Source organism: Chryseobacterium sp. WG14 (assembly GCF_024586945.1).
GTDB lineage: Bacteria > Bacteroidota > Bacteroidia > Flavobacteriales > Weeksellaceae > Chryseobacterium.
In genome coordinates this window covers 173,014-288,356 of the sequence record NZ_JALCZD010000005.1, presented here as the reverse complement: position 1 = coordinate 288,356, position 115,343 = coordinate 173,014, and the positions used below count along the sequence as shown (strand labels likewise).

Here is a 115,343-nt window from a genome sequence, read left to right as displayed (position 1 = left end):
CGTTAAAGCTGCATGATCTTCGGTAAACAAATTCACGACCCTGAACCCCGTTCCAAAGTTGAAACGCAAAGTATGATAAGGATTCGGTGAAAACTTCCACGCTAATCTTGGGGAATGCACCGAATGATGTACTTTATCATAATCATATCGGTAACCCAACAGCAAGGTGTTTTTGTCATTGATCTCCCACTGGTCCTGAATAAATGCTCCCCAGATCGGAGATTTCATCGGTGCGTTGGTTATCCCGTCTGCTTTCAGAGTTCCCGGTGTATTGTCATCATAAAATGTTCTTTTAAAAGTAAGTCCGGCTGTGATATCATGTTTTCCAAAACTTCTGTCCCAATACGTTTGTACAAAAGCCACTTTTTGAAGCGCATTAAAAGGATTAGTTCCATAAAAAGAATTCTGGTCATGATAATTGTAAGAAAACTGAGTCACAATATGCTCTTTTACAGGCCATTCATACAAACCGAAAACCTCGGCTCTGTTGGTATATATACTTTCCCCATACACTTTATCACTTCCGCGGTAAGATTTATTCCATTGCATTTCTCCTCCGAAACGGTCTTCATATAGGTATCTCATGGCAAAGCTCGCCTGGCGGTTTTCTTTTCTTTTAAAATTCCATTTGTTAAAAACAGAAATCCGGCTCTGTAAGGTGGCATCGGTGAAATTATCTTTGTTCTGATCTATTTTTTCCTGAAAACTGAAATAATTTAAACTTAATAATGACGCAGCATTTTTCCCTACACTAAACTTGGTAGAGAGATCCAGATTGTTCTCACTCCATGTTGTGGTCATCAGATCCACGCTCAATTTTGGGGCAGTCAATGCATTTTTAGTAATAATATTAATTACTCCTCCCATTGCTTCAGAACCATAAATAGAAGAAGCCGGCCCCTTTACCACCTCTATCCTATCCACCAGGCTGTTCGGAATTCCACTCAATCCATATACCGTAGAAAGCGAACTTACAATAGGCATTCCGTCAATCAGAATCATGGTATAAGGACCTTCCAGCCCATTGATATGAATGTCACCTGTATTACAAACGGAACAGTTCAGCTGAGGTTTTACTCCGTTTACCATAGCGATGGCTTCGAAAATACTTGGAGTGGGATTCTTCTGAAAAAATTTTTGACTGTAGATCTCTACTGCCACAGGGCTTTTGGACCTGCTCATCGGTTTTATGGTTCCGGTAACCACTACATCTTCAATACTGCTGGTTTTAATTTCTCTTCTGGAAATTCCGGTTGAATCTATATTTTTATTTTGATGTAAACTTAAACTATCTGTCTCCTGAGAGAAACAATAGGATGATAAAAAAGTAATAGAAAATAATATTCGCTTCATGAAATTAAAATTGTTAGACAAATCTAACAATTATTTTTGAAAAACAAAACTTCAAACTTAATATTTTGGTTTGAGTCAATTCATGAAAAATGATTAAATTTGAGAAACTACATATAAAAGTAAAATGAGATATCATTTATCGGGAAACATCCCACCAAAAAGACATACCATCTTTAAGTCTCCGGAAGATAAATTTTACTATGAACAGCTTTTCGGAACAGAAGGCTTTCACGGTATCTCTTCTCTGCTCTATCACATCCATCGCCCTACCCAGATAAAATCAATTGGGGAGCCTAAGGATGTGACACCGAAAATTGCGGTAGAAAAAAATATTACGCCCAGAATGTTCAAGGGAATGAATGTAACTCCTGAAGATGATTTTATGGACAGCCGAAAAATCCTTTTGATGAATAATGATCTGAAAATGGGATTGGCAAAACCAAGAAAATCAATGGACTATTTCTACAAAAATGCCGAATGTGATGAGCTTTTATTCGTTCATGAAGGAGCCGGTATCTTAAAAACCTTTGTAGGAGATCTTGAATTCGGGACCGGTGATTATCTTATTATTCCGAGAGGAACCATTTATCAGGTGGAGTTACAGTCTGAAAATACAGTATTTTTTGTTCTGGAAAGCCATTCTCCTATTTATACTCCCAAAAGATACAGAAATGAATTCGGACAGCTTTTGGAACACTCGCCATTCTGCGAAAGAGACATGATTGCTCCTGTTTTCAAAGAGCCTAAAGATGAAAAAGGAGAGTTTTTAATTAAAGTAAAAAAAGAAAACCAGATTACAGACTTCATTTATGCAACACACCCATTTGATGTCGTAGGCTGGGACGGATATTTTTATCCTTATAAATTCAATATCAAAAACTTTGAACCGATTACGGGAAGAATTCACCAGCCCCCACCGGTACACCAGAACTTTGAAGCCCATAACTTTGTAGTATGCTCATTCTGCGCCAGAATGTATGATTACCATCCACTGGCTATTCCGGCTCCTTACAATCACTCCAATATTGATTCTGATGAAGTCTTATTCTACACCGAAGGAGACTTTATGAGCCGTAACCACATTGACCTGATGGATTTCACGCTTCATCCGGGTGGAATTGTACATGGGCCTCATCCAGGTGCTATGGAAAGAAGTATCGGTAAAAAATTTACTGAAGAATATGCCGTAATGGTAGACCCTTTCCGTCCTCTGAAAATTACAGAAGAGGCTTTAAAGGTAGAAGATCCGTCCTATAAAACATCATGGCTGGAATAATTGAAACGATTGTAATGCTTTAGTCTCAACCACAAAAAAATTAAGCCCTAAGTTTTACAAAGTGAATATAATTTCACAAAGAAGGGCACTTAAGTTTTTGAAAATCGAAAATTTCCTTCTAAGATGTACTTTAGACAACATTATTATTAACTTCCTTAGGTAGACTAAAACGTTTAAACATAAAGCTTTTGTGAATTTTTGTTTAAAAATTCTGACAGATCTATCTAATCGTAAAAGCCTAAACAATTTCATAGAAAAGTATTGCTGAATACATATAAAAGACCCTTTAAAGTGCTTTATTTAAAGGGTCTTTTTCGTAAATTTGTAGGAGATGGTTACCATTTATAATCACTATTATTTTTCATAACATATTCTAAATAATGGTGGTTACCACAAAATCAAGATTACATGTTAGAAAGAATCAGATTAGAAAGTCTACACCAAAAAGTGACAACAGCTGAAAATGCTGTAAAAATGATTAAAGACGGTATGGTCATAGGATCTAGCGGATTTACAAAAGCGGGTGACAGCAAAGCAATTTTGCCGGCACTCGCAGAAAGAGGAAAAACAGAAGACATTAAGGTCACTTTAATGACCGGAGCTTCATTAGGGCATGGTACCGACGGTAAATTGGCAGAGGCTAATGTTCTAAAGAAAAGGATGCCCTTCCAGGTAGATCCTATTTTAAGAAATAAGATTAATAATGGAGAAATTCTATTTATTGATCAGCATTTAAGTGAAAGTGCCGAACTGCTTCACACTAAAAACCTACAGACTATTGATCTGGCGGTGATTGAAGCAGCCTATATTGAAAGAGACGGAAGCATTGTCCCTACCACTTCTGTAGGAAACTCAGTCACTTTTGCAGCTTTGGCTAAAAAAGTCATCATCGAGATCAATACCGAAGTTCCTGAAGAAGTATATGGTATTCACGATATCTACCAGGCTGAAGACTATCCTTACAGAAATGTTATTCCCATTGTCGCTCCATGGAACAAAATAGGAAGAAAAAGTATTCCCATTGATCCTGATAAAATTGAGGCTATTGTTTTTACCAACCTTAAAGACAGCCCTGCAGATATAGCAGAACCCGATGAAAAAACAACCGCTATTGCAAAACATCTCCTGGGCTTCTTTGAAAATGAAGTTCTTTTAGGACGTCTTACCGATAGGCTACTTCCTCTTCAGGCCGGGATTGGTAAAGTGGCCAATGCCGTTCTTACAGGATTTAAGGACAGTAATTTTTATGACCTTACTATGTTTTCTGAAGTGCTTCAGGACAGTACCTTTGATCTCATAGATTCCGGTAAGCTAAGTTTTGCTTCCGCATCTTCCATTACTGTTTCTAAAGAATGCTATGAAAGAGTAATGGGAAACCTTTCAAAATACCGGGAAAAATTTGTTTTAAGACCCCAGAATATTTCCAATACCCCAGGATTGATCAGAAGATTGGGAGTAATTGCCATCAATACTGCAATAGAATTTGATATCTACGGAAATGTAAATTCCACCCATATCGGTGGGACAAAAATCATGAACGGAATCGGAGGTTCCGGAGATTTTGCAAGAAACGCTTACTTAAGTATTTTTGTAACCCAGGCTGCTTCCAAAGGAAACAATATTTCCCATGTACTTCCTATGGTTTCTCACACCGATCATACAGAGCATGATGTTGACATTTTGGTGACCGACATCGGACTGGCTGATTTAAGAGGCCTGGCTCCCAGAGAAAGGGCTCAAAAAATAATTGACAACTGTGTGCATCCAGATTATAAGGAAGAGCTGCAGTCCTACTTTCACAGAGCCTGTGAAAGAGGTGGCCATACTCCTCATGTACTTGAAGAAGCTTTCAGCTGGCATTTGCGATTTTCTGAAACAGGAAGTATGAAACAGAAAACCGAAGTCCCTATTTTAAATTAAAAATTAAGTATACCCTCACAAAGGACCGAATGTATTGCGTTCGGTCCTTTGTTTTTTATTTGAATTCCTTATGTTCAGCATGATAAAAATCTCCTAATATGCATAGAATATTTAGAATAAGTAAAGCTGATAAAGCTTATCTTTGAAAGAAGACAGGTGTTTTATGAGATAAAAAATTAATATCAAAAAAAGTAAAATATGCATAATTACATAAGCGCTGAAGAAGCAATATATACTATCAAAAGTGGAAACCGGGTATTTTTCCATGGCAGTGCATGTACTCCTAACTACCTTATTGATGAGCTGGCAAGACAATCTCACCGGTTGGAAAATGTGGAAATGGTTTCTATTACCCAACAGGGAAATGTAGAAATTGCAAAACCGGAATATAAAGACAGTTTCTTTGTCAATTCTTTATTTGTTTCCACGCCGGTTCGTGATGCTGTCAATTCAGACAGAGGAGATTTTGTTCCCGTATTTCTCAGCGAAATTCCTATTTTATTCAGAAAAAACATACTGCCCTTAGATGTGGCTTTAATAACCGTTTCACCTCCTGACAGACATGGTTTCTGTACGCTGGGAACTTCTGTAGATATTGCGAGATCGGCCGTGGATACGGCAAAAATAATCGTTGCTATCGTTAATCCAAAAATGCCCAGAACCCACGGTGACGGAATGATCCACATCAGCAGGATCCATAAACTGGTATGGCATGAAGAAGAACTTCCCACAGTAGATTATGGTTCCAAAGTAGGTCCTGAAGAAATGCTTGTAGGTAAAAATGTGGCCGAGCTTATTGAAGACAGGTCTACCCTTCAGATGGGTATAGGAACAATTCCCGATGCTGTTTTAAAGTGTCTGGGTAATCACAAAGATCTGGGAATTCATACCGAAATGCTCAGCGACGGAGTCATTGATCTTATTCAGAATGATGTAATTAACAACAAATATAAAGGCTATAACGATAATAAAACCATTACCAGCTTCTGCTTTGGAACCAGAAAATTATATGATTATGTGGACGACAACACGGTGTTTGCATTCCGGGATGTAAGTGAAGTTAATTTCCCCATCAACATTATGAAAAATAAAAAAATGGTAGCCATTAACTCAGCTATTGAGATTGACCTTACCGGCCAGGTATGTGCCGACTCCATAGGCACCATGCAATACAGCGGTATCGGAGGACAAATGGACTTTATGAGAGGAGCAGCATTGGGGGAAGATGGAAAACCAATCATTGCCATCACTTCAAGAACCCGAAAAGGAGTTTCCAGAATTGTCCCTTATCTTAAACAGGGAGCTGGTGTAGTAACTACCAGGGGACATATTCATTATGTAGTGACCGAATACGGAACAGCTTATCTGTATGGCAAGAACCTTCGTCAGAGGGCGCAAGAGCTTATTAGTATTGCTCACCCTGATGACAGGGAAATGCTGGAAAGAGCCGCTTTCGAAAGATTTAAACATTAATAATCAAATAAATAAAATTTTTAATGTACTTTTATTTAGAATCTAAAAAAATATTTTCATGCCAAGACAAGTTAATCATAAGAAAAACATTAACTTTTTGGCAGTATTTTTGATAAAATCATTCTAAAACAAGGAAATTGAAAACGATATATAATTCGATACGAGAAGAAGTTGAAAAGCATTCGAAGGTAAGGAATTCTGTTTTGGGGAATGTGAATGAATGGAAAAGAAGCCATTATATTATCCTATCCGAAATTATCAAAGAAGAATTATCTGAATCAGAAGAACTGAAAGGAGGAAAAAAATTCGAAATAGGAACCACTATTTCACACGTTACATTACAGCGTTTTTTTGAAAACGACTATCAGGATAAAACCCATAGCGATCTTAGATTTTTAAAAACGCTGGATAAGATATGTATCTTTCTGGGGTATAAGGATCTTAATGATTATATCCTATCTCTAAGACATAAAACACAGGAGAATAAAGAAGCTGATGATCACTCATTTCTGACGCAAATGGTTTATGATTATTGTTCCACAGCTTTTGAATTCTGTAAACATTTTCCTAATCATAACACTCGACTTTTCAAAGATTTGGTATTTGATGATTCTCCATTTTTAGAAAGAGTTTCACAGTTCAGTAAAGAATTGTGTGAAAAAGATTTTCAGCTGGTCACAAAAAACAACCGTTCCAATTATGAAGTTTTTGACATTCATATTGTTACAGATGAACCCGATAAAAAAATACTGGAATCTCAGGAATTCTGGAATCTTTTATTCAAAGTAGGAGAAACGGGCGAAGAGCATTTTGTCAATCAGCTCAGCACTCAGATTTACTTTATCAGAAAAGTGGATGACACCTGGAAGATCTGGGATAATTACAATCCTGATGCAGGAAGCTTAAACAGGAAAATAGAAGACCTATAAAAAATAAGAAAGCCGCAGAAGATCTTCTGCGGCTTTCATGTTCGAAAATATTTTTTTTCACTTGTCTTTTGTATTACAAATGTAGGAGGTCCGTTCCTAAACCAAGAAACTTAAATATACTTAAATGAACTCTTCTTTAATTTTATGTTAAATAAACACCCGGATTTCTGTTTATTATTTTCCCTATGTCCAAGATTTTTGTAATTTGCATACCAATAAAATAAAAGTAAAAAGAAAATATGTCAACACTAACATTTGCCGAAAAAATTGCTCAAGCAGAGAATTTCTTACCAATTAACGGTACGGATTATATTGAGTTTTATGTAGGAAATGCAAAACAGGCTGCCCATTATTATAAAACCGCTTTTGGTTTTCAGTCTGTAGCTTATGCAGGACCTGAAACAGGAGTAAGAGACCGTGCTTCTTATGTTCTTCAACAGGGAAAAATAAGATTGGTTTTAACTACCGGGCTTAAGTCTGATTCTCCAATCAGTGAACACGTAAAAAAACATGGTGACGGAGTGAAAATTTTGGCACTTTGGGTAGATGATGCTTATGCAGCTTTTGAAGAAACTACAAAAAGAGGCGGAAAACCTTATTTAGAGCCTGTAACAATGACTGACGAACATGGTGAAGTAAGAATGTCCGGAATCTATACTTACGGAGAAACGATTCACATGTTTATTGAAAGAAAAAACTATAAAGGAGCTTTCATGCCAGGATATGAAAAGTGGGAAAGCAGCTACAACCCTGAAGAAGCCGGGTTATTGTATGTAGACCACTGTGTAGGAAATGTAGACTGGAACAGAATGATTCCTACTGTAGAATGGTACGAAAAAGTAATGGGATTTGTGAATATCCTTTCCTTTGATGACAAACAAATCAACACAGAATATTCGGCTTTGATGTCTAAAGTAATGTCTAACGGAAACGGGTTTGCAAAATTCCCTATCAATGAGCCTGCAGAAGGTAAAAAGAAATCTCAGGTAGAAGAATACCTTGATTTCTATGAAGGAGAAGGTGTACAGCACATTGCTGTTGCTACAAAAGATATTATCCACACAGTAACAGAATTAAAAAAACGTGGTGTAGAGTTCCTTTCCGCTCCTCCTGAAGCTTATTATGATATGGTTCCTGAAAGAGTAGGTCATATTGATGAAGATCTTAAAAAATTACAGAGTTTAGGTATACTTATTGATCATGATGAAGAAGGGTACTTACTTCAGATTTTCACTAAACCTGTAGAAGACCGCCCTACCCTATTCTTTGAAATCATTGAAAGGCACGGTGCACAGAGTTTTGGTGCCGGAAATTTCAAAGCGTTATTCGAAGCACTGGAAAGAGAACAGGACAGAAGAGGAAATCTTTAATTTTACAATATATACTAAGTTTTGTCAGGATGTCAGAGTCTTGACAAAACTTTTTTATAAAAACACACAGCATATGAAAAAATTTTTAATAGGAATTCTATTTCTTGGAACATTAGGCTTAAAAGCTCAGTATGGAACTTTGGATGCAATTCTTACCAAACTTGAAGAAAGAAAAGGCATCAATCAGAATCTCGACAATGTAAATATTGACAATAAAAAGTTTGTTTTCATTAAAGATGAGACAGACCATACAGAAAGAGATTTTATTATTATCAAAGGAAATGATGCCACTTATGTAGAAGTTTTTGATGATAAAGCTACCGGAGAAAGCAGTTCCAATGTTTTTACAGGTGACATCATCAGAAAGAAAAACATTATTTCTTTAAGAGCCGATAAGCTTGAAGATAAAAAAATTCCGTTACCGGTAACTAAAACCCTGATGCTCACTAAGCAGAAGGATATTCTTTATCTCATTGATGTCAATACCAGAGACCGGTGGATTGATGAAGAATCCTACTCGAAGAAGGCAAAATAAATCCTGAGACAGCAGTTTCCCAGGATAGTATTTTAATCTAACTTAAATCTAAACTTATGAAATCATTTGTAGACTATTCCTCAAATTCGGATTTTTCTATACATAATATCCCTTTCGGAGTCGCAGTTTTTAATAAAGAATACATCGGATGCTGTACAAGGATCGGAGATCAGGTTATTGATCTGGCAACCTTATATGATCTTGGGTATTTTGAAGATATTGAAGGATTGGACGACAATGTTTTTGAAGCATACACCATCAACGAATTTATTGAACTGGGCAAACCGGTGACCAATGCTGTTCGTACAAAAATCCAAACGTTATTACAGGAAGGTTCTGCTCTTTCAAAAGACCAGAAAACCATTGAAGAAGCATTTTATGATCTTGACAAAGTGAAAATGATGATGCCACTGCACATTCCGAACTATACGGATTTCTACAGCAGCATTGAACATGCTACCAATGTAGGAAAAATGTTCCGTGATCCCGCCAATGCTTTATTACCAAACTGGAAACACTTACCGGTAGGTTATCATGGAAGAGCCTCTTCTATCGTAATTTCCGGAACGGATATTAACCGTCCTAAAGGTCAGATGAAGCCTGCAGATGTGGAAAAGCCTGTTTTTGGTCCTTGTAAACAATTAGATTTTGAACTGGAAATGGCCTTCATCATCAACAAAAATACAGAGATGGGAGAAAGCATTTCTACAAAAGACGCTGAAGATGCTATTTTTGGAATGGTAGTTTTCAACGACTGGTCTGCAAGAGACATCCAGTCTTGGGAGTATGTGCCGCTAGGGCCTTTCCTTGCTAAAAACTTCGGTTCATCTATTTCACCATGGGTAGTTACCCTTGAAGCGCTAGAACCATTCAGAACCGCTTCTCCTACACAAGATCCTGAGGTCTTAGACTATTTAAAATTTGAAGGAGACAAAAACTACGATATTAATCTTGAAGTCTATATCCAGCCTGAAAATGGGGAGCAAAACCTGATCAGTGAAAGCAATTACAAGCACATGTACTGGAATATGACACAACAGCTGGCTCACCACACCGTAAACGGATGCAACGTGGAGGTAGGTGATCTGTATGCCAGTGGTACCATCTCAGGGAGCGATCCAAAATCTTTCGGTTCTATGCTTGAATTGACATGGAGAGGGCAAAATCCTTTATCATTAAGCAACGGAGAAGAAAGAAAATTCATTGAAGACAATGATACCGTTACCATGAAAGCATGGGCTGAGAAAGATGGTATAAGAGTAGGCTTTGGTGAAGTTTCAGGTAAAATTATCCCAACGCTTTAAATTTTAACCACAAAAGTCACAAAAGAATTTATGGTTACACAATCATATTTAACAGATCTGACTTATAAGATAAACGGCGCCTGCATAGAAGTTCACAAAATTCTAGGCGCCGGTTTACTGGAAAGTGTATATCATAAGTGCCTGGAGGAAGAGTTCAGGTTAAGAAATATTAATTTCAAATCTGAACTGAAAGTTCCTGTACACTATAAAGGAAAAGAAATTAATTGTGATTTCTTTTGTGATTTTCTAATTGAAGATTTAATTGTGGTAGAATTAAAGTCAGTCGTAAAATTAAACGAAATTCATCGAGCTCAACTTCTAAACTATATCAACTTAATGAAGAAACCCAAAGGCATTCTGATCAATTTTAATGTAAAAAACATCTATCATGAAGGACAGGAAACTTTTGTGAATCAATATTATGATATGCTTTTTTAAACTTTAAAAATTAAAGCTATTTTACTTAAAACTTTTGTGTCTTTTGTGGTTAAATAAAAATATGAAAACAGTAATACCCTCTGAAATAACCTCCGTACAGCTGCAAACCATCATGCAGACTGCTGTGTCACCGCGCCCGATTGCATTAGCTTCTACGGTAGATAAAAATGGTACGGTCAATTTATCGCCATTCAGCTTTTTCAATATGTTCAGTACTGTTCCTCCGATCTTGATTTTCTCACCATCGAGGAGAGTTCGTGATAACACGACTAAACATACTCTGGAAAATGTTCTTGAAGTTCAGGAAGTGGTGATTGGAACGGTAAACTTTCCAATTGTTCAGCAGATTTCTTTAGCTTCTACAGAATATGAAACGGGAGTCAATGAGTTTATAAAATCAGGGCTCACTATGAGAGATGCTGATTTGGTAAAGCCTAAGTTGATTGAAGAATGTCCGGTTAATTTTGAATGCAAGGTTTTAGAAGTAAAATCTTTGGGTGATCAGGGAGGAGCTGGAAATCTTGTGATATGCGAAGTTCAGAAGATTCATATCAGAGAAGAGTACCTGAACGAAGCCGGAAATCTGGATCAGAAAAAACTCGATATGGTAGCCCGCCTGGGAGGCAACTGGTATTCCCGAAGCAATGAAAACAGTCTTTTTGAAGTACCAAAACCTCTTGTCACAAAGGGTATCGGCTTTGATCAGCTGCCTGAGCCTGTTAAATACAGTAAGGTTTTCACAGGAAATGACCTTGGAATGCTTGCCAATGTAGAAATATTGCCCGCAGGAGACTTTCATGCAGATGAAAATATTCATGCGGAAGCACAGAAGCTATTATTGGAAAGTAAGGTGGAAGAAGCCTGGATATTACTAACGATAAAATAAAGAAAGCCTGAAATTTCAGGCTTTTTTATTTAGAGAAAAGAAGATTCTTCTTCTCTTTATTTTGCTTTCAATGTTTCTGAAACCGTTATTTTTCCTTTTTCGGCAAAATCGCTTACTTTTCCGTTTTTATCAATCGCCACATTCAGGTTATCATTTTTTGCATCATAATAGATGGAGGTAGAATATCCCGGACAGTCATGTTGCTTACAACCGTTCAGTTTATAGATTCCGTTCTCTGAAACAATAGGGCTTTCCACATTAAAGAATTTTACCATTTCATCGTATTGAGGTCCTACAACTTTTTTCAATCTTTCGGCCAGGTTTTTGTCTTCAAATAATTTAATATCATGTGGATATTTACCAACATTTTTAGTAATAATATTGTCCGTAGGAGTAGTAGCCTGTGAAGGTGCAGCTACTGAGTCTGTCTTTGGAACTCCTGTAGAATCTTTAGGCATTACGGTCGCTAAAGTATCTCTGCTTACTGAAGATTCTGTTTTAGTTTCTTTTTTACAAGAAACAGCTGCTGTCAATAATGATAAGGCGAAGGCGCCTGCAATAAGTTTTTTCATAATTAATTTATATGGTGGTTAGTATCATAACGGGATTTATGATATATTATTTATGATATTGAGCGTATTACATTTTTTCTTTTATAAATTCAATACATTTTTCCACTGCAGTATTCAGATCTTTTGGCAAGCCATTCTCTGTCCAGGGTTCTTTAGCTCCGAAGGTATGATTGGCGTTTTCCATAAGAAACAGTTCAGAATTCGGATGGAGCAGGTGAAGATGCTCTGCCTGTTTTACCTCTATGGCTTCATCCTGAGTGCCATGAATAATCAACATATGAACTTTAGCCATTTCTGTGGCTCTTTCCACATCAAAACGAAGTACATTTTGCTCAAAATCTTCATAAAACTGGTAATAATGAGGCATTTCCTGCTTTGTACGTCCATTCAATGCATAATAAACTCCTTGCTGCTTCCAGCTCTCTAATGCTTCACCGTTAGGAAAACGTTCCAGAGTATCTACACTGGCCAGGGTAATAAGTCCATTGATTCTTTCATCTTCAAATGCTTTAATAATAGAAATTCCGCCTCCTCTGCTGTGTCCGATCAGAATTATTTTCTGAGCATCCACCTGGGGTTCTTTGATAAAATGATCAATTACCACACCAAGATCGGAAAGTTCCTTGGAGTAATTATTATTCCCAAATGCCTCCAGATCGGCAAAATTATGGGGATCCTCAACTGTTGTTCCATTGTGAGAAAAGTTGAATTTCACAAAGAAAAAGCCAGCTTTAGCAAACTTTTCAGCCATTAGATCCCATGCTCCCCAATCCTTATAGCCTTTATAGCCATGAACAAATATCACTAACGGAAGTTTCTTTTCGGCATTTATGTAAAAAGCATCCGCAAGAAAACTTCTTGTTTCAGTATTTTCCAAATGTATATTCTTTTTGATAGTAAGATCCATACAGTAAGACAATTAATTTTAATCGAAATTATGAAAAAAACTATTAAAAAATAACCTTATTTTTGCGGCATGCAGAATTTAAGAACGGTAACCGTCACGCGTTACATTCTGCCACTAAGAGAGGGAGGTTCACTACCTGCTCTGGCAGAAGCTGATGATGATTTCAAATATGTTTTAAAATTCCGGGGCGCAGGCCATGGAGTTAAGATGCTGATTTCTGAATTGTTGGGAGGCAAAATTACGGAAGCTTTAGGGCTCAAAATTCCTGAACTCGTTTTTGTAAATCTTGATGCAGACTTTGGCAGAACAGAAGCTGATGAAGAGATCCAGGATCTGCTCAAATTTTCTGAAGGCCTAAATCTGGGACTGCATTATCTTTCAGGATCTATTACCTATGATCCGGGAGTATCTGTAGATCCTCTTCTGGCTTCAAAAATTGTTTGGCTGGATGCTTTTATTACCAATATTGACCGTACTTTTAAAAATACCAACATGCTGATGTGGAATAAAGAACTCTGGATAATTGACAACGGAGCCTCATTCTATTTCCACCATTCATGGCAGAATTTCGATACAGCAGCAAAAACACCATTCAAATATGTGAAAGACCATGTATTGCTTCCGAAAGCAAAAAAACTGGATGAAGCTGACCAGTTTGCCCACAGCATATTAAATGACGCCCTTTTCAGAGAAATTGTCAACGCAATCCCTGAAGACTGGTTACATTGGAATGACGCTGATGAAACACCCGATGAAATCCGTGAGATCTATTTTCAGTTTATGAAAACCAGATTAGAAAATTCTCAAATCTTTGTAAACGAAGCCAAAAATGCAAGAGGATAAAATATATGAATATGCGGTAATACGCTTAGTACCGAAAGTTGAAAGAGAGGAATTTTTCAATATTGGGCTCGTCATGTTTTCAAAAAAAGAAAAATTTATCCGCGTAGCATTCCATTTGTGCCCTGATAAGTTTAAGCTGATGCACAGTAAACTGGATTATGAGGATATCATTCAGAACCTTGAAAGCTTTCAGAAAATTGCTGAAGGAAATAAAGAAGGAGGTCCTATTGCTCTGCTTGACATCCCCGAACGCTTTCGCTGGCTAACGGCTGTACGAAGTGCTGTTGTTCAAACTTCAAGACCTCATCCCGGAAAATCAAAAGATCTGGATACTACTTTTGGTAAACTTTTTGAGGAGTTAGTAAAATAACACTTCTTCAAAAAATTTTACTATGAAATTAACGAATAACATATCAATTTACAGGTTTTTTACGAACCTGTTTTTTGTTTTGCTTTTAAGTTCTTCTCCTTTAATTTTTTCACAGTCATTTTCACAAGCCCCAACCAAGGCTGCACGGATAAAAAGCACCCTACTTCCTGAAATAGCCACAGTTTCCGAGAATATAGTTTACAAAACCGGTAAAAAGGGAACACCTGTGACTTTGGACCTTTATACTCCAAAGAATGCATCTATTGATAAGCTTCCGGTATTAATCTACGTTCACGGAGGTGGATGGATTGAAGGTGATAAAGTTGTCTATACTGACAATTATCTGGAAAATACGATTGTAAAACTGATGGCAAAGCAATATGCTGTTATCAGTATCAATTATACACTGCTGAATGAAAGCACTCATTTTCCTCTTCCACTGGATGATACCAAAGATGCCATAAGATGGGTAAGAAAGAATGCAGAAGAATATAATTTTGACATCCATAATATTGGCCTATTTGGCGCTTCAGCGGGAGCACACCTTTCTCTTCTCGCTGCTTATACTCCGGATAACACTTTTTTAGGAAGCCCGGATCTTTCATCCTATTCAGCCAAGGTAAATTATGTTGTAGATCACTATGGTCCTGCTGATCTGAACAAACTTTTTCATACCAGGCTGGGAGTTATTCCGGTTTCCATGATTGGAAGGATTTCAAAAAAAATTGTCATTCTGCAGCAAAATCTGGTAAAAGGTCTTTCAGGATATGATATTAAAAAAGATCAGGATAGAGCCATAGATTATTTAAAAACCATTTCTCCTATTACTTATGCTGAAAACGGTGTTCCTACCTTAATCGTTCAGGGAAATAAAGATAAAATCGTCCCTCTGAGCCAGTCTAAAAAGCTATATAGAAAACTCAAAAGGGCAAAAGTAGAAACATCCTTAATTATCATTGATAATGGCGTTCACAGTTTTTCCACTACAGATAAATCCACTCTTGATAAGATGACAGATCAGATGGTAGATTTCATCATTTCTCAGAAAAAATAATATATATGAAGCAAGTAACACAGACACATACAAATTGACAATCAATACTATAAATTAAATAAAAAATTACAAAACAGTAAATTTGCTAAATTAGTATACATATCATTACTTTTTATACTTAAAATAATTAACTTGGCTGGTATTTGAATTATTAATAATAAAATAGGATTCAGATTTAATTATTCACTAAAAAAAACAAAATGATATGAATTCCCTGAACAATATCAATGCGCTTACGCTCATATTTGCATCAGTTCTTATTTTTGCTATAGCTTACCGTGTTTATGGCATCTTTATCGCCAACAAAGTGCTTCGTCTTAATGACCAGCATACGACCCCGGCTGTTGAGTTTGCAGACGGAAAAGATTATGTCGCTACGAATAAAAATGTGCTTTTCGGGCATCACTTTGCGGCTATTGCTGCTGCAGGCCCTCTGGTAGGCCCTGTTCTGGCTGCACAGTTTGGCTATTTGCCCGGTGCCTTATGGATCTTAATTGGCTGTGTATTGGGAGGTGGTGTACATGATATGGTGGTATTATACGCTTCTGTAAGACATAAAGGACAAAGTCTTGCCACCATAGCGTCCAAAGAAATCGGTAAAGCAACCGGTACCGTAGCGGGATTTGCCATCTTATTTATATTGATCCTGACCCTGGCAGGTTTATCCCTGGCATGCATCAATGCCATGCATGAAGCTTCCTGGTCTCTGTTTACAGTGGTCATCACCATGCCTATTGCGGTTATTATGGGGCTTATCATGCGTTATAAAAAGAACAGCGTTCTTTTTGCCAGTATTTTAGGCGGTATTCTTTTAATTGCCGGAATTATTGGTGGACACAGCCTGATGCAGAATCCCACTATGAATAATTTATTTTCGTGGGATATCAAAACCATCTCCATAGCTATTCCTTTATATGGTTTTTTAGCTTCTGTATTGCCTGTTTGGTTATTATTGGTTCCCCGCGATTATCTTTCTACGTATTTAAAAATAGGAACAATCATTATGCTGGCTATAGGAGTCATTGTCATTCATCCTACAGTACAGATGCCGGCACTTACCGCCTTTGTAAATGGAGGAGGCCCTGTCATTGGCGGCCCCGTACTTCCATTTATTTTTATTGTGATTGCCTGTGGTGCTATTTCGGGGTTTCATGCCGTAATTGCTACAGGAACAACTCCCAAGATGCTTAATAAAGAAAGGGAAATTCTCTTTGTAGGCTATGGTGCCATGCTTGTAGAAGGCTTTGTGGCCTTAATGGCTCTCATTGCTGCATGTACATTAATGCCGGGAGATTATTTTGCCATCAACACTCCAAAAGAATCATATAATGCTTTTCTTGCAGCACATCCTGCCTTACATGGAATAGATATTGATTATTATTCTCAAAAGATTGGTATTGATCTTCATGGCAGAACTGGCGGGGCCGTATCACTTGCCGTAGGAATGGCTCACATATTCAATAAGATCCCTTATATGGACCAATTAACCGCATACTGGTATAATTTTGCCATTATGTTTGAAGCCGTATTTATCCTGACAGCCATTGATGCCGGAACAAGAGTAGGGCGTTTCTTTTTACAGGAAATGCTGGGTTCTGTGATTCCAAAATTCAATGATAAAAACTGGGTTCCCGGAATTATCATCAGCAGTCTTCTTTTCACTTTTGCATGGGGATATCTGGTATACACAGGAAATGTAAGCAGTATCTGGCCACTATTCGGAATCAGCAATCAATTACTTGCCGCCTGCGGATTGATTGTCTGCACCACTATGCTGATCAGGATGAACAGAGGGAGATATGCTTTATGCTCGGCTATTCCCGGTGTTTTTATGGCAGGAATTACTTTCTGGGCCGGCTATATTCAGGTTGCTACCATTTATATTCCAAAAGAACAGTATTTATTGGCTGCTTTAGCGGTAACAGCTATGGTACTGATGCTTATTGTTTTTATCGGAGCTTTTATAAAATGGTATGAGCTCTTAAAAATCAATACAACGAAAACGGATTTTTATGGAGAACAGGTAAAGGAACTTGTGGAAAGATAAAATTACGGGGAAGGTTTTTTGCCCGGTGTGATAATTTTTATACATTTGTTTTGCTTTAGGGGTATTCTGAAAAAGAATTGAGAGAGTCCCTTTGAACCTGATACGGCTTACACCGACGTAGGGAAAAGCAAAATTACTTGATCTACTCATGTGGTTTTTGTTTTGGATTTTTTCCTAAAGCTATTTTTATTTTAATGATAACAATGGAAAAAATACTTTGGCAGCAAGTTCAGCTTGTAAAACAAAAATCTCCCCTGGTTCACAACATCACCAATTATGTAGTCATGAACAATACAGCCAATACCCTTTTGGCTGTTGGAGCCTCTCCCATTATGGCACATGCCCGGTCTGAAATCAAAGAAATGATTGGTATTGCCCATTCGGTGGTGATCAATATAGGCACTTTAGATGAATACTGGTCGGATTCTATGCTTCTGGCCGCTGAAACAGCGCATTCAGCAGATAAACCCTGGGTTTTGGACCCTGTAGGTGCGGGAGCAACCTCTTTCCGTGATCAGGTTTTACAACAACTCTTACAATTTCAGCCTACTGTTATCAGAGGAAATGCTTCAGAGATTATTGCTCTGGCCCAAGCTAATACCACTATTACTAAAGGGGCAGACAGTACTGCACAAAGTAATGAAGCGGTTCATGCTGCCCAAATACTGATGCAGCGCTGCCATTCAATAGTCTGTGTTTCCGGTGAGACGGATATTATTATAGGTCCGCAACAAAGTTTTTTTATTAAAAACGGGCATCCACTTATGACTAAAGTAACAGGTCTTGGGTGTTCTGCTACAGCATTAACAGGTGCGTTTATAGGCAGTGTGGAAGATAAAACACTGGGTGTTGCCACAGCAATGGCATTAATAGGCATTGCTGGAGAACTGGCTGCTCAGCAAAGTAAAGGCCCCGGAAGTCTTCAGGTTAACCTGATTGATAAACTGTACAATATGACAGAAGAAGAATTCATCCAAAACCTAAAGATAGAACAAAAATGAGCCTGCATCCTTTTCCCTATCAGCTGTATCTGGTGATTTCTGAAGCCGATTGCATTGGAAAAAACTTTCTGGAAGTTGCCGAACAAGCCATTCTGGGCGGAGTGGACATTATCCAGCTCAGAGAAAAAAACGACAGTACCGCCCTGTTTCTTCAAAAAGCCGGAAAGCTTATCGAAATTACAGAGAAGTATGGTATTCCCCTTATTATTAATGATCATTTAGAAGTTGCTGAAAAAGTAAATTCAGCAGGTATTCATGTTGGGAACAACGATACTACCCCTACCTTTTTAAGACAACAGCCTTCTATCCAAAATAAAATCATTGGATATTCTATTGAACACCTGGCTCAGCTTGAAAATAAACAGACGTTGGTTTCTGATTATCTTGGTATAAGCCCTGTATTTAAAACAAATACCAAAACAGATACCGTTACAGAATGGGGTCTTGAAGGTGTTGCAAAAATCCGGCAGCTTACAGAAAAACCTCTGGTTGCCATAGGCAGTATACATCTTGGAAATGCAAAGGAAGTTCTCAACGCGGGAGCAGACTGCCTTGCAGTAGTTTCCGCAATATGTGGTGCTGCAGATCCTCAAAAGGCAGCATATGAATTAAAAAATGAAATTTTAAAATGAAAAAATACAAATACCCATCCGTATTGACCATTGCAGGTTTTGACGGAAGTGGTGGCGCAGGTATTCAGGCAGATATCAAAACAGCTTCTGCTTTAGGATGCTTTTCCACCTCAGTATTAACGGCCCTGCCTGTACAAAACACGCAGGGAGTAAGGACTATATATCCTGTTCCTGTGGAAGCAGTAGCCGATCAGATCAAAGCAATTCTGGATGATATTTTTCCCGATGCCATTAAAATAGGAATGGTTCATACCCCACAGTTGGTTGAGACTATTGTTTCTACATTATCACAGTATAAAAGAATCCCCATTGTATTTGACCCGGTGATGGTTGCTACCAGCGGCCACAGGCTTATTGAGGAGAAAACCATCACAGCGATCACAGAAAAACTATTTCCTATTGCTGACCTCATTACCCCCAATATGGATGAAGCAGCAATTTTAGCCGGCATGAAAGTCGAAACGCTGGAAGATTTATACGCTGCAGGTGAAAAAATAAAACAATTAGGCTGTAAGAGCATACTTCTCAAAGGTGGCCATCAGGAAACCTCATCCATTACTTCCTTACTTTATGATGAACATTGGCAATACCACAGTTTTGAAACGCTGAAGCTCAATACCAATAATACCCATGGTTCCGGCTGTACGCTTTCATCTGCCATAGCTGCTTATCTGGCTCAGGGAAAAAGCTTATATGATTCTGTTTCTTTAGGCCAGAAGTATGTTTATGAGGCTATAAAAAATGGCATAGATGTACAGACAGGACATGGAAACGGTCCTCTTAATCACTTTTTTAATCCTCAAAAACTCATCAAAAATGAAATGGTCTGAACAAACCTGGCAGACAATAGCAGAATATTACCAGTCTATTCTTAGCATGCCCTTTATCAAAGAATTGTCAGAGGGTTCCTTACCTCAGGAAAAGTTCCGTTTTTATATGGCTCAGGATTCATTATACCTTGAACATTTCGGCAGGACCCTTTCCCTAATTGCTGCAAAAATTCCGGATCTCCAGGATGTTCTTGCTTATATGCGGTTTGCTGAAAATGCTATTGTAGTGGAAAATGCACTGCACGAATCTTATTTTAAGGATTTCGGACTTACTGATAAAGGTGTTTTAGAACCTGCCTGCCATCATTACATCCATTTTTTGAGAAGCACTGCAGCTTTAGAATCTGTAGAAATTGCCATTGCCGCTGTACTTCCTTGTTTCTGGATTTATAGAGAGGTTGGAAATTATATTTATCAAAACCATACTACTGTCAACAATCCTTATGAACAATGGATTGCCACCTATTCCGGAGAAGAATTTTCTGCTGCCGTAGACCAGGCTATTTCCATTTGTGATATAATAGCAGAAAAAACCACTGAGGAAACACGAAAAAAAATGACAGAAGCTTTTATAACCGCCTCCAGAATGGAATATCATTTCTGGGAAGCAGCTTATGAATTAAAAACATGGAAATAATTCCGTAAACAAACCGGAATTTCAAAACATAACAAAGAGCCTGTTTAGCTATGTAAACAGGCTCCTGAAAAGAAGAGAGTGCATCTTTTGATCAAGCACTTAGCTCTTTAGATAGGTCCCCAATTATTAAGACCCCGAAACACTTCAAATTGCTGAGTATCTGTATTATATTTTACATCTCCCAAAAATCCATGATATTTTCTTGTAGCAGTCGTATGGCTGCCGTTGATTGTAACCAGTTCCTGGTTGGAAACATTACCGACTACATTATTTAAAATATTATCATTGCCAAAATCAAATCCTTTAATATTGGGTATTGCTGCACGGAAAGCGACCTGAAGCGAATCTGTTGAGTTAAATATATTGGTTGATATCCTTACATTATTACAATATGGAGTAGCCGTAGACGGATCATCCACAAACGGATCAGTATCAATAGAATGATACTTAAATTTCAACACATTATTCTGAATGATCACATTCTCATTTTGTGAAACCAGACATATATTTCTGTACTGAACACTTTCCAGCGTATTACCTTCGATAAGAACATTTCTGGTATCCTTACCTCCACACATAATATTTTCGTGGTATATTTTATCAATCTTGGAATAATTGTTTATTATTTTCACATCATCTGACCAGCCTATATTTGCTAAAACATATTGTCCGTCTTTTTCCACAGGAGACGTTTTTTGAAGAGTTACATTCTTTACTCTTTTTTCTCCGGTAAGTCTTAAAGCCAGTAAGCATTTCACCTTGTTATTAAAGCAATAAACATCCTCAATCAGCCCATATCCAGCCTCCAGGTTAATAGCACGACCATTAGCTTCAGAACATATCAATACATTATTTGTAATGCTTATACCTTTTAAGCCATCCAGAACTCCTAAACAGGATATAGCATTGTCACAAGCCGGGGCATATACATAGTTTTTATCTACAAAGATATTTCGCATTAGCTGTCCAGGATCTTCCCATTTATCCATTTCCAGGTCAATAGCAGCAACAAAATTCTTTGCTTTTTCCATATGATTGCGTTCAATATTAATATCTACACCGGAAATTACTGCTACATTAGCTCTGAGGGGATTAAGCAATACATTATCGTAAACCTGGATATTTTTACAATAAAGTTGCAGTGGCTGTACACCGTCTATTGTATGCCAATATATCTGAATGCAATCTCCAAGAGCATTTTCAATTGTATTATTGAATATCTTTACATTATTGGATGATACAACCACAATAGGAGCCTGTTGCTGGCTCCCCTCATGTACACCATTCCATGCGCCATCAAGATGAAAACCGCTGATCTCCATATAATCGCTACATATTTTATTGGCAACATAAAATATACTGTATCTGAAATATTCATCAGGATTTGGAGCAAAAGCATTGATCTCATCAGTTACTTTTAACTTGGGAAAGCCATGACCTGTAGCAGAGTTAAATAACCTTACCTTACTTTTAACCAGATAATAAGTTTCTGAATTTGGAGCTGGGTTTGGATTAAGATTACGTATATATAATGGCAACTTTAGATTGGCAGCCTCCTGAAATTTTGGAGCATTATCTGTCACATTATCCTGCTTTGCTCCAAAATAGGACACATCAACTTCTGTAGTAAATTGATGAAATAATCTAATAGTTCCTGACGTCACTAAACTTCCTTTGTTATCAGGAGCAGTGCTCGCAGATAAATAATAATTAATAGGAGCAGGTGTATCTCCTTTAATATAGTATCCACTAAGCCTAATTCCTTTATAAAATTTCATTTTTAATAAAAGGATTTCAGTATCTGTCAGATTACACATCTCATCCATGGTATCTTTTTCCAGATATTCATTTCCATGAGAATAAATTCTTACATAATAATCATTTCCCTTTTTCCTGTAGATTACATTATCTGCTTTAGAGTCATCCATCAGGGTGTTATCATACCAATGTGTAATTTTTTTAAAATTCACATTTTCATAGGTGCTGCTGTCTACCAACTGAATAAGATCATCATTTGGGAAACTACTAACTGGAGCAAAAAAATCTTCTGTAAAAATCATAAATATTATTTGTTTAAGGTTTACAGAACTAAGGTAATAGCTGGTTACGACAGAACTTGACGCATTTCAATTAATTTCAACAGGTTAGTAGATTTCAAGAAAGGATTTTGAGTTGAATCAATGGTTAAAATCTCCACAATCTATAATAAAAAAGACTGTTCATTTTCAGAACAGTCTTCCTTCAAATTTTTATAACCATTAAAAATTAAAATTAAGTCTTGTAAAAACATATCTCCCGTTCTGCCCAAACTGAGAAGTAGAACGTGAATAAATAAACTGGTCATTATTAGTAGACGCAGGAAGGTTTTTAGTAGGATAAATATCAAATAAATTGTTTACACCGAGGGTCAGTCCAATGTTTTTGGTAAACTGATATGCCAGAGAAAGGTCCGTAATAATTTTGTCTCCAATCTGCTGATGCTCATTGAATCCGATAATTCCGTCTCCGTTGGCATCAATAATATCTGCTCCCGTTACTTTTCCGAAATACGTATTTCTAAGATAGAAGCTCGCATTCTTCCATGAAAGGGTATGAGAAAGACTGGCTTTTACTCTCGGTACGGCTTCTTCCAGATATACTCTGGATTTTTCTGAGAAATACACTTTTTCAAGCTTTGGAGACTGTAGAAGTCCTGATGAATGGATGTCTCCTACCTGTTTAGTTTGGCTAAGATTGACTGCAAAGCTGTTATCCAGTTTTAATCCTGAAAATCTGACATTATGCGAAATAACCACATCCACCCCTTTGGTTTCCGTATCAATAGCATTGGTAAAAAGCTGAGCTCCGTTAATACCTAACTCATCATAGACTTTTTGTGCTGCGGCAGGTACATCTGCTCTTAAAAACTGGTCTGTAAGAATAATTCTGTTGTCTATTCTCGTAAAGTATCCGTCTGCTGTAAATGTCAAGTTAGCAGATGGAATTTTATAGGTAAATCCGACACTTGCAGATTTTGAGGTTTCCTGTTTCAGTTTTGGGATTTCCAATAATCCTGCTACCGCCGAATCATTACTGAAAGTTCCTACTTCCAGCAGTTGATTGTTTGTAAATAAAGTAGAGGTTACATTATAATAAATCTGGTGAATAGAAGGTGCTCTGAATCCTGTAGACCCGGCAAGCCTTACATTGAAATTAGGGGCCACCTTTATTCTTGAAGCCAGTTTATAATTAAAAGTAGATCCGAAATCCGAATAGTTTTCATATCGCGCAGCTGTATCCACCAATAACCAATTGGTAAAATTAAATTCCACATCTGCATAAGCGGCTACAGACTGTCTGTTTTTATCTACTGCATTGGCCGGTTTAAATCCGCTAAATACCTGTGAGCCTCCGGGAAGCGCAGCTCCAAAGAAGTCCGTAGGCCTTTGAGAATTTCCCGTCCATACATTTCCTGAAGTATCATATGTAGCATAGGAAGCTTCCTCCCCTGCTGTTATTTTAAAATTTTCATACCGGTGCTCTGCTCCAAATGCAACATTAATTCCTTCCCAGACATCATATTTTTTTGAAAAATCCAGATTAAGGGTATTTTGTGAAAACTTCAATCCTCCGGCCTTAAATTCATTGGGTGATGCAAAGCGTAAAGACGTATTTCCCGTATTCTGAATGGTATAAGTAAATGAATTCTGTCCGAAAGTATTACTGAAATCAATATTCCAGCCATCCCACTTCCCTTTGATCCCTGCAGCCAGTGAAATATCCTGGATATCTGTTCCAATCTGAGGCAGATAACCGTTAGCAGATAGCCCTGTAAAGGTTCTGCTTTGGTTAGGTTTTCTGTAAAACCCTCCGGAAGTACCATGTCTTAAGCTATATCCCCCGAAAGAATATACTTTCCAGTTATCATTGATGGGAACTTCCATATTGACAAAAAGCTGATGATTGTTCAGCTTAGACTGTCCTACCTGCATATTGAAATCCTTTCTTGTAAGTCCTCTGTAAGCCAGTTCCTGGTCGGTAACATCAAAATTCAATAAAGACTGAAGTCCTTTCTGAATAACATTTCCGTTTCCGTCTTTTATATCCTGGATGGTAGATGCTCCCTGAATTGCAGCCTGCTGATCGGCAGTAAAGTAGTTTACCCCCTGAGCATACTGATGAATAGAGTTGATAATCTGTTGTGAATTCGGGGTGCTATTGATATTATTAAAAAGAGAAGAGAGGTTAACCCCATTATTTAAGGCACGCTGCTCAATGGCATTATAGGCATTATAAATAGCTCCGCTTTCTGCACCGGCCCTTGAAGTAGGTTCTCTGAACTGAGAAGACCAGGTAATATTAAAAAAACCACCTTTTGTTCCTATTTTATTACCGTAATTCAAATCCACCTGAACATTCTGACCGTCAAAATTTCCGGTATGGTCATTGGCTGTAGGAGTCAAATTTCCTCCGTAGCTCAACTGACCTGTTAACTTTCCGGTATCTTTTTTAAGCTCCAGATTAATAACTCCGGCAATAGCATCTGAGCCATACTGGGCAGCAGCACCATCTCTCAAAACTTCAATTCTGTTGAGGGCAAAGGCCGGAATAGCGTTCAAATCTGTTCCCACTGTTCCTCTTCCGGGTGTTCCGTTTACATTAACTAAGGCTGAAGTATGTCTTCTTTTTCCATTAACCAATACCAATACCTGATCCGGTCCTAATCCTCTCAACTGGGCTGGATCCAGGTGATCTGTCCCATCCGAATTGGTTTGAATAGTAGAAGTAAAAGAAGGAGCCAGTGCGTTCAAAATCTGCCCTATTCCGGATTGTGGAAGAATAGCAGAAGATTCTTTGATATTGAATACATCTATAGGAACCGGGCTGTCTACCTTTGATCTTGCTCCGGCACGTGAACCTAAAATTACAACCTCTTCTACATTATTCGTTTGTATGGTGTCTTTATGTACTTTTATACTGTCTTTTTCCTGGCCATAAGCATAGGTTCCCAGAAAAAATAAAACAGAAGCAGAAAAAATAGTTTTTTTATTTTTCATATAGTTTAGAATTTGATTGAGCATTTATGTTTTTACAGGGTGCAAATGTAAAATATATTCATTAGTCCACAAAATTTATAGACTTTGTTTTTATAAAAAATAATTATCGTTTCTTTCTATCCCTTATTAAAGTTAGATAAATTTCAAGTGATTTTAATAAAAAAAGTGACATTCGATAGGGATGGGCTTTTAGCCCAAACATAAGCCGGTATAATTATCTTGTGTACGTTGCCATTCTTAAGCTTGGGCTAAAGCCATTGGAAAATCATTTTTTGTAAATGGCTAAAGCCCATTTCTACTGAATAAAGCCTTGTATTAACAAAAAAAAACAGACTCAAAATTGAATCTGTTTTTCTGTATCGATATTACTATGACTTCTAAATCTTAGTTAGTTTAGCATATTTCAGAATCAGGTTTTTCTCTCCTTCATGGATGAAAACAACTTTGGCCTTGATATTCTGAGGATCTGTTCCATCTAAGAAAGTCACCTGTCCGATTCCGAAACGGTCATGTCTCACTTTATCTCCTACTTCAATATCCTGAGAAGAAGCCCCACTCGGATTGATAATTTTAGCGGTACTTACAGGTTTCAGCTTTCTTACTTCCGGCTCCGGCTGTGACTGATCTCCTTTGGCAATTGTCTTTTTCTCAACTTTTTTGAAAGTCTTTTGCTCTGAAGGGTGTTCATCAAAAATATTGGATCTCACCCCTGAATTATTAATGAATCTTTTTTCCATCGCCGGATTAATGAACTCGATAAATTCTTCATCTATCTCACTCAAAAACCTCGAAGGCTCTGCATCTGTAATTTTACCCCATTGAAAACGGGAAACCGCATAAGAGAAAAACACCTGTTTTTCAGCTCTTGTCAGCGCTACATAAAATAGTCGTCTCTCTTCTTCCAGATCCTCGCGGGTGGCAGAACTCATAAAGCTCGGGAAAAGGTTTTCTTCAAGCCCCACCAGATGAACTACCGGGAACTCAAGTCCTTTTGAAAGATGAATGGTCATTAAAGAAACCATATCATCACCCAGGTTTTTATCCTGTGTATCTGCAGAAAGAGCAATATTTTCAAGGAAATTAGGAAGACTTGGGTCTCCATCCTCAAGCTGCATCTGCTCTTCAATGAATCCCTGCATTGAGTTCATTAATTCCTGAACGTTTTCTACCCTGGAAATTCCTTCCGGAGTCTGATCATCTTTTAAGAATTTAATTAAGCCGCTTCGCTTCGCTACTTCCATAGCTACACTATAAGCAGTTTCGGTTTTCAATAACACCTGAAATGCTTTGATCATAGACCAGAAGTCATTCAGCTTGTTTAAAACACCATTGTTTAACCCCAGTTGAGGAGCATACATCGGAAGGTTATCCAATACTTTTGAAACAGAAACATTTTGAGCATCTGCAAAGACAATCAGTTTATTCTGTGTTGTTTCCCCTATACCTCTTGCCGGATAATTGATAATTCTCATCAGCGCTTCAGAGTCATTTTCATTGACCAAAAGACGCAGGTATCCGATAAGGTCTTTCACTTCTTTCCTTTGGTAGAAAGAAAGACCACCATATACTTTATAGGGAATATTTTTACGTCTCAAAGCATCTTCAAATGCTCTTGTCTGGGAGTTTGTTCTGTATAAAATAGCAAAATCGCTGTATTTTCTCTGGTCACGGTTCCGAAGTTCCCAAATATTTCCGGCCACAAAATTGGCTTCATCAGCGTCAGAAAGTGAGCGATAAATTTTGATCTTATCCCCTTCTTCGTTATCACTGAAAACATTTTTCTTAAACTGCTGAAGGTTTTTTGCAATCACTACATTGGCAGCATTTACAATCGTTTGGGTTGAACGGTAATTCTGTTCCAGGGAAACCGTTACCGCATCCGGATAATCTTTTTTAAAGTTTAGGATATTATAAATATTGGCACCACGGAAAGAATAAATAGACTGAGCATCATCTCCCACCACACAGATATTCTCAAATTTTGAAGCCAGTGCTTTTACAATAAGATACTGAGAATGGTTGGTATCCTGGTACTCATCTACCAGAATATATCTGAATCTATCCTGATATTTCGCAAGAATCTCCGGAAAACGGGTTAATAATTCATTGGTTTTTAAAAGCAGATCATCAAAATCCATAGCTCCGTTTCTATAGCATGCATCCACATATCTCTGATAGATCTGTCCGATAAATTTCATATTGGCCTTTTCATCCGCTTCCATCAGTTCTGGATTATTGAAATAGGCTTTTACCGTAATCAGGTTATTTTTATAGGTAGAGATTCTTGCCTGAACTTTCTTAGGTTTATAAAGATCAGCATCGATATTCATATCCTTCAAAACCTTTTTGATGACGTTCAAAGCATCCTGCTGATCATAAATAGTGAAGTTGGAAGGGTAACCAAGGTAATGCGCCTCTATTCTTAAAATTCTTGCAAAAACCGAGTGAAAAGTTCCCATCCAAAGGCTTCTTGCATTACTGTCTCCCACCACCTTTGCAATACGGTCTTTCATCTCGCGTGCCGCTTTGTTGGTAAAGGTAAGAGCCAGGATATTGAAAGGGTCCACTCCATTATTAATTAAATGGGCAATACGCATAGTAAGTACACGTGTTTTCCCGGAACCGGCTCCCGCAAGCACCATCAGAGGGCCTTGTAAAGAGGTAACGGCTTCATATTGTGATTCATTGAGTCCTTTCAGGTAATCCATACTGCAAAAAAAATTTGGGAGTACAAAATTAATGTATTCGGAGGAGAATTCAAACTTTGATTAGAGAAGTTAGAAATTATAAGATCCGGAGTAGAGATAAGAGGCCTTGAGACAAGAGATTTTGAGATTAAGAGACTAAGAGACTTGAGACGCAGAGATCTGAGATCTGAGATCTGAGACAGCACTGCACATCAGTAATCAAGGTAAACGAATTAACTATGCATAATTTACTTATACTTTTTCACTTTTACCCCTCCTTCTGTAACATTTAATTCACTTTTCCTACTAATTGATAAAACAATTTCTAACTTTATGAAAAAGCGATTTCTCTCTGTTGCTGCCGTAGCTTTCTTCGGAATGATACTGAATGCTCAGCAAATCAAATTCGAAGAGTATGATCTTCCGAACGGTCTTCATGTAATTCTTCACCAGGATAATTCTGCGCCGGTAGTTACTACAGGGGTTATGTATCACGTGGGAGCAAAGGATGAAGTGAAGGGCAGAACCGGTTTTGCACACTTCTTTGAACACCTTTTATTTGAAGGAACTCCCAACATCAAAAGAGGTGAATGGTTTAAGATCGTTTCTTCAAACGGAGGACAGAACAATGCCAATACAACCAACGACAGAACGTATTACTACGAAACCTTCCCTTCCAACAACGAACAGCTAGGTCTTTGGATGGAATCAGAAAGAATGCGTGCTTCAGTGATCAATCAAATTGGAGTAGATACCCAGAGAGAGGTGGTAAAAGAGGAAAAAAGAATGAGAATGGATAACCAGCCCTATGGAAATCTTTTCCCGACTATTCAGAAGAATCTTTTTACCAATCACCCATACAACTGGCCTACCATTGGTTCTATGGATGATCTTAATGCGGCAAAGCTTGAAGAATTCCAGGCATTTTATAAAAAATACTATGTTCCCAACAATGCTACATTAGTGGTGGCGGGAGATATCAAACCTGAACAAACAAAAAAATGGATTCAGGAATATTACGGAGGTATTCCCAAAGGAACTCTTTATCCAAAAGATTTCCCTAAAGATGCTCCTATCACTCAGGAAAAAGAAGTGACAGCAACTGATCCCAACATCCAGCTTCCGGCCTATGTTTTTGCATACAGAACACCGGCCAACAAAGAAAAAGATGCTTATGTATTAGATATGCTTTCTTCTTATTTAAGCAGTGGAAAATCATCTGTTTTATACAAAAAATTAGTAGATCAGGATAAAAAAGCTCTTCAGGTAGCTGCTTTTAACCAGGGACTTGAAGATTACAGTATTTTCGCATTCTTTGCTATTCCGATGGGGCAGACTACCAAACAGACTTTACAGGCTGATATTGATGCAGAGATTAAAAAGCTTCAGACGACTTTAATTTCTGATGAAGATTATCAAAAGCTTCAGAACCAGTTTGAAAATCAGTTTGTCAACCAGAACTCAAGCATTCAGGGAATAGCTGCATCTTTAGCTACCAATCATGTATTGATGGGAAATACCAATCTTATCAATAAGGAAATAGACATTTACAGATCTATCAGCAAACAAGATCTTCAAAATGCAGCTAAAAAATATCTGAATTCCAATCAAAGAATCATTATCAACTACGTTCCTGAGAAAAAATAATTTACCCATGAAAAAGCAATTTACCTATATAGCAGCGGCATTTTTATTTGCAGGAATGCTTTCTGCACAAAAAATTGATATTAATGCAATGCCAAAACCAGGGCCTACCCCTGCCATCAACATTGCCCAACCAAAAACCTTCCAGCTAAGCAACGGGCTTACCGTAATGGTGGTTGAAAACAACAAACTTCCAAGGGTTAATACAACTCTCTCTATGGACAGGCCTCCTTATTATGAAGGAAATATAGCTGGTGTAAGCCAACTTATGGCAGAGCAGCTTGACAATGGAACCACGAATCTAAGTAAGGATGAGTTTAACAAAAAAGTGGACTTTCTGGGTGCTAATATCCACTTTAGCTCTACGGGAGCAGCTTCCAACTCGCTTTCAAAATATTTCCCGGAAGTATTGGGACTTATGGCTGATGCAATTGTTAATCCAAAATTCTCTGCCCAGGAAATTCAAAATGCAAAGGAGAGAATTATTGAAGGCTTAAAATCTGATGAAAAAAACGCATCTTCTATTGCAACAAAAGTATCCAACGCACTGACGTATGGAAAAAATACTTCAAGAGGAGAGTTTGAAACGGTAGAATCTATCAACAAGATCCAGCTTGCAGATGTACAAAATATTTACAACAAATATTACACTCCGGATAATGCGTATTTAGTGATTGTAGGAGATGTAAAATTTGATCAGGTGAAACCTTTGATTGAAAAGGCTTTTGGAAACTGGAAAAAATCAAATACTCAATTTGCAGCCTTAGAGCCGGCTTCCAACCTTTCCAAAACAGAAGTAAATGTGGTGGATGTTCCTTCCGCGGTACAGTCTGTACTATCGGTAAGCAACCTGAACAGTCTTAAAATGAAAGATCCTAATTACTTCCCTGCTACCATAGCCAACTATATTTTAGGGGGTGGTGGTGAAGCCAGACTTTTCATGAACCTTAGAGAGAAAAACGGGTTTACCTATGGAGCTTACTCCAGCATGACTGCCAGCAAATATTCTCCGGAATTTTCAGCTGAAACCAGCGTAAGAAATGAGGTGACAGATAAAGCTGTAAAAGAATTAATGAATGAGCTTAATGCCATTTCTACCGTAAAGCCTGAAGAACTGGAAAATGCCAAAGCAAAGCTGAAAGGCTCATTCATCTTGTCTCTGGAAAAGCCTGAAACAATTGCAAGATTTGCCGTAAACCAAAAAGTTCAGAACCTTCCTTCAGATTTTTATACCAATTATTTAAAATCTATTGATAAAGTAACCGTTGCAGATGTTTCCAATGCTGTAAAAACAACAATTCTTCCCAACCAAAGCAGAATTTTCATTGCCGGTAAAGCATCGGATATTTCTGAAGGGCTGGAAAAATTAGGCTATCCTGTAAAATACTTCGATAAAGAAGCGAACCCTGTAGCAAAACCTGCGGCACAAAAAGTAGATACCAGTGTGACTATTGCTTCTGTAGCAGATAAATACATCAATGCAATCGGAGGTTTGGCAGCAGTTCAGAAAGTAACTTCCATTACAGCTGATGCCACTACCAAGCTTCAGGGAATGGACATGAGCATGAAGCTTATCCAGGCCAAGGGCGGAAAAATGGCTATGGACATGAAAATGATGGGCAATACCATCCAGAAAATTGTTTTTGACGGTAAAGACGGATATGCAGAAACACAGGGACAAAAAACTCCTTTAAATGACAAACAGAAAGCTACCATGACAGAACCGGAGCTTTTTCCGGAACTGACTTTTGCAAAATCCTCTGATTTTAAATTAGCAGGAATTGAAAAATATAACAATGAAGATTCCTACGTTATAAAAGGAGCCAAACAAACCTATTATTACAGTGTAAAAACAGGCTTAAAAACAGGAGAAATAAAAATGGGAGAAGGGGGTGCTATCCCAACCAGTTTTGCAGACTATAAAGATGTTTCAGGAGTAAAGTTTCCATTTACAATTATCCAGAATATGGGAGGAATGGAAATCAATATGACTGTACAGTCCTATGTACTTAATCAGGCAAAGGATTCTGATTTTAAATAGAATTTTTAACGTATCAATATAAATGTATCAATAAAACGGTGGCTGCTTTGCTGCCGTTTTTATTTTTACCTGAATCTATATCAAAAGAGAATAATAATCAAGCGCTTCTAAAACAGCATAAAATGTATGATAACTTCCCTGTTTCTTCTTTCAATCCTAAATTTTAAGCTTAAAAACATGGTCTGATCTCTAAACTTTTGCACTTGATTCATATTTACTGTCATCTTTTTTTGTTGTTCAGTAAAAAAAGGTTAAATTTGCCCATTCAAAAAGATATCAGAATTAATGGATACTATATTTACACTATTGATGGTTCTTATTATGATTGCCAGTGTTTTATTGGTGATTGTTGTTATGGCTCAAAATCCTAAAGGAGGAGGCCTTTCCAGTACATTCGGAGGTGCATCATCTGCACAGTTCGGAGTACAAAGAACCAATGATTTCATGGAAAAAGCTACATGGACTCTAGGCGGAACAATCATTGTTCTTATTCTTTTAAGTGTTGTGATTACCGGTAAACCGTCACAAGTGGCTCCCGCACAACAACCTGTAAAAAAGGAAGCTCCGGCTAAGCAATCAGCTCCAGCTTCTTCTACAACAACGACAGCTCCGGTTCAGGCTCCTGTAACCCCGGCTAAATAAGAAAGTAATTACTTTAGATAAAACAAAAGCAACTCAATTTGAGTTGCTTTTTTATTTTAGCTTGATCTTTTCAATCTGGTGCCGGAGTTTCAATCCTGCCTTTAAGAATGAATACTGTACAGGTTTTTCTTCTTTATAATATTTATCTATGAAAATCTGCATGGCACCATAAAACCTTTTCAGATATACATCATCTTTAATGGTACTTTCACCTTTATGATGAAGGATTGAAGCCTTTCCGTAATAATAGTTTACATACTTATTTCTCAACAATGTATAGCAAAGGTCTATATCCTCCCCATACATAAAGTAAGCCTCATCCAGTCCGCCAATCTTTTGGTACACTTCCCTCTTAATCAATAAAAAGGCACCCGTTATGACTTCCACTTCCGCAACGGCATACTCCTCAATATCGCTTCTGTAATAGGATTTTGAATTATTTTTCTTAAAATTAACAAACAGTTTTTCGAAAGAATTGAACATATCTGGTACCGAACGTTTACTTTCAGGCAAAAAATCGCCACGAGCATCATGCATGCGCACCCCAAGGCATCCGAAATCAGATTTAGAATCTGCAAAATCCAACAGCTCTCTCATATAAAAGCCTTCCAGTTCTGTATCAGGATTCAGAAGCAAGACATATTCTCCTTTCGCTACATTGATCGCCTGATTATTTGCTTTGGAGAATCCTCCGTTAATCTCTGAGGAAATAAAACTGACCATTGGAAAATCCGGAATAAGGTCTTTCCAGGAGGTGTCTTTAGAAGCATTATCCATAACAATAACCTCAAAATCTACGTCTTTTATATACTTTTGAATAGACAAAAGACAGCTTCTGAGTAATTGGGTAACATTGTAATTAACAATAATAACAGACAGCTTCATATTAATCCTTTTCGTTGTACGGTAACCTGTTGATAATAGATCTCCCCAATGAAATTTCATCGGCATATTCCAATTCATCTCCTACTGAAATTCCTCTTGCAATACTTGAAAAATTCACATTAAAACTTTTGAATTTTTTGTAAATATAATAAGCAGTGGTATCTCCTTCCATGGTGGCACTCAGGGCAAAAATAAATTCCTTAACCTTAGCTTCATTTAATTTTCTTTCAATACTTGGAATATTCAGCTGGTTGGGACCCACTCCTTCCATTGGAGAAATTTTCCCTCCCAGAATCAGATACTTTCCTGTATATTTTCCCGTATTTTCAATGGCTATCACGTCTCTTACATCTTCAACAATGCAGATCAATTCGCTGTTTCTCTTTTCATTGCTGCAAATCTCACAGATATCAAAGTCAGAAAAATTATGACATTCCTTGCAGTACTTAATTTCATTAACAAGATTAATCAGCGAATTCCCAAGGCTCACGGCTCTTGAGTTCGGCTGCTTCAATAAATGTAATGCCAATCTTAAGGCTGTCTTTCTGCCGATCCCGGGTAAACCGGAAATCTCATCAACCGCCTTTGCCAGCACTTTACTTGGGTAATCCATAGTTACAAAAATAAGGATTATAGTTGAGGAAAGGTGATAATTTATCCGTAATAATTATGAATTATAGATGACTAAATTCAGGTTCCGCGGGGTAGAAAATGGAATAGAAAGATCAGAGAATAGCCAATATCCTTTGCTGTTGATTATTTTTTATAATGTATAATTAATATTTGATATTCAAAAATTCTTTTTATTTACATCTGAGGTCTTTATTCTTGGTTCTTGGTTCTTGACTCTTGACTCTTAACTCTTAACTCTTAACTCTTAACACCTGGCTCCTGACTCTCAATTTCCACGCCATCCCCCCAACCCTATTTACATTCTACATCAAAACATAACTCCTTCCATACCTTATAACTCTAAAAAAACCTCTATATTTGCGGCCTAATATGAAAAAAATACACTAACATGGTACTTAATAACTTAAATTATCCACTGGATTTCAAATTCAAAATCACTACATTAGCAAGTGACTTCAACATTACTGACAAAAATGGAAATTATGTAGCGTACGTACGTCAGAAAATGTTTAAACTGAAAGAAGATGTTGTTGTTTTCAATGATGAGACTAAGTCTAAGGAACTTTTCAGAATCAGAGCTAATAAATGGATTGATTTCAATGCTTCTTATTCTTTAAATGACCTTATTGACAATAAAAACTTCGGCAGATTGGCAAGAAAAGGAATGCGTTCTATATGGAAAGCCAGTTATGATGTTCTGGATGCTAATGATCAGCCCAAATTTAAAGTACAGGAAGACAGTGCATGGGTAAGATTCTGGGATAGCTTTGTTGGCGAACTTCCTATTATCGGAATGTTTACCGGTTATTTCCTTAATCCGTCTTACACCGTAACAGGTATGGATGGGAAAGCCTATTTTAAATTGAAGAAAATGCCTTCATTTTTTGGAAGAAGGTTTCAGCTGGACAGATTAATTGACATTGATGATGAGGAAGAAAGTTTAGTAATCCTTTCATTATTGATGATGACCCTTTTGGAAAGAGCAAGAGGTTAAGAATATAAAACCACAAACCAATGAAATACCTAATCATTTTTTTCTCTGTGTTTCTGCTAGTAGCCTGTAAAAAGGATAAAGAAACTGTTTCAGGGATCCCTCCAGCCGATTCTTTAAGCATTGTGAAAGATTCTGCTGCAACAGATACATCTTCAGGAAAAATCCTGGTTGGAAATATATCTTTTCCAAAAGAAATTAAAGAATGTTCATGTTATTTTGCCATTAACAAAGCTGATTTTGAAGCTGAAAAATATATCTATGCTGATGATGCCGGAAAAACCGCTTATATGAAGCTTGACGGTAAAAGGCTTGCTATGAATCTGATCTCTTCAAGCGATATGGAAGTGGATGAAGAACTGACCAAAGAAATAGAAAATGATGATTATAAGATCTCTGTAAAAGGTAAAAAAATAAAAGGCGAAGAAGCTTTACTATTTGAAGGCACGCTGACGATTGAAAAACCGGACGGAACGGTTTTCACAACACCTATCTACGGAGAATGTGGATGTTAATACAACAAAAAGGGTAAAAGGCCGGTTCACAAATTAGGTTTTGGCTCATTTACAATTCATAAAAAATGCTTCTGTATCCTACGGAAGCATTTTTAATTTCGTAAATTTGAGAAAAATAAATTTCAATGGCATTATCTAATATAGAACCGCAGATAATCTGGAAAAACTTTTCCAAATTAAATGCAGTTCCAAGACCATCAAAAAAAGAGGAAAAAGTAATTGCTTTCATCAAAGGATTTGGTGAAGACCTTGGACTGGAAACTACTGTAGATGAAGTAGGAAACGTAATTATCAAGAAACCGGCTACTGCAGGAATGGAAAACCGTAAATCTATTGTGTTGCAATCACATCTGGATATGGTTTGTCAAAAGAATAATGATGTCAATTTTGATTTTGAAACAGAAGGTATCAAAATGGAAATTGATGGTGACTGGGTAAAAGCAAAAGGAACAACTTTAGGAGCTGATAACGGTTTGGGGGTAGCTACAATTATGTCTATTCTTGAAAGTTCAGATATCCCACACCCTGCTTTGGAAGCTTTATTCACTATTGATGAAGAAACAGGAATGACCGGAGCTATAGGATTAAAGCCGGGCCAGTTACAAGGGGAAATTTTACTGAACCTTGATACGGAAGAAGATGATGAGATTGACATCGGTTGTGCAGGAGGTGTAGATGTTACCATTACTCAAAACTATGCCACAGAAGCTCCAAAAGGGCAAACAGTAAGAATTGAAGTAAAAGGATTACAGGGAGGACACTCCGGAATGGATATCCACAAAGGATTCGGAAATTCAAATATTATTCTGGGAAGACTTCTTTACAGCGGTTTAGAGAAACAAAATATTGAATTGATCTCTATCGACAGCGGTGGATTGAGAAATGCTATTCCAAGAGAAGGTGTTGCCATTATTGCGGTAAGAAATGCTCAGGAATTTATAGAAGAAACAACGTTACTAAAAAAAGATATCTTAGAAGAATTCGCAACAGTGGAACCTGGAATTCAGATTAATATTGAAATTTCTACCTCATCTGACAAAGCTATTTCTGAAGCTGATTCCAAAAAAGTAATTCTTACACTGAAGTCGCTGCATAACGGGGTCTACAGAATGAGCCCGGATGTTGCAGATCTTGTAGAAGCGTCTAATAATGTAGCAAGAGTTGAATTAAAAGGGGGTGAACTTAAAATCTTAAACCTGACAAGATCTTCTGTAGATTCTTCTAAATATTCTGTAGCAGAGCAATTAAAATCTGTAGCAGAGCTAGCTGGAATGGATGTTGTATTCAGCGGTTCTTATCCGGGATGGAAACCAAAACCGGGATCAGAGATCGTAAAGCTCATGGAGAAAATCTACACAGAAAAATTCAGTGAGAAACCTCATGTAGTAGCTTGTCATGCAGGGTTGGAATGTGGTATTATCGGAGCCAACTATCCTGATATGGAAATGGTAAGCTTCGGGCCAACCATCAGAGGAGCACACTCTCCAGATGAAAAGGCTAATATTCCTTCTGCTCAGAAATTCTGGAGCTTCTTGAAGGATATTCTAGCTAATATTCCACAAAAATAAAATAGTAAAATAACTATATTGAATATCCAAAGTCGCTTGATTTTGGATATTTTTAATTTTATAAAAAAGCATTTAAGTATGAAAAGTATAACAGTTTTCTGTGGCTCAAGTTTCGGGTCAGATAAAATTTATGAAGAACAGGCTTTTTTACTTGGGCAAACCTTAGCCAAGAAAAATATCCAATTGATTTATGGCGGCTCGGAAACAGGCTTAATGGGATCAATAGCCAATGGTACTTTAAGTGAAAACGGAAAAGTAACGGGAGTTCTTCCCCAATTTTTGCAATCCAAGGAAATTGCTCATAAGAACTTAACTGAGCTTATTCTGGTGGAAACGATGCACGAAAGAAAAACTAAAATGAATGAGCTTTGCGATGGGGTTATTGTCCTTCCCGGCGGCTATGGAACGTTGGAAGAATTTTTCGAGATGATTACCTGGGCACAGCTCGGGCTTCACAAAAAGCCCATTGGTATTTTGAATATTGACGGTTTTTATGATGATCTGATCAAATTGGTTCAAAATATGGTCAATAAAGGCTTTTTAAAACAGGTTAACAAAGATATGCTTCTGATCAGTAATACGATTGATGACCTGCTGGAAAAAATGGAAAATTACCAGCCTCCTACGGTTGGAAAATGGATTTCTAAAGAGGAAGTTTAATTATAAAAAGAAGGAATACTCTAAAAATATTCCTTCTTTTTATATATCTATCACCATTTCTTAGACATAGTTTAGTATTTTTGTAATTAAAATTTTATCACTATCAAAAGAAATAAAACCATGAAAAATATATTTCTAACAGGCTGTCTATTGGTAAGCCAGATCGGTTTTGCCCAATATAATTACCCAAAAACTCCGGAAAGACCTGTAACGGATGATTATTTTGGAACAAAGATTACTGACAATTACCAATGGCTGGAAGACCTTAAAAGTCCTGAAGTAAAAACTTGGTTTAAGGCCGAGTCAGACTACAGCCATACTATTATTGATAAAATCCCCAATCGTGATGCCCTGTATAACCGTATGAAGCAGGTTCAGGAAATGGGCGGTGACTCTTACGGCTATGCGAAGCAAAGGGGAAATTCTTATTTCTATATTAAAACAAAAAAGAATGAGAAACTCTCCAAGCTGTATACCCGGGATATTTCTACAGGAAAAGAAACATTGATCTTTGATCCCGAAACGTATAAAAAGAATGCCCAGATCACTAATTTTACAATAGATTCCAAAGGCAATAAAATAGCATTGCTATTCTCCCAATCCGGCGGTGAAATTTGTGAGCTTAAGATTCTCAACCTACAGACAAAAAAGGTACTTGACGACACGCTCAGCCCTATCTGGAGTGAATTTAACTTTGAGTTTACCCCGGATGCCCAGTCTATTATTTATACCAAGATGAGTACCGGAGATCCCAACAGCAATATGCTCCTGAAAGAAATGAAAGCAATGCTGCACAAGATTGGAACTCCTTCTGATCAGGATATAGTACTGGCATCAAGGGAGGCCAATCCTGAAACCAACATGCTGACAGAACAGTTCCCAATGGTTGAGTTTTCTGAAGATTATCAATACATCTTACTTAATATAGGCTCTACCAAATTGGAAAGTCCCCAGTTCTATACCCCTTACTCTGCCTTAAAGGATAAAAAAATCACATGGAAACAGATTGTAAAAGCTTCAGACGATATTGTTCAAACCTTTATTAAAGGGGATCAATTATTTTTCCTTAGCCATAAAAACGCACCGAATTACAAAATAGGACTTACAAGCCTGTCAAACCCTGACTTTGATAATGCCAAAATTATTGTTCCTGAAGCCAATACCACAATCCAGTCCATACACAATTCTAAAAATTATTTATTCTATGCTTTAAACAATGGCATTACTCAGGATAAATATCAGATTGATCTTAAAACACTGGCCATAAAAAAGGTACCATTACCTGTTGGAATTAATAGCTCCAGCTCTCTTAATTCCCGTGAAAATGACAATTTACAGTGCAATAACAGCAGCTGGCTTAGTCCCAATACTTTCTACGAATATAGCCCTCAGAACGGGAAAGTTATAAAAAGTAAATACTTTAATGGCGATAGCAATTACCCGGATTACAATGCATCATATGAAATAAAAGAAGTGGAAGTAAAAAGCCACGATGGCACTATGGTTCCTCTTTCCATTATCTATCCCAAAAACATGAAAATGGATGGCAGCACACCTGCTTATATCACCGGATATGGTGGCTATGGGATCTCTTATACTCCACGTTTCTCTAACAAACTGTCTGTACTGCTGGAACAAGGTGTAGTCATTGCTATTGCCCATGTGAGAGGAGGTGGAGAAAAAGGTGAAAACTGGCATACAGACGGAATGAAAGCTAAAAAACCTAATACGTGGAAAGATTTCATTGCCTGTTCAGAATATCTTGTTGACCAAAAATATACTTCTCCTTCAAAATTAATTGGTAACGGAGCCAGTATGGGAGGTGTTCTAATCGGAAGAGCCATTACGGAAAGACCAGATTTATTTGCTGTTGCTATCGCTGAAGTAGGAATGACGAATGTTCTTCGCTCTCAAAACTCAGCCAATGGTGCCAACCAGATTCCGGAAGTCGGAAGTTTAAAAAAGGCTGAAGATATCAAGCCCCTTCTCGAAATGGATGTGCAAAGCAAGGTTAAAAAAGGAGTAAAATATCCCGCAGTAATTATCCGTACCGGAATGAATGATTCCAGAATTACCCCTTGGGAGCCTGCAAAATTGGCGGCAGTGCTACAAAACAGTACAGCATCTGAGAAGCCCGTTTTATTGTATATCAATTATGAGAATGGCCATTTCACAAGTGATTTGGATGTAGTCTTCAAAGAATATGCTGACATTTTTGCTTTTGCATTATGGCAGGTAGGACATCCGAAATTTCAGCCGGCTAAGAAATAAAAAGTAAATAACTGATAAAAACAAACCCCGCCCGAATGACTTCGGGCGGGGTTTTATTAAGATTAAAAAATATTTTCTAAGGATAAGGGGCAATTTCCACTTCAAGTCCTTCCATTGCATCTGCAATATGTAACTGACATCCTAATCTACTATTGTCTTTCACATGGAAAGCTTCAGCCAGCATAGCATCTTCTTCATCTCCCATTGGCTCTAAACCCGGATCATTTATTACATACACCTGGCAGGAAGCACACATCGCCATTCCACCACATACACCAATAGTCCCTTCTTCAGCCAATTCATACGAACGGATAATTTCCATTAGATTCATGGACATATCCGTAGGAGCAATAACATCGTGGCTTACACCTTCTCTATCGGTGATTTTAATATTAACATCTGACATAATTCTGCAAAATTAGTCAATTTTTTTCACAACAGCCTTCTCTGCTTCTTTACGGCTTCCGTCAAATCCGTCTACTCCACTTACCGTTGTATATTTCAACACGAATTTTTTACCTGGATTTAATCTGTTGTAAACACTTTGACACATCAATGTAGCTTCATGGAACCCACAAAGAATTAACTTCAGTTTTCCAGGATAGGTATTGATATCTCCGATAGCATAAATACCTTCAATATTCGTTTGGTAATCAAGAGCGTTATTAACAACGATTGCATTTTTCTCAATATGTAATCCCCAGTTTCCGATCTCACCCAATTTTGGAGTTAACCCGAATAATGGAATAAAATAATCTGTTTCAAGATCATAAGCTTCCTCACCATCTTTTTGTACTGTGATCCCTTCTACTTTTCCGTCACCTTTAATACCGATAACTTCAGCAGGAGTAATTAATTTGATTTTCCCCTGGTTCTTTAAATCCTGTACTTTTTCTACAGAATCCAAAGCTCCTCTGAATTCGTTTCTTCGGTGGATCAAAGTAACTTCACTGGCTACATTAGAAAGGAAAATACTCCAGTCAAGAGCAGAATCTCCACCACCGGCAATGACAACTTTCTTATTTCTGAAGTGTTCAGGTTCTTTAACGAAATATTCAAGTCCTTTTTCCTCATAATCAGCGATATTTTCAAAAGTAGGTTTTCTAGGCTCAAAAGTTCCCAATCCACCTGCAATAGCAATAGCCTTACATCTGTGAACAGTCCCTTTGTTTGTAACTACCTCAAACCATTCATCATCAACCTTTGTATAAGAAACAGCCGTTTCTCCCAACGTAAAGCCAGGCTGAAACTGTTTGATCTGCTCCATAAGATTATCCACCAATTCACCAGCATTCACTGAAGGATACCCCGGAATATCGAAAATAGGCTTCTTAGGATAAAGTTCTGCCAATTGCCCTCCCGGTTGAGGAAGCGCATCAATAATATGGCACTTCATTTTTAATAAACCAGCTTCAAAAACTGCAAAAAGTCCTGTAGGTCCTGCACCTATGATCAATATATCAGTGGTTATCATAATGTTTAGATAATTTAATTATACTTGTAACTGCAAATTTACTAATTTTAATGCGAAGCATATTTAATTGATTCTAAATAAAAACCTGAGATTTGTCAAATATCTATCTTTTAAGATATTAAATTTGGCAATATTTTTGTAAATGACATAACTATGAAGAAAATCTTAAATCTTTTTGCTGTATTTATATTTGTTTTGGGCTCGGCCCAGCTTAACAATATAGCAGATGGTGAATCTATTACTTTCAGAATCCATTATGGCTTTCTGAATGCCGGTAGTGCTAACCTTACCACCCAGAAAACCAGCTACAAAAACATTCCTCATCTCTATGTAAAGGGGACCGGAAAAACGACCGGAGCTGTAAAAGCGTTTTTTAAGGTGGAAGATTTATACGAAAGTTTCATCAATACAGAAACAGGGCTGCCAAGCTTTTATGTAAGAAATGTACGTGAAGGCAGCTACCGCCAGCACTTTGAAACGGCCTTTAATCATGCTAATAATACATTGATACTAACTGATAAAAAAGAGCCTGCCAATGGTTCAAAGGTTATAAAATCAGTAAAAGGAGTTCAGGATATGCTTTCCTCTTTTTATTATTTACGAAGCAAGTCACCGGACGAATTAAAAGTGGGAACGGTAATTAATATGAATGTATGGATTGATGACGAAATGTTTCCGTTCCAGCTCAAAGTTACCGGAACAGAAAATCTGAAAACAAAATTCGGGACCATCAACTGTCTTAAGATTATTCCGTCTGTAAAAAGCGGAAGGGTATTTAAAGAAAAAGAAGGAGTAACGATGTGGGTTTCCAATGATGCTAATCACATCCCCATGCTGTTGAAAGCAGAACTGGCTGTAGGATCTCTGAAAGCAAGTATTGATGATTTTAAAAATGTAAAATATCCATTAAAGTTTACCAAGTAAACTTTATATAATTAGTTTTTTAAACAATAAGTGTCTGTAATTCTTTTTACAGACATTTTTATTTTTATATGTAATATATGCCGGATTTCGATTGTCTTTATGATAACAGCAGGAGAATAATGATGCTGTACTGATAAAGGAATGAGAAATACTATTCTCCCTTTTACAGAAAACAGGACACGTGTAAATTTTTCAATAAAATCTGTTTTTAATTACGTTTTGTTTCTTAGGTCAGTAATTAAAAACAAAAACCTCCGGAAATTCCGGAGGTTTGTTTTTATAGAGATTTAAATTGTTCCAATGTTCTGATATCATTTTCAAAGAACATTCTGATATCACTCATTTGGTAAAGAAGCATGGTAATTCTTTCAATACCCATTCCGAATGCATATCCTGAATATTTCTCAGAGTCGATATTTACATTTTTAAGAACGGCAGGGTCTACCATTCCACATCCCATAATTTCCAGCCAGCCTGTTCCTTTCGTTATTCTGTAATCGGTTTCGGAATTTAATCCCCAATATACATCAATTTCAGCACTAGGCTCTGTGAACGGGAAATAAGAAGGTCTCATTCTGATTTTAGACTTTCCGAAAAGTTCTGTTGTAAAGAACTGAATAGTTTGTTTTAAATCAGCAAAACTTACATTCTCATCAATATACAACCCTTCTATCTGGTGGAAGATACAGTGAGAACGTGAAGAAATGGCTTCATTTCTGAATACTCTTCCCGGGGATAAAATTCTGATAGGCGGCTGATTTTCTTCCATATAACGGGTTTGTACAGAAGAAGTATGTGTTCTCAAAAGGATATCCGGATTCTGCTCAATAAAGAAAGTATCCTGCATATCTCTTGCCGGGTGATATTCCGGAAGGTTAAGCGCCGTAAAGTTATGCCAGTCGTCTTCAATCTCAGGGCCATCTGCTACTGCGAACCCAATAGATTTAAAGATTTCAATAATTCTGTTTTTTACCAGATTGATCGGATGTCTTGAACCCAAATCCAATGGAAAAGCAGGTCTTGTAAGATCTTCTTTTTCTACAACAACAGAAGATGCGGAAGCATTTTTCAAATCTTCCAATTTTACAGCTACTGCCTGTTTCAAAGTATTGATCTTCTGTCCGAAATCTTTCTTCTGCTCGTTAGGAACTTCTTTTAATGTTTCGTAAAAATCATTAAGAACTCCTTTCTTACCGCTGTACTTAATACGGAAGTTTTCTATCTCTTCTTTAGATGTAGTATTGAAGCCGTTTACCTCGATCAGTAGTTCTTCTATCTTTTCTATCATTATTTTACCCTTTCAAAATGTTTTGCAAAAATACGATTTTAAGTTTAATTATTAATTGACTCATAAAAAAATCTGCCTCTTTTTCGGGAGGCAGACTTCAATCACTTATTTCACTTAAATAAAAAAATTATTTCTTTTCTAAAGCTTTAACGCTGATCTGAAGAGTTACCTCATCTTTAAGAACACCGTTTTCAGCCGGAGCCTGGAATTTCACCCCAAACTCTTCTCTTTTAATATCCTTCGGTTCAGTTGCTACGCTTACCTCGCCTTCTTTTACAGAAACATTGGCTTTAAACTGAACTGGTTTTGTAATTCCCTTAATGGTTAGGTTTCCATCTAAAAGCGTATTATAATCACCTTCTGTAGCCGGTGTTACTTTTGTAATTTCATAGGAGGCTGTCGGGAATTTTTCTACTTCAAAGAAATCACCACTTTTAAGATGACCATTTAATTTCCCTAAATCTTCAGGACTGTCTTTTAAATCCACGGAAGTTAAAGAATTCATATCAGCAACGAATTTACCGCTTTCCAGTTTTCCATCTTTTACGGTAACATCACCACTTTCAAACTTGATTGTTCCAAAATGACTGGTATTTTCAGATTTAAATACCTTGTACCCTTTCCACTCAACTTTACTGTTTAGCGTATCCAAAGTATACTGGCTACCATCTTTGGTAGTGGTCACTTCATTACTTTCACTGGTAAGCGGTTTGTCTTTTTTACAAGAAATGACAACAGCCGCCACAAATAAAGCAGGAATAGCTAATGAAAACAGTTTTTTTCTCATCTTTGATATATTTTTATTAGTCCCGCTAATATAATAAAAAAAAATGTGTTTTCATAAAAACCTTACATTTGTAATATGCTATTAGAAATTAACAATTTATTTTTCTCCTACACCAAAGATAATCCCCTGTTTCAAAACCTTAACCTGAGGTTTGAAGAGAACAGAATTATTGCCCTTGCAGGAGAAAGCGGATGCGGAAAATCTACCCTTCTCAGTCTTGTTTACGGGCTTTTTGATTGGGAAAGTGGCGAGATCATTTTTAATGGAAAACGGCTTTTAGGTCCTAAAGGAAATCTTGTTCCCGGAGAAGCCGAGATGAAATTTGTAGCACAGAATTTTGACCTTATGCCTTATGCCACAGTAGCCGAAAATGTAGGGAAATTTATTTCTAATATCAATTTAACTCAAAAAAAAGAAACGGTAATAGAACTCCTGGAAGTGGTAGGACTTCAGGAATTTGCCCATGTACTTCCAAAAAATTTAAGCGGAGGACAACAGCAGAGAGTTGCCATTGCCAGAGCACTTTCTGTACTGCCGAAACTGCTTATCCTGGATGAACCGTTCAGCAATCTTGATTTTCCAAGAAAAATAGAGCTTCGTGAGCGGCTTTTCCGATATGTAAAACAGCAGGGTATTTCTTTGATTATTTCTACCCACGAACTTCAGGATATTATGCCATGGCTTGATCAGATTGTTATTCTTCAGGACGGAAGGTTAATTCAGAATGACAGTCCGGAAGAGACTTACAGAAAACCTTATAACTCTTATGTTGCCAAGCTATTTGGTGAAGTGAATATCTTCAGTGAAGATGAAGCCCGGACGTTTGGATTATCCAAGTTTTCTTATTATCCCAAAGAAATAAGAATCTCCCAAAATGGGCTTAATGCTGAAGTGCTTGAAAGCCGCTTTGCAGGAAATTATTATTGGAACAAAATTAGGGCAAAGGATAAGGAACTGACCATCTATACTGATGAAAAATTAGCAGGTACCATTACGATATCGTTTCAGTAAATAAATTCAATAAAATAAGTCTGTTTTACTGTCTTTTATTCACCTGATCTATTTGCTTTACCAGCAGTCTTATTCAATATATAACTCAAAGATAATCTTATACTTATCCACAATTTGTGGATAAAAAAAATACAAATATAAGAAACTGTTTATGAAACTTTTTCTTACATTTGTATTTCCACAGCATAAGGAAATTTTTGGTTAATTCTCTTTCTGCCTTCCTAGACCAGACATTAGCAGTCTTGCAATTAGGTCTATTGAAAGATTACACTGTCCAATCTTTTCCTTTTTTTATATCCGGACAACAAGTATCAATCTTAAATCAATAGCTTACGCTTTCTTTACAAATTCCGACTTTAAAGCCATTGCTCCAAAACCATCTATTTTACAGTCGATATTATGATCACTTCCCGGTCTTAAACGGATATTTTTCACTTTAGTACCCGCTTTTACCGGTTTTGGTGCTCCTTTTACAGGAAGATCTTTAACCACGACTACGGAATCTCCATCCTGAAGTTCATTACCGTTTGAATCCAATATTTTTCCTTCCGAAGCTGTTTCAGAAGCTACTTCTTCGGGATTCCATTCATAGAAACACTGGGAACATACCATCATATTATCACTTGGATAGGTAAACTCCGAGCTGCATTTCGGGCAAAGTACTGTATCACTCATATTTTAATTTTTTGCAAAGGTAGAGCTTTTTGAATGATAGAGGCAAGACCAAGGTGTAAGATGAGGATTTTGTATGCCAGATATTAGATGTTAGATTTCAGACTTCAGACCTCAGCTAATAGAAGTTAGAGCTACCCAAAGAGATGTTTTTTCTAACATTCAAAAAAATAATTGACAGAAAAGCAAATTCACTATTCAAAAATATCTATTTACTATTCATCGTTCACCGTTGAATCCATGGATTATAAAACCCTGATTTAGCGTCCTTAGTCTCGTAACCCGAAATCCGAACACCTCAAGTGTCAACTTTAATTCGTATTTTTGCAGATTCAAAACAGCGAAGCAAACTTATGGAACTTATTCACAGAAACTTAGCGATCGGAATTCACGATGCTTTACAAGAAACATTTTTCGAGAAAAATAAATACGCTGATAAAGTAATCGAGAGGCTATTAAAAGCTAACAGAAAATGGGGAAGCCAGGACAGAGCCGTTGTTTCCGAGATTTTCTACAATATCATCCGTTGGAAAAAACGCCTTGAATACTATATGGGAGAAGGCATAAAGCCCAACAATATTTATAAACTTATCATTGCATACCTGCTTTGGAGCAAGACCAACTATAAAAAGTTTGAAGAATTTGACGGTATTAAAATTGCTGACATTCTTACCAAACTTAAAAAGAATACAGTTCCTACAAAAGCAATAGAACATTCTATTCCTGAATGGTTAGCAGAAACTCTTGAAAAAGAATTAGGGGCTAAATGGGAAAGAGAAATGCTTGCCTTGAATGAGCAGGCGCCTACTGTTCTGAGAACAAACTCTTTAAAAACAACCACTAAGGAACTTATTTCTGATCTTTCTGATGAGGGCGTTACTGCTTTCTCTATCAAGAATTATCCTGATGCTGTTCAGCTGGAAGAGAAAAAAAATGTGTTCCTTACAACAGCATTTAAAGAAGGTTTATTTGAAGTTCAGGATGCGTCTTCACAAAAAATAGGTTATTTCCTTGATGTAAAAGAAGGTCAGAGAGTGATTGATGCTTGTGCAGGAGCCGGTGGAAAAACACTTCACCTGGCAGCATTAATGAAAAACAAAGGCCAGATTGTGGCATTGGACATCTTTGAATGGAAGCTGGCTGAATTGAAGCGTCGTGCAAAAAGAGCCGGAGCTCATAATATTGAAACCCGTATGATTGCTGATAATAAAGTTATCAAGCGCCTTCACGAGAAAGCAGACAGACTTTTAATTGATGCCCCTTGTTCAGGTCTTGGCGTTTTAAAAAGAAACCCTGACAGTAAATGGAAAATTGACCAGGCATTTATCGACAGAATAAAAAAAGAACAGCAGCAGATTCTTCAGGATTACTCCAAAATGCTTAAAATAGGAGGAAAAATGGTCTATGCAACGTGTTCTATCCTTCCATCTGAAAACAATGGACAGGTAGAAGAGTTCTTAAAAAATAATCCGGGGTATAAAATGATCAAGGACGAAAAAGTAATGCCAAGTGAAGGGTATGACGGATTCTATATGGCTTTGATTGAAAGACTATCTTAGCAGCTTTCCCTGCATATAAAATAAAAAACTACTTCATTTTGGAGTAGTTTTTCGTTTTTGAAGCATGCGTGTAACATTTCCGCTCCATTGTCCACTTATTCTATAGATTATAACCGTTTTGATGCTACGGAAAGTTAGAATAACTTTGCAGCAAATTCGTGTATTTATGTTTATAAGAATTATTTTTTCAATTGTCACCATTTTCTTAATGAGCCTGATTTCTGCGCAGACTTATGAAATCCAGTATGTAAGTTCCTATAACGGCAAACTGCAATCCGATCAGCCAGCCACAATAGTCTGGGCCAACGGGAAAGAAAGCTTTATTCTAAACAGCACCATTAAAGAACAGAAAAGCAGTTATCCTTTTGAGGTGACTAAGATTGAGAGACCTTCCAATACAATAGTTTCCTATGGTTTTTTAAAGCCCGGAGAAATTATTTCCAGTTCAGATGCAGAGTCTGTAGGAAAACAGAATTTTGAACTCACCGGCGAAACTAAAAAAATCCTGGGTTACACCTGTAAAAAAGCCATTACCAAGGTCAATTCAAATACTATTGAAGTTTGGTATACCAATGATTTAAACCTTAAAGGCGGTCCGTCTGCTTTAGGCCAGGATCTGGGGTTGGTATTAGAGGTTGAGAGGAATAAGAATTCATTAATTACAGCTAATTCCATCAGGAAAATAAAAAATACAGGGATTGAAAAAATAATCAATACCCCTATACAATCCACAGATTTATTAGGATATAAAGATCTGCTGTGGAAAAGCAGATTTACAACATTGAACGTTTTTGATCAGGAAACGATCAATTTCTCAGAAGAATCCAAATCTGATGAAAAGGTAAAAAGATATGCCAACGGAACCATCATCCTTAAAAAGATTAAAATTCCTGCTATTGCGGAAGGGGAAAATATTTTCGCAGAGCTGAAGCAGGAATCGAACGGTGATGCCTATGACAGAACCGGAACCGTTTTTTTTATTCCACAAGATAAAGCTTTGTCTTTCTTTGACGGTTTAGAAAAGGGGATAAAAACTCTTCCTGCCTTTGACAATGGAAACGGAAAACAATACTATGGCGTATCGGCCACAAAAGATTATAATCCGTCCGTAGAAATGATGAGATTCTTTACTCCTTTTGGAATCCGGCAGTTTAATCATATCCAATTAAAAGGAAAAACCTGGCAAACTATAAATCCGTACAGACAAGATATTACAGAGTTGAAACCCTCTTTATCGGGAAAGGAAGTTTGGGTAGGGGTATTTATTGGTAATTATGATAAAGGCGGACACAAAGTAAGTCTTGAAATCACGATCCATAAAAGTGACCAGGCTGTTCATAAAAACAATGTGGCTATTCCTTTATTCAATACCTTAAATAGTATGGAAATGGCCGGTCAGGATTATTCTACGATGTTTAATAAAGATCAGGGTCTTTGGGTTGATTTCACCTTGGAAAAGGAAATAAAGAATGCTCAGCTGAGATATACCACTACCGGCCATGGAGGCTGGGAAAATGGTGATGAGTTTGTGCCTAAGGTCAACACCGTTTCTATGGATGGGAAAACAGTCTTTTCCTTTGTTCCATGGAGAACAGATTGTGGTTCTTACCGTTTATACAATCCGGCATCGGGAAATTTCCAGGATGGACTTTCTTCTTCTGACCTCAGCAGGTCAAACTGGTGCCCCGGAACGGTTACTAACCCTGAATTTATTCCTCTTGGCGATCTGAAGCCAGGAAAGCACAGTATACAGATCAAAATTCCACAAGGCCCTACGGAAGGAACAAGTTTCAGTTCATGGAATGTTTCGGGAGTTTTACTGGGGGTACAATAAAAACAAAACCTTCTTGCATGAGAATTGCAAGAAGGTAAAAACACAAATGATGAAAAAAAATTATTTCGAGCCACAAAGTAAGGGTTAAAATTCATTAAATAAATTACCATATATTAATAAATATGTCATTTTTATTTTGTATATGGATATTACATACCTTTGGCCAACGAAAAAAATCAATCAAAAACATACAAATTACCACAAATAGTTAATATTTTTCTTTTTAAATAATTATTTAATTAAAAAAATTAACTTTTAAATATTTTTTATTGTTATTTATAAACAACACATTTACTTTTGTTTCATAAATAATAAGAACATGTGTGGAATTGTATGTCTATTTGACGCCAAACAAAAAACCGAAATATTAAGACCTCAGGTTTTAGAAATGTCAAAAAAAATCCGTCACAGGGGACCGGATTGGAGTGGTGTATTTCAGGATGAGAAAGTAGTTTTCTCTCACGAAAGACTTGCCATTGTGGATCCTACTTCAGGAAAGCAACCCTTATTTACAAAAGACGGAAAAGTAGTATTAGCTGTAAACGGTGAAATCTACAACCATAGAGAATTAAAAGAAGAATTTCTTGACTATGAGTTTCAGACTCAGTCTGACTGTGAAGTAATCTTAGCCCTTTACAGAAAATACGGAAAAAATTTCGTTGAAAAACTGAATGGGATTTTCGCATTCGCATTATATGATACTGAAAACGAAGTATACCTGATTGCCCGCGACCATATGGGAATCTGTCCTCTTTATCAGGGGTGGGACAAAAACGGCAATTATTATGTAGCTTCCGAGCTAAAGGCACTGGAAGGTGTATGTAAAACAATAGAAACATTTTTACCGGGACATTTAGTGTATAGCAAAGATGGCAGCGAACTTCAGCAATGGTACACAAGAGCATGGGAAAGCTTCGACCATGTAAAAGATAATACAACTGATATTGCCAAGATCAGAAAGGGTCTTGAAGATGCAGTCCACAGACAATTGATGAGTGATGTTCCTTATGGTGTGCTTCTCTCCGGAGGCTTAGATTCTTCCGTAATTTCTGCTATTACTGCAAAATTTGCGAGACAAAGAGTGGAAAGTGGAGACACCCAGGAAGCATGGTATCCAAGACTTCACAGTTTTGCTGTAGGGCTTGTAGGATCACCTGATCTGGTGGCTGCACAAAAAGCAGCAGAACATATCGGATCTGTTCATCATGAAGTAAACTTTACTGTTCAGGAGGGACTTGATGCTGTACGTGATGTAATTTATCACCTGGAAACCTATGATGTAACAACCATCAGGGCTTCTACCCCAATGTATCTTTTGGCAAGAGTCATCAAATCTATGGGAATCAAAATGGTACTTTCCGGGGAAGGTTCTGATGAGCTTTTTGGTGGATATTTGTATTTCCATAAAGCGCCTGACGCTAAGGAGTTCCATGATGAAACAGTAAGAAAACTGAGCAAGCTTCACCTGTACGATTGTTTAAGAGCCAATAAAGCATTAATGAGCTGGGGAATAGAAGGCAGAGTTCCTTTTCTGGATAAAGAATTCATGGATATTGCGATGACCCTTAACCCAAAAGATAAAATGATCAATACCGCTGAAGGAAAAATTGAAAAATGGGTATTGAGAAAAGCATTTGAAGATCTTCTTCCGCCCTCTATCGCCTGGAGACAGAAAGAACAATTCTCAGACGGTGTAGGATATTCGTGGATCGATACTTTAAAAGAAGTAGCAGAAAAAGAAGTAACTGATGAAATGATGGCTAGTGCAAAATTCAGGTTCCCGCTGAACACGCCTCAAAACAAAGAGGAATACCGGTACAGAACTATTTTTGAAGAACATTTCCCAAGTGAAACTGCAGCTGCAACAGTGCCTTCTGTACCTTCTGTAGCCTGCTCCACTCCTATTGCTCTGGAATGGGACGAAGCCTTCAAAAAAATGAACGACCCAAGCGGAAGATCTGTAAAAGTACATGAAACATCTTATTAGGAACGAAGTTTGACATTAGCGGGATAGGAAATGTAAGGCAGATCGGAGTTTTTTCTTTTAAATTTCTGCCTTTACAATCCAGCTTCTCATATAATAATTTATCAATCCTGTAGCAATACAGGATTTTCTTTTGAATTAACGATAACAATATCAACAGAATTTAGGTGACAATCAAAAATAATATCTAATAAATAATTATATTTGGAAAACGAAAATATCAATTATAAAAAAATGAGAAGAAACCTTACTGTTTTGTTTGCCTTATTATCTATAAGTTTTGCTTTTGGACAGGGAAAATTTGGCAAATACCTGAATTCAAAAAAGCTGGCTTTAGCCTACAAAAGTGTGAAAGATGTTGATAAAGATGACTATTATCAACAATTCTACTGGCTGGTAAAAGCAGAACAGCTTAAAACGTATCCTCACCTTAAAGATGTAAAACCGGTAGTATTATATGAGTTTGTAAAGAAAGTAAACCCTCAGAATCCTACAAAAAAGCTGGATGACAGAAGTAAAGAATTGAGAGCTACAGCAGAATTATCATTGAATCAATATTTTAAAAATAAAAAATTTGAAAACAATTCTGTTTTAATGTATAACCTTGAAACCTATGTAGATCCTTCTAAAGGACAATATTACACAAAGGTTGATCCGGAAAAAATCAAGGAGCTGGTTCCAAAAGAATTGTTTGCTTTCAATTCTAACAACAGAAATATAGGTGAAGAGAAAACATACTATCTGTGGATTGATAAGAAAAAAGATGATTTCAACATTGTAGATATCATCCCCAACGAAAAAGAAGATAAAGCATTCTACACAAGGTTAAGACAATATCTTCCGAACTATAAATTCTCTAAATACGTTCCTTCCGTTAAAAAAGGAAACAAGTCTGACAAAACGGATCTGGATTATTATTATATCATGCCGTTTGAGCAGAATACCGATAATATTGAATATAAAACAAAAGATTTCAAAACCTATATTCTAAGCCAGTACAGAAAAGCTGGTGATGAATGGAAAGGAGTAGAAAAACCTAGAAAATAAATCAAAAAGTCCTGTGATATCTCGCAGGACTTTTTTAATTTTATATGGATTTCTTTATCTAAAGATTTAAACTGCTTAAAGCAAGCATTTTTCTTCAAATAAATAAGCCTGGAAGGTTTTAGATATTCCAGCCTATATAAAATGACAGAAGCGACAACTCCACAACAGACCTCAATAAAGAAAATTCTTCCGCTGATCCTGGCTACAGCTATTTTTATGCAAATGCTGGATTCAACGATTCTGAACACATCCCTACCCTCCATAGCAAAAGACCTTCATGAATCTCCACTTAATATGCAGAACGCTATCATCAGCTATGTTCTGACCCTGGCGGTTTTCATGCCTGCCAGTGGATTTTTGGCAGACAGGTTTGGAACAAAAAAAATATTTATTTTCTCTTTGGTACTCTTCAGCCTGGGTTCTTTATTCTGTTCGTTATCTCAGAATCTCACCCAATTGGTAATTTCAAGAGTTGTTCAGGGTGTTGGAGGAAGTTTAATGACTCCTGTGGGTAAACTGGCCCTCATTAAAACCTTTGATAAAAATGAATTGCTTAAAGCGATGAATTTTGCCATTATTCCGGCACTTATCGGCCCGGTACTGGGTCCGCTGGTGGGTGGTTATATGGTGGATTATCTTTCATGGCACTGGATATTCCTGATTAACATACCCATCGGGATTTTAGGGATTGTTCTGGGATTAAAATTTATGCCTAATTATAAATCCGAAAATGTAGATTTTGATTTAAAAGGCTTTTTAATCTTTGCCGCCTCTTCTCTTCTTCTTTCTGTTTCACTGGAACTTTTCGGAGATATACAGAATATTACCCCGGTACTTCTGGTCTTTATTATGGGCTTCCTGTTTCTTTATTATTACTATAAACATGCAAAAAGAGGAGGAAATCCTATCTTCCCTCTGAATTTATTTCAGGTAAGAACGTTCCGTGTAGGAATTGTAGGAAACCTGGCTACAAGGCTTGGGATCAGCTCCGTACCATTACTGCTTCCGCTGATGATTCAGATTGCCTACAAACAGTCGGCAGTCACTTCCGGATGGATCATTGCTCCTATGGCTTTAACGGCCATTTTCGGAAAATCTTCTGTTATCAAAATTCTTGACAAATATGGTTATCGGCAGACTTTAATGGTAAATACCTTCATCATCGGAACCCTGATCTGTCTTTTGGCTATTCCAGATATTCATACTTCTTTATATTGGTTTGTTCCTATTATTGCGATTTTAGGATTCTTCAACTCTATCCAGTTTACTTCCATGAATACAATTTCCATAGCAGATCTCCGGAATTTTCAGACCAGCAGCGGTAATTCTTTAATTTCCGTGAATCAGCAGCTCGCTATCGGTTTCGGAATTGCTTTCGGACTGATTGTTTTAAAAATATTTGAAAACACAGATCTGATTCATGGTGAAATCCACAATGCTTTCCGCTGGACTTTTCTTACTGTAGGAATATTAACTATTTTATCCGGCTTTGTCTTCAGAAGGCTCCATATTTCGGATGGCAAGAATATGAAATCCAAGGAGGATTAATTCATTTTCCAAAAATGTGTGCTTATAAAGCATATAATCTCCATATACCATTCCTTTACCCAACAGTTTTCATGTTCCGTAACTTTGTGATTACCTCCGTATTTTATTACGAACTTAACACAGATCAATGTATTTTAGTCTTAGCTATGGTATTTTTGTGTTTATAAATCAACAATATGATGGCAACTAAAAAAGTAGAAATTGTAGTATCTCCGAGACCTGCACATTTTGTAGGCGACGGTTTTAGAGTTCATAATTTTATCCCGGGAGTACACGGATTAGACATGAAAAGAATGGATCCATTCATTATGCTTGATTACAACTCAAAGTTTCATTTTAATGGGTCAGAAACACCAAGAGGTGTAGGAGTACATCCGCACAGAGGTTTTGAAACAGTTACCATTGCCTATAACGGAAAAGTAGAACATCATGACAGTGCCGGTGGAGGCGGAATTATAGGTGAGGGTGACGTACAATGGATGACAGCTGCAAAAGGAGTTCTGCATAAAGAATATCACGAAACGGAATGGTCTAAAAAAGGAGGAATCTTTCAAATGGTTCAGCTTTGGGTAAACCTTCCTGCAAAAGACAAGATGAGCACTCCAAAATACCAGGCTATTGAAAATTCTAGCATGGAAAGAGTAGATTTAGGGAATAACGGACTGGTGGAAATTATTGCAGGAGAATATAAAGGGCACAAAGGTCCTGCCACTACTTTCACTCCCGTTCACATGATGAATGCAAAGCTTAAAGCGGGAGGAAAAGCAGAGTTTAATTTCCCCGCACACTTCAATACCGCCGCTTTGGTGATTGAAGGAAGTATCATCATCAATGGAGAAGAAAAAGTAAAAACGGATCATCTGGCTTTGTTTAAAAATGAAGGCGACACTTTCACTATTGAGGCTACTGAAGATGCTGTTGTTTTAATTCTCAGCGGGGAGCCGATCAGTGAACCCATTTATCCTCATGGCCCATTTGTAATGAATTCGAGAGAAGAAATCATGCAGGCTTTTGAAGATTTTAATACCGGAAAATTCGGTTACCTGGAAGATTAGCAGAATTAAAATTTTCTTAATCTTTACTTATTCCTTTTTTACTAACTTTATACGATGTTAGGTTAAACATAGATGTTCATTGAATAGACTTACTATTTAATAAGCACTATTTAAAAATTACTATAGTAGATCATTGATGATTTATTGACAACTTTATATAGTACAGAAATCTGTAAGGTTGTCAATAAATCATTCTTATCCACCAGACAAAATTTAGCAGCCTATTATTTTTTAATACCAAAGTTTATGAAACCAGAATTTGAAAATATACCTCTTGTAAAAACAGATACAAGATTTGAAATAGAATTTAACGGACATTATGCATTCATTGATTATCGCGAAACAACTCACCAAATTGCTCTGATTCATACGGAAGCCGAACCGGAGCTTGCAGGAACCGGGGCAGCCGTAGCCGTGGTAGAAAAAACACTGAGCTTTATTGAGGAAAGCGGAAAAAAACTTTTACCATTTTGTCCTTATGTTTTCGCTTATATCAAAAAACATCCGGAATGGAAACGTATTGTTGATGAAAAATTTGAAGGATATCATCAACTTTAATTCCGCCATACAAGTATTTCAATTGAATTAAACCATAAAAAAGTATTAGTATACTATGTCAAATATTGGACTTATCATCGAAGAGAAAGCAGCAGATATTGGAAATTTCCTGGTAGGAAGACTTCTTCCTTTCCGCGAGAAAAGAGCAGTCGGTCCTTTCGTTTTTATCGACCACATGGGACCTTCGGAGCTAAAAGATTATCAAAACCTTGATGTTCCGCCCCATCCGCATATTGGATTATCAACATTAACCTATCTGCTTGAAGGATCTATTTTTCATAGAGACAGCATAGGAAGTGCTGTTGAAATAAAGCCCGGTGCTGTTAATTGGATGACCGCCGGAAAAGGTGTGGTACATTCTGAAAGAACTCCCGAATATTTAAGGCACAGCGATAAAAAACTCCATGGATTTCAGATCTGGGTAGGTCTTCCAAAGCATCTCGAGCAGTCTGAGCCTACTTTTCACCATATCGAAGAAAATGATATTCCGGTTTGGGAAGAGGATGGTATTCAGTATAAACTAATTGCCGGTGAGGCATTTGGTAAAACATCTCCTGTCCCTGTACACAGCAAGCTTTTTTTCCTTGAGATTAAGACAAAAGAAGCTAAAAAAATAAGCATAGGAAAAGACCTTTATGGGGAAGCTGCCATGTATGTTCTGGATGGAACAGTAACTACGGATGGAAATTCTTATGGTTCAAAACAGCTTATGATTGCAAAAGATACAAAGCTTTGTGAATTCGAGATGAGTGAAAACGGTACGGTTTATCTCTTTGGAGGAGAACCTTTTGATGAAGAGCGTTTTATATTCTGGAATTTTGTAAACTCTGATAAAGAGATGCTGGATCAGGCTAAAGTAAACTGGAATGATCAGAATCATGAGGCATTTCCTTTGGTTCCCGGTGACGAACAGGAATACGTTCCACTTCCCAAAGCTATTTTAAACAGAAAATAAATTCATTCATCCAGCATTATAAACCATGAAAATATTAGCATTTGCAGGAAGTACTTCTTCCACTTCTATCAATAGAGAACTGGTAAAGTTTGTCTTAAAGGATTTTCAGAATGAAGAGATCAATTTTATTGACCTCAATAATTTTACCATGCCTGTTTTTTCCGTAGATCTTGAAAAGAAAGGTTTTCCGGATGAAGCGCACCAGTTTCTACAAGTGATTGAAGAATGCGATGTCATTATCTGCTCTCTTGCCGAACACAACAGATCGTACACCGCAGCATTTAAAAATGTTTTCGATTGGGCTTCAAGGATTAATGTAAAGGTATTTCAGAATAAGCCTATGCTTTTGATGAGTACTTCTCCCGGCGGTTATGGTGGCGGAAATGTAATGAATACAGCAAAGACATTTTTCCCTCAGTTTGCAGCAGATATCAAAGATACTTTCTCGCTGCCTAAATTTTATGAAAATTTCGATCTTGAAACCGGTGTTATTAATCCTGACATGCTGAATGATTTGAAAACCAAGATAGCCAATTTTAAATCCCAGCTTAAAAACTAATGAATAAAGGAAGACTGGAGGCGTTCAGTGACGGTGTTTTGGCCATCATTATTACCATTATGGTACTTGAACTGAAAGTACCGGAGGGCAGCAGCTGGTCCAGCCTCAAACCCCTTCTTCCAAAATTTTTAGCCTATGTTTTCAGTTTTATCTATGTGGGAATCTATTGGAATAACCACCATCACCTGTTTCAGACGGTAAAAAAAGTAAACGGCAGTATTCTTTGGGCTAATCTTCATCTTCTGTTCTGGCTCTCTATGATGCCTATTGCAACGGAGTGGATCGGAAATACCGGTTTTGCCAAGAATCCGGTAGCAGCATATGGTCTGGGACTTATCATGGCTGCCATTGCCTACACCATTCTGGAGCACGTCATTATCCGGTGTGAGGGTGAAAATTCAACGTTGAAAGAAGCAATACATTCGAAATATAAAGAGTATATCTCTATTATATTTTATGTTCTGGGCATCGCTACTTCATTTTTTTATCCTTATATTGCCATAGGTTTTTATTATATCGTGGCTCTCATATGGCTGATTCCGGACAGAAGAATCGAAAAAACATTAAAAGAAAATTAATATGGAAACACACGAATATCCCAACGGCGACATTACTGTCATCTGGCAGCCTCAAAAGTGTATCCACTCGGCTGTATGCGTAAAAATGCTTCCAAAAGTCTACAATCCTAAAGACAGACCGTGGATAAAAGCAGAAAACGCAACACCTGGAGAACTTAAAGAACAAATAGATCAATGCCCTTCAGGAGCATTAAGTTATAAATTCAACATACAAAAATAATGGCGGTAACGGTAAAAGCAAGTTTAGGAAAAACAAAATATTATACAGAGGTAACGGCCGGTGACAATACAATTATTACCGACGAACCTATTGATAAAGGCGGACAGAACAAAGGTTTCAATCCTCTGGAAATTCTGGCAACCTCTCTGGCAAGCTGTACAGCAGCCACTTTAAGAATGTATATCGAAAGAAAAGAATGGGAGGTGGAAAACATCAATGTAGAGGTGGAACTTGAAAATTATCCGCTGACCAAAAGAGCGATTTTCAAAAGAGACATTACCTTTGATGGAGTTCTGGATGATGAGCAGATGAAAAGACTGCACACCATTGCTGATGCCTGCCCTGTTCATAAAATACTAACCAACGATATAGAAATACTAACTAAATTCTCATAATATGATCGAAGTAAAACAAAACAACGACGAGAAACACGGAAGTTTTGAAGCTTTCATAGATGGAAGACGCGCAGGAATGATGACTTACACTTGGGCAGGAGAAGAAAGATTTATTATTGACCACACTGAAGTGGAAGAAGCCTACAATGGAAAAGGAGTAGGTAAAGAAATGCTTTTGGCAGCTGTAGATTTTGCCAGAAAGAACGGAAAGAAGATTATCCCCCTCTGCCCTTTCGCTAAAGCAAGCTTCCAGAAGAGTGAGGAATTACAAGATGTTTTAGTGAATTAATCACTATTCTCCACCCTTACCATATTAACCTTTCAGTACGTATCTGGAAGGTTTTTTATTTTCCTGTTTTAAATGCAAAACCTGCAAATATTTCATGTTATCAGTCTATAAAAATCGACTCTGAAGTAAATTCCTCATTCACGACTGATCTTTTTTATATATTTGCTGAAATTTAAAATATAAGCATGAATTCCGGAACTATCCTTTTGCTATTTGTTTTTATCTATTTCATTGGTCTTTTAGTGATTTCTTATTTCACAAGCCGAAATTCTGATAATCAGTCCTTTTTCATCGGCAATAAAAAAAGTAAATGGTGGCTCGTTGCATTTGGAATGATAGGAACCAGCTTAAGTGGGGTTACTTTTATTTCCGTTCCGGGTACCGTCGGAAAAATGACCGGTTCTGAATATATTTTCGGAGGTTTCGAATATTATATGATGGTGATTGGTTTTTTCATCGGATATTTTATTGTGGCAGCCATTCTGCTTCCATTGTATTATAAGATGAACCTTACTTCCATTTATACGTATCTCGGAAAAAGGTTTAATGTGGAAGCCCATAAAATAGGATCTATATTTTTCATCATATCCAGAGCTATAGGGGCTACTGCAAGGTTATATCTTGTAGTGAATGTTTTACAGATATTTTTACTTGAGGGACTGGGTGTTCCTTTTTGGGTTACTGCTCTTGTGCTTTTGCTGATGGTTCTTTTATATACTTTTGAAGGCGGGGTAAAAACTATTGTGATTACGGATACATTGCAGACCTCTTTTATGATCATCAGTTTAGTGGCGTGTATTGTTTACATTTTATCCAATCTGAATTTATCATTTGGTGAAGCCTATACTATTTTGGAACAGAAAAACTATACGCATTTCATCAATTCTGATCCCAATTCCAAGACGTTTTTTCTAAAAACAATTGTAGGGGGAATTTTCATTACCATTGCTATGACCGGTCTGGATCAGGAAATGATGCAGAAAAACATCTCTGTGGATAACCTTAAGAACTCAAAGAAAAACATGCTGACCTTTGCAGGAACGCTTCTATTTGTTAATCTTGCATTCTTATTTCTGGGAGGCTTGCTTTATCTTTTTGCATTACAAAACGGAGCAGAATATGGAGTGATAAATTCTGAAACGGTGACCAATATTTTCGGATTTAAAGATGCATCAGGAAATATAAAAAACATTATGGGTGACGACCTTTTCCCGGCGTTATCACTTCAGGGATATTTCCCGATGGCCATTTCCATCATTTTTATTATTGGCTTAATTTCAGCATTATTCCCTTCAGCAGATGGAGCGTTAACAGCCGTGACAAGCTCATACTGTGTGGACCTTTTAAATCTTAATGAAGACAAAACCAAATCTGAAAAAGAAAAAAAACACCTCCGTATGAAAGTGCATTTGATTTTCACCGTGGTTTTCTTTATCCTGATCATGGTTTTCAAGACGATGAATGATAAATCGATTGTTTATCTTATTATGGAAGTTGCCGGATATACCTACGGACCACTTTTAGGTCTTTTTGCTTTCGGAATTTTCACCAAATTTAAAATATCAAGAAAATATTCTATTCTTATCGTAACTATTTTAGCCCCTGTCCTTACCTATCTGATCAATTTTGCGGTAACTTCTTATACCGATTACCGGATTGGCGTAGAGCTGATTGTTCTGAATGGATTGCTGACGTTTATCGGGTTGTGGCTGGTAAAGGATAAACAATATCTGAGAGTCGTTTAATTATAATCATTTAGCATTATTGAGGCTAATAAATAATAAAGGCTGTTTTACTCGTAAAACAGCCTTTATTATACACTTAATATGGTATTTATTCTTTAATCCACTTGATGGTTTTATCCATATTTTTAGTTTTAACATTAATTAAATAATCTCCTTTAACGAGGTGGGTTAAATTAAAGGTACCCACTTGATCATGATCCGGTTTATTATTGGGCTTATTCAATACCAGTTTTCCACTTGCATCATAGATCGCTATATCATAAACATCATTTGAATTGGTAAACTTGATATTCAGAAGACCTTTGCTCGGATTAGGATATACTACAAATACATCGTTATTTCCTTTAGTTTCGTTAACCCCCAACACCCTGTTAATAGTGAAATTGACAGGGTTAATATTATAAAAAACGTTCCCCTCTCCTGCCACCATAATTCTGGCTTGTGAGGTACTCACATTAGGAATGGTAACTGTTTCCGAGCCATCATTTGGTGTAGAAGCTACAATTGTAGTAGGATAAGTGAGCCCACCGTCTGTTGAAAGTAAAATACTTACATTGGCACAGCTTACAGGAGCGGCAGTGGTATTGGCAACATCCCAGGTTATTGTTTGAGAAGTGTCACCATTCCAGCTTACAGCTGAAACAGGCGCTGTAACCAAGAACGGACCTGAATTTCCGTCAACAGTAACAGAGGCATCATCATTGGCAACTCCGCCACAACCGGCATTATTATCTCTCACGGTCAGTCTGAATTGCATAGTTCTTCCATAGGATGGTAAAATTTCTCCTTTAGTGGTAACATTATTAATCACATCTGTAATTTGTGGAAAATATCTGTAAGGAACAGTAGTAGGCATAAATGATCTGAATAAAGCAGCGTTTCCGGACGGAGCATTCCAGTTTCCTGCCGGTCCGTTATCATTTTGTTCCCAGCAATAGGTAAGGCCACTGTTTTCGGCATCTGTTGCGGAACCAGTTAATTTAAACGGTGTGCTTTTAGGTATGGTATAATTATTTCCCGCATTTACAGTAGGAGCTGTATTGGCGGCAGGAGTTATTACCTGGCATGTTGTGGATTGAACTCTGTTCGTAATAGACTGAAATGAACGGGTATGAAAAATAGCAATACTATTAGGGGCTAAATTATTTGTACTGTTACAAATACCTGCATACGCCATAATGGTGATTCCGCTTCCGGGTTCTACAGCATTACTGTTACTACGATTCCCATTACAACTTCCTGTTATTGCATTAAAAGTATGAGGGCCACCAAACTGATGCCCTACTTCATGTGCAACATAATCAATATCATAAGGATCACCCACGGGGTTAGAAGAACCTGTAATACCGCTTCCCTTGTTTCCATTACTACAGATCACTCCCAATCCGGCCAATCCACCGCCACCTGTACTAAAAGTATGTCCTATATCATAGTTAGCAGCACCTATTAATGCATCAATCTGAGCCTGGCTTTCATCAATTAATGTATAGGCATCATCATTTCCGTTAAAAGGATCTGTAGTAGCATCCGTAAAGATAACATTGGTTTCATTGTCCACCAATATCAATCTTGAAGCCACCTCCTGCTCATAGACTCCATTTACCCTGTTTACCGTCGTTACAATAGCGGATAAGGTTTGGGCAACTGTAGGTGTGGCTAATCCTGTTGCAGCCATTGCATACTCACCGGTACAAGCCACAGCAAACCGGAAAACTCTAATTTGAGTCCCTACGCTTGCGGTAACTGTTTTTTGTTCGCTTTTTTTTTCTAATGTTGCATCTTCATCCTTTGTACCGCAAACTCTCGGCTGTTTATCAATTAAATCATTTTTTTTGTAAATGATATAATTATTAACATCATTTTTTGCATAAGGATCAATATACGCATCGCCTCCAACCACAGATTTTATCTGCGCATGGAAACCCAGTTCTGTAAAATCCAGCTTTACAGTAGCATATTGGTCATCCACTCCCTGCCCTGTGAAAGTAACAATTTGAGGAAACTTATCAGCCAATTGGGGAGCCATTACCGAAGATTTCCAAATCTTGAATTTTGCTTTGGTCCCGTCCGGCATAGGTAAGACAATAATGGGGGCTTTGTCTTTAACATCATTATCTCTCAGTTCCGGAACTGAATTGAAATAGCTTTTCATTCCAGCCACATCCACTGTATAGGTAAGAAATTTCTCAGGCTCTACGGTTCTGTTTTTAGGCTCAGCTTTAATGGATCTTTCATTGATCACGGTAAAAAAGTCCTGTGCTTTTCCCAGGGAAATGGATAAAATAAATATCCCCAGATAAAATAGTTGTTTAATTTTCATATTTATAGATTTGGGTTAAAAACAATACTCTAAATTACAAATAATTACGAAAATAATAAAATTACAACGAATATTATACTAAAAAATATAAAATCAATACAAGTTTATAAAAAATAATAAACAAATATAACATTACCGTAAAACAACATCTCATCTGTTTTTTGTCTAAAAATTTTCTATTTTCTATATTACAGAGAAAAATAGATACCCTATTTCCCATGCAATTAATGATAGTAACTTCTATAGAATTGTCTATTTTGAATATCTTTGCAGTGGATAATAAGAATGCAAATACTCATGCATTAAAAAAATTAAAAAACTATGAAAAAATTTGTTTCAATTTTTGTCTTCATATTGACACTAAGCTCTATAAATGCTCAGGAGAATTTTGAAGTTTCTACTTTAAGAATTGGCCCATATAAGGTTTTCATGCCAAAAGCTGAGGCTGAAAAAATTTCCGGTACACAACTGAAGACTTCAGACGGGGATAAAAAAAACATGGTGAAATACAATGGCGAAACAATCCAAATTGACATTTTCGATAATTACATTAATGAGGCCAATCCAAGCGTTCCTTCTATTTCTTATATGACGACTTCCAGTAAAAAGTTTAAAACTAAAAGTGGAATTGGAGTTGGAAGTACCAGAGATGACCTTATCAATGCTTATAGAAATTATTCCAACTTTAGCGTACGCCCGGATTGGGATCAAAATGGAAAACCTATAAAAGATACCGGTTATTTTACCCTGGAAGACAGTGATGCAGGCACACAATTAAGTTTTAAATTTATTAATAATATTGTTGCTGAAATTTCAGTTTACCTTAATGAGGGCTGCTAAAAACAGGGAAAATATGTAAATAAGTCAAAATCCGGGTTTTCATATCCGGATTTTTACATTTCCATAAGCCGGTAAAAAATTGTAAATTCGCGTGCAAATAAATCAGATATAATGAGTAAAAGTATTGAAGAGTTAAAATCTCTTACTACACAGATCAGAAGAGACATTTTAAGAATGGTTCATGCTGTTAATTCAGGCCACCCGGGCGGAAGTTTAGGTTGTACAGAATACTTCACAGCACTTTACGGAAAGGTGATGAACTATCATCTTCCTTTTACTATGGAAGGGAAAAATGAAGATCATTTTTATCTATCAAACGGGCATATTTCACCTGTTTTCTACTCTACTTTGGCAAGATTTGATTTCTTTCCGGTGGAAGAACTGAAGACGTTCAGAAAACTGGATTCAAGATTACAGGGGCACCCAACTACTCATGAGGGACTTCCTGGGATCAGAATCGCTTCAGGTTCTCTTGGACAGGGGCTTTCTGTGGCACTTGGTGTAGCACAGGGTAAAAAATTAGACGGAGATCAGTCTCTTGTTTATACACTTCACGGAGATGGCGAGCTTCAGGAGGGTCAGATCTGGGAAGCTTTAATGTATGCTGCGGCTAAAAAAGTAGACAACATTATCTCTACTATAGACTACAACGGACGTCAGATTGACGGGGATACAGATGATGTACTGACCTTAGGAAATCTTCATGCTAAACTTGAGGCTTTCGGATGGACGGTACTTGAGGAGAAAAACGGAAACGATCTTGAAGCAGTGATTGCTATTCTTGAGAAAGCAAAAACTGAAACAGGAAAAGGAAAACCTGTAGTGATCATCCTTCATACTGAAATGGGTTATGGGGTAGATTATATGATGGGAAGCCACGCATGGCATGGAAAAGCTCCTAATGATGAGCAATTGGATACAGCATTCAAACAATTGTATTTAGAAGCTCCGGCAGATTACTAATATCTTAACATCTCGATTAAAAAAATAAAAATGAAATATACATATACAGAAAAAAAAGATACACGTTCAGGATTCGGAGCAGGATTAGCAGAGCTGGCTGACAAAAACCCTAATGTAGTAGCACTTTGTGCAGACCTTATCGGTTCTTTAAAAATGGAGAAATTCATTGAGAAAGCACCGGAGAGATTCTTTCAGATAGGGATTGCTGAAGCTAATATGATGGGTATTGCTGCAGGGCTTAGCATTACAGGAAAAATTCCTTTTACAGGAACTTTCGCTAACTTTTCTACTTCAAGAGTATATGACCAGATCCGTCAGTCTATCGCTTATTCTGGGAAAAATGTAAAAATCTGTGCCTCTCACGCAGGTCTTACCTTAGGGGAAGATGGTGCTACCCACCAGGTTTTGGAAGATATCGGAATGATGAAAATGCTTCCTGGTATGACGGTAATCAATCCTTGTGACTACAACCAGACAAAGGCAGCCACTATTGCTATTGCTGATTTTGAAGGTCCTGTATATTTAAGATTCGGAAGACCTACTGTTCCGGTATTCATTCCTGAAGATATGCCTTTCGAAATTGGAAAAGGGATCATGTTGCAGGAAGGTACTGATGTAACCATTGTGGCCACAGGGCACCTTGTATGGGAATCTCTTGTTGCAGCTGAAGAGCTTGAAAAAGAAGGTATTTCTTGTGAAGTAATCAACATCCACACGATTAAACCTTTAGATGAAGAGATCATCTTAAAATCTGTTGAAAAAACAGGAAAGATTGTTACTGCTGAAGAGCACAACTACCTTGGTGGCTTAGGAGAATCTGTAGCAGGAATGCTTGCAAGACAAAGACCTACAAGACAGGAATTCGTAGCGGTAAATGATACATTCGGAGAGTCTGCAACACCTGCAGAACTGATGAAGAAGTATAAAATTGATGCTGCAGCGGTAAAAGAAGCAGTAAAAAGAATCTTAGCTAACTAAGAAAGCCTTTTTCAAATGATAATATAAAAGCCGTCTCTGTGAGACGGCTTTGTTTTTATTCAGTTAAAAGTAATTATTTCAATCCAAAGTTTTTAGAGATCCTTACTCCTATTCTTTTTTCGAAAAATCAGAGCACTATAGCTTAGAGGAACCCATAAAAATTTACCTTGTCAGAATAATCTTATGTGTATAGGTTTCCTTGTCTTTTGTTTGCACAGTCAGCATATAGACTCCTCCGGGTAATGCTGCCGGCAAATCAATGGTTTTAGATCTGAATTTCGAACGAAAAACTTCTTTCCCAAAAGTATTGTTGATGAAAATATTGGCGTCTGTAAAATCAATATTTCCTTCTAAAGTAATTTGTCCTGTGGTAGGATTAGGAAACAGGGTTAAGACTTTTTCTGCAGAAACAGTTTTCATTACCTTGGCAGAAGGTACCGTTACAGGCTGATAAACATTTTCCTGATAGGCATAATGGATTTTTAATTCATTTGTATAATAACGGGATCTTTCCATAATGAATATAACACCGTTATATGGGAGTGACGTCATAAATTCTATCGTCCCTTTATAAGGGTTTTGAGGGTCTATTTTTAGCCCACCAGAGATCGTTTCACCATTACTATTATTAGGGTTTGTCGTGCCAATATTAACCTCTTTATCAATTACCTGATCAATAGGTTTACCGTCACTGCTCACCCCAATTACAAGTTTAGTAGCGGTTTTAATAGTTGGGAATTGAAGACTTTGGCTAACAGGGACCCCATCAATCTCAGAAAGGGGCTGGATCAATTTAGAGAAATCAATTTCATTAGGCCCAACTGCATTTTGCGGATTTTGGACTGTACAACCTGGACACAGAGCAAGATGATTTTCACTACTTGCATAGACTCTATCAAGCTGATAGGCGTAATACACCCGAAGTCCACCATTAATGTTTATTCCAGTACCCACCCTCAATAAAACCCGGTCATAAGGTTTGGCCGGTGTAAATTCTATAGTCCCTCTACTGGGATCAGCTGCTCCAACTTTAAGAATCTCATTGCTAATAGGCTTGAAATCATTATTTGCTATGTTTCCGTTATAGGTTTGTACAGAAACACCTCCCAGCAATTGCACAGACAAACCGGCTTGATTCCCGCCAATACCTATCACAACTTTCGAATACGTTTTTACCGAAGGAAAAATTAGAGTTTGCTCCATACTCGCAAACAATCCTATTGGAATATTTATGGCAGCATAACTGCTTTCATCAGGCCCAACTGCATTTTCTGGATTTTCGACGGAGCAAAGAACGCAAGGTCCATAACGTTGATTACTCTGACTGCTTACATACACTTGTTGTGCATATACTAGCGTGTTCGTAAAGAACACCAATAAGGGAAACAGTATTGCCTTTCTAAAAGTGCAACCTGCTAATAAATAAATTTTCATATTATTAAGGTTTTGGGTTTAGTTTTTTGAGTTAAATTTTAAATCAAATTCTGAGTGGAAATTTTAATAAATTAAAAAAGGCACAAACAATATAAAATTTCTGACCGTTAATGATACAGTACGTTCGTAACAAGCCTCTGTCATCTGGATGAAAATATTTGGAGTTATCTACATTTAAAACTTCTTGATAGTTACAGTTCTAATACCTACCTATTCATACATTGATAAAAAGTAACTGATGTCAAGGGCAGTATAAAATAATTTAGTTGGTATTTATTTAAAAGATTAAGTCTAAATAAGATTATTAAACGAGCCAGGTACAACCTCATTCAATCTTGGCTTTCTTATACAAATGAGAAAAAATGTAGAAAAAATATTTATTCTCATAGTTATAGTTTTTTAGCATCACATCCTAAGTAAGACAACTTACTTAATTTTAGTATATCAAATATAAAAAAATATTAATTAATAAATATCAATCATAATTTATTTTACTTGAATAAATTAAATTTAATGTTTTTGTTTTATAAAAAATTAACAATGTAAACTTTCAGTTAAAGTCATATTATAAACAAAACCCCGGCTGTTTCAAAGAAACAGCCGGGGTTTATATAAGGCTTAGATATATACTATTACCGCCCTTCAGCAGTATTCATCGGAATTCCCACTGCCTGCAGTATCGGATATAATATTTCTTCTATATACTCATCTTCCCTCCTATCGGAAGCTTTAGACCCCGAAAAATAATTACTGATCCTGTAGTTTTTTACAAACTGATTTCTTTTTTTCCCAATGGAGAAACAGTAAGATCCCGATTCTTCATTCACAAAATAGGTCATTTCATCAAAGCTCATGATCTTTCTGGAGAAATACAGCTTTCTATAAATGCATTTCTGAGATTTATCAAAAATATAGGTCACCGGAATTCTGAAAATAAGATCAAAGAGGAAGTAGATCATATAAACAGCCCATAATCCCAGGGCAATCTGAAAGGTACCCGAAGACATCTGGGCTCTGTAAAAGTAAATAACAGGAAGTGCTATAACTCCAATGGCAAGCCACCATACCAAAATGCGCATAAAGCTGTATTGAGGCATTATACGGATTTCGTTTCCGTCTTCCCTGAACCTATACCGGTCTATTACGTCCATCATTCAAATTATTGCTGTTCATGATATCTTCCGTCTCATTGATCATCTTCTGTATTCCTTTGTGAGAGACGGCTTGTCCTAAAGCTAATTTTTTGTCTTTTCCGTCTACCTGAAAATGGATAGAAAGAATCACGTTGATCGTAATAAATCCCATATATTTCGTCGCCACTACTTCAAAATTCGTAAAATCCTTCAGGTGATAGGTTTTTGCAGGACTAAAAACGGTATGCTTTCCTGTAATAGTCTGCCGGTCCATATCAATAATAAACTTCTTTGTAAAGAAATTGATCACAATAAGGACAGCAACGGCTATTGTCACGTAGGATAACCATTTTAAATCTATCCTGTAAAACAATATAGTAACGGCAAGAAAAAAGATGGCCACTATAAAAACAAACACAGGCTGGTTTTTAAAAATGTATTGGTTTCCTTCTTTTTTGTAGTAGTTAAGTGTATTCATAATTAATATTTCTGTTCTTATTTGATTAAGGTTAATTTTCTCTGTCTATCTCTCGTCCCATTAGTTTTTCCAGCTTTCCGAACATATTTTCAATACTTAGTACCTCCAGGTCTGGGTGCTTTTTAAGCCATTGAGCATTCAAATCTACTATATCTTCCTCCAGGTTGTAGAATGAATCATTTTTCAGCTTGTCTCTTGTTTTATTAGGCCCAAAATACTCGCTTTCTAAAAACTTCTGCAGCTCTCCTTCTTCCAAACTTTCTACTTTGGCACATTGCTCAAGAAATAAATCCAGATTTTTTTGAGCCTTTATTTTGTTAAGTCCATCTTTTATAATGCCGTTAAGTTCAGTTGACCATCCGGAATTCCAGACAAATTGGGAAAAATTTCCGTTTTTATATTGTGACAAATAGTAATCGATAAAGTAACTGGTTATTGAATCTTCATGCATCTGATCCTGTTCCAAACCTTCTTCATTCAGCAGATTGATAACGGAGATATTAGAACTAATCACGTCATAAGGTTCATTGCTGTTAAAAGAAGTATCCGAAACAATTATTTTATTCAGTTTCATATTTTTATAATGTAAGGTGTTTTCTAAATCCACTTATGGAATATCAGCTGCCCCACGTATTCATCCATGCGAGGTATTCATCTTTATATTTATTGTTGTTGAGACCTGTAATGATATTTTCCAAATCTTCCGTTTCAAATTCATATTCTGAAACTGTAAAAATCAGGAATATATCTTCACCGGTAATCTGACTAAAGAAATTATCCTCTTTAAGCTTTTTCAATACTTCAATACAGCTTGAGTACAGTTTACTTTGAAATCCTTCAAACCATTCATCATCTTCATCATGCTCATCCAGCTCTGCTCTCAGCTGAGTACATATGGCATTAAATTCCTCTTCTGCCCCATCCATTTCATATTTCCATTCAGCCGGCTCATATTTATAGTAAAGAGCATCCTCATTATCTGCATTTTCAAGCATCACAAGAGTATTTGTAGCAGGACATACAGTCATAGCTCCTTCATCACTGTATAATGCAAAACTATAGATCTTCTCCTCACCATGTTGAGCATACATTTCCAAAAATGCTTTCTTTGTTGCTTTTTCTATCTGTTGTTTTAAAATTTCAAAATCCATCCTTTTTTTTAAAGAGCCCGTAAAATTACCCTTATCCTACTAAAGGAGCATACTAAAATACAGTAAGTCCTGTCTATTTTCCCTATTATAAACAATATGTTTTTTAAACTTTTGTTTTTTTTAATAAAATCTGTGAAAATAAACTCATTAAAGCTCACATAAGTTTTAAAAAATAAAAGATTTTTTGCTAAAGTTTACTTTTTATTTTCAATCCGTTTAAACTTAAAATAAACTAAATTAGGTAACTATATACGAGTTTACACAAACTTACTAAATAGAAATCAGCAAATCATTAAAAAATAATATCTGCCGTAACTTCACTCAAAAATAAAGCTATGGCAGATATTAAAAAGATAACCAATGAGGAATTGTTTGAAGAATTAAAATCACGTGGGTTTACTTTGATTTCGGACGGTCGTAAAGAAATGGACTCAATGGTTGTTTCCGTTAAACCTTTTCAAAAAGATGTTTATTATACATTCCAAAAAGACTGGTATAAATGCGTAAGAGGTAGTGGGTCAAACTAAGGACGATGCTCAGTAAGTCCAGTCCACGTTGAACCAATTAAAGTTGAAACTATTAACCCATAACTTAATTTATACTACACCTAATTTTGAATTTACCAGATTCCTGTGAGTAGAATAAAAAGCAAACGCTTTGTTTTGTTAAAAGTTGAATTGCAAATCTAATTAAAGTTTAAGACTTGCAAAAGATTTATTTTTCCGATTTAGGATCAAATCCTAATCCCTTTTTTAGTTTTTGGTCAAAGTCAGATAAATTACTTTCTTGTTCAGCTTGTTTTAAAAATCCGCTTATACTAAATTCTGATCGTGGGGGAATTTTACCAGATACTTTAATTTCAGCTACCACTTTATCAAAATCAGACTTATATTCTACATCTTGAATTACTCTAAATTTTTCATATTCATTTTCTGCTATTTTTTTTGCAATAGATTTTGAAACTTTTCCAGAATCTTTTAATATGTCATATTCATTGAATGATAAGAAAGCATCTAATTTTACAATCCAATCTAACATTTTCATTTCTCTATTTCTGTCTGCCATATTTTCTGCAAAATCTAAATACATAGTAACAACTCTATTCAAATTTCTTATTTCATCTTGATTCAAATAATTTTTAGCAACTGTAACATCAGTTTTTAGAATCTTGCCACCTTTTTTTTCATTCTTCCAAGAGGTTAATCCCATATTTTGACTTTTATAATCTGCTCTCAGTTTTATCAATTCTGCTGCTGTATGATTATGAATAGCCCAATGTAATTTATTCTGAACTGTAGCATAGAATTCTTGTGTTATTGGTGAATGAGGATCATAATCTATTGAAGTAGCATATATATCTGTTATTTTTTGATAAAAAAGCCTTTCACTTGATCGGATTTCTCTAATCCTTTCAAGTAATTCTGCAAAATAATCTTTTCCAAACATTTTATTACCCTGCTTTAATCTTTCATCGTCTAAAGCAAAACCCTTAATCATATATTCTTTTAGCACAGAGGTGGCCCACTTCCTAAATTGTGTAGCTTTGTATGAATTAACCCTGTAGCCAACCGATATAATTACATCTAAATTATAGAAATTCACTGGTTTCGTGGATGTTGCAATGTGCATTTTTTGCACATTACTACTTTCAATTAATTCTCCATCTTCAAATATATTTTGTAAATGCTTCGTTATACCACTAATATCAATATCAAATATTTCTGACATAGACTTCTGAGTAACCCAAATTGTTTCATTATTATCATCAACAATAACTTGAATGTTGGTTTTACCTTCTTCAGATTGATAAAATATAAATTTTGAGTAATTTTCTTGATTATCCATTAAGAAGTGTTTTGTAGGTTAATTTTAAAAGTAGTAAATTAAATCTGTTTTCTTCTGTATGTTTTCTTGTATTGTATCTAAATACAAACTCATCAACATACATTTGTAGGTGCTTTTTAGATGTAGCATGATATATTCCATACATGCCACGTTTTAATAAAGACCAGAAGCCTTCAATAGTATTTGTATGTATACGCCCGTTTACGTATTCTGATTGATTATGCTTTACAATGCTGTGATCGTAAATTTTAGAAACACCTTTATAACCCAACCACTCATCTGTGTATATTTTAGCACTTTCTTTTACGTCTTTAATTATTTTTCTAGTTAATGTATTTGACTTTACGTCTTCAACTTTATAAGCGTTCAATTTACCGTCAGGTTCAACCATTCCAACTACTGGAGTTTTATCCTTTGCGCTTCGTCCTTGTGATCCATCAATCTTTTTATTTGCGTGGCGATTTTTATTCTTTCCACCAATATAAGTTTCGTCTGCTTCAACTTCGCTATCTAAATCATTATTATTCTCAATGCCAAAACATTTTTTAATTCGTTGTAACATGAACCATGCAGACTTTTGAGTAATATCTAAGTCTCTGCCTAATTGTAGAGATGAAATTCCTTTCTTGTGAGAGGTAACTATATAAATAGCCAAAAACCATTTCTGTAACCCTAATTTAGTGTTATCAAAAATGGTATTGGTTTTAACGTTAAAGTATTTGCCGGTATTTTTACATCGGTATTTATTACCTTTGCAATTGTAGACTTTTGAAGTTGGATCAAATGGAGAAATTACATTACCATTCCATCTTAACTTTTCCAAATGTTCAATACATGATTGTTCGTCCGGAAAGGCTTTTATAAGATCTAAAATTGATTTGAAATTCGTGTTAATCATAACATCTGCTATTTATAAAAGCAAATGTAAGAACTTAATTACACAACAACAAATTTAATTTATGTAGAATTATATATAGTCACCTTAAATTATTTATAGCCTTTCGTTCAGCTTTGTGACTCAATTTTTAATTATTTTAAACAGGCTTCAGTCAGTATATCATTGTGTACAATAGAAAATAATACAAGCATATCAATTTATCACACAATATATTACAATTTTATTTTCACTATTACTTTATTTTTAAAAAAGTCTGCATTATTTCATTAAAAATATTTATTCTGTTATTTTAATATGTACAAATTATATTGAAATCTACAATATAAAAAACAAATTTCATCACAATGAAGTGATGTATTTATATTTACATTTGAACCATCAACGCTGATAAAATATTTTCTATCTATTAAAACTGTATGTGCACAGTACAAAGTCGATATGTAGAATAACCTATCCCTATGCCAGGGATGATATGGCAGACAATATATTAATTTAAAAAATTCAAAACATGAAAAAGCTTACAGGAATGAAGGGTAATTTCTCTTCTACAGAAAACAGAAAATTACAAAGAAAAGATTTAAAGTCAATCCACGGAGGTTATCTGAAAGCAGATTACAGCTATGTAGCAACAGACGGTGGAGCTAACTGCTATGATAAGCAGACTTGGAAAGATGGTACGTTGCAGTCTACACTGTATGTAGGCTGTTAGTCGTAAACAATGTAAACTATAGAGGTTCATTCCTCTATAGTTTTTAATACTACTGAACTTTATCGCTATTTTACTCTTTACCTAATCTACAAATCTATGAGGAAAAATACTGCATACTATTTTATATATACCTTAGTTATTAGCCTGTTTATTTTTTCTTCCTGTAAAAACAGAAATCTAAATTATATCGCCTATTATAACAAAGTCAATGAAATTGACAGCATCTACCGATTCAAAAAAGATACACTTTCTGCGATAAAACAATATAAGAAGCTTTTCAGGAAATATCCACCTTTAAATCAGGATCGTATCCAGGAATATGAAACTTACATCAGATTCGCTGATCAGCACCATAAAAATTTCGGTGGAAAAAAAAGCCTTTATAAACTGATTCCTTTAATTGCCCCTTATTGGCAATATAGAAAGGAGGATACCCGCTTTATACAGTTATATAAAAAATATGGTATAAACCGACAGGAAATAGATCTGGAAGTAGCACAATGGAAAAAAAGACTTAATAGAAAACTAATAGATTCATTCACCGTTGCATTTAAGCGTGATCAAGACAGTCGTAAAAACAGTTTGGATATCATTAAAAATGACAAAAAAAATGCTGAAATGCTGAAATGGATGTTTGAGAATGAGGGATTTCCCAGCCTTCAGAAAATAGGTTTATGGAATGGTGACTTTTTTATGCCATCAGGTCCATTATTACTTCATATGGCTGATTACGATGAATATCACCCCTACTTCAAGACCAAAATATTAGAATATGTAAAATCCGGTGAATGTCCTCCGCGGGACTATGCGGCAATGATAGACCGGTATTATCTGCATATTCTTAAAAAAGATCCACCTTACTGGGTTTATATAGGAAATGGTAACTTAAAAGATTCAGCAGTTATCAATCGTAACCGAAAAAGTGTAGGGCTGCCTGGTCTTAGGCATGCACAAGTTATTACCAAAGACTTTTCTAAAAAGAATAAAACGGAAAAATGATTCTGATTATTTCTCAAAATCAAGAGATCACTACAACTGAAGTTATAAAATGGCTGCTGAAAATGGGTAAGCCTTTTATTCGTGTCCATGAGGACGAAGTTTTTAAAATTAAAACAAAAGAAAAACGGATCTATCTGGAAAGTCAAAGAAACAGTTTTTTTATTGATGATATTACCAGCATCTGGTACAGAAGAGGAGGATTAGTTTTTGAGCATTTACAATACAAAAATGAATCCATCAATCTCAATATGAATGAATACCAGCACTGGCTGGAAGATTATGTAAGGAAGACGTTAGAGTCTAAAAAACACATCAATAAAGAGAGTAACAGTGATGTCAATAAATTACTGGTGCTGAAGCAGGCACAGAAATTTGGCTTAGACGTCCCTGCTTATTTTCTTGCAGATACTACAGACGGGGTGCAACTTGAAAAAACTATTATCAAAACCATTGGAGGCAATCCGCGGGTGGAAAACATCACCAAAGATTCCACAGGCATGATGTACACCTCTGTAGTTAAAGAATATGAAGATGCCAGCTTCTTTGTTACTTTTTTTCAGGAAAAAATTGAAAAAGATTTCGAGATCAGAAGTTTTTATCTGAACGGCACCCTATGGTCCACAGCCATCTTTTCCCAGAATGATGAGCAAACTAAAATTGATTTCAGAAAATACAATAATCAAAAACCTAATAGAAACGTCCCTTATCAACTTCCAAAAGATGTTGAAGATAAAATCCATCTTCTGATGCAGTCTTTAGATCTCAATTGTGGCTCCCTGGATTTTATTAAAAGCGGAAACAAATATTATTTTTTAGAGGTCAATACCGTAGGACAATTCCTGGGATCTTCTGTCATATGCAATTATTCATTAGAGAAAGAAATTGCAGATTATTTATGATCCTCCTAATTTAAAAGAATAATATCCCCCATATGAAAAAGAATTTTATTCCAAAAGAAAAACACCCACTACCTCTTATCTATAAAAATGTGGAGGTCGTAAAAAATAAAAAGAGAGAAAAGCCACATTTCAATATTACCATAGAATGTGAAAGATACCAAACTGATTTCTATGTAAAACTAAAACCTCATAAATCCCTGGTAAGACTGACATGAAATATTTCAACCTATTCAGCACTATTTTCATCACAAAAGGAGCTAATAGAATCCTTGTGTCAGATTTACAGAGAAACACGTCGGAACTGTATCCTCTGGAGCTGTATGAGCTTATTGAAGAATTGAAGGCTCATCCCATTGAAAATATCCTCAGCAATTACGATCATGAGTCTCAAGAGATTGTAGAGGAGTACATAGATCTTCTATTGGAAAAAGAATATGGTTTTATCACTGAAAACGGCTGGGACCATAATTTTCCTCCATTATCTTATGAATACAGAGATTACAGTACAATTTCCAATATTTTTATAGAACTTGGAAATGTAGATATTCTGCATAAACTAAAAAATTCAATAGAAAATTTGGGAATCAGACATCTGGTTATATTCTCTACAAGCAAATTTTCTTTTGATGAATTCCTGAAAATTGATCAGCTGTTTACAAACACCCCTTTAGAAAATATTGAGATTTTCTCTCCGCATCATCACCAGCTTGATCATCATTCTCTCGAAGAGCTAAGTGACAAGGTATCCAGAATTCATAGCCTTGTATTATATAATGCTGCCTGCTCATCTTTTAAAGTAAACAATACACTCAGGTTTACTGTTGATTTTATAAAACAGGATTTAAAGATAACTTCCTGTGGTATAGTTGATATGAAGTATTTTAACACGAATATTTCTAAAGTGCTGGAAGCCATGAATCACAATTCCTGTCTTCATAAAAAGATGGGTATTGATATCAACGGCAATATTAAAAACTGTCCTTTAATGCCGGAAATCTATGGCAATATCTACCACCAGAGCCTTGAAGAGGTGTTAAAAAAGTCTGAATTTAAAAAATACTGGGACCTTACCAAAGAAGGTATAGAAACCTGTAAGGATTGCGAATTCAGGAATATCTGCACAGACTGCAGGGCGTATACAGAACAGACCCATATAAACAGAGATGGACTGGACATATCAAAGCCATTGAAGTGTGGCTATAACCCTTATTCCACAGAATGGGAAGAATGGGCCCAAAATCCGTTAAAATCAAAGGCAATTCAACAGTATAGAGAGCTGGAAAAAAAAGAATAGCTGAAATCCGATTTCTCTACTATAAAATTCCTTCCTCTCTCAGCCAATACAAAACATCTGCTATCTGAAAAACTTCCATTTCGGAATGATAGCCAACATTCCAAATCCTGTAAAAAGGAAAAGATTGGTAACATCGGTATACAAGAAGGTAGACAGGTAATAATTATGCATAAAGAAATGCAATACCAGCAATGCCGGGAACATAAAGATTCCCACTTTTCTATAGAAGAACATCAACACGAGGCCAATCATCATCAACGCATCAATGGAAAAGATAACGTAAAAGTACCATCTTGGAATTTCAAGATATTCATGCTGTAAATATTCATCCACATCAATTCCAAGTCCCATAACCGTAAATAACATCAGGGCAGCAAATGCCAGTACAAATCCCCATCCTTTCTTCGGATCTTCATCAAAATAGCTGTATTCTTCCATGGTACAAAAATAAAGAACTTATGAGAGATTTCATAAGTTCTTTTATAATAATTCGTTTAAAATTTGAATTAGATTGAGATCGCGTTGATCAGTCTGTTTTTGTCACTTAAGTACTCTTCCATAGAGATCATACTTTCTGTTCTCATTACATCCTGAATATCATCTATCTGATAGATAATTCTTTTTGCATCTTCAGTGTTCTTAGCTCTTACTTTACAGAAAATATTATATTTTCCTGAAATAACGCTAGCTTCAATTACGTTAGGAATAATTGACAGTTCTTTCAATACTTCCTGAGTACGGTTTGATTTTGTCAAAAGTATTCCGATGAAAGCGGTGAAATGATAATCTAGTTTACCATAATCAATATTAAGAGATGATCCCAAAATAATACCTGCATCTTCCATCTTTTTCACTCTTACGTGAATTGTTCCAGCAGAAACGTCCATCTGCTTTGCAATTTCTGTAAAAGGCATTCTTGTGTTTTCTACTAAGAAATCAAGAATCTTCTTGTCTATTTCGTCCAGTTGATAGTTCATATTAGTTAAATTACAATTTCTTTAAAAAATCTATGTATTTTTTGCAAATTTATAAAAAATAATTTAACTAAAAAAATTATATCAAACATTAACAATAATTAACACGGATGATAAAAATCATTAAAATATTCAGATTATTTCCCTGCTGATTTTATAGAATCTGTTTTTATTTCACTTTTAGCCTCAGTAGATTTTTTATCTTTTTTCTTCTTTTTGAACAAAGAATTAAAGCTTTTGCTCCATACAACTCCCATTCCATAGGCTTGATTAGCAGAACCGTTGGTACTTACCATACCAATATTGGTAGGTTTTGAATATCCTCTCAGGACCAGAGTACCGTCATTTTTTTTAGAAAGATCGTACTCTACAGATCCCTCTCCTGAGAGATAATTCGTCTGTGTTCCCTCAGTTTTTGTTAACGGAATACCCAATCCTGTTTTTACATTTATCCTTGGTGAAAGGGCTACACTTACTCCGGCGTTGGCTCTATCTCCAATGTTGGCATTCTGATCTCCTTTTACGTAGTTCAGGTCAATCTGGAATTCGTTACTCATTGTGTTCAGAACAGATCCCAGCTGCTTAAGAAGCATATTATATCCGGATGATTCCGCTACATCTCCAACATTAACGTCCACACCTCCTGTATTGGATACATTAAAGGTACTCAACAGCAATACTGAACCAAACTGAAGAACCTTCTCTCCTTCCTGGCTCATTTTTGCAGCTAGCGTTTCCCTTACCTGGCTGGAAACATCCATAGCAGTCACATCAAGATCTACTTTAGGATCTATCAGAGACCTGCTGATATTGGCCTGCAGCAAAATACTGATAGGCTGAAGCTTTCCAAGACTAAGATATTCCCCCGCATTAGAAACCATCCTCATATAATTGGCGGTAATATCAAGGGAAGGCTTCATAGCATCACCATCCCATCTGATACTGCTGTTCTTTTCAATCTGGAACGTTTTATTAAGAATAGCTTTCGAAACAAAAGTTCCATTATCTACTTTATAGGTTCCGTTCATCGCTATATTTCCTTGTCTGTTCATCTGGAACTTTAACGGATCAGCAATTCCTTTTACGGTAATATTTCCTACATCATCACCAATAAGTACATTTACGGTGGTTCCTTTATCTATAGCCAGGTTAAAATCGATATACATATTGGCACCGGTCTTTTTCTTTTCTTCCAACGTAATCAGTCCGTCTTTTCCTTCTTTCAGAAACCTCAGCATTTTAAACTCTTCTACATTGGATGTAGAGCTGGAGTTAAAGGTAAAGGTACTTCCGTTAAGGGCCTTCATATTAGGGGTTGTAATGCTCAATCCGGAAACAGGTCCGTCCACATAAAGATCCCCCTGACCGTAAACTCTTCCCCAGAACAGGTCAGAATCCTTCTGCGTACTGTTCAGAACCAGTAGATTATCTGCCCTCATTACCAGGTTGACCCCCATTGAAGAAATAGTTTCAAACTGAATCGCTCCGGAAATATTTCCTTTAGAATTCGATCTGCCATCATGCACCTCAATATTGTTAAGTATCGCAAGCCCTTTGGTCAGCTGAATCACAGTATCATCAAATGAATAATCTACTCCTGTGAACAATAATTTCAGCCCAAAGTCTTTTAAAGCAATATCTCCACTGTAATCAAGATTATTAAGCTTACCGTTAATTTTAAGATCTCCTGTCGCCTTTCCTCTTAAATTTCCAAAAACAGTATGTACAAACTGCTGCGTAAATGAAAGATCAAAATCCCGCATTTCTGCTGTCAGGTCAATAACCGGCGAAGCAGTATTGTTATTAACGGTACCTGTCAGATTCAGACTGTTGTTACCAAGCACCCCTGCTGAATTTACTTTTACATCAATATCATAAACATTCAGCGAGAAACCGTTGGTGGCAGAAATGGAAATATCTCCCATATCATTGCCATTCATTTTAATATCATCAATATTAAGATCCACCAAAGGCTGTAGTGTACTTTTATCCATTTTGATCTTTACACTTCCATTAGCAAGGCCTTTTATATCCATACCATTTCCTCCGGACTGCATATCCAGAAGTTTTTCTATGGCAAAATCATTGATGTCAGCATCTACGTAAAAATCTTTAGCTGATTTAAACTGCGCTTCTTTAATAAATAAAGCACTTTTATCAGAGTATACTCTCAGATTTCGGATATCAAAATCCCCGGTTTTCTTTCTATAGGTTATAGAATGATTAAGTTCCGGGCTGGTATCTATTGCCCAGGTAACTTCATTGAATTTAACTTCAGTAGGCTCAAATCTGAAAACATAGTCTCCGGCAGCATCGGTAGACTGGTCAACGTTAATTGCATATTCCTTAAGTTTATCTTCAATTTCATCTTCAGGACTGCCATGTTTAAATACCGTTGATAAATGCAGGGTATTACTGTTTTCATTATTGCCTTTAAGCTCAAAGTCTTTAATGACATTCTTATTATATACAACTCTGTTTATTTTTGCATACAACTGCTGATTAAGATCGGCAGTATTAATTCTTACTTTAACACTATCCACCACAGCACTGTCTCTGCTGATATTTTTGCGGTCATTAATCTTATAATCAGGGTTTGATGCGGCTAAAGCCTTATCTGCATCGGTAATTTCATCTTCTTTTGTCATGATGTATTTCAAAGAAGAAGCATCCAGGTTTAAAATTAAATTATTAGAATTGCCATCATATTCTCCTTCTACTTTCGCTCCCTGAGGAAGCTTCAGATCCGGCAGAAAATAATTAACCAATCCTTGCTGTATATCGAAGTTCAGTGCAAAATTCTGCCCACGATACAGCTTTCTTGGTGGCGGACCTACTAATATTTTGCCTACTCCATTTTCTACCATGCCGGCAAGGTCAGCAAGACTATATCTTCCTGATATTTTTCCTGTGGCAGCGCCCGGGGCATCTACATCAATTACTCGGCCTCCTCCATCAACAAATGTTTTTACTTTGGCATTGGGAATGGTATATTTTTGGGTTGCAGTAGCAAATTGAAGATCATTGGCATTAACATCCAGGGTGAGATCATTAATAGACGACATAGACATTTTACCATCTACTTTCCCGCTTACAACCTGGCTTCCCGGCTTGTTGGTAAAATAATTCATATTCAGATAACCAACATCTGCATTGACATCCATGGCCACTTTAGAAGTGCTGAAGTCGATAAGTCCCTTAATTGTTGCCTTAGCCTGATCGTCATTTACGGTAATAAGCCCGTTATATTTTTTATGATCCAATAGCCCGTCCAGATAGAGATTACTGATTACCTTATCCATTATCTCAATACTGGCAATCTGAGATTTAGTAGTAAGACGCATGGTATTAACATCGAAACTTTGTCCGTTAAGATCAAATTTACCCGAAATCAGCCCCACCGTTTTATTCTTAGTAATAACAGAAGTATTGAGGTCTTTCACTTCAAGATATCCTGAATATTTAGGCATCGCACTGCTATACGCTGTAAGTGATAATTTGGATATTTTAGCCTGCCCAATTCCTGTCAGTAAATTACCATTTTCCACGTATACCTGCTCCGGAGTTACTTTTGCCGTTCCATTATACTTCAGTTTTCCGAAATCATCAGCAAAATTCTTCATTTTTTTAGATATAAATGAAGGCATCATCGCTTTTAAATCCTTATAGGTAAAATCTGCAGCAAGGTTTTTTGTTTCAATAGCGAAATTTCCTTTCAGCAAATTATCAACTTTCATAGTTTGGGTGGCAATATTGACATCTGGATTCCTGATCAGAAAGTTTTCAAGATGAAACTTATTTAAAGGCCCTGTCATTTTTCCGGCAATATTGAATGGCTTACTGTTATCCCAGTTGGTCACAAAATAGCTGATGTCATATCCACTTACCTGGCTTCCCTGCTGGATATTCATATCCCATCTAACCCTATCAGCAAAATCAGACCACGAACCATCATGAAGGTTAAACTTAATATCTCCCTGAAGTAAGGTATGATCTGTATTTAATGTTAAATCTTTTAATGATAAAAACTGGTGGGTTAAAGAAAGTTCTGTTGAAAAAGTATCTACAATATGTGATTTTCCCCATCTTGAGGTAACAAATGACATATTGTTGATCAGTGCAGACACATTAGGACCATTAACTTTAAGATTCGGTGCTTTTAAATTGAATTTTGTAGCAGTAAGCCACCTTCCCTGTTCTCCCGGAGAATTCCGATTAACAATGGAAACCTTAGAATCAATGATCTGTATTCTTGAATTCAGCTCAAAAGGCTTTTTCTTAGGATCCCTTTTCTTTCCATCATCAAAAAGCTCTGTAAATCTTATAAAATTGGAAATACTGTCTCCTTTATAGGTAATTACTTTTATATCTGCATTTACAAGTGTCAGAGAATTGAAACTTAAAGAATTGCTTTTTCCTGAAATAGCATTGGCAGCAAGAGATATCCAGTCTGAATCGGCGCGAAATTCACGTGCCGTAATAAAATTTAAGCCTTTATAGTCTCTTACTTTTAATCCTTTGATGGTTACATCCCCAAAGTAATTGACATCCACACTTTCTGTGGAAAAGCCGGATTTAAAATCATTATTAACAAGCTTTAATGCCTGATCTGCTGCCCATTGTTTGGTGACCGGAAGATTAATTGCTACCAGTATTCCACCCACAACAACAATTCCCAGCCAGAAAAGAATCAAAAGAAGCTTTGCCCACCATGAATAGCTGGTCACATCTTTCATTGCCTGCTTACCGAATTCTTCAGCGGTTTCCACAGGATGATGAATAGCATCTGAAGCAAGTTCAGAGGCTTCTTTTACTGTTTCCCGAACCTTGTCTTCAACATTCTCAACAGTTTTCTGTACCTGATCCCCTAGGTTTTCAGCTACAGATTTTTTATTCTCATTCTCGTTATTATTCTCTAACTTTGCCATTATTATGAGCGACTCTATAATTTTAGGTATTGAATCGTCTTGCGACGACACCTCAGCAGCTATCATCAAGGGGAATTCTATTCTTTCAAACATTGCCGCAAGCCAGGCCATCCATAAAGAATATGGTGGTGTAGTTCCTGAATTAGCTTCACGAGCCCATCAGCAAAATATTATCCCCGTTGTTGAAAAATCTTTTACTAAAGCAAATATACAACAAAATGCAATTTCAGCTATAGGATTTACACGTGGTCCCGGACTTTTAGGATCACTTCTTGTAGGAACATCATTTGCTAAATCTTTGGCAATGAGCCTCAATGTCCCGTTAATAGAAGTAAACCACCTCCAAGCCCACATTTTAGCCCATTTTATTGAGGATGCAAATCCTATGCCGCCAGCCTTTCCTTTTCTGTGTCTTACCGTAAGTGGCGGTCATACCATGATTGTACTGGTAAAAGATTATTTTGAAATGGAAATTATCGGGAAAACAATTGATGATGCTGCAGGAGAAGCATTTGATAAAATAGGAAAGATTTTCGACCTTGATTATCCTGCAGGTCCTATTATTGACCGACTTGCCAAAGAGGGAAATCCTCATGCTTTTACATTTAATAAACCAAAGCTAGAGGAATATAATTATTCTTTCAGCGGTATTAAAACATCGGTATTATATTTCATCCAGAAAGAGGTCCGTAAAAATCCGGATTTCATTAAAGAAAACCTTAATGACCTTTGTGCCTCAGTACAAAGATCCATCATTGAGATTTTAATGAATAAGCTTGAAAAAGCAGCAAAAGACCTCAACATCAAAGAAGTTGCTATTGCAGGCGGTGTTTCTGCCAATTCTGCATTACGCAAAGCAATGGAAGACAATAAGGATAGATTGGGATGGAATATTTACATTCCAAAATTTGAATATACAACAGACAATGCAGCCATGATTGCTATGGTAGCAAAATTGAAGTTCGACAAAGGTGAGTTTACAGATCTCAGAACTTCTGCAACAGCAAAATATGATTTATGAAAATACTCTTAGAAGAAAAAGTACTGGGAACCCATTCTAAAAAGAACTCAAAATATTATTGGGTACTGGAAACCATTACGGGAAAAAATGATGATCCGGGAAATTCTTTAGACTATCTTCCCTCAAGTTCTGAAAAAGGATACATTCAGGATGTAAAAGAGGAAATTATAGAAAAAATAAATTCAGAGCATCTTTTCAGCTTTCCGTATACTCCAAAAGAAGGGGATTATCTATCTATTAAAAACAATTTAAGAAAACAGGAATACCTGAATTTGATTTTCATCAACAACAGTTGGAAGGAAGAAATTTTCATCTGTACTTACCGTGACTGTGATACGGACATTTACACCACAATAAAAACAGGAGTTGCATTCTTAACGCAGGATATATGAAACTATTTTACGGAGAAATAGAAGGTACAAAAGTCATCATCAACGACGAGGAACAACAGCATATTGTAAAAGTTCTCCGCATGAGAGCGGGTGAAGATATTCATGTAACTGATGGAAAAGGGCGTTTAGCTTCTGGGAAACTTATCATAGAAGGTAAAAGAGCAGGTATTGAGGTAGTGGAAATCAAAGAACACCTGGCTGATTTCAATCCAAAGCTTCATATTGCTATTGCACCGACAAAAAATATTGACAGGATAGAGTTTTTTGTAGAAAAAGCTGTAGAAATGGGAATTTCAGAGATCAGTATCATCATTACAGAAAAAACAGAACGTAAAAACATCAACATTGATAAAATCAGAAAACAGAGTATTGCCGCGTCAAAACAAAGTCTAAGATTTCATTTTCCTGTTATTAATGATTCTATCAGGCTATCTGATTTTCTAAAAAACATGGATCCTCAGCATACTTTTGTGGCACACTGCCATGAAAACCTGGAAAGAATTGATCTCACCAATATCCCGTCATCAGACCATTATACTTTTCTGATAGGTCCGGAAGGTGATTTTTCTGAAAGAGAAATCGGATACTTATCTGAAAACAGCATAAAAGCTGTATCCCTGGGGAATCAAAGACTGAGAACAGAAACTGCAGGAGTATTTGTTGCAGCCTGGAATTATAATAAAATGATTTAAGTATTCAGTACTTTAGCTTCACTCCGTTTGAAAAGAGGAAGCAGCATATGATATGGAAAGAAAATAACAAGCAGTAAATAATTGGTATTCTCAAAATCGGCCAGTACAAACTTTGCCGTGTATGTATGGAATATATAGAGAAACAGCATAAAAAATGTAAGCAATTTCCTGTTAAAAGCTCCTAAAAAGCAAAGAAACTGAAGACCAATTCCCAAAACCGTTAATATTACCCAAAAGTTTTCATAGGCATACATTTCTTTCATCCAATCAGGGATTGCCATATCGGCTGCCCAGTAATTATCATAGGTATTGAGTTTTGCGGCATTTTTATCCAGCCATGTAAGTTTTGGTGTATGTTTAATGATATTTTTAGCTGTTCCTAATAATTTACCCATCCCAGCAAGCGTATAGGTCATTAAAACACCCAGATAAAAATACTGTACAAGCTTATAATCTTTATTTTCAAGATTTTTGGGCAGTAAAAAAATACTGAGAAAATAAACCAGAATGATCACATGATTATCATGGTGAACCCCGAAATTAGCGGATAATGGAAGGTTTATAACTGCCATTAATAAAAAGATTATGACATTAAACCAGTAAGATGGCTTAAAAACAGACGCTACTACACATATTCCACAGGCAACAATAAGCCCGGTAACCATAAATATCCCGGGAAATTCAGGAAATATGATTTTTTCAAATCCAAAAACAGGATCATAAATTTCTTTTGGCCTATTTCCCAACTCAATAAACTTTAGAAATTGAACAGTCAGCCAGTATAGGCTGAATACTCTTAATACGTAATAAACCGTTTTATAATTAAATACGGTAAGCTGAGGGTAGTTCATTAAAGTTTAGTAATAATTTTTTTATCAATTTTCATCTTTTTTTCACCTATCTCACGGGGACTGTACATCTCTTTATACAAAAGATACTCCTGAAATTCAGGTCTTGTATCCCTGGCAAAGATTAGAAGCTTCTTCCTGTTCAATTCTTTATCTTCATTATGGTCAATCTTTCCTCCATAGGCATTGACAATAAACTCCTCATCGTTAGCTTCATAGCTTTTAACAGGGGTATTTAAAATCCTTATCGTATCACCATGATTGATTCCATACAGTTTATATCTTTCTCCTGAAGCTTCTCCCCCACTGGGCACTGTAAATAGTTTCCAGCTTGCAAAAGGATATATTTCATTATAACCCTTTTCTTTAATAGCAAGACTCGTAAGAGACATAAAAAGCGAAAAAAAGAATAGGTATTTGGTATATTTTTTCATTGTATTTATTCCAAATTATGGTCTTTACGGTACTTTGCCAGAATTTCTTTCCCGCTCTTTATAGAGTTCACAGCCCATCGAAGTTTCATTTCCAAACGCTTCTGGTCATTCAGTTTATAATCGATCCCTGATCTCATCAGTTTCTGTTTCAGTTCATACATACAGATTCCTGCTGCTACAGAAACATTGAAGCTTTTGGTAAGCCCATACATCGGAATAGCCAGTGTTTCATCTGCAAAATCTATGACTTCCTTAGAAACCCCTTTCAATTCTGTTCCAAAAACCAGTGCAATAGGTTCCGTAATTTGATAATCAGGAAGCATCACTGCATTTTTCTCCAGAGATACAGCCAGTATTTTATATCCTCTGTCTTTAATATTCTGTAAGGAAGTAATATTTTTAGGTACTTTTTCAACTTCTACCCAGGTTTCAGCTCCTTTGGTTACGGTAAGGTTAGGATTAAAAACGTTCTCCTCCTCCATAGCAACTACTTTATGAAAAGCACATGCTTCTACAGACCTTATAATAGCGGCTGCATTTCTGAACTGATATACATCATCCATTACAGGGAGCACAAAATCTGAACTTTCGTGGGAGAAATGTTCAATTTTTGTCAGTCTTTCGTCTGTTAAAAATTGTTTTAAATACTCAAAAGTTTCTGCTAAATCTTTCATCCATTTTCAAATCTTTGCAAATTAACGTAATTTTGGGCTATGAACCTTAACCTGTCTCAAATTCTTAATTAAAAATAGTACATGAAGCGAAAAGTCCTGCTCATCTATACCGGGGGAACCATCGGTATGGAAAAAGATTATGAAACCGGTAGTCTCCGCGCCTTTGATTTTGGAAATATATTTGAAAAGATGCCTGAAATGAAGCTCATGGAATGTGAGGTTTTTGTTCATCCTTTCGCCAAACCGCTGGATTCTTCAGATATGGGACCCGAGGAATGGAAAGTTATTGCCAATTACATCCTTAAAAACTATAATGATTTTGACGGTTTTCTGATCCTGCACGGAACGGATACCATGTCTTATACCGCATCGGCATTAAGCTTTATGTTAAAAGGATTAAAAAAGCCGGTCATCATGACAGGATCTCAGCTGCCTATTGGTGATCTGAGAACGGATGCCAAGGAGAATCTTTTGACAAGTCTTTACTACGCAAGCTTATATGAAAATGATGAAGCTGTTATTCAGGAAGTGGCGGTTTATTTTGAATATAAATTATTGAGAGGAAATAGAACATTGAAATATTCAGCAGAGTATTTTGATGCTTATGCAAGCCCGAACTATCCTATTTTAGGACAATCGGGAGTCCATCTGAATATTATTAAGGATAATCTTTTCCGCTGTGATCCCACGGTAGAATTTCATGTTGATGAACATATTTCAGAAGATATTTTATTCTGGAGAATTTTTCCGGGAATGCAGCTGAGTCATTTCAGAGAAATACCCAAAATGAAAGTGCTTATTCTGCAGGTTTTTGGTTCCGGCACTATATTCAGCAGTGAAAAAACCCAGGAAACGCTTCAGGAAATTAGAAATAACGGAACGGAAATCGTAGTGGTAAGTCAGTGCATTTCAGGAGGTATCTCCTTTGGAAAGTATGAGAACAGTAACATTTTCTCAAGAATAGGAGCTATCAGCGGCAGGGATATGACTGCTGAAACCGCTATAACCAAAGCCATGCACTTAATTGACAATCCCAACTATTCCGGAAGCTTTGCCGATAACTTTACAAAAAGCCTTTGTGGAGAAATTACCGATTAAATTGCAATAATAATTTGGATATTCCAGAAAATACCCTATTTTTGCAATCTCAAAAAGAAAGGTGTCCGAGTGGTTGAAGGAGCTACCCTGGAAAGGTAGTATACGGGTAACTGTATCGAGGGTTCGAATCCCTTCCTTTCTGCAAGAAAAGCGCTGATTGTCAGCGCTTTTTCTTTTTTATTCCAGTTATACTTTTATTTTCCTGTTTTATTTTATTAGCTTTATTGGGTACAAAAAGCTTGCTTATTACCTTATATGAGATTTAAAATTAAAGAATTTCTTGAAAAAAATGAATTTTACATTTCTATTGTGATCATGTTTTTGATGATAATAATTTTTATAATTTCGTTTTTCCTTGCTGGAAGCGGAGCACCTAATATGGGTTTTTAAGGCTTCTTCCATGGTTGGATAATGCTATCTGATCAAATAGACATGGAAAAATGTTTATTAAATTCATGCTCATCAATAGCAAGGACGTATTAATCTCATAACGCCATCTGCGTTGTTTTCCACGCAATAAACCTGAATAGTTTGTAAGATCAGTTTTAGTTTTCCGCATTTCTGTATGCATTCTGCAGATCCAGTTCCTGAACCGTATTGCTTCCGTCATTTCCAAGATTACTTCGGATTTTATAGAGTTTTGAACTTGAATTTTTATAATCGAGTTTATATTGCCCTCCATTGAAACAGTTTTTTCAGAAAATTTTCATCCGTAACATTTATAGATGGATGTTTTCTATTAATTCAAAAAAAAAAAAAAGTAAAAAATCAGATTATTATTGTCGTATATATTATATTTGCAACAACAAAAATATATAAAATGAGAAAATTAGATTTTGCATCTTTGCAGGTAAGAGATGTAGAGGTTTCAAAAACCTTTTACACAGAAAGGCTAGGATTTGAACTATCTGATGCAACAAACCCACATGCCTGTATTTTTAAGTACAATAAAGGGGAAGCAAGTTTTGCTATAAGGACTCCTATTGGGAATATAGAAAGTAAAGAACTGGGTGTTGGGGTTTCACTTTGGTTTGCGATTGACGGAAAAATTGAAGAGCTTCAAAATCAACTGATTGAAAAAAGCGTGGCTCTTTTGGGGACAATCAACAATACTCCTTTTGGGAAAACACTGATGATAAAAGACCCGGATGGCTATGTTATTACGTTTTTAGAACAAATTAAGGCTGATAACAATGAATAACCGGGACACAAAATATTGGATTATCGTGGCATCGAAGGATCATGTCAAAAATGGAATTGCAGCAGGGATCGCACAGACATGCCACGGAAAATCAGCACCGTTAAAAAGAATGAAAAAAGGAGATTTTATAATCTATTATTCTGGAAAGCAGACAATGGGTAAACCGGACAAGTGCCAGGAGTTTACCGCATTGGGAAAGGTGATAGATGACGAAATATATCAGTTCCAGGTCTCTGAAGGCTTCTGTCCTTCAAGACGTACTATTGAATTTTCAAAGTCTGAAGACACCTCTATTCTTCCTTTAATTGACAACCTGGATTTTATTCAGAACAAAAAAAGCTGGGGTTATCCGTTCCGGTTCGGTTTCTTTGAAATCAACCAACATGATTTTAACCTGATTTCATCACATATGCTTCAATATCATTATGCCTAAAGAAATAGAATTCCATTTTAAAAGTCCAAACGACAGTCCGGGGTATTTGCTTGGACAGCTAACAATGCTTTGGCAACGGAAACAAAAAAAGGTTTTGGACCCTCTGGACCTTACCCATACCCAATTTGTGCTGTTGGCAGCTTTAGGCTGGCTTTCAAAAAAAAGTGATGCTGTTACCCAGATTGATATTGCCACACAGAGTAATGCTGATAGAATGATGGTGTCAAAAGTTTTACGAACCTTGGAAGAAAAGGGGTTTTTAACCCGGCAAGAACATGAAACTGACACAAGAGCAAAAATTGTCCGGTTAACAGCTACCGGTGAAAAAATATTGCAGAAAGCAATCATTGAAGTAGAAAATGCAGATCTGGACTTTTTTGACATATTAGGGACCCAACTGCCTTCATTTAATAGTGCCATACTACAGCTTATTGAAAAGAACATTGAGTAAGCAGTCTGTACTGACATCTTTGGGAAAGTCAGAGCCTTGCTGGTTACGCACTTAAGGTATAAGTATTTCTACTCAAAGTCACAATTGGTTATTTGTACTCTACACCATTCGCTTTCTTCTTTGTTACTTTGAAATAGAAATAACCATCTAAACTTAAATTACCATGACAACAACCAGCGTAAACGTAAATTCATCCGGCCAGGTTCAACTTGGTGGCGGGGCTCAGTTCTGGGTTTATATCTCGCCTCAAAACGACACCTCTGCAATGATCACTACATGGCGTGTAACGTTCTCACAGGGAAATTGGAGCGATTCTATCTCAAGTGAAAATCCTACCAAACAAATTCAGACTCCTAACCTTTCGGGGATCTTTGACATTAAAGTAGAACTATTAAGTGGCTCAACAGGCAGCTGGCGACAGATTCCTCCTCAGGCCGGAAGCCACAATGAAATAGGATGCAATTCTAACTGTGCTTCCATGGTGGGCATTGTTGCCGACAGCACCCATCCATTTATTGGTGCTATTAATGCACATTTCTGGACAACCTGGGATGCCATGTGCAAAACAGGAAATTAATAAACTATTTCATATTCCCCAATTGCCGCAGTTTTTTTGCACTATCAAGATGTGGATTTCAATCCTACATGTTGCACCTGCAAAAAAACTGTGGCAATTCGTATTTAGCCATCACTCTAAAACAATCTGACATACAGTACTTTACTTTATTTTTCATTATAAATAGTAGAAAACAGAAGGTTACACACAAACAGCCAATATGTTTTCCACAAGTTTTCAACAAAAAAACTTTGCGGTCAGTTCAATATATGCTGATGAAGTTTTCCGGCATGACAGGGAATGCTGGGTAATAAATCTTTAAAAAAAACTGCCTTTATATAGACCGCTCCAGAGAGAAAATTTCTATTGAATAAAAATTTTCACAGATCCCGGATTCCTAAATTATTCCTAAATCACCTGTTACTTTTGTCATGTTTTTAAATAGTATTAAGGGAATTTAAGTAAGCAGTGAGCACATGGAACATCATAATTTTGTACTATGAAATACTCTTTCCGGAAATCATTTATTCTTAGGTTCTCACAAAAATTACAATCAATAGTGAAGAAGTTATTCATGATGTTTAGTATAAAGAAAATTTTAGCAGCCTTATTTTTAATAGGTTTTACAGGAAATGTATTAAAGGCACAGATCAGTCCACCGGGACTGGGTGATGCCAATACAGCGTTATGGACAGCTTTTGGAGTAAAGCGCCAACTGGATTCATTAGGAAAAAAACAGGCTTTAAGTTATATTGCAATAGGACGTAAAAGCAGTCCGGACAATAACAACCTCCTTTCTAAACAGGCAATTCTTGTATTGAACCATGAGGTCTACCATTCTTTTGCTCCTCATCAGCAATACAGCTATGCCCTTAGCTACCGCCGCCAGCCACAATATGAAAACAGCGCTCCTTACGAAAAAGAAAGTACTGAGCAGGAATTCAGGATCTACGGAAGATATGCCTATACTTTTGATCTTGGAAAAAAGTGGAAATTAAAAAATACGGTCCGACAGGAATTCAGAAAATTTTTCGCTGCTGATTTTAGCAAAGTGGAAGAAGATTTCCAATTGAGAACCCGTATTAAAAGCCAGCTGACATATAATTTATCACCAAAGAACAACCAAAAATTAGCATTAAGTGCGGAAGCTTTATTTTCTATAAGCCATCTTAATGAACCGGATCCACAGTGGACTTCATTTGGATACCGAGAAATGCGTATTGCAGCCTATTATATGTTTAATATTCCAAATACTCCTTTTACAGTAGACGTAGGCTATATGAATGATCTCATCAGAGACAGCAGAAGCATTCACCATGGTGGTGTTCATTATCTTGCTGCGGATCTTATCTGGAATATACCTTATCATAAGAACTAATCTATTTGACATCATAAAAAATCCCGACCATTACTGACCGGGATCTTTGTTTGAAAAACCTCAAGGTCTTTCAACAATATAATTAGTATGAATGTTTGGTTTAATTTAATTGCATATGGTAAGAAACTGCCGGCTCATCTGTACTTTAAATTTAGCCTCTGATCTTGACTGTGCGTAGATGGTATGTTCAAAGGCCAGTACTGTTTTCAGTTTCTGATCGATAAATTCTGCTATTTCTACAAGAGAGAAAATAAAATCCCGGTAGACAGCCATATTAACCGTTTGCCCATAATAAGGAAGATAAGCTTTCAGGAAAGGGATAGCCGTCTGGTGTTTGTTGTAATTGACACAATATCCTGTTCCTTCCCTCGAAGTGATAATTTCATAGTCATTGATATAATCAAGGATATTTTTACCGCCATTCAGGGCTTTGCTGTTTTTTGAGCAATATCTGTTGATTTTATCCAAAATATACTGAGCATATTCCATCATCGAAATGGTTTTCCATTCAAATACATGGCTCATTCCTTTTTTAGGGAACTTCCCATTATCACAGCTTGTACAAAAAGAGATTCCAATTTTTTCATGATAAGGAAAAAAACAGTTATTAATCTCAATGGAAGCATCTGCCTGTACCCTATCTTCTGCAAAATTGTAATAGATATAAGGACTATACAAGGCTGCAAGGGCTTTCAGATAATCTGTTTCACCTGTATTATGATATTCTTCGAACCATTTTTCAAGGTTGTCGTAATAATAACTTTCAAAGTCTTTAAAGTTTAAGTAAAATGGCAATTCCATAGCTCTGTAATTTTGATAAGACAAAGCTATTGCTGTAATGCGACAAAACTTGACGTGTTTTTATTTTATTCTCTGACCAACATCCAGTTCTTTTCAAAACCGTTGTCAAAATAATGATCCTTTTTATCTTTTTTACAGAAAAAACCAGATCAATGATCTGGTTTACAGTTGAGAAATATTTAAATATTCTTTACATTATATATTATGGAAGGCAGATTAGCTCATCTGAAGCTGTTTCATAATAATTAGTATCTGTATAATGAATATTGGCTGTATTTCCGGTTATTAAAACAGCAGGTTTATCTCCGTTTGGAATAAATTTACCTCCATTCAAAAACCCATTTCCAACAAAGTTAAGGTAACTTTTTTCAGCCGTATTTGACAGAACAAAAACTGAAGTATAAATGCTGCTGGTCAATCTATTAAATGTATTGCCAATGAAATTCGCCGTTCCACCGCTATTTAAAGTATAATAAACATCAACACCATTAGAAGTTCCTTCAAAATAGCTGTTGATTAAGTTTAACCCAACCTTTCCATTAGCTCCTACAAATGAGGCTTCTAAGGCGTTTCCATAATTAGCTTCAAACCCGCATCCATCGAACTTCACATTATGTACACTATATAATTCTACTCCTTTAACAGCATTTGAATTAAAATGACAATTGATGAAGGTCAACAAATTGGGAGGCGTAATATTGCTCATCCCACCATAGAAACCTGTATCACCCCAATGGGTTTTTACATTTTCAAAAAGAGATGAACATGTATCCATTATTTGCATTCCTAAATTAAATTTGAATACTTCAACGTCTTTTATTGTAATTTCCATAACATTACTCACATATATGCCAACTCCTCCAGCAGCAGGACTGTTAGGAAAAGGTCTTCTGATCGTAAGACCAGAAATTGTTAAATAACTGGATCCGCCACTACTATTTGAAACAAACCGTAAACCTCCTGTTGCACCAATAGAGTTTAGAACTGTTACATTAACACCAGACCCGATGAGTTGGAATTTATTAGCCTTATCAGGATTTGCAGGCATGTCACATTGTATAGTTTTTGTTATAACAATTTCCCCGATGGGCAGCTTCAGCTTCCATCCATTCTTACCACAAAAGTCAAAAGCTTTTTGTAATGCATCGGAATCATCCGTAATCCCATCAGCTTTTACTCCAAAAAGACCGGCATTCAATTCTGAACCTGATAAAATGAGCGTATTCACATAATAATCAGTTCCCTTTTTTCTATAAATTTTTCCATCAATTAAATTTGCTTCGTTAGACGAGTTGATGGGAGTACCATTCATCCAAACGGTAACTTTTTTGTAATTGACATTTTCTTTGGTTAAGTTATCAACTAACTGCACCAAATCATCATTTGGGTAAGGACTGTTTTGGGTGAAAAAATCTTCTGTATAAATCATAATATTGTAATTTGTCTAACAAATATATATGATGAATACGACAGAACTTGACGTGTTTTTATGTAATTTTTGACCAAATCCTGCTCCTCCAAAAAAGTTTTGTTAAAATAATAAACCTTTTTATCTTCTATAGAAATGAATCAGATCACTTGTTTTGTTTTACTTTAAAAACATTTTGAATATTTTCATAATCAACGAATAATCAACTCATTGAAAAACTCTCACTAATAAAGCAAATTAGTTTTTATTTGTTTATTTTATTAAACTTTCAGATATTTGAGAAAGAGATACAAAAGAAAAACAATGAAAACAAATCTGATGAATAAGAATTTATTAACCCTATTTTTAATATTGACCATTCCTGTGCTATCAAATTCATGCACAGAGAAACAAAAAACTGACGAGAGGCAAGAGTTACCGAATAAAACCGGCAATACTGTAAATATCCAGGATTTAATTGGCAGCACTTACGAATGGAAGTATAAGGAATATACTTATCATATCACATTAACCTCAGATTCTACAGTCCATTGGAAATTAATTAAAGGGGATTATCCCGGTGCCACTGAAGAAACCGATACATATGTGTATTCTCAATTAGATAAGAATAAGATTTTCATTTCGTGGATTGAAAAAAGCGGATTGGGTATATCTGCTGTACTTGATTTTGAGACCATGAATCTTTACACCCATGGAAGTCAGGAGGGCAGTTTATATGTTAATCCCGGTAAAATAAAAAAGATAAAATAGCAATATGGCAGCCATTTGCAACAAGAATTACTTGTCATAGTTCTTCATCATAAATTCAAAGTAGTGGATCATCTTCAGGTAGTTTTCTATACTGAGGTATTCGTTGGTACTATGAAGGCTTTGCTGCTCTGAGCTATTGATTTTGATGGGCATGAACCGGTATACATTTTTACTCACAATCTCATATTTGGCAGCATCTGTACCTGCCATTGTAAGATATGGAGTAACAATAGCTCCAGGATGAATTTCTTTGATCCCAGCCTGTATCAGTTGGTATGCTTTGGTATTGGTAGGTGATATTTTTGAAGCTTCTCTTGTATTATCAATTTCTTCCACCTCAACATCAAAACCCTGTGTAACTTTTGCAATATGTTCTCTGACATCTTTTACCGTATTTCCCGGAAGGAGCCTGAAATTAACTACAAATTCAACTTCCGGAGAAAGAACATTCGTTCCGTCGCTTCCTTTCATCATCGTTAAAGCTGTAGTAGTTCGTACCAATGCATTGGTGGTATTGTTTTTAGTAAGCTGAGATAACAGTACAGGTTTTAAAAGCCATTGATTGGCAATAGCAAGCCTGCTGGTAAACGGCATAGCACCTCCGATATTATCAAAAAACTCTTTAATTAGCGGGGTAATGACAGGCTTCATCTGATCATCTTCCAGGCGCTGCATAATAACAGCAGCTTTTCCAATAGCACTTTCCATGGGAGGCATGGATGAATGCCCACCGAGCCCTTTTACCTTTATTTTTGCAGAAAGAAATCCTTTTTCAGCACATCCTACCACGGCGACATCTGAATCTATTCCAGCTACGCTTCCTTTTTGCATAATCAACCCTCCTTCATCATATACGGCATCAAACTTCAATCCTTTTTTCTTAAAATAATCAGCAATCTGAATGGCTCCTTTTTGGCCTCCTACTTCTTCATCAAAACCGAAAGCAAGGTAAATATCCCGTTGTGGAGTTTGTTTACTTTTAATCAAATTGTTCACAGACTCCATCAGAGAGAAGAGCATACCTTTCATATCTATTGCTCCTCTTCCATAAATCCTGCCATTGGCAACGACTCCTGCAAAAGGGGAATAATCCCAATCTTCAGCAACTTTTGAAACAGGAGGCAATACTTTATCATCGGGACGGAATATATTTTCTTCTTTGTTTTTCACGTCAGCGTCTCCCGGAGGAACAACGTCCATATGGGAAAGAAACAGGATAGGCTCCAGAGCAGGATTACTTCCTTTCAACCTGAATACCAATCCATATTTATTCACTTCAAAGTTCTCCGTATTCTGATACACCAGTGGATATGATATTTTCAGGTATTCTTTAAACTCATCAAAGGGTGTATAGTTGAATTCTCCCAAACTCCCGGTTGATACCGTTGGAATTTTTATTCCGTTGGAAAATCTTATTAGGGCAGAATCACTTTTTACAGGCTTCCATCCTTCTCCGGTTTCAGCTGTGTTTTTCTTAAACGGATAGGTATAAGTTTTAATAAGTAATACAGCAATAAGGATAACAAGAATACCCAAAATAATTAGAAGAACTTTTTTCATGATCAACTGATTTTGTATGATGGTTTGGTTCTATAAATATAGGAAAGTCTTTTTGCTGCAGCAATACTTCCAGTGAGATATCAGAAATCAAAGAAAATGAAAAACCAATTGTTTATGCCATTTCTAAAAACTCTAATCCCTTATTTTATGACATGGTAAAATGTCCCAGAAATACCATGGTAATATCTAAAGTCTTTGCGTCTAATGTAGAACCGTCATGAATACAATTATCCGTTGGAGCTATATAAAAATCATAGGGTTTTTGTTCTATTTTAAGTACCGGATAATCAGGAAAATATTTGAAAAAATACTCAATGATATTTTTATTGCTGATATTCTCTTTTTTTACGTCAATTTTTTTCTTCAGCATATTGTAAATCTGGATCATGGTCAGATTGATAAATAAGAAATATCTTGATTCCTGACCAAGATTGATAGTGAGACGATTACCATGTTTGTGAGATGATCCGATCGTCATTTTCCTGTCGGAAGAATCTTTGTGAAGACCGATGAACCTCATCTGATGGGGCTGATATCCTTCCGGCAGATTTCTTCTGTCTACCGAAGTAGTCTCACAGTTAGGATAACCGGCTGCAATGCAGTGAAAAGAGTAATCCGCGGAAAGGTTTTGTAAAAAATCATTTAATCCTTCATTCAGCTGTGCTACGATTTCTTTGTTATTGTAAAAGCATTCAAGAACTTCCTTTTCACTGGTAGCAACATGAAGGTTAAGCTGCTTACATAAATTTTGCAGCTTTGCAGGAATTTTTCCGATCGCAGCAGTATTATAATCCTTTAGAAAGCGGGTCGTCCGAATCCTGGATACAATTGCCCCCTCTACTTTTTTCCAATCCCTTTTGGGAAGATAAGCTTCGTCTTCATATTGTGGTTCGAAGTCTGCCTCTCCAAATAAAACTTTTGTGGGTTGTCTGTATTTACCGGAATGGCTGCCGGTATTAATTGTTACGGTTTCTTCAAATTCCTTATCCTTACAAAAAATCTTTATGCCGCTTTTTACTTCCATAATATTAATAGTTATCAAATTTTCCTGTGTAAACAATGGTGATATCAAATTCTTTATTTCCTAATGTACTTCCGTCATGAATAAAATTATCCGTGGGGGCAATGTAATACTGATAAGGCTTTATTTCTAATCTGATTACAGGATAATCGGGAAAATCATTTAAGAAATTTTCTACAATATTTTCTGTGGTAATTTTTCTTCTGTGATATAGTTTATAAATTTGTCTTAAACTCAGGTTGATATAGTATAGGTAACGGGATTCGCTACTGATATTAATCGATATCCTGTTATCCGATTTATAAGCAGTGTGAGGAGTAAACTTCCTGCTTTCATCAATATGCAGACCTGTATATCGGATATATTCTTTATTTATAAAATGAAAAGTGGTCGTTTCTCTGTTAGGCTGGGCTTTGGCAATACGATGGAATTTATAATGCTGAACCGAAGATTTATTTTTCAAAAACTCATCCAGTTCTTTATTGATCTTAATAACCAGTTCTTCGTTCTCCTGAAATTTGGGTTCAATATCAAACAGACTTTTACATTCTGATAATTGTAGCTTTTTAATAAGATTAATTACTTTTTGAGGAATTATTCCAATAGAAACTGATTTGGACAGCGGATTAAAATGATCATTGGTCATGATAATACTGTGCTCTTTTGGAGTAAGTGGTCTCCAGCTTTTTTTGGGAATAAAAGCATTACCGGAGTATTCAACAGTTGTAATATGCTCTGCCGATTCAGTACCGGTATTGATTAAGATCTGCTGTCCGATATTATCAATCCCGCTATTGTATAATTGAAGTCCTTTTCTTAACATACTAAACTAAATGATTTTAATTTGTTTTTTATTTCATCATGAGCTTTTATAAGTGATTCTTCTTTTAGCTCTTCTACGATTTCTTCATAATGAGCCTCGCTTGCATCCAAAGAAGCATAGACTTCTTCCGGAAGGCTGTTTACGATATCATTTTGAATATGAGAAACCAGTTTTATCATATCATGGCAATAAATGGTAGGGTTATCAAAGCCCTCTTCATTAGAATAGCGGTTCCCCAGGAATCCACCGCCACATATATCATATATCGGGCAGCTCAGGCATATATCGTTAACCATATTATGACTGTGAAAGAAAACCTCAAATAACGGATCATTATTCAGGTCATCAATAGAATGGGTATGAATATTGAGATCGTTTCTTGTTATCCCTTCATAGCAGGCCCGGATAGAATCCGACACTTCCAGTGCTCCGTTTGTTTCCAAAACAGCAACACCGTTGTTCAGTCTTCCCACCATCTGATCTCCTGTCTGCTCTCCCATGATCAGTTCAATCAATGTCCGGAAAAACCGGATCATAGGTCTGTCGCTATCCATTTTCCATATTTCGAAAATTTCAATCAGCCAGTCAGCATAGGGAGTATGATGCAATGTATTTACTTTTAATTTTTCGAAACTATCGGGTAAATTATCATAATGGCCATCCGGTAATAACAGATTAAAACTTGGTACTCCTAAATTTTTCACTTCCTGATAAAATTCTGAGGGAGAGATATTCAGATTAACAACGGACAGGATATTACTCATCCCATATTGTTTTCCAAGCTCAATAGCCTTTACTACTTTTTCATATGATCCTTTTCCATTATGAAATACACGGTATCTGTCATGATGCTCTTTGGGGCCGTCCATGCTGATTCCTATCCGTATATTAAGTTTTTTAAACAGTTTATACCATTCATGGGTAAGGCTTACACCGTTTGTCTGCATTGCAAAGCCAAAATTCACATCTTTAACAACAGTTGTAAAAATTTCGATGGCCTGTTTATAATTTTCTTTACCCCACAACAGAGGTTCCCCGCCATGAAATACAATCTGGACATATTTTGCCTGTTTTTCCGTGCAATATGCATGTAGTTTTTGGGCAAAAACTGTAATTGTTTCCATAGACATGAATTTAGGCTGAGAGAGATAGGTTTTATCACCCAGATTATACATGTAACAGTAAGAACAGTTGAGGTTACATCTACTTGCAACCTTTAAAACAAATGAGACAATATTTTCCATACATTTTATTTAAAAGAAACTCTCCATTAGCCGGTTTGTAGCTAATGGAGAATAGTAAAGAGTCCTTATACTCTTAAAAATGGATCATATTTACTGTAAGCAGCAGATCCGCCGCCACCTTCAATGGCTACATTGCAGTTATCAGTTCCCGTTCCAATTCCGGTTCCGGGATTGATGATACCAATTCCTCCGAAAACAGCTTTGTACAGATCCATCTTCTCTGTACCTGAAGATTTAATAGTCTCCTTTAAAATGCTTTTGTGCTCTAAGTTTGAAACTAGTTTAACTCTTTTTTTCATAAAAAAAATTTAAGATTAATAAAATACCATCAGTAAGGACATGGCAATCGCCCCTCATTTATAAAATGAGCAATTATTATAGTGTTTGTTTTGGTTATGATGCTGCTGATTGTATAACCAGCGTAACGTTGTATATCTGTTGATTAATTTGTTCAACAATTCCCCCTCATTGTAAGGGTCATTTTGATTGGCAATTTCACATTAGATAACAAGGTCCGGATAAGTAACCTTATTGACGTTTAAAAGAATTTTAAAGACTGTTGTAAACGGTTTGTATGAGTAATTAATTCTGTCATTTTTTGTATATAAAAACAAGAAAAAATAACCCCAAACAAAAGAAAGGGTAGAAATAGGTAATTCATCGTATAGTTATTAGTTTTTTTTAAGCTTACTGAACTTTTACTGGGGGAATTGGCGGAGATTTTGGTCCTCCATCATAAGCAGCCTCCGTTGAGGTTTCCCAAGTATTTTTCATAATTAAAGTGTCTGTCTCACTTACAGGACCTCCTCTCTGTAATTTTTCAGAATTGCTTGTTGGCTTCATTTTTGCAGTTGGTGCAGAGAGGTCCTGATCATCATCCTGTCTACATGAAACAGCTAACAATGCAATAGCAGATGCGTATAATACGCTTAATAGAAATATCCTTTTTGTCATAACAGTTTTTTTATACAATTTATGTAATCTAAGTGGCCGAAACTACAAATTAAATAATCAACAAGAGTCATTTCTTAAAAAAAATTTATTAAATCATAAAAAAATCAATCAAACAATTATGTTAAGTATTTAAATATCAATGTTTTACTTTTTTATGTTTTTAAAAGATTAATCACTATTTTTGTTAGAGTTTTTTTTGTGATTTTTGTAATTTTCTAGAATGAAAAAAATATATTTTCTACCACTTTTTCAATTATGCTTACTACTGAGTATTTTTTGCTCTTCATTAATGGAAGGACAAAAAATGGAAAAAGCGAAAGATTCGCTCAGTGATGAAGAAAAATGGAAAAAAATTTCACTACAAATAAAGAATTCCAAAAAAAATAAAGAATTTAAGAAACTTTATGATGCTTATGAAAATGCGGCTTTAATGGGAGCAAAAAATCAGAAAAACTATTTAGATAGTCTTTTGATTACCGCAAAACAGCTGAAAGACGACAAGCTTATTGGTGAAGCTTATATGTGGCTGGGCATGAATGGTGAAAGTATAGAAAACTACCCTGAAGCGCTAGATAACTATATCAATGCATATGGTATGCTTTCAAAAACCAATAATCAGCTGGCTATCAACAAATCGATTACCTTTCTGGCAAGGGTTAAATTGTATATGGGTGATTATGATGGAGCCTACAACCTTCTAAAACCTGCCTTAAAAAACCTAAAATCAATAAACACAGAAGAATCCCATTTATATTTTACTTATGGACAGCTTGCTCTTATTGAAACCAATTGGTATCTGAAAAGAGACGATAACAGCGCTTTGGTAAAAGAAGGAATGGATTTTATCAAAAATACCAATCAATCGGGGTATTATCCTTATTTCCTTGCAGCGGAAGGTGTTGATCAATATTACAATAAAAATTATAGTGAAGCGATCAAAAAAATAACTGCTGCAGAAAAGCTATACACAGACCAATTTCAGCACTTAACAGATAAGCTCTATCTTGCCCTTAGCTATTGGGAACAGGGGAATACCAAGCAGGCCTATACTTTTTTGCAACAGATAGATGATGCTTATGATAAAACAGGGAAAATAGACCCAAAATTCAGATCTGCGTTTGAGATGCTGATCAAGTACTATGAGAAAACCGGCGATAAAGACAAAGAGCTGGAATACGTAAAGAAATTATTATCAATTGATGCCAAATATGAGAAGGACTACAAACTATTGTTTTCCACTATGCACAAAGAGTTTGATAATAAAAAACTAATCGAAACCAAAACAATATTAGAAAACAGGATAAAAAAAGGTAAGATTATCTATAAGATCAGTATTGCTATTGGTATTGGACTGATTATTTTCCTGATATCTATTATCTATAAAGGAATTCAGAAAAGAAATAAATACCAGAAACTCTACAAAGAGTTTATCAGTATCAAAAGCAGTGAGGATTTAGATGAAGAACTGCCTGATGAAGATCCCGTGGCTGCAGAAGTCATAGATGCTTATGATATGGATTCCGATGCTGATAATGAACCGGATATCCTGGATGATATTGATGATATTGACATTAATCCGAAACTTGTGGATAATGTTCTTAAAGAGCTTGATCTGTTTGAAAAGAATAAAGACTTTTTAAAGAAAAAAGTAAATCTGGAAAGTCTTTCTTTACAGTGCGGAACCAATACCGCCTATCTATCCAAAATTATCAACCATTATAAAAAGCAAAATTTCAAAACCTATCTCAATGATTTAAGGCTTAATTATGTTATGAATCTTTGGCGGGGAAGTAAAAAGAGCAGAAGATACTCTATACAGGATATTGCAAGTAAAGCAGGATTCAGCAATTCGCAAAGCTTTTCAAAAAAATTTCAAGAAAAATTCGGGGTTTCCCCTTCATTTTTCTTGAAAAAGCTTAATTCCAATAAAGAATTGGAAAGCGATATAATCGCTACGGATAATGAATTAAAAAATGATTAATATGTTGTTAATGTAAACTGTGTCCTTATTTTAAAATGGTTCTATTTCCCTTATGGGTTTTACCATCTGCTCTAACGCTGAAGCTAAATTAGTTATTATCCTGAAATAATACCAAAACAGGAAGGCTACAGAGGGTTGAAAACTTAAAAAAGAAGACCCAAAAACTTAAAAAACTTAAAAAAACACATCATCTTCCCTACTGATTTACAACATAATAAGATTTTATAAAGTAAGTTTTGAATCATATTTATTTTAATAATAGAAAGCAGAGATAAAAGCACCTGAATCTCTCATTTAAAACATGAATTTTCAATTTATCCAAGATATACATTGTCAAAATACCTGTAAAATCATCACCTCAAAACACAAAAAGGGCCAATTCAAAAAAGAATTGACCCCCAAACATTAACTGTTTACTGAATTATGATATTTTTTATTTCCAGCCTCCACCTAGGCTTTTATAGATATCTACTACTGTACTCAGCTGTTTCTGCTTAGCTTCAATCAGCTCCATTTTAGCATCCAATGCGTCTCTTTGGTTCAAAAGAACTTCAAGATAATCTGCTCTGGAGTTGCGGAATAATTGGTTGGCGATATCTATGGACTGATCCAGAGCTTTTGTCTCCTGGGATTTTAATTGATAATACTGATCTATATTCTTGATTCTGGACATCATATTGGCAACATCCAGATAAGCATTTAAAATCGTCTTATCATACTCATACAATGCCTGAACCTGTCTTGCATCAGCGGTTTGGAAGTTGGCCTTGATAGCACTCTTATTGATCAGGGGGCCAGCCATCTCTCCAACAAGGTTATAGGCAATGGATTCCGGCATTTTAACCAAATAGGAAGGTTTAAAGGCTTCCAATCCTAAGGTTGCGGATATTTCCAGTGAAGGATAAAACTCTTTTCTTGCCGCTTCCACATCTAATTTTGAAGATTTCAATTCCAATTCTGCACGTTTGATATCCGGACGATTAGCAAGCAATTGTGACGGAATGCCGGTATAAACTGTCTGCGGAATGGTAGACATAAAACTTTCTTTTGTTCTTACAATCGGCTGTGGGTACCTTCCCAACAAAGCATTGATACCGTTTTCCTTCTCAGTAATTTGCTGACGGATTGTGTATTCTGCAGCTTTTGACTTGGCCAGTTCAGCTTCAAATTTCTTCACCGCCAGTTCTGTTGCCGCAGCAGCTTCCTTCTGGATCTTAGAGATTTCCAAAGCTTTTTGCTGAAGTTTGATATACTGCTGTATGATATCCAGCTGATTATCAAGAGCCAGCAATTCATAGTAACTATCTGCGACTTCTTCTATAAGATTGGATAATACAAAATTTTTCCCTTCCACTGTGGAAAGGTAATGAGCGACAGCTGATTCTTTCTCCGTTCTGAGCTTTTTCCAGATATCAATCTCCCAGTTCGCCATTAATCCTCCTTCAAAATTCCCCAATGGATCCGGCATTTCTCTTCCCGGTTCTATTTCCGTAGTAGCATCCCCTGCCCCTTCACTGGTATAGCGCCCTGCTTTTTTCAGCCCTGCACCTATACCGGCAGAAACAGTGGGGCTCAGTTTTCCTTTTTTAGCCAACACTCCACTCTTAGCAATTTCAATCTCCTGAAGCGTAATCAGAAGTTCCTGATTGTTCTTTAGAGAAATTTCAATCAGGCTTACAAGGTTAGGATCAGTGAAGAATTGCCTCCAGGGTGTTGTTCCGCTGTTATTATTGGCGTCCTGCTGTTCTTCCTGGTTAAAATTCTGAGGTATATTCTCTTTAACCTCATCTTTTATGACTGTCGCCATCGGAGCTTTACAGCTTGCCAGAACAAGAGATAAAGCAATGGCTGTGATTATATTTTTAGTCTTCAAATTTTCCATCATGTTCATAAGGTTCAGTTTGTTCTGTTAAAGGATTTTCTTCTTCATATTTTGCCAGTCTCGATTTATCAGCAATCGTTCCGAAAATATAATATAGCCCCGGAATAATCATCAATCCGAAAATGGTTCCTATCAGCATTCCTCCTGCTGCTGCCGTTCCAATCGTTCGGTTACCCACTGCACCCGGTCCGGTTGCAACTACTAATGGAATTAACCCGGCAACGAATGCAAATGAGGTCATTAAGATAGGGCGGAAACGGATCGCTGCACCTTCAATAGCCGCTTTTGCCACAGGAATACCTTCTTCAGCTTTCTTCTGTACTGCAAATTCTACAATCAGTACCGCATTTTTACCCAGAAGCCCGATAAGCATTACCATGGCTACCTGTGCATAGATATTGTTTTCCAATCCTAAAAGCTTTAAGCACAGGAATGCCCCGAAAATACCTACCGGAAGAGATAGAATCACCGGTAAAGGAAGAATGAAGCTTTCATATTGCGCCGAAAGAATCAAATAAACGAATCCTAAACACACAAGGAAGATAAATACAGCTTCATTTCCACGGCTTACTTCATCTTTGGAAATCCCAGCCCAGTCTATACCAAAACCTCTGGGAAGGGTTTTATCTGCAACTTCCTGAATGGCTTTAATAGCCTGCCCACTGCTATATCCAGCAGCCGGAGTTCCACTTACCTCTGCCGAGTTATACATATTATGTCTTGTAATTTCAGATAAACCATACACTTTTTCAAGTCTCATAAAATCCGAATACGGTACCATCTGGTCTTTATCATTTTTAACATATAATTTCAACAGATCTGTTGGCAGTGCACGATACTGAGGCCCTGCCTGTACAATTACCTTATAAGGCCTGTCGAAACGGATAAAACTTGTCTCATAGTTGGAACCGATAAGGGTTGATAAATTATCCATCGCTTTTTCAATGGTCACTCCTTTCTGTTCCGCAAGGTCATTATCTATTCTAAGCATATATTGTGGGAAACTCGCAGAATAAAACGTAAATGCCGATCCAAGTTCAGGACGTTTTTTAAGCTCTTTTACAAAATCATTACTTACCTGTTCCATTTTATGATAATCCCCACTTCCTGCCTTATCCAGCAAACGGAGCTCAAAACCTCCTGCCGCACCATAACCCGGCACTGAAGGTGGTTGGAAGAATTCAATATTGGCTCCCGGAATATTTTTAGCCTTTTCTTCAAGTTTCTCAATAATTTCAGAGGCCGATTCTTTACGTTCTTCCCAGCTTTTAAGGTTGATCAGACAAGTTCCCGAGTTAGATCCCGTTCCTTCGGTCAGAATTTCATATCCTGCCAGCGACGAAACAGACTGTACCCCATCAATATCTTCTGATTCTCTTAAAAGCTCTTTTGCAATCTGATTGGTTCTTTCCAATGTAGATCCCGGAGGAGTCTGGATAATTGCATAAATCATTCCCTGATCTTCCGCGGGAATAAATCCTGAAGGAAGAGAGTTGCTGAGAAAATAAGTACAGGCACAAAAAGCCAGCAATAATGGTAACGTAATTGTTTTTTTCGTAACCGTTTTATTAAGCATCTTCTCATATTTTCCGGCCCCTTTTGTGAAAATACTGTTGAATTTATCCAGGAAAATGGAAATAGGAGTTTTCTTTTTAGCTTTTCCGTGGTTATTTCTCAGAATTAATGCACATAATGCAGGAGTAAGGGTAAGCGCTACAATCCCGGATAAAATAATGGACGATGCCATGGTAATAGAGAACTGGCGATAAAATACTCCAACCGGTCCGGACATAAATGCAATCGGGATGAATACGGATGCCATTACCAACGTTATGGCGATAATAGCACCACTGATCTCATGCATCGCTTCTTCAGTTGCTTTTAAAGGAGAAAGGTGTTTTTCTTCCATCTTGGCATGGACAGCCTCAATCACTACAATGGCATCATCTACTACAACCCCAATTGCCATTACCAGGGCAAAGAGTGAGATCATATTCAGTGTAATTCCAAAGGCAGACATTACGGCAAATGTTCCTACTAATGAAACCGGAACCGCCAATGCAGGAATAAGCGTTGAGCGCCAGTCTCCAAGGAATAGAAATACAACAATGGCTACCAGTATAAATGCTTCAAACAGGGTATGTATCACTTTTTCCATAGAAGCATCCAGGAACCTGGAAACATCATAACTGATATCATAGTGCATTCCTTTTGGAAAGTTATTCTTTTCAAGATCTTTCATCAGTGTTTTTACATTTTTGATAACGTCACTTGCATTAGATCCATAGGACTGCTTTACAGTAATTGCTGCAGAAGGTTTTCCATTCAATGTAGAATAAATATCATACATGGAACTTCCAAACTCAATATCTGCGACATCTTTTAGCCTTACTGATTCTCCATCAGACTTCGCCTTAAGAATAATATTTCCGTAATCTTTTTCATTATTAAAACGTCCCGGATATTTTAACACATATTCAAAAGACTGAGAACGTTTTCCTGAGCTTTCTCCTGTTTTTCCGGGAGAAGCTTCTAAGCTCTGCTCATTCAGTGATTCCATCACTTCATCCGCTGAAATATTATAAGCGGTAAGCCTATCCGGTTTAAGCCAGATACGCATTGCATATTCACGGGTTCCCAGGATATCGGCAAAACCTACTCCACTTACCCTTCTCAACTCAGACATTACATTGATATCTGCGTAGTTGAAAAGGAATTTCTGGTCAGCTTTGGGATCATCACTGTACAGGTTAATGTACATCAGCATATTGGGTTCTTCACGGGTAATTTTCACTCCTTCACGCACTACCAGCGGAGGTAATTTGTTCACTACCGAAGATACCCTGTTTTGAACGTTGACTGCAGCAACATTGGGATCTGTACCGAGGTCAAATACAATCTGAATAGAGGCTTCCCCATCATTTCCGGCATCCGAGGTCATATATTTCATACCTGGAACACCATTCAATCCTCTTTCCAACGGAATCACTACAGATTTGATCAATAGTTCGTTGTTGGCTCCCGGGTACTCTGCCGTAATATTTACTTTAGGCGGTGAAATGGAAGGAAACTGCGTCACAGGAAGCTTCACTAGGGACAAGATCCCTAAAAATACTATAATCAATGAGATTACAATAGACAGAACAGGTCTGCGAATGAATTTCTTAAACATACTTCTTCATTTTAGAGTAGACTACTCTGCTTTTAATTTCAATGATTGAAGAACCTTTTTAGGATCCTGGAATTTTGTTTTTATCTTTTGGTCGTCTTTTACTTTCTGAACACCTTCCAGAAGAATCTGATCCCCTTTTGAAAGCCCTGAACCTACTACATAGAGGTCCTGAAGTTCATAAGCAATTTTAATATTCCGGGATTTTGCAGTTCCGTTTTTATCAATAACAAATACATATTTCTGGTCCTGAATCTCGTAGGTTGCTTTTTGAGGAATAATCAGCGCATTATGAACCGGCATTACCATTTGAACTTTTCCGGTTTCCCCATTTCTCAGCAGTTTATCAGGATTCGGAAACTTTGCGCGGAAAGCAATATTTCCGGTTTCATTATCAAATTCTCCTTCAATAGTCTGAATTTCTCCTTTATGGGTATACGTTTCGCCATTGGCCGTAATCAAAGCCACCTCATTGCTTCCACGGTCAGCAACATGCGTCTGGTAGCTTAAATATTCAGGTTCTGAAACATTGAAGTAGGTATAAATGTTGGTATTATCCGACAGTGAAGTAAGAAGATCTCCTTCATCTATTAAACTTCCAAGTTTTAAAGGGATTCTGTTGATGATCCCAGAAAACGGAGCTTTAATATCTGTAAATGACAGATGGATTTGTGCCAGCTTCATTTCTGCATTGGCAGCATCCAATTTAGCTTTTGCCATTGCTTTTTCATTTTTAGACACAATATTGTTATTGGCCAGTGTACTGGCATTTTTCAATTCGATAGACGCCTGTTCCACTTCTGCTTTTGCTTTTAAAAGCTCTGCCTGATACAGTTTAGGCATAATCCGGAATAAAGTCTGTCCGGCCTGTACATACTGTCCCTCATCTACAAAGATCTTTTCAAGGAAACCTTTTTCCTGTGCCCGGATTTCAATGTTCTTCACTGACTGGATCTGAGCAACATATTCTTTATTAATTACAGTATCCATAACTACCGGAGACGTTACCGGATAAATTGAGGCTTCTTCTTTTTCCTCTTTTTTCTTGGTACAGCCAACAGCCAGCAGCAGAATGCTTAAAGCAATGCCTGAGGCAACTCTTTTTATCATAATTCTAGAGTTTATATAAATCGTTAATGTTTGAATAGAAATAAGAATGGTAATCGGGAATGCTACGATGTGATGATTACCAGAAGGTCACAACGCAAGGAAAATCTCCACCTGAAAACAGGTAGAAAATAAACGGAAAAATGAAATTTTAAATTCTGATGGAACGGATTAAAAGAAATTTTTTAGCAGAAAGGCCAAAAACAAAACCATGAATGTGCGGCTTAAACTGCTTATAACTTTTTAATCCAAAAATATAAACCAAGCTGAAAATGCCGGCAAAAACAACAATAGCCTGAAATACATCAGACAACTGAAAATCATTTTCGATAAGTTCCAGGGTGGAATTGTCTACACTGTCGGCTTTCTGCTGAACGGAGAGCTTTTCAAAAGTCTGGTTCAGACGGTTAGCCCTTTTAGGAATGTGATGAGAAACATGACCAGAATAGTCATTTCGCAGTGTTTTAACGTTAAGCTTGCTTTCCACTATAAAGAGCAGAAAAAGGCTTGTTAAAAAATATACTATAAAGTTTCTCATTTTGAAGTGGCAAATGTACATTTAGATTATGATACAATCATAGTAGATTAACAAAATTTAACGATCCTTTAAATAACCTGAAGTCAGAAATTACACTGTATTCTCTTCGTCATCTATAGTGTTCACTACCAATGAATTTATCTCAACATATCTTAAAATTACATATTACACATTAAAAGCAATTGTATAGTTAATTAATCACAATAATTAGTATATTTATAAAAATAAACAACTAAAAATGAATAATTTAGTTTATATTTTAAAATATATCAAGGAAAGCGATTGCCCTGATTTTGCTAAGGGTTACAAGGGGCTTTATACTTTAGCAAATATCTTTTTCTTTTATACTTCATATACTACTGTCGTTTCTCCAAATTTATATTTTCCTAATGGTTCCTTTCCTGAAGAAGCCTATATTTTTTATAATACTGTGGAAATAAGTTTCCCAATTTTTGACATCTATTTTAACAAACGCTACACACAACACCTAAAATACTTTACTTATGAGAAAGAATTTATCTTTATTAGGATTGGTCTTTTTTTCAATCTTTTACGCGCAGGTAGGTATACACACCTCCAATCCCCAAAATACATTCCATGTGGATGGGGCAAAGGATAATCCCGCCACAGGAGCTCCTTCACTCACTCAGCAAGCCAATGACCTCATTGTAACTTCCAGTGGAAGTACGGGAATAGGAACGGCAACCCCCGATCCTTCCGCCATGCTGGAAGTCAATTCCCCCAACAAAGGAATTTTACCCCCAAGAGTGGTTCTAACTTCTGCTAATATGCAGCTTAGCGCCAATCCTAATGCTACCGGACTATTAGTTTACAATACGTCGTCAACTCCATTAAAAGCAGGGTATTACTTTTGGGATGGCATACAATGGCAAAAATTAGACTCTACAACAGATAACAGCGGTGGTAATGCCACTGTAGAGACGAAAGCTGTAATGGGACCTCTGACAGCCACTACAGATAATGGCAGAGCCGGCTACGCAATTGTTGTAACAACGCCTGACGGCAGATTTTCAGTACGCTGTTTTATTCCTACAGGAAGTTTATTTGCTGATGTTAATTTACAGATCAGAAATAATGGTATTCCCACGGTAGATATCATTTCAAACGGACATTATCTATGGTCCGGAGCGGGAGGATATCAGCAAAATCAGCTCAGATTACCATCTGCAGCATGGGCTGGTGACAATGCAACCACTTCACAGGCACTTATTGATGCAACAACCGGAGCCAGAATTCAAACTGCTCTTACCAATCCATATTGGGGAGATCCGGGTGTATATGCCAGTGGTGTTCCGGAGCAAAGACTCTATTCATGGACGACCACTGATGGTAATGACAAGGTTTTCTACAAAATGTATTTTATGATGGGTTCTTCTACCCCAGCCAGTGCAGGAAATGCCACAACATGTCCGGGTGGTATATGCAACACAACTAAAGCATTTTTCACCATAGACCAAGTTAAAGCTCCTTAATCGGCTTAAACTGATTCATATGATCCATAAGAAGAACTGAATCCTTTAGTTCTTCTTTTTATTGATGGATAGGCTGGCGGCACATTTTCTGGTAAGGGATGAAATCATTACAAAAAACTAACTTTTATCATGATTTCCAATTATTTATAAAAGTCTATTGTTATTCTCTTCTATTTGAATTATTTTTGCCGGAAATTTAAACAACAAATGCAACATAAGAAATTTACACTTTATCTCATTTAAAATGAGCAAAATATACTCCTCTGCTTTTAGAAGTATGTTTTAAATTCTACATCAATTAATTCCTATTGTTCTGTTTTCAAAGGTCTGTTTTTAACAAGCGAAGAGATGCGCTCCGATAAAAACACATTGTTAATTTTACATAAACTAACATATTTTTATTAAAAATATTTGTAAATTTATATAGTATTAACACCATAATTCATGAAACACTTTAAAATCACTTATCACTATGAAAAATTTATTACCATCAATCCTTTTAGGATTGGCAATCCTTTCCTCAACAGCGTGTAAACATCCTGGTAAAGAAGCTGAAGTTATTACTGCTGCGCCGGAGAACAAAGATGAAATTTCCAAAAATGTTTATGTAGATAGCTATGGAGAAAAAATAGAAGTTACCATAAACACTACTAAAAATACAGCCACAGTACATTTGAATGGCAAAACATATGATCTCAAAAAAAGTGATGCACTGCCAGAATATACTGCTTCAAATGAAGAGTATCAGTATTCTGAAATCAAAGGCAATATTACTTTTTTAAAGAAAAATGTAGACATGGTTCTTTTCCATCATAAAAAGGAGAGAAAAGAATCAGGACCGGCTAAAATGGCATCATATTAGCTGAAGAGTTAAACATACATTTAAATTAAACTTTATGAAAAACTTGTATTACTACCTATCAGCTCTTTTCCTTGCTGTATTTCTTGTTGCTTGTAAAACTCCTGCCGTACAGAAGTCTGCAGACATAACAGGAAAAACATGGAAACTTGTTGAACTTAACGGACAGCCAATTCAGTTAAAGAACCCTAAGAATAATCCTCATTTTAAACTTGACACCAATGGTATGAGATATGAAGGACATGCAGGATGTAACGGTTTGGGAGGTACTTTTGAAATAAAGCCTGACATCATGAGAATTAAATTCAACCAGGGAATGTCTACTATGATGGCATGTGAAGATCTGGATATTGAAAACCAATTTACAAAAGCTTTGCTTTCTGCAGATAACTATTCTGTAAACGGAAATACTTTGACTTTAAACAAAGCAAGAATGGCACCTTTAGCTAAATTTGTACAACAGTAAATTGAATCACAATAAAAATACAAAGACGCTCTGCAGTTGCAAAGCGTCTTTTTTATGCTTTTTTATTATACAATATATAACAGATTAAAAGACTTAGATTAACCAAAACTGCAAATGAGTTGGAAATAATAATGGGCAGTTCATCTTTCATAAAACCATACCAAACCCATAGAGAAAGCCCAACAATGAGAACAAGAAGCATAAGCAGGGAAATGTCTTCCACATTTTTTTCTCTGATGACTTTTACGAGTTGAGGAATCATAGAAACAGAAGTTAAAACCCCTGCAATAATTCCTAATATATTTTCATTCATGATTCTGTTGTTAAGAAATAAAAGAACGTTAATATAAAGAAAACTCTTATGATTTGAACCTGTTCGCAGAAACTTCTTCATGAAGAGGCATATCTTTCTCAATAAAATCATAAAGATTTTTTGAAAAAAAACATCCGTTCAGAATTCCCCTTGCTCCCATCCCATTAAAGACATACAGGTTTTTTAATGATTCGTGCCTGCCAATAATAGGTCTTCTATCCTTTACTGTCGGGCGGAAGCCAAAATGAACTTCCTCCACTTCAAAATCATAGGAATAAAACTCTGAAAGACCATTTACCAATTGTTTTACTGTAGATTCATCTATATGATGGTGCAATTGTTCTCTATCATAGGTTCCACCATAGAAATGAAGCCCGTTTCCGGCAGGAAATAAAAAATGTTTCTTTTTGATTGTGATATCAGGAACAGCCTCAGAAAGTTTTACCTTAATATGATGTCCTTTATTTGGAATAACAGCAACATCTGAAAAATATGGGTTTTGGGTAACTCCCATTCCTTCGCAGAAAACAATATTTTTAAAACTAAAATCTGTATAAGTAGCTTCCGAAGGATTCAGTTTCTCATAATCGAATTTTTCTTTTACCAAAAGGTCATTTTTTTCAAAATAACTGAATAAACCCGCAAAAAATCCATTAACATTCAATCTGGCTGACTGAGATACCTTTCCGCTGAGATAATCGTTTTTTACCACATTTAAAGACTCAAATTTTTTATCGAGAAAAGCTGATAAATCCTCATTCTCTGATTTCTTCAGCCATAGCTTCTGTTCATTTTCGTCATGAAAAATTCTATGGATAGATTTTTCAACCAGATAATTTTCGCCTGTATATGATGCTATTTCTTCAAGAGTATCTTTAAGGAAATCAATCTGCTCCTGAGCTTTCCAGAAAGTTGTAAACTTCTTAAGGACAACAGGATTAATGATACCGGCTGAGATTTGAGAAGCACTTTTTCTTCCTTCTGAGAATATTACAAAGGACTTATTATTTTTAATTAGCTGGTGAGCGAAGAAAAGTCCTGCATAACCATCACCCACTATAATATAATCTACATTTCTCATAATAAAAAAACCTGAGTAAAAGTACTCAGGTTTTCTATAAATATCAAGTGAAATTTAGTAATTCCACATATCATTTTCCATTTCAAGGATCTGCGTCTTGATTCTGTCGCTTTCATCCAGCTGATCATCAGCATCTCTAGGAATATAGTCTTTGATAGTACCATCTCCTAAACCGGCTGAAGATTTGTAGATTATAGAAGAAAATCTTCTTGCATTGATGATATCATCGAAAGATAAATCAGCTGAAGAGTTTTTTCTGTTGAAAACATAATTGTTGGCTAAGACATCTCTTGCATTCGGATAGAAAATCCAGAATAAATCAATCAATTCGTCATTGCTGGCAATTGGTTTCCCGTCAGGGCCTATAACTCCCTGTACTGCAGGGTCTGGACCCATAGCTGCAATACCGAGAGGTCTGTATTTCATCTGTCCGTCTCTCTTGTCAATGAACCACATACCCATTATTTTAAGAACTTTCACTTTATCAGTTGTAGTCTCAATAATATCAGTATATTCTTTTTTCTCCTGCTCAGTTAATTGTCTTCCAGAGTTCAGGATATCAATTGCAGCATCACTGATCTTAACATTAACCAACCTTTTCTTAATTCCTTCCGGAGTAAGTTTATCTACAAAATTCTCATCATTATAAACCTGCTCAATTTTACCGCTTAAAGCAGCATCAAGCAATAATTTATATAAAGATCTTGTAGGAGTAGAAAGAAGGCCATCCGGATTATCATAATAGAATGGCTGATTGATCTTATCATTCATATCAATGATTTCCCAAACAAACATACTTTTAAGGATATCTTTATCTTCTACAAAACCATATTCAAGAGGCTTTACTGTTTTATCAATAATAGTATCACCAACTTTCTGTTTATTCTCCTCTCTCATCTTTCTGAACTCTTCCGGAGAAGATGAATTCAGAATAGTCTGGGACAAAGCAAATCCCGAAACTAATACTAAAAGGGTGCTAATATATTTCTTCATAATAAGTTACAATTTTAGTCCTATTGAACATTAATTAATATAGGAGTAATGTTTTTAATCTGTTGCCCTTCCAAACCTTGAGCTGTTGCTTTAATATCAAATATTGAAAATACATCTCCTGATCTTAAGTTTCTCACCAGTCCAGCTGCTTCGCCTAAAGAATTTCCATGGATCAGCAATGCTGCTTTTCCAGGTACTCTTACCATAAACTGAGTAACAGTGAACGATACTGGGAAGTCAAAGTCAGGAATAGTTGCCTGTACCGTTTGATTCGGGATAGAACTTGCCGGCATAGATAATATATTCTGTCCTCTCATCTGACCTTGTGGTGGCGGTACATTCTTGATTCTATATTCAAATACCTGAGATACTGATTTACCATAAGGATCAAGTCCTGATAATGTTAACTTCACTGTAGTACCTGCACCAGGTTTTACATTCCACTTTCCAGGACCTGTACTTTTCACAGCTGCTCCCGGAGCTGATAATGAAAGCTTAGCATTGTCTGCACCTAAGATTGATCCTGAAACAGGGTTCTCAAGTCCTCTATACATTACATTCATTTTGTCAGCAGAAAGTAATAGTCCTTTTTCAAGTTTTACTTCTCTAGGTCCTGCAATTACATTATAAGTATGCGTCCAAGGGAAGTTTTGCGCTTTGCCTGTAGCATCTGTTAATGTAATCATTCCTCCTAATTTATGTTCACCGATACCAGAACCAGAGATAGGAATAATACCTTTTCCATTCTCCAATTTACTTACACCGGAGATACTGATTTTGTTACTGTTAGAATAGTTACCCAACATTACTTTTACTTCAGCCTGCTTACCAGCCTGGATATCCACCGGACCTGCAACAATAGCTTCATAACTTGTAAACTTAATGCTTGCATCTACTTTCTCCTGAAGCAATAATGCCAGTGCATCAGACTGAACATTTCTGGCATCATTTTGGATAATCTCTAAATTGGAAATAGCTGCAATTAAAGGCTGGTGATAGAATTTATTCTGAAACCAAGTCTTATCATTTGGAGATTTTCCTTTAGGATATTCTGCAATAAGAGATTTGTTAGCTCTTTCTACTAAATCTTTAAGCTGAGCATTGTTCCCAAAAGTAACGTTAATGTAATTTCTTACATCATCAATTTTAGCTTTTAGGTCTAATGCATTCTTAGAAGGCGCATTTTCATCTCCTTCTTTAAAGAAATATTCTGTAGTTGCTTCATTATTGTTAAGTGCCGCAAAGTTCTCACTTACATCAACATCTTTTCCATCCTTATCTTTGTCATGAAACTCAGATTGTCTTTTCAGAAGATCTTTGATATCCTGAGAAGATTTCACCAACGCATCAATCTTGGTTTTCAATACCTTATACTGTGCCCAAGGCTGTGCATAAGTATCGGGAACCTGCTGTGCTTTAGCTTCAA

Annotated in this window: 107 protein-coding genes, 1 tRNA gene and 1 riboswitch (2 of these 109 only partly in view); of the genes, 65 read left to right on the top strand and 43 right to left on the bottom strand. The window is 36.4% G+C overall.

Features of this window, described 5'->3' with window-relative positions:
* Positions 1-1,353, bottom strand: the 5' portion of a protein-coding gene (locus tag MP478_RS11330) for a TonB-dependent siderophore receptor (RefSeq protein WP_257200511.1). It extends 717 nt beyond the left edge of the window; the window shows 1,353 of its 2,070 coding nt (coding positions 1-1,353); the start codon lies at positions 1,351-1,353; the stop codon falls past the left edge of the window.
* Positions 1,354-1,477: 124 nt separating this feature from the next.
* Between MP478_RS11330 and MP478_RS11325 the strand changes: the two genes are divergently transcribed.
* The 9 genes from MP478_RS11325 (at position 1,478) to MP478_RS11285 (ending at position 11,484) form a co-directional block, all read left to right on the top strand.
* Positions 1,478-2,629 (top strand): homogentisate 1,2-dioxygenase, encoded by a 1,152-nt coding sequence (locus MP478_RS11325; protein WP_257191536.1) that lies wholly within the window; start codon positions 1,478-1,480, stop codon positions 2,627-2,629.
* A gap of 408 nt (positions 2,630-3,037) precedes the next feature.
* The gene (locus MP478_RS11320; protein WP_257200510.1) at positions 3,038-4,549 is read left to right on the top strand and encodes a succinate CoA transferase; all 1,512 of its coding nucleotides are present in this window, start codon (positions 3,038-3,040) and stop codon (positions 4,547-4,549) included.
* Between the two features lie 198 nt (positions 4,550-4,747).
* Complete coding sequence (locus MP478_RS11315; RefSeq protein ID WP_230040974.1) at positions 4,748-6,022, top strand: acetyl-CoA hydrolase/transferase family protein; 1,275 nt, start codon at positions 4,748-4,750, stop codon at positions 6,020-6,022.
* Between the two features lie 137 nt (positions 6,023-6,159).
* A complete protein-coding gene (locus MP478_RS11310) occupies positions 6,160-6,951 on the top strand; it encodes a hypothetical protein (RefSeq protein ID WP_257200509.1) in 792 nt (263 codons plus the stop codon).
* 239 nt (positions 6,952-7,190) lie between these two features.
* On the top strand, positions 7,191-8,321 hold the full coding sequence (hppD, locus tag MP478_RS11305; RefSeq protein ID WP_230040976.1) for a 4-hydroxyphenylpyruvate dioxygenase: 1,131 nt from the start codon (positions 7,191-7,193) through the stop codon (positions 8,319-8,321).
* Between the two features lie 73 nt (positions 8,322-8,394).
* Positions 8,395-8,856, top strand: coding sequence for a hypothetical protein (locus MP478_RS11300; protein ID WP_230040977.1), 462 nt, complete (start codon positions 8,395-8,397; stop codon positions 8,854-8,856).
* Between the two features lie 56 nt (positions 8,857-8,912).
* On the top strand, positions 8,913-10,160 hold the full coding sequence (gene fahA, locus MP478_RS11295) for a fumarylacetoacetase (protein WP_230040978.1): 1,248 nt from the start codon (positions 8,913-8,915) through the stop codon (positions 10,158-10,160).
* 30 nt (positions 10,161-10,190) lie between these two features.
* Complete coding sequence (locus tag MP478_RS11290) at positions 10,191-10,598, top strand: GxxExxY protein (RefSeq protein WP_230040979.1); 408 nt, start codon at positions 10,191-10,193, stop codon at positions 10,596-10,598.
* Positions 10,599-10,659: 61 nt separating this feature from the next.
* Positions 10,660-11,484 (top strand): flavin reductase family protein, encoded by an 825-nt coding sequence (locus MP478_RS11285; protein ID WP_257200508.1) that lies wholly within the window; start codon positions 10,660-10,662, stop codon positions 11,482-11,484.
* 56 nt (positions 11,485-11,540) lie between these two features.
* Here MP478_RS11285 and MP478_RS11280 read toward each other — a convergent pair whose 3' ends face one another.
* On the bottom strand, positions 11,541-12,056 hold the full coding sequence (locus tag MP478_RS11280; protein WP_257200507.1) for a hypothetical protein: 516 nt from the start codon (positions 12,054-12,056) through the stop codon (positions 11,541-11,543).
* 67 nt (positions 12,057-12,123) lie between these two features.
* Positions 12,124-12,963 (bottom strand): alpha/beta fold hydrolase, encoded by an 840-nt coding sequence (locus MP478_RS11275; RefSeq protein ID WP_257200506.1) that lies wholly within the window; start codon positions 12,961-12,963, stop codon positions 12,124-12,126.
* A gap of 69 nt (positions 12,964-13,032) precedes the next feature.
* On the opposite strand from MP478_RS11275, the gene MP478_RS11270 reads away from it, so the two are divergent.
* The 8 genes from MP478_RS11270 to tenA all read left to right on the top strand — a co-directional run bounded on the left by MP478_RS11270 (position 13,033) and on the right by tenA (position 20,377).
* The gene (locus tag MP478_RS11270) at positions 13,033-13,806 is read left to right on the top strand and encodes a HipA family kinase (protein WP_230040983.1); all 774 of its coding nucleotides are present in this window, start codon (positions 13,033-13,035) and stop codon (positions 13,804-13,806) included.
* Entirely contained in the window at positions 13,793-14,176 is a 384-nt protein-coding gene (locus MP478_RS11265) for a DUF3037 domain-containing protein (protein WP_230040984.1), read from the top strand. The genes MP478_RS11270 and MP478_RS11265 overlap by 14 nt, the downstream gene beginning before the upstream one ends.
* Positions 14,177-14,198: 22 nt before the next feature.
* Positions 14,199-15,230 (top strand): alpha/beta hydrolase, encoded by a 1,032-nt coding sequence (locus MP478_RS11260; RefSeq protein WP_257200505.1) that lies wholly within the window; start codon positions 14,199-14,201, stop codon positions 15,228-15,230.
* A 205-nt stretch (positions 15,231-15,435) separates the two neighbouring features.
* Positions 15,436-17,277, top strand: coding sequence for a carbon starvation protein A (locus MP478_RS11255; RefSeq protein ID WP_257200504.1), 1,842 nt, complete (start codon positions 15,436-15,438; stop codon positions 17,275-17,277).
* A gap of 47 nt (positions 17,278-17,324) precedes the next feature.
* A riboswitch (TPP riboswitch) is annotated at positions 17,325-17,418 on the top strand.
* Between the two features lie 62 nt (positions 17,419-17,480).
* Positions 17,481-18,278: a hydroxyethylthiazole kinase gene (thiM, locus tag MP478_RS11250; protein WP_257200503.1), complete on the top strand. Its 798-nt coding sequence runs from the start codon at positions 17,481-17,483 to the stop codon at positions 18,276-18,278.
* Positions 18,275-18,910, top strand: coding sequence for a thiamine phosphate synthase (gene thiE, locus MP478_RS11245; RefSeq protein ID WP_257200502.1), 636 nt, complete (start codon positions 18,275-18,277; stop codon positions 18,908-18,910). The genes thiM and thiE overlap by 4 nt, the downstream gene beginning before the upstream one ends.
* Positions 18,907-19,740 carry a bifunctional hydroxymethylpyrimidine kinase/phosphomethylpyrimidine kinase gene (gene thiD / locus MP478_RS11240; protein ID WP_257200501.1) on the top strand — a complete coding sequence of 278 codons (834 nt, stop codon included), beginning with the start codon at positions 18,907-18,909 and terminating at the stop codon, positions 19,738-19,740. Before thiE ends, thiD begins: the two co-directional genes overlap by 4 nt.
* The gene (tenA, locus tag MP478_RS11235; RefSeq protein ID WP_257200500.1) at positions 19,727-20,377 is read left to right on the top strand and encodes a thiaminase II; all 651 of its coding nucleotides are present in this window, start codon (positions 19,727-19,729) and stop codon (positions 20,375-20,377) included. The genes thiD and tenA overlap by 14 nt, the downstream gene beginning before the upstream one ends.
* 107 nt (positions 20,378-20,484) lie before the next feature.
* Here tenA and MP478_RS11230 read toward each other — a convergent pair whose 3' ends face one another.
* The 3 genes from MP478_RS11230 to MP478_RS11220 all read right to left on the bottom strand — a co-directional run bounded on the left by MP478_RS11230 (position 20,485) and on the right by MP478_RS11220 (position 28,121).
* Complete coding sequence (locus MP478_RS11230; RefSeq protein ID WP_257200499.1) at positions 20,485-22,437, bottom strand: hypothetical protein; 1,953 nt, start codon at positions 22,435-22,437, stop codon at positions 20,485-20,487.
* A 198-nt stretch (positions 22,438-22,635) separates the two neighbouring features.
* Entirely contained in the window at positions 22,636-25,437 is a 2,802-nt protein-coding gene (locus MP478_RS11225) for a TonB-dependent receptor plug domain-containing protein (RefSeq protein ID WP_373691700.1), read from the bottom strand.
* A gap of 353 nt (positions 25,438-25,790) precedes the next feature.
* On the bottom strand, positions 25,791-28,121 hold the full coding sequence (locus tag MP478_RS11220) for an ATP-dependent helicase (protein ID WP_230038897.1): 2,331 nt from the start codon (positions 28,119-28,121) through the stop codon (positions 25,791-25,793).
* A gap of 312 nt (positions 28,122-28,433) precedes the next feature.
* On the opposite strand from MP478_RS11220, the gene MP478_RS11215 reads away from it, so the two are divergent.
* The 3 genes from MP478_RS11215 (at position 28,434) to secG (ending at position 32,427) form a co-directional block, all read left to right on the top strand.
* Positions 28,434-29,747 (top strand): pitrilysin family protein, encoded by a 1,314-nt coding sequence (locus tag MP478_RS11215; protein ID WP_257200497.1) that lies wholly within the window; start codon positions 28,434-28,436, stop codon positions 29,745-29,747.
* A 7-nt stretch (positions 29,748-29,754) separates the two neighbouring features.
* Positions 29,755-31,785, top strand: coding sequence for a pitrilysin family protein (locus tag MP478_RS11210; RefSeq protein ID WP_257200496.1), 2,031 nt, complete (start codon positions 29,755-29,757; stop codon positions 31,783-31,785).
* Between the two features lie 285 nt (positions 31,786-32,070).
* Positions 32,071-32,427: a preprotein translocase subunit SecG gene (gene secG, locus MP478_RS11205; protein WP_230038889.1), complete on the top strand. Its 357-nt coding sequence runs from the start codon at positions 32,071-32,073 to the stop codon at positions 32,425-32,427.
* Between the two features lie 51 nt (positions 32,428-32,478).
* Here the strand turns inward: secG and MP478_RS11200 are convergent, their stop codons facing one another.
* Together MP478_RS11200 and recR are read right to left on the bottom strand one after the other, a co-directional pair.
* The gene (locus MP478_RS11200) at positions 32,479-33,318 is read right to left on the bottom strand and encodes a glycosyltransferase family 2 protein (protein WP_257200540.1); all 840 of its coding nucleotides are present in this window, start codon (positions 33,316-33,318) and stop codon (positions 32,479-32,481) included.
* Positions 33,314-33,925 (bottom strand): recombination mediator RecR, encoded by a 612-nt coding sequence (recR, locus tag MP478_RS11195; protein WP_257200495.1) that lies wholly within the window; start codon positions 33,923-33,925, stop codon positions 33,314-33,316. Before recR ends, MP478_RS11200 begins: the two co-directional genes overlap by 5 nt.
* A gap of 408 nt (positions 33,926-34,333) precedes the next feature.
* On the opposite strand from recR, the gene MP478_RS11190 reads away from it, so the two are divergent.
* From MP478_RS11190 to MP478_RS11170, 5 genes are all read left to right on the top strand, one after another.
* The gene (locus tag MP478_RS11190) at positions 34,334-34,939 is read left to right on the top strand and encodes a hypothetical protein (protein ID WP_230038887.1); all 606 of its coding nucleotides are present in this window, start codon (positions 34,334-34,336) and stop codon (positions 34,937-34,939) included.
* Positions 34,940-34,959: 20 nt separating this feature from the next.
* Positions 34,960-35,451, top strand: coding sequence for a hypothetical protein (locus tag MP478_RS11185; protein ID WP_257200494.1), 492 nt, complete (start codon positions 34,960-34,962; stop codon positions 35,449-35,451).
* Positions 35,452-35,576: 125 nt separating this feature from the next.
* On the top strand, positions 35,577-37,019 hold the full coding sequence (locus MP478_RS11180; RefSeq protein WP_230038883.1) for an aminoacyl-histidine dipeptidase: 1,443 nt from the start codon (positions 35,577-35,579) through the stop codon (positions 37,017-37,019).
* Between the two features lie 78 nt (positions 37,020-37,097).
* A complete protein-coding gene (locus tag MP478_RS11175) occupies positions 37,098-37,679 on the top strand; it encodes a TIGR00730 family Rossman fold protein (protein WP_257200493.1) in 582 nt (193 codons plus the stop codon).
* Positions 37,680-37,799: 120 nt separating this feature from the next.
* Positions 37,800-39,950 carry a prolyl oligopeptidase family serine peptidase gene (locus MP478_RS11170; RefSeq protein WP_257200492.1) on the top strand — a complete coding sequence of 717 codons (2,151 nt, stop codon included), beginning with the start codon at positions 37,800-37,802 and terminating at the stop codon, positions 39,948-39,950.
* A gap of 76 nt (positions 39,951-40,026) precedes the next feature.
* Here MP478_RS11170 and MP478_RS11165 read toward each other — a convergent pair whose 3' ends face one another.
* Positions 40,027-40,356 carry a 2Fe-2S iron-sulfur cluster-binding protein gene (locus MP478_RS11165; protein ID WP_230038877.1) on the bottom strand — a complete coding sequence of 110 codons (330 nt, stop codon included), beginning with the start codon at positions 40,354-40,356 and terminating at the stop codon, positions 40,027-40,029.
* Between the two features lie 12 nt (positions 40,357-40,368).
* A complete protein-coding gene (locus MP478_RS11160) occupies positions 40,369-41,424 on the bottom strand; it encodes an NAD(P)/FAD-dependent oxidoreductase (protein ID WP_257200491.1) in 1,056 nt (351 codons plus the stop codon).
* A 153-nt stretch (positions 41,425-41,577) separates the two neighbouring features.
* Between MP478_RS11160 and MP478_RS11155 the strand changes: the two genes are divergently transcribed.
* Entirely contained in the window at positions 41,578-42,348 is a 771-nt protein-coding gene (locus MP478_RS11155) for a DUF3108 domain-containing protein (protein ID WP_230038873.1), read from the top strand.
* A gap of 277 nt (positions 42,349-42,625) precedes the next feature.
* On the opposite strand, the gene pheS is transcribed toward MP478_RS11155, so the two are convergent.
* Positions 42,626-43,636, bottom strand: a complete 1,011-nt coding sequence (gene pheS / locus MP478_RS11150; RefSeq protein ID WP_230038871.1) for a phenylalanine--tRNA ligase subunit alpha — start codon at positions 43,634-43,636, stop codon at positions 42,626-42,628.
* Positions 43,637-43,763: 127 nt separating this feature from the next.
* Positions 43,764-44,423: a YceI family protein gene (locus MP478_RS11145; RefSeq protein WP_230038869.1), complete on the bottom strand. Its 660-nt coding sequence runs from the start codon at positions 44,421-44,423 to the stop codon at positions 43,764-43,766.
* Positions 44,424-44,498: 75 nt separating this feature from the next.
* On the opposite strand from MP478_RS11145, the gene MP478_RS11140 reads away from it, so the two are divergent.
* On the top strand, positions 44,499-45,434 hold the full coding sequence (locus MP478_RS11140; RefSeq protein WP_257200490.1) for an ABC transporter ATP-binding protein: 936 nt from the start codon (positions 44,499-44,501) through the stop codon (positions 45,432-45,434).
* A 330-nt stretch (positions 45,435-45,764) separates the two neighbouring features.
* On the opposite strand, the gene MP478_RS11135 is transcribed toward MP478_RS11140, so the two are convergent.
* The gene (locus tag MP478_RS11135; protein ID WP_047495223.1) at positions 45,765-46,109 is read right to left on the bottom strand and encodes a zinc ribbon domain-containing protein YjdM; all 345 of its coding nucleotides are present in this window, start codon (positions 46,107-46,109) and stop codon (positions 45,765-45,767) included.
* Between the two features lie 350 nt (positions 46,110-46,459).
* On the opposite strand from MP478_RS11135, the gene MP478_RS11130 reads away from it, so the two are divergent.
* The 14 genes from MP478_RS11130 to MP478_RS11065 all read left to right on the top strand — a co-directional run bounded on the left by MP478_RS11130 (position 46,460) and on the right by MP478_RS11065 (position 60,432).
* Positions 46,460-47,665, top strand: coding sequence for an RsmB/NOP family class I SAM-dependent RNA methyltransferase (locus tag MP478_RS11130; protein ID WP_257191509.1), 1,206 nt, complete (start codon positions 46,460-46,462; stop codon positions 47,663-47,665).
* Between the two features lie 166 nt (positions 47,666-47,831).
* A complete protein-coding gene (locus MP478_RS11125) occupies positions 47,832-49,499 on the top strand; it encodes a GLPGLI family protein (RefSeq protein ID WP_257200489.1) in 1,668 nt (555 codons plus the stop codon).
* A 319-nt stretch (positions 49,500-49,818) separates the two neighbouring features.
* Positions 49,819-51,486 (top strand): asparagine synthase B, encoded by a 1,668-nt coding sequence (gene asnB / locus MP478_RS11120; RefSeq protein WP_257200488.1) that lies wholly within the window; start codon positions 49,819-49,821, stop codon positions 51,484-51,486.
* A 201-nt stretch (positions 51,487-51,687) separates the two neighbouring features.
* On the top strand, positions 51,688-52,530 hold the full coding sequence (locus MP478_RS11115) for a hypothetical protein (RefSeq protein ID WP_257191506.1): 843 nt from the start codon (positions 51,688-51,690) through the stop codon (positions 52,528-52,530).
* Positions 52,531-52,671: 141 nt separating this feature from the next.
* The gene (locus MP478_RS11110; protein ID WP_257191505.1) at positions 52,672-54,078 is read left to right on the top strand and encodes an MFS transporter; all 1,407 of its coding nucleotides are present in this window, start codon (positions 52,672-52,674) and stop codon (positions 54,076-54,078) included.
* Between the two features lie 179 nt (positions 54,079-54,257).
* Positions 54,258-55,133, top strand: a complete 876-nt coding sequence (locus tag MP478_RS11105; RefSeq protein ID WP_257200539.1) for a pirin family protein — start codon at positions 54,258-54,260, stop codon at positions 55,131-55,133.
* Positions 55,134-55,379: 246 nt separating this feature from the next.
* The gene (locus MP478_RS11100; protein ID WP_257191504.1) at positions 55,380-55,691 is read left to right on the top strand and encodes a GNAT family N-acetyltransferase; all 312 of its coding nucleotides are present in this window, start codon (positions 55,380-55,382) and stop codon (positions 55,689-55,691) included.
* Positions 55,692-55,746: 55 nt separating this feature from the next.
* Positions 55,747-56,646 (top strand): pirin family protein, encoded by a 900-nt coding sequence (locus MP478_RS11095; RefSeq protein ID WP_257191503.1) that lies wholly within the window; start codon positions 55,747-55,749, stop codon positions 56,644-56,646.
* 25 nt (positions 56,647-56,671) lie between these two features.
* The gene (locus MP478_RS11090; protein ID WP_230038849.1) at positions 56,672-57,205 is read left to right on the top strand and encodes an NADPH-dependent FMN reductase; all 534 of its coding nucleotides are present in this window, start codon (positions 56,672-56,674) and stop codon (positions 57,203-57,205) included.
* The gene (locus tag MP478_RS11085) at positions 57,205-57,783 is read left to right on the top strand and encodes a TMEM175 family protein (protein ID WP_257200487.1); all 579 of its coding nucleotides are present in this window, start codon (positions 57,205-57,207) and stop codon (positions 57,781-57,783) included. The genes MP478_RS11090 and MP478_RS11085 overlap by 1 nt, the downstream gene beginning before the upstream one ends.
* Before the next feature lies 1 nt (position 57,784).
* Positions 57,785-58,003 (top strand): (4Fe-4S)-binding protein, encoded by a 219-nt coding sequence (locus MP478_RS11080; protein WP_230038845.1) that lies wholly within the window; start codon positions 57,785-57,787, stop codon positions 58,001-58,003.
* On the top strand, positions 58,003-58,398 hold the full coding sequence (locus MP478_RS11075; RefSeq protein ID WP_230038844.1) for an OsmC family protein: 396 nt from the start codon (positions 58,003-58,005) through the stop codon (positions 58,396-58,398). The genes MP478_RS11080 and MP478_RS11075 overlap by 1 nt, the downstream gene beginning before the upstream one ends.
* 1 nt (position 58,399) lies before the next feature.
* The gene (locus MP478_RS11070; protein ID WP_002984420.1) at positions 58,400-58,687 is read left to right on the top strand and encodes a GNAT family N-acetyltransferase; all 288 of its coding nucleotides are present in this window, start codon (positions 58,400-58,402) and stop codon (positions 58,685-58,687) included.
* A 185-nt stretch (positions 58,688-58,872) separates the two neighbouring features.
* Positions 58,873-60,432 carry a sodium:solute symporter gene (locus tag MP478_RS11065; RefSeq protein WP_257200486.1) on the top strand — a complete coding sequence of 520 codons (1,560 nt, stop codon included), beginning with the start codon at positions 58,873-58,875 and terminating at the stop codon, positions 60,430-60,432.
* An 88-nt stretch (positions 60,433-60,520) separates the two neighbouring features.
* On the opposite strand, the gene MP478_RS11060 is transcribed toward MP478_RS11065, so the two are convergent.
* Positions 60,521-62,752 (bottom strand): reprolysin-like metallopeptidase, encoded by a 2,232-nt coding sequence (locus MP478_RS11060; protein ID WP_257200485.1) that lies wholly within the window; start codon positions 62,750-62,752, stop codon positions 60,521-60,523.
* A 321-nt stretch (positions 62,753-63,073) separates the two neighbouring features.
* On the opposite strand from MP478_RS11060, the gene MP478_RS11055 reads away from it, so the two are divergent.
* From MP478_RS11055 to MP478_RS11045, 3 genes are all read left to right on the top strand, one after another.
* Positions 63,074-63,592: a hypothetical protein gene (locus tag MP478_RS11055; protein ID WP_257200484.1), complete on the top strand. Its 519-nt coding sequence runs from the start codon at positions 63,074-63,076 to the stop codon at positions 63,590-63,592.
* Between the two features lie 108 nt (positions 63,593-63,700).
* The gene (locus tag MP478_RS11050; RefSeq protein WP_257200538.1) at positions 63,701-64,555 is read left to right on the top strand and encodes a transketolase; all 855 of its coding nucleotides are present in this window, start codon (positions 63,701-63,703) and stop codon (positions 64,553-64,555) included.
* A gap of 30 nt (positions 64,556-64,585) precedes the next feature.
* The gene (locus MP478_RS11045; RefSeq protein WP_257191500.1) at positions 64,586-65,533 is read left to right on the top strand and encodes a transketolase family protein; all 948 of its coding nucleotides are present in this window, start codon (positions 64,586-64,588) and stop codon (positions 65,531-65,533) included.
* A gap of 162 nt (positions 65,534-65,695) precedes the next feature.
* Here MP478_RS11045 and MP478_RS11040 read toward each other — a convergent pair whose 3' ends face one another.
* From MP478_RS11040 to MP478_RS11020, 5 genes are all read right to left on the bottom strand, one after another.
* Positions 65,696-66,736 carry a T9SS type A sorting domain-containing protein gene (locus MP478_RS11040; RefSeq protein WP_257191499.1) on the bottom strand — a complete coding sequence of 347 codons (1,041 nt, stop codon included), beginning with the start codon at positions 66,734-66,736 and terminating at the stop codon, positions 65,696-65,698.
* An 863-nt stretch (positions 66,737-67,599) separates the two neighbouring features.
* Positions 67,600-68,121, bottom strand: coding sequence for a hypothetical protein (locus tag MP478_RS11035; RefSeq protein WP_257191498.1), 522 nt, complete (start codon positions 68,119-68,121; stop codon positions 67,600-67,602).
* A complete protein-coding gene (locus tag MP478_RS11030) occupies positions 68,096-68,578 on the bottom strand; it encodes a hypothetical protein (protein WP_257191497.1) in 483 nt (160 codons plus the stop codon). The genes MP478_RS11035 and MP478_RS11030 overlap by 26 nt, the downstream gene beginning before the upstream one ends.
* 31 nt (positions 68,579-68,609) lie before the next feature.
* Positions 68,610-69,152 (bottom strand): DUF4375 domain-containing protein, encoded by a 543-nt coding sequence (locus MP478_RS11025; protein ID WP_257200483.1) that lies wholly within the window; start codon positions 69,150-69,152, stop codon positions 68,610-68,612.
* A gap of 43 nt (positions 69,153-69,195) precedes the next feature.
* On the bottom strand, positions 69,196-69,729 hold the full coding sequence (locus MP478_RS11020; RefSeq protein WP_257200482.1) for a DUF4303 domain-containing protein: 534 nt from the start codon (positions 69,727-69,729) through the stop codon (positions 69,196-69,198).
* A 335-nt stretch (positions 69,730-70,064) separates the two neighbouring features.
* On the opposite strand from MP478_RS11020, the gene MP478_RS11015 reads away from it, so the two are divergent.
* Complete coding sequence (locus MP478_RS11015) at positions 70,065-70,256, top strand: hypothetical protein (protein WP_257200481.1); 192 nt, start codon at positions 70,065-70,067, stop codon at positions 70,254-70,256.
* A 187-nt stretch (positions 70,257-70,443) separates the two neighbouring features.
* Here MP478_RS11015 and MP478_RS11010 read toward each other — a convergent pair whose 3' ends face one another.
* Entirely contained in the window at positions 70,444-71,574 is a 1,131-nt protein-coding gene (locus MP478_RS11010) for a virulence RhuM family protein (protein WP_257191494.1), read from the bottom strand.
* The gene (locus MP478_RS11005) at positions 71,567-72,472 is read right to left on the bottom strand and encodes an IS1595 family transposase (RefSeq protein WP_257200480.1); all 906 of its coding nucleotides are present in this window, start codon (positions 72,470-72,472) and stop codon (positions 71,567-71,569) included. Before MP478_RS11005 ends, MP478_RS11010 begins: the two co-directional genes overlap by 8 nt.
* A gap of 508 nt (positions 72,473-72,980) precedes the next feature.
* Here MP478_RS11005 and MP478_RS11000 point away from each other — a divergent pair.
* The 5 genes from MP478_RS11000 to gwsS all read left to right on the top strand — a co-directional run bounded on the left by MP478_RS11000 (position 72,981) and on the right by gwsS (position 76,373).
* On the top strand, positions 72,981-73,181 hold the full coding sequence (locus MP478_RS11000; RefSeq protein ID WP_230038820.1) for a TIGR04139 family peptide modification target: 201 nt from the start codon (positions 72,981-72,983) through the stop codon (positions 73,179-73,181).
* A gap of 96 nt (positions 73,182-73,277) precedes the next feature.
* Positions 73,278-74,180 carry a hypothetical protein gene (locus MP478_RS10995; RefSeq protein ID WP_257200479.1) on the top strand — a complete coding sequence of 301 codons (903 nt, stop codon included), beginning with the start codon at positions 73,278-73,280 and terminating at the stop codon, positions 74,178-74,180.
* The gene (gene gwsG / locus MP478_RS10990) at positions 74,177-75,079 is read left to right on the top strand and encodes a grasp-with-spasm system ATP-grasp peptide maturase (protein ID WP_257200478.1); all 903 of its coding nucleotides are present in this window, start codon (positions 74,177-74,179) and stop codon (positions 75,077-75,079) included. The genes MP478_RS10995 and gwsG overlap by 4 nt, the downstream gene beginning before the upstream one ends.
* Positions 75,080-75,111: 32 nt before the next feature.
* Complete coding sequence (locus MP478_RS10985) at positions 75,112-75,294, top strand: hypothetical protein (protein WP_257200477.1); 183 nt, start codon at positions 75,112-75,114, stop codon at positions 75,292-75,294.
* Entirely contained in the window at positions 75,291-76,373 is a 1,083-nt protein-coding gene (gene gwsS, locus MP478_RS10980; protein WP_257200476.1) for a grasp-with-spasm system SPASM domain peptide maturase, read from the top strand. Before MP478_RS10985 ends, gwsS begins: the two co-directional genes overlap by 4 nt.
* A 60-nt stretch (positions 76,374-76,433) precedes the next feature.
* Here the strand turns inward: gwsS and MP478_RS10975 are convergent, their stop codons facing one another.
* The 3 genes from MP478_RS10975 to MP478_RS10965 all read right to left on the bottom strand — a co-directional run bounded on the left by MP478_RS10975 (position 76,434) and on the right by MP478_RS10965 (position 82,275).
* Positions 76,434-76,811, bottom strand: a complete 378-nt coding sequence (locus MP478_RS10975) for a hypothetical protein (RefSeq protein ID WP_257191489.1) — start codon at positions 76,809-76,811, stop codon at positions 76,434-76,436.
* Positions 76,812-76,879: 68 nt separating this feature from the next.
* Entirely contained in the window at positions 76,880-77,350 is a 471-nt protein-coding gene (locus tag MP478_RS10970; protein ID WP_202271032.1) for an Lrp/AsnC family transcriptional regulator, read from the bottom strand.
* Positions 77,351-77,484: 134 nt separating this feature from the next.
* Positions 77,485-82,275: a translocation/assembly module TamB gene (locus MP478_RS10965; RefSeq protein ID WP_257200475.1), complete on the bottom strand. Its 4,791-nt coding sequence runs from the start codon at positions 82,273-82,275 to the stop codon at positions 77,485-77,487.
* A 4-nt stretch (positions 82,276-82,279) separates the two neighbouring features.
* On the opposite strand from MP478_RS10965, the gene tsaD reads away from it, so the two are divergent.
* Genes tsaD through MP478_RS10950 form a run of 3 tightly spaced genes read left to right on the top strand, consistent with a single transcriptional unit; the run spans position 82,280 to position 84,380 of the window.
* Entirely contained in the window at positions 82,280-83,296 is a 1,017-nt protein-coding gene (tsaD, locus tag MP478_RS10960; RefSeq protein ID WP_047489148.1) for a tRNA (adenosine(37)-N6)-threonylcarbamoyltransferase complex transferase subunit TsaD, read from the top strand.
* On the top strand, positions 83,293-83,688 hold the full coding sequence (locus MP478_RS10955) for a hypothetical protein (RefSeq protein ID WP_230038807.1): 396 nt from the start codon (positions 83,293-83,295) through the stop codon (positions 83,686-83,688). The genes tsaD and MP478_RS10955 overlap by 4 nt, the downstream gene beginning before the upstream one ends.
* A complete protein-coding gene (locus MP478_RS10950) occupies positions 83,685-84,380 on the top strand; it encodes a 16S rRNA (uracil(1498)-N(3))-methyltransferase (RefSeq protein WP_230038805.1) in 696 nt (231 codons plus the stop codon). Before MP478_RS10955 ends, MP478_RS10950 begins: the two co-directional genes overlap by 4 nt.
* On the opposite strand, the gene MP478_RS10945 is transcribed toward MP478_RS10950, so the two are convergent.
* The 3 genes from MP478_RS10945 to MP478_RS10935 are packed head-to-tail and all read right to left on the bottom strand — an operon-like array spanning position 84,377 to position 86,336.
* A complete protein-coding gene (locus MP478_RS10945; protein ID WP_257200474.1) occupies positions 84,377-85,231 on the bottom strand; it encodes a hypothetical protein in 855 nt (284 codons plus the stop codon). The genes MP478_RS10950 and MP478_RS10945 overlap by 4 nt on opposite strands.
* Positions 85,231-85,662, bottom strand: coding sequence for a hypothetical protein (locus MP478_RS10940; RefSeq protein ID WP_257191485.1), 432 nt, complete (start codon positions 85,660-85,662; stop codon positions 85,231-85,233). Before MP478_RS10940 ends, MP478_RS10945 begins: the two co-directional genes overlap by 1 nt.
* A 5-nt stretch (positions 85,663-85,667) precedes the next feature.
* Complete coding sequence (locus tag MP478_RS10935) at positions 85,668-86,336, bottom strand: RNA methyltransferase (protein ID WP_257200473.1); 669 nt, start codon at positions 86,334-86,336, stop codon at positions 85,668-85,670.
* Positions 86,337-86,417: 81 nt separating this feature from the next.
* On the opposite strand from MP478_RS10935, the gene MP478_RS10930 reads away from it, so the two are divergent.
* From MP478_RS10930 to MP478_RS10900, 7 genes are all read left to right on the top strand, one after another.
* On the top strand, positions 86,418-87,434 hold the full coding sequence (locus MP478_RS10930; RefSeq protein ID WP_257191483.1) for an asparaginase: 1,017 nt from the start codon (positions 86,418-86,420) through the stop codon (positions 87,432-87,434).
* A 55-nt stretch (positions 87,435-87,489) separates the two neighbouring features.
* Positions 87,490-87,576: transfer RNA gene (locus MP478_RS10925), tRNA-Ser, on the top strand.
* Positions 87,577-88,254: 678 nt separating this feature from the next.
* Entirely contained in the window at positions 88,255-88,635 is a 381-nt protein-coding gene (locus MP478_RS10920; RefSeq protein WP_257200472.1) for a VOC family protein, read from the top strand.
* Positions 88,628-89,068, top strand: coding sequence for an EVE domain-containing protein (locus MP478_RS10915; RefSeq protein ID WP_257200471.1), 441 nt, complete (start codon positions 88,628-88,630; stop codon positions 89,066-89,068). The genes MP478_RS10920 and MP478_RS10915 overlap by 8 nt, the downstream gene beginning before the upstream one ends.
* On the top strand, positions 89,061-89,519 hold the full coding sequence (locus tag MP478_RS10910) for a MarR family winged helix-turn-helix transcriptional regulator (RefSeq protein WP_257191479.1): 459 nt from the start codon (positions 89,061-89,063) through the stop codon (positions 89,517-89,519). The genes MP478_RS10915 and MP478_RS10910 overlap by 8 nt, the downstream gene beginning before the upstream one ends.
* A gap of 163 nt (positions 89,520-89,682) precedes the next feature.
* Positions 89,683-90,096: a hypothetical protein gene (locus tag MP478_RS10905; RefSeq protein ID WP_257200470.1), complete on the top strand. Its 414-nt coding sequence runs from the start codon at positions 89,683-89,685 to the stop codon at positions 90,094-90,096.
* 553 nt (positions 90,097-90,649) lie between these two features.
* Positions 90,650-91,453: a DUF2490 domain-containing protein gene (locus tag MP478_RS10900; RefSeq protein ID WP_257200469.1), complete on the top strand. Its 804-nt coding sequence runs from the start codon at positions 90,650-90,652 to the stop codon at positions 91,451-91,453.
* 105 nt (positions 91,454-91,558) lie between these two features.
* Here the strand turns inward: MP478_RS10900 and MP478_RS10895 are convergent, their stop codons facing one another.
* Both MP478_RS10895 and MP478_RS10890 read right to left on the bottom strand, forming a co-directional pair.
* Positions 91,559-92,254, bottom strand: coding sequence for a hypothetical protein (locus tag MP478_RS10895; RefSeq protein WP_257200468.1), 696 nt, complete (start codon positions 92,252-92,254; stop codon positions 91,559-91,561).
* 202 nt (positions 92,255-92,456) lie between these two features.
* Positions 92,457-93,683 (bottom strand): right-handed parallel beta-helix repeat-containing protein, encoded by a 1,227-nt coding sequence (locus MP478_RS10890; protein ID WP_257200467.1) that lies wholly within the window; start codon positions 93,681-93,683, stop codon positions 92,457-92,459.
* Positions 93,684-93,986: 303 nt separating this feature from the next.
* Between MP478_RS10890 and MP478_RS10885 the strand changes: the two genes are divergently transcribed.
* Positions 93,987-94,433 (top strand): hypothetical protein, encoded by a 447-nt coding sequence (locus MP478_RS10885; RefSeq protein ID WP_257200466.1) that lies wholly within the window; start codon positions 93,987-93,989, stop codon positions 94,431-94,433.
* Positions 94,434-94,460: 27 nt separating this feature from the next.
* Here MP478_RS10885 and MP478_RS10880 read toward each other — a convergent pair whose 3' ends face one another.
* From MP478_RS10880 to MP478_RS10855, 6 genes are all read right to left on the bottom strand, one after another.
* Positions 94,461-95,993: a M20/M25/M40 family metallo-hydrolase gene (locus tag MP478_RS10880; RefSeq protein WP_257200465.1), complete on the bottom strand. Its 1,533-nt coding sequence runs from the start codon at positions 95,991-95,993 to the stop codon at positions 94,461-94,463.
* 145 nt (positions 95,994-96,138) lie between these two features.
* On the bottom strand, positions 96,139-97,017 hold the full coding sequence (locus tag MP478_RS10875; protein ID WP_257191472.1) for a hypothetical protein: 879 nt from the start codon (positions 97,015-97,017) through the stop codon (positions 96,139-96,141).
* 4 nt (positions 97,018-97,021) lie between these two features.
* Positions 97,022-97,837: a hypothetical protein gene (locus tag MP478_RS10870; protein WP_257191471.1), complete on the bottom strand. Its 816-nt coding sequence runs from the start codon at positions 97,835-97,837 to the stop codon at positions 97,022-97,024.
* Entirely contained in the window at positions 97,831-99,081 is a 1,251-nt protein-coding gene (locus MP478_RS10865; RefSeq protein ID WP_257191470.1) for a radical SAM protein, read from the bottom strand. The genes MP478_RS10870 and MP478_RS10865 overlap by 7 nt, the downstream gene beginning before the upstream one ends.
* 65 nt (positions 99,082-99,146) lie before the next feature.
* Positions 99,147-99,380 carry a hypothetical protein gene (locus MP478_RS10860; protein ID WP_230038730.1) on the bottom strand — a complete coding sequence of 78 codons (234 nt, stop codon included), beginning with the start codon at positions 99,378-99,380 and terminating at the stop codon, positions 99,147-99,149.
* A gap of 388 nt (positions 99,381-99,768) precedes the next feature.
* A complete protein-coding gene (locus MP478_RS10855; protein ID WP_230038728.1) occupies positions 99,769-100,035 on the bottom strand; it encodes a hypothetical protein in 267 nt (88 codons plus the stop codon).
* 304 nt (positions 100,036-100,339) lie between these two features.
* Here MP478_RS10855 and MP478_RS10850 point away from each other — a divergent pair, with 304 nt between their 5' ends.
* Complete coding sequence (locus MP478_RS10850; protein WP_257191469.1) at positions 100,340-102,016, top strand: AraC family transcriptional regulator; 1,677 nt, start codon at positions 100,340-100,342, stop codon at positions 102,014-102,016.
* Between the two features lie 433 nt (positions 102,017-102,449).
* On the opposite strand, the gene MP478_RS10845 is transcribed toward MP478_RS10850, so the two are convergent.
* From MP478_RS10845 to MP478_RS10830, 4 genes are all read right to left on the bottom strand, one after another.
* Positions 102,450-103,907, bottom strand: coding sequence for a TolC family protein (locus MP478_RS10845; protein ID WP_257191468.1), 1,458 nt, complete (start codon positions 103,905-103,907; stop codon positions 102,450-102,452).
* Positions 103,879-107,070, bottom strand: coding sequence for an efflux RND transporter permease subunit (locus MP478_RS10840; protein WP_257200464.1), 3,192 nt, complete (start codon positions 107,068-107,070; stop codon positions 103,879-103,881). The genes MP478_RS10845 and MP478_RS10840 overlap by 29 nt, the downstream gene beginning before the upstream one ends.
* Positions 107,071-107,091: 21 nt before the next feature.
* Entirely contained in the window at positions 107,092-108,174 is a 1,083-nt protein-coding gene (locus MP478_RS10835) for an efflux RND transporter periplasmic adaptor subunit (protein ID WP_373691701.1), read from the bottom strand.
* A 151-nt stretch (positions 108,175-108,325) separates the two neighbouring features.
* Entirely contained in the window at positions 108,326-108,712 is a 387-nt protein-coding gene (locus MP478_RS10830) for a hypothetical protein (protein WP_257191465.1), read from the bottom strand.
* A 503-nt stretch (positions 108,713-109,215) separates the two neighbouring features.
* On the opposite strand from MP478_RS10830, the gene MP478_RS10825 reads away from it, so the two are divergent.
* The 3 genes from MP478_RS10825 (at position 109,216) to MP478_RS10815 (ending at position 111,530) form a co-directional block, all read left to right on the top strand.
* Entirely contained in the window at positions 109,216-110,205 is a 990-nt protein-coding gene (locus tag MP478_RS10825; protein ID WP_257191464.1) for a hypothetical protein, read from the top strand.
* Positions 110,206-110,677: 472 nt separating this feature from the next.
* Positions 110,678-111,067, top strand: a complete 390-nt coding sequence (locus MP478_RS10820) for a hypothetical protein (RefSeq protein ID WP_230038714.1) — start codon at positions 110,678-110,680, stop codon at positions 111,065-111,067.
* A gap of 34 nt (positions 111,068-111,101) precedes the next feature.
* On the top strand, positions 111,102-111,530 hold the full coding sequence (locus MP478_RS10815; protein WP_257191462.1) for an META domain-containing protein: 429 nt from the start codon (positions 111,102-111,104) through the stop codon (positions 111,528-111,530).
* 52 nt (positions 111,531-111,582) lie between these two features.
* Here the strand turns inward: MP478_RS10815 and MP478_RS10810 are convergent, their stop codons facing one another.
* The 4 genes in view from MP478_RS10810 to MP478_RS10795 are tightly spaced (at most 54 nt apart) and all read right to left on the bottom strand, a layout consistent with a single transcriptional unit that may run on beyond the window.
* Positions 111,583-111,843 carry a SemiSWEET transporter gene (locus MP478_RS10810; RefSeq protein ID WP_257200463.1) on the bottom strand — a complete coding sequence of 87 codons (261 nt, stop codon included), beginning with the start codon at positions 111,841-111,843 and terminating at the stop codon, positions 111,583-111,585.
* Between the two features lie 46 nt (positions 111,844-111,889).
* Positions 111,890-112,924, bottom strand: a complete 1,035-nt coding sequence (locus tag MP478_RS10805) for an FAD-binding oxidoreductase (protein ID WP_257200462.1) — start codon at positions 112,922-112,924, stop codon at positions 111,890-111,892.
* 54 nt (positions 112,925-112,978) lie between these two features.
* Entirely contained in the window at positions 112,979-113,917 is a 939-nt protein-coding gene (gene gldN / locus MP478_RS10800) for a gliding motility protein GldN (protein WP_230038706.1), read from the bottom strand.
* Between the two features lie 20 nt (positions 113,918-113,937).
* Positions 113,938-115,343, bottom strand: the 3' portion of a protein-coding gene (locus MP478_RS10795) for a GldM family protein (protein WP_230038704.1). It continues 184 nt past the right edge of the window; 1,406 of the gene's 1,590 nt are visible here — the last part of the coding sequence; its start codon lies beyond the right edge, outside the window; the stop codon is at positions 113,938-113,940.

Bases quoted from the DNA above. Each gene is read 5' to 3' on its own strand.
- MP478_RS10845 (WP_257191468.1), bottom strand. From the start codon at position 103,907: ATGAACATGATGGAAAATTTGAAGACTAAAAATATAATCACAGCCATT.
- MP478_RS11260 (WP_257200505.1), top strand. From the start codon at position 14,199: ATGAAATTAACGAATAACATATCAATTTACAGGTTTTTTACGAACCTG.
- MP478_RS11100 (WP_257191504.1), top strand. From the start codon at position 55,380: ATGAAACCAGAATTTGAAAATATACCTCTTGTAAAAACAGATACAAGA.
- MP478_RS11060 (WP_257200485.1), bottom strand. From the start codon at position 62,752: ATGAAAATTAAACAACTATTTTATCTGGGGATATTTATTTTATCCATT.
- MP478_RS11090 (WP_230038849.1), top strand. From the start codon at position 56,672: ATGAAAATATTAGCATTTGCAGGAAGTACTTCTTCCACTTCTATCAAT.
- MP478_RS11275 (WP_257200506.1), bottom strand. From the start codon at position 12,963: ATGGATCTTACTATCAAAAAGAATATACATTTGGAAAATACTGAAACA.
- MP478_RS10860 (WP_230038730.1), bottom strand. From the start codon at position 99,380: ATGAAAAAAAGAGTTAAACTAGTTTCAAACTTAGAGCACAAAAGCATT.
- MP478_RS10955 (WP_230038807.1), top strand. From the start codon at position 83,293: ATGAAAATACTCTTAGAAGAAAAAGTACTGGGAACCCATTCTAAAAAG.
- hppD (WP_230040976.1), top strand. From the start codon at position 7,191: ATGTCAACACTAACATTTGCCGAAAAAATTGCTCAAGCAGAGAATTTC.
- MP478_RS11045 (WP_257191500.1), top strand. From the start codon at position 64,586: ATGAAATATACATATACAGAAAAAAAAGATACACGTTCAGGATTCGGA.
- MP478_RS11040 (WP_257191499.1), bottom strand. From the start codon at position 66,736: ATGGAGCAAACTCTAATTTTTCCTTCGGTAAAAACGTATTCGAAAGTT.
- MP478_RS11085 (WP_257200487.1), top strand. From the start codon at position 57,205: ATGAATAAAGGAAGACTGGAGGCGTTCAGTGACGGTGTTTTGGCCATC.
- MP478_RS10865 (WP_257191470.1), bottom strand. From the start codon at position 99,081: ATGGAAAATATTGTCTCATTTGTTTTAAAGGTTGCAAGTAGATGTAAC.
- MP478_RS11165 (WP_230038877.1), bottom strand. From the start codon at position 40,356: ATGTCAGATGTTAATATTAAAATCACCGATAGAGAAGGTGTAAGCCAC.
- MP478_RS11315 (WP_230040974.1), top strand. From the start codon at position 4,748: ATGCATAATTACATAAGCGCTGAAGAAGCAATATATACTATCAAAAGT.
- MP478_RS10885 (WP_257200466.1), top strand. From the start codon at position 93,987: ATGAAAACAAATCTGATGAATAAGAATTTATTAACCCTATTTTTAATA.
- MP478_RS11075 (WP_230038844.1), top strand. From the start codon at position 58,003: ATGGCGGTAACGGTAAAAGCAAGTTTAGGAAAAACAAAATATTATACA.
- gldN (WP_230038706.1), bottom strand. From the start codon at position 113,917: ATGAAGAAATATATTAGCACCCTTTTAGTATTAGTTTCGGGATTTGCT.
- MP478_RS10945 (WP_257200474.1), bottom strand. From the start codon at position 85,231: ATGAACTACCCTCAGCTTACCGTATTTAATTATAAAACGGTTTATTAC.
- MP478_RS10870 (WP_257191471.1), bottom strand. From the start codon at position 97,837: ATGTTAAGAAAAGGACTTCAATTATACAATAGCGGGATTGATAATATC.
- MP478_RS11000 (WP_230038820.1), top strand. From the start codon at position 72,981: ATGAAAAAGCTTACAGGAATGAAGGGTAATTTCTCTTCTACAGAAAAC.
- secG (WP_230038889.1), top strand. From the start codon at position 32,071: ATGGATACTATATTTACACTATTGATGGTTCTTATTATGATTGCCAGT.
- MP478_RS11130 (WP_257191509.1), top strand. From the start codon at position 46,460: ATGGAACTTATTCACAGAAACTTAGCGATCGGAATTCACGATGCTTTA.
- MP478_RS11015 (WP_257200481.1), top strand. From the start codon at position 70,065: ATGGCAGATATTAAAAAGATAACCAATGAGGAATTGTTTGAAGAATTA.
- gwsG (WP_257200478.1), top strand. From the start codon at position 74,177: ATGATTCTGATTATTTCTCAAAATCAAGAGATCACTACAACTGAAGTT.
- MP478_RS11285 (WP_257200508.1), top strand. From the start codon at position 10,660: ATGAAAACAGTAATACCCTCTGAAATAACCTCCGTACAGCTGCAAACC.
- MP478_RS11180 (WP_230038883.1), top strand. From the start codon at position 35,577: ATGGCATTATCTAATATAGAACCGCAGATAATCTGGAAAAACTTTTCC.
- MP478_RS11070 (WP_002984420.1), top strand. From the start codon at position 58,400: ATGATCGAAGTAAAACAAAACAACGACGAGAAACACGGAAGTTTTGAA.
- MP478_RS10895 (WP_257200468.1), bottom strand. From the start codon at position 92,254: ATGGAATTGCCATTTTACTTAAACTTTAAAGACTTTGAAAGTTATTAT.
- MP478_RS10915 (WP_257200471.1), top strand. From the start codon at position 88,628: ATGAATAACCGGGACACAAAATATTGGATTATCGTGGCATCGAAGGAT.
- MP478_RS11055 (WP_257200484.1), top strand. From the start codon at position 63,074: ATGAAAAAATTTGTTTCAATTTTTGTCTTCATATTGACACTAAGCTCT.
- MP478_RS10995 (WP_257200479.1), top strand. From the start codon at position 73,278: ATGAGGAAAAATACTGCATACTATTTTATATATACCTTAGTTATTAGC.
- MP478_RS10875 (WP_257191472.1), bottom strand. From the start codon at position 97,017: ATGGAAGTAAAAAGCGGCATAAAGATTTTTTGTAAGGATAAGGAATTT.
- MP478_RS10855 (WP_230038728.1), bottom strand. From the start codon at position 100,035: ATGACAAAAAGGATATTTCTATTAAGCGTATTATACGCATCTGCTATT.
- MP478_RS11135 (WP_047495223.1), bottom strand. From the start codon at position 46,109: ATGAGTGATACAGTACTTTGCCCGAAATGCAGCTCGGAGTTTACCTAT.
- MP478_RS11215 (WP_257200497.1), top strand. From the start codon at position 28,434: ATGAAAAAGCGATTTCTCTCTGTTGCTGCCGTAGCTTTCTTCGGAATG.
- MP478_RS10820 (WP_230038714.1), top strand. From the start codon at position 110,678: ATGAAAAATTTATTACCATCAATCCTTTTAGGATTGGCAATCCTTTCC.
- MP478_RS11125 (WP_257200489.1), top strand. From the start codon at position 47,832: ATGTTTATAAGAATTATTTTTTCAATTGTCACCATTTTCTTAATGAGC.
- MP478_RS10985 (WP_257200477.1), top strand. From the start codon at position 75,112: ATGAAAAAGAATTTTATTCCAAAAGAAAAACACCCACTACCTCTTATC.
- MP478_RS10930 (WP_257191483.1), top strand. From the start codon at position 86,418: ATGAAGCGAAAAGTCCTGCTCATCTATACCGGGGGAACCATCGGTATG.
- pheS (WP_230038871.1), bottom strand. From the start codon at position 43,636: ATGATAGAAAAGATAGAAGAACTACTGATCGAGGTAAACGGCTTCAAT.
- MP478_RS11265 (WP_230040984.1), top strand. From the start codon at position 13,793: ATGCAAGAGGATAAAATATATGAATATGCGGTAATACGCTTAGTACCG.
- MP478_RS10815 (WP_257191462.1), top strand. From the start codon at position 111,102: ATGAAAAACTTGTATTACTACCTATCAGCTCTTTTCCTTGCTGTATTT.
- recR (WP_257200495.1), bottom strand. From the start codon at position 33,925: ATGGATTACCCAAGTAAAGTGCTGGCAAAGGCGGTTGATGAGATTTCC.
- MP478_RS11225 (WP_373691700.1), bottom strand. From the start codon at position 25,437: ATGCTCAATCAAATTCTAAACTATATGAAAAATAAAAAAACTATTTTT.
- tsaD (WP_047489148.1), top strand. From the start codon at position 82,280: ATGAGCGACTCTATAATTTTAGGTATTGAATCGTCTTGCGACGACACC.
- MP478_RS11065 (WP_257200486.1), top strand. From the start codon at position 58,873: ATGAATTCCGGAACTATCCTTTTGCTATTTGTTTTTATCTATTTCATT.
- MP478_RS11010 (WP_257191494.1), bottom strand. From the start codon at position 71,574: ATGGATAATCAAGAAAATTACTCAAAATTTATATTTTATCAATCTGAA.
- MP478_RS11035 (WP_257191498.1), bottom strand. From the start codon at position 68,121: ATGATGGACGTAATAGACCGGTATAGGTTCAGGGAAGACGGAAACGAA.
- MP478_RS11290 (WP_230040979.1), top strand. From the start codon at position 10,191: ATGGTTACACAATCATATTTAACAGATCTGACTTATAAGATAAACGGC.
- MP478_RS11105 (WP_257200539.1), top strand. From the start codon at position 54,258: ATGGCAACTAAAAAAGTAGAAATTGTAGTATCTCCGAGACCTGCACAT.
- MP478_RS11190 (WP_230038887.1), top strand. From the start codon at position 34,334: ATGGTACTTAATAACTTAAATTATCCACTGGATTTCAAATTCAAAATC.
- MP478_RS10905 (WP_257200470.1), top strand. From the start codon at position 89,683: ATGACAACAACCAGCGTAAACGTAAATTCATCCGGCCAGGTTCAACTT.
- MP478_RS11160 (WP_257200491.1), bottom strand. From the start codon at position 41,424: ATGATAACCACTGATATATTGATCATAGGTGCAGGACCTACAGGACTT.
- MP478_RS11220 (WP_230038897.1), bottom strand. From the start codon at position 28,121: ATGGATTACCTGAAAGGACTCAATGAATCACAATATGAAGCCGTTACC.
- MP478_RS10920 (WP_257200472.1), top strand. From the start codon at position 88,255: ATGAGAAAATTAGATTTTGCATCTTTGCAGGTAAGAGATGTAGAGGTT.
- MP478_RS11270 (WP_230040983.1), top strand. From the start codon at position 13,033: ATGCAGAATTTAAGAACGGTAACCGTCACGCGTTACATTCTGCCACTA.
- MP478_RS11255 (WP_257200504.1), top strand. From the start codon at position 15,436: ATGAATTCCCTGAACAATATCAATGCGCTTACGCTCATATTTGCATCA.
- tenA (WP_257200500.1), top strand. From the start codon at position 19,727: ATGAAATGGTCTGAACAAACCTGGCAGACAATAGCAGAATATTACCAG.
- MP478_RS11140 (WP_257200490.1), top strand. From the start codon at position 44,499: ATGCTATTAGAAATTAACAATTTATTTTTCTCCTACACCAAAGATAAT.
- MP478_RS10975 (WP_257191489.1), bottom strand. From the start codon at position 76,811: ATGGAAGAATACAGCTATTTTGATGAAGATCCGAAGAAAGGATGGGGA.
- MP478_RS10910 (WP_257191479.1), top strand. From the start codon at position 89,061: ATGCCTAAAGAAATAGAATTCCATTTTAAAAGTCCAAACGACAGTCCG.
- MP478_RS10900 (WP_257200469.1), top strand. From the start codon at position 90,650: ATGATGTTTAGTATAAAGAAAATTTTAGCAGCCTTATTTTTAATAGGT.
- MP478_RS11110 (WP_257191505.1), top strand. From the start codon at position 52,672: ATGACAGAAGCGACAACTCCACAACAGACCTCAATAAAGAAAATTCTT.
- MP478_RS11170 (WP_257200492.1), top strand. From the start codon at position 37,800: ATGAAAAATATATTTCTAACAGGCTGTCTATTGGTAAGCCAGATCGGT.
- MP478_RS11095 (WP_257191503.1), top strand. From the start codon at position 55,747: ATGTCAAATATTGGACTTATCATCGAAGAGAAAGCAGCAGATATTGGA.
- MP478_RS10965 (WP_257200475.1), bottom strand. From the start codon at position 82,275: ATGGCAAAGTTAGAGAATAATAACGAGAATGAGAATAAAAAATCTGTA.
- MP478_RS10940 (WP_257191485.1), bottom strand. From the start codon at position 85,662: ATGAAAAAATATACCAAATACCTATTCTTTTTTTCGCTTTTTATGTCT.
- MP478_RS11300 (WP_230040977.1), top strand. From the start codon at position 8,395: ATGAAAAAATTTTTAATAGGAATTCTATTTCTTGGAACATTAGGCTTA.
- MP478_RS10970 (WP_202271032.1), bottom strand. From the start codon at position 77,350: ATGAACTATCAACTGGACGAAATAGACAAGAAGATTCTTGATTTCTTA.
- MP478_RS11185 (WP_257200494.1), top strand. From the start codon at position 34,960: ATGAAATACCTAATCATTTTTTTCTCTGTGTTTCTGCTAGTAGCCTGT.
- MP478_RS10850 (WP_257191469.1), top strand. From the start codon at position 100,340: ATGGAAAAAGCGAAAGATTCGCTCAGTGATGAAGAAAAATGGAAAAAA.
- MP478_RS11020 (WP_257200482.1), bottom strand. From the start codon at position 69,729: ATGGATTTTGAAATTTTAAAACAACAGATAGAAAAAGCAACAAAGAAA.
- fahA (WP_230040978.1), top strand. From the start codon at position 8,913: ATGAAATCATTTGTAGACTATTCCTCAAATTCGGATTTTTCTATACAT.
- thiD (WP_257200501.1), top strand. From the start codon at position 18,907: ATGAAAAAATACAAATACCCATCCGTATTGACCATTGCAGGTTTTGAC.
- MP478_RS10825 (WP_257191464.1), top strand. From the start codon at position 109,216: ATGAGAAAGAATTTATCTTTATTAGGATTGGTCTTTTTTTCAATCTTT.
- gwsS (WP_257200476.1), top strand. From the start codon at position 75,291: ATGAAATATTTCAACCTATTCAGCACTATTTTCATCACAAAAGGAGCT.
- MP478_RS11325 (WP_257191536.1), top strand. From the start codon at position 1,478: ATGAGATATCATTTATCGGGAAACATCCCACCAAAAAGACATACCATC.
- MP478_RS11230 (WP_257200499.1), bottom strand. From the start codon at position 22,437: ATGATTTTTACAGAAGATTTTTTTGCTCCAGTTAGTAGTTTCCCAAAT.
- MP478_RS10880 (WP_257200465.1), bottom strand. From the start codon at position 95,993: ATGAAAAAAGTTCTTCTAATTATTTTGGGTATTCTTGTTATCCTTATT.
- MP478_RS11005 (WP_257200480.1), bottom strand. From the start codon at position 72,472: ATGATTAACACGAATTTCAAATCAATTTTAGATCTTATAAAAGCCTTT.
- thiE (WP_257200502.1), top strand. From the start codon at position 18,275: ATGAGCCTGCATCCTTTTCCCTATCAGCTGTATCTGGTGATTTCTGAA.
- MP478_RS11145 (WP_230038869.1), bottom strand. From the start codon at position 44,423: ATGAGAAAAAAACTGTTTTCATTAGCTATTCCTGCTTTATTTGTGGCG.
- MP478_RS11030 (WP_257191497.1), bottom strand. From the start codon at position 68,578: ATGAATACACTTAACTACTACAAAAAAGAAGGAAACCAATACATTTTT.
- MP478_RS10950 (WP_230038805.1), top strand. From the start codon at position 83,685: ATGAAACTATTTTACGGAGAAATAGAAGGTACAAAAGTCATCATCAAC.
- MP478_RS10935 (WP_257200473.1), bottom strand. From the start codon at position 86,336: ATGAAAGATTTAGCAGAAACTTTTGAGTATTTAAAACAATTTTTAACA.
- MP478_RS11175 (WP_257200493.1), top strand. From the start codon at position 37,098: ATGAAAAGTATAACAGTTTTCTGTGGCTCAAGTTTCGGGTCAGATAAA.
- MP478_RS11320 (WP_257200510.1), top strand. From the start codon at position 3,038: ATGTTAGAAAGAATCAGATTAGAAAGTCTACACCAAAAAGTGACAACA.
- MP478_RS11025 (WP_257200483.1), bottom strand. From the start codon at position 69,152: ATGAAACTGAATAAAATAATTGTTTCGGATACTTCTTTTAACAGCAAT.
- MP478_RS11210 (WP_257200496.1), top strand. From the start codon at position 29,755: ATGAAAAAGCAATTTACCTATATAGCAGCGGCATTTTTATTTGCAGGA.
- MP478_RS10805 (WP_257200462.1), bottom strand. From the start codon at position 112,924: ATGAGAAATGTAGATTATATTATAGTGGGTGATGGTTATGCAGGACTT.
- MP478_RS11280 (WP_257200507.1), bottom strand. From the start codon at position 12,056: ATGAAAAAACTTATTGCAGGCGCCTTCGCCTTATCATTATTGACAGCA.
- MP478_RS11155 (WP_230038873.1), top strand. From the start codon at position 41,578: ATGAAGAAAATCTTAAATCTTTTTGCTGTATTTATATTTGTTTTGGGC.
- MP478_RS10830 (WP_257191465.1), bottom strand. From the start codon at position 108,712: ATGAGAAACTTTATAGTATATTTTTTAACAAGCCTTTTTCTGCTCTTT.
- MP478_RS11080 (WP_230038845.1), top strand. From the start codon at position 57,785: ATGGAAACACACGAATATCCCAACGGCGACATTACTGTCATCTGGCAG.
- thiM (WP_257200503.1), top strand. From the start codon at position 17,481: ATGGAAAAAATACTTTGGCAGCAAGTTCAGCTTGTAAAACAAAAATCT.
- MP478_RS10840 (WP_257200464.1), bottom strand. From the start codon at position 107,070: ATGTTTAAGAAATTCATTCGCAGACCTGTTCTGTCTATTGTAATCTCA.
- asnB (WP_257200488.1), top strand. From the start codon at position 49,819: ATGTGTGGAATTGTATGTCTATTTGACGCCAAACAAAAAACCGAAATA.
- MP478_RS10810 (WP_257200463.1), bottom strand. From the start codon at position 111,843: ATGAATGAAAATATATTAGGAATTATTGCAGGGGTTTTAACTTCTGTT.
- MP478_RS10890 (WP_257200467.1), bottom strand. From the start codon at position 93,683: ATGATTTATACAGAAGATTTTTTCACCCAAAACAGTCCTTACCCAAAT.